Origin of the sequence: Rhodococcus gordoniae (genome assembly GCF_001646655.1) — a bacterium.
Classification (GTDB): domain Bacteria; phylum Actinomycetota; class Actinomycetes; order Mycobacteriales; family Mycobacteriaceae; genus Rhodococcus; species Rhodococcus gordoniae.
On the sequence record NZ_LPZN01000003.1, the window covers coordinates 1 to 115,343 of the forward strand.

General features: G+C 68.5%; 80 protein-coding genes (1 of these 80 running past the window's edge). 18 read left to right on the forward strand and 62 right to left on the reverse strand.

Annotation, left to right across the window (positions count from 1 at the left end):
* The 14 genes from A8G18_RS01820 to mftE form a co-directional block, all read right to left on the reverse strand.
* A partial coding sequence (locus A8G18_RS01820) for a non-ribosomal peptide synthetase (protein ID WP_064062527.1) occupies positions 1 to 9,961 on the reverse strand: 9,961 nt, incomplete at its 3' end.
* A gap of 141 nt (positions 9,962 to 10,102) precedes the next feature.
* On the reverse strand, positions 10,103 to 30,964 hold the full coding sequence (locus A8G18_RS01825) for a non-ribosomal peptide synthetase (RefSeq protein ID WP_064062528.1): 20,862 nt from the start codon (positions 30,962 to 30,964) through the stop codon (positions 10,103 to 10,105).
* Positions 30,965 to 31,246: 282 nt separating this feature from the next.
* Complete coding sequence (locus A8G18_RS01830) at positions 31,247 to 31,597, reverse strand: hypothetical protein (protein WP_064062529.1); 351 nt, start codon at positions 31,595 to 31,597, stop codon at positions 31,247 to 31,249.
* Between the two features lie 65 nt (positions 31,598 to 31,662).
* Positions 31,663 to 33,624 carry an acetoacetate--CoA ligase gene (locus A8G18_RS01835; protein ID WP_064062530.1) on the reverse strand — a complete coding sequence of 654 codons (1,962 nt, stop codon included), beginning with the start codon at positions 33,622 to 33,624 and terminating at the stop codon, positions 31,663 to 31,665.
* Positions 33,625 to 33,791: 167 nt separating this feature from the next.
* Complete coding sequence (locus A8G18_RS01840) at positions 33,792 to 34,061, reverse strand: GlsB/YeaQ/YmgE family stress response membrane protein (protein WP_016932945.1); 270 nt, start codon at positions 34,059 to 34,061, stop codon at positions 33,792 to 33,794.
* A gap of 145 nt (positions 34,062 to 34,206) precedes the next feature.
* On the reverse strand, positions 34,207 to 35,874 hold the full coding sequence (locus A8G18_RS01845; protein WP_064062531.1) for an AMP-binding protein: 1,668 nt from the start codon (positions 35,872 to 35,874) through the stop codon (positions 34,207 to 34,209).
* Between the two features lie 100 nt (positions 35,875 to 35,974).
* Positions 35,975 to 37,282, reverse strand: coding sequence for an MFS transporter (locus tag A8G18_RS01850; RefSeq protein ID WP_245207768.1), 1,308 nt, complete (start codon positions 37,280 to 37,282; stop codon positions 35,975 to 35,977).
* 261 nt (positions 37,283 to 37,543) lie between these two features.
* Positions 37,544 to 38,092 carry a hypothetical protein gene (locus tag A8G18_RS01855; protein ID WP_064062765.1) on the reverse strand — a complete coding sequence of 183 codons (549 nt, stop codon included), beginning with the start codon at positions 38,090 to 38,092 and terminating at the stop codon, positions 37,544 to 37,546.
* Between the two features lie 141 nt (positions 38,093 to 38,233).
* Positions 38,234 to 38,764, reverse strand: coding sequence for a DUF779 domain-containing protein (locus A8G18_RS01860; protein WP_064062532.1), 531 nt, complete (start codon positions 38,762 to 38,764; stop codon positions 38,234 to 38,236).
* An 88-nt stretch (positions 38,765 to 38,852) separates the two neighbouring features.
* The gene (gene adh / locus A8G18_RS01865) at positions 38,853 to 40,376 is read right to left on the reverse strand and encodes an aldehyde dehydrogenase (RefSeq protein WP_026003462.1); all 1,524 of its coding nucleotides are present in this window, start codon (positions 40,374 to 40,376) and stop codon (positions 38,853 to 38,855) included.
* A gap of 66 nt (positions 40,377 to 40,442) precedes the next feature.
* Positions 40,443 to 41,741, reverse strand: a complete 1,299-nt coding sequence (locus A8G18_RS01870) for a sigma-54-dependent transcriptional regulator family protein (RefSeq protein ID WP_064062533.1) — start codon at positions 41,739 to 41,741, stop codon at positions 40,443 to 40,445.
* A gap of 36 nt (positions 41,742 to 41,777) precedes the next feature.
* A complete protein-coding gene (mftG, locus tag A8G18_RS01875) occupies positions 41,778 to 43,238 on the reverse strand; it encodes a mycofactocin dehydrogenase MftG (protein ID WP_064062534.1) in 1,461 nt (486 codons plus the stop codon).
* Position 43,239: 1 nt separating this feature from the next.
* Complete coding sequence (gene mftF, locus A8G18_RS01880; RefSeq protein WP_064062535.1) at positions 43,240 to 44,673, reverse strand: mycofactocin biosynthesis glycosyltransferase MftF; 1,434 nt, start codon at positions 44,671 to 44,673, stop codon at positions 43,240 to 43,242.
* Positions 44,670 to 45,353 carry a mycofactocin biosynthesis peptidyl-dipeptidase MftE gene (gene mftE / locus A8G18_RS01885; RefSeq protein ID WP_037222272.1) on the reverse strand — a complete coding sequence of 228 codons (684 nt, stop codon included), beginning with the start codon at positions 45,351 to 45,353 and terminating at the stop codon, positions 44,670 to 44,672. The genes mftF and mftE overlap by 4 nt, the downstream gene beginning before the upstream one ends.
* 97 nt (positions 45,354 to 45,450) lie before the next feature.
* Between mftE and A8G18_RS22265 the strand changes: the two genes are divergently transcribed.
* Complete coding sequence (locus tag A8G18_RS22265; protein WP_084421369.1) at positions 45,451 to 46,434, forward strand: GNAT family N-acetyltransferase; 984 nt, start codon at positions 45,451 to 45,453, stop codon at positions 46,432 to 46,434.
* 3 nt (positions 46,435 to 46,437) lie between these two features.
* Here A8G18_RS22265 and A8G18_RS01895 read toward each other — a convergent pair whose 3' ends face one another.
* The 7 genes from A8G18_RS01895 to mftA are packed head-to-tail and all read right to left on the reverse strand — an operon-like array spanning position 46,438 to position 54,097.
* Positions 46,438 to 48,396, reverse strand: coding sequence for a mycofactocin system FadH/OYE family oxidoreductase 2 (locus tag A8G18_RS01895; protein ID WP_115311492.1), 1,959 nt, complete (start codon positions 48,394 to 48,396; stop codon positions 46,438 to 46,440).
* Between the two features lie 2 nt (positions 48,397 to 48,398).
* The gene (locus tag A8G18_RS01900; RefSeq protein ID WP_064062537.1) at positions 48,399 to 49,211 is read right to left on the reverse strand and encodes a mycofactocin-coupled SDR family oxidoreductase; all 813 of its coding nucleotides are present in this window, start codon (positions 49,209 to 49,211) and stop codon (positions 48,399 to 48,401) included.
* A 51-nt stretch (positions 49,212 to 49,262) separates the two neighbouring features.
* Positions 49,263 to 51,164, reverse strand: a complete 1,902-nt coding sequence (locus A8G18_RS01905; RefSeq protein ID WP_064062538.1) for a mycofactocin system FadH/OYE family oxidoreductase 1 — start codon at positions 51,162 to 51,164, stop codon at positions 49,263 to 49,265.
* Between the two features lie 13 nt (positions 51,165 to 51,177).
* Positions 51,178 to 52,386, reverse strand: coding sequence for a pre-mycofactocin synthase MftD (gene mftD / locus A8G18_RS01910; protein ID WP_016932566.1), 1,209 nt, complete (start codon positions 52,384 to 52,386; stop codon positions 51,178 to 51,180).
* A 19-nt stretch (positions 52,387 to 52,405) separates the two neighbouring features.
* Positions 52,406 to 53,647: a mycofactocin radical SAM maturase gene (mftC, locus tag A8G18_RS01915; protein ID WP_016932567.1), complete on the reverse strand. Its 1,242-nt coding sequence runs from the start codon at positions 53,645 to 53,647 to the stop codon at positions 52,406 to 52,408.
* Between the two features lie 38 nt (positions 53,648 to 53,685).
* A complete protein-coding gene (gene mftB, locus A8G18_RS01920) occupies positions 53,686 to 54,000 on the reverse strand; it encodes a mycofactocin biosynthesis chaperone MftB (RefSeq protein ID WP_064062539.1) in 315 nt (104 codons plus the stop codon).
* A gap of 1 nt (position 54,001) precedes the next feature.
* A complete protein-coding gene (gene mftA, locus A8G18_RS01925; RefSeq protein ID WP_006553546.1) occupies positions 54,002 to 54,097 on the reverse strand; it encodes a mycofactocin precursor MftA in 96 nt (31 codons plus the stop codon).
* 122 nt (positions 54,098 to 54,219) lie between these two features.
* On the opposite strand from mftA, the gene mftR reads away from it, so the two are divergent.
* The 3 genes from mftR to A8G18_RS01940 all read left to right on the forward strand — a co-directional run bounded on the left by mftR (position 54,220) and on the right by A8G18_RS01940 (position 56,212).
* Positions 54,220 to 54,870, forward strand: a complete 651-nt coding sequence (mftR, locus tag A8G18_RS01930) for a mycofactocin system transcriptional regulator (protein ID WP_064062540.1) — start codon at positions 54,220 to 54,222, stop codon at positions 54,868 to 54,870.
* Positions 54,867 to 55,700: a mycofactocin oligosaccharide methyltransferase MftM gene (mftM, locus tag A8G18_RS01935; RefSeq protein WP_064062541.1), complete on the forward strand. Its 834-nt coding sequence runs from the start codon at positions 54,867 to 54,869 to the stop codon at positions 55,698 to 55,700. The genes mftR and mftM overlap by 4 nt, the downstream gene beginning before the upstream one ends.
* A gap of 65 nt (positions 55,701 to 55,765) precedes the next feature.
* Positions 55,766 to 56,212 carry a hypothetical protein gene (locus A8G18_RS01940; protein ID WP_016932571.1) on the forward strand — a complete coding sequence of 149 codons (447 nt, stop codon included), beginning with the start codon at positions 55,766 to 55,768 and terminating at the stop codon, positions 56,210 to 56,212.
* Between the two features lie 9 nt (positions 56,213 to 56,221).
* Here the strand turns inward: A8G18_RS01940 and A8G18_RS01945 are convergent, their stop codons facing one another.
* From A8G18_RS01945 to ggt, 4 genes are all read right to left on the reverse strand, one after another.
* Positions 56,222 to 56,899, reverse strand: coding sequence for a MadR family response regulator transcription factor (locus tag A8G18_RS01945; RefSeq protein ID WP_064062542.1), 678 nt, complete (start codon positions 56,897 to 56,899; stop codon positions 56,222 to 56,224).
* On the reverse strand, positions 56,896 to 58,269 hold the full coding sequence (locus A8G18_RS01950; RefSeq protein ID WP_016933913.1) for a MadS family sensor histidine kinase: 1,374 nt from the start codon (positions 58,267 to 58,269) through the stop codon (positions 56,896 to 56,898). Before A8G18_RS01950 ends, A8G18_RS01945 begins: the two co-directional genes overlap by 4 nt.
* A complete protein-coding gene (locus A8G18_RS01955) occupies positions 58,266 to 59,498 on the reverse strand; it encodes an iron-containing alcohol dehydrogenase (RefSeq protein ID WP_064062543.1) in 1,233 nt (410 codons plus the stop codon). The genes A8G18_RS01950 and A8G18_RS01955 overlap by 4 nt, the downstream gene beginning before the upstream one ends.
* A 155-nt stretch (positions 59,499 to 59,653) precedes the next feature.
* Positions 59,654 to 61,651 (reverse strand): gamma-glutamyltransferase, encoded by a 1,998-nt coding sequence (gene ggt / locus A8G18_RS01960; protein WP_064062544.1) that lies wholly within the window; start codon positions 61,649 to 61,651, stop codon positions 59,654 to 59,656.
* 158 nt (positions 61,652 to 61,809) lie between these two features.
* Between ggt and A8G18_RS01965 the strand changes: the two genes are divergently transcribed.
* Together A8G18_RS01965 and A8G18_RS01970 are read left to right on the forward strand one after the other, a co-directional pair.
* The gene (locus A8G18_RS01965) at positions 61,810 to 62,223 is read left to right on the forward strand and encodes an ArsR/SmtB family transcription factor (RefSeq protein ID WP_064062545.1); all 414 of its coding nucleotides are present in this window, start codon (positions 61,810 to 61,812) and stop codon (positions 62,221 to 62,223) included.
* A 23-nt stretch (positions 62,224 to 62,246) separates the two neighbouring features.
* The gene (locus A8G18_RS01970; RefSeq protein WP_064062546.1) at positions 62,247 to 62,732 is read left to right on the forward strand and encodes an SRPBCC family protein; all 486 of its coding nucleotides are present in this window, start codon (positions 62,247 to 62,249) and stop codon (positions 62,730 to 62,732) included.
* Positions 62,733 to 62,751: 19 nt separating this feature from the next.
* On the opposite strand, the gene madC is transcribed toward A8G18_RS01970, so the two are convergent.
* From madC to mdo, 3 genes are all read right to left on the reverse strand, one after another.
* The gene (gene madC, locus A8G18_RS01975; RefSeq protein ID WP_064062768.1) at positions 62,752 to 64,293 is read right to left on the reverse strand and encodes a MadC family VWA domain-containing protein; all 1,542 of its coding nucleotides are present in this window, start codon (positions 64,291 to 64,293) and stop codon (positions 62,752 to 62,754) included.
* A 7-nt stretch (positions 64,294 to 64,300) separates the two neighbouring features.
* The gene (locus tag A8G18_RS01980) at positions 64,301 to 65,374 is read right to left on the reverse strand and encodes a MadB family AAA-type ATPase (protein ID WP_064062547.1); all 1,074 of its coding nucleotides are present in this window, start codon (positions 65,372 to 65,374) and stop codon (positions 64,301 to 64,303) included.
* Between the two features lie 79 nt (positions 65,375 to 65,453).
* Positions 65,454 to 66,725 (reverse strand): NDMA-dependent methanol dehydrogenase, encoded by a 1,272-nt coding sequence (gene mdo / locus A8G18_RS01985; protein WP_064062548.1) that lies wholly within the window; start codon positions 66,723 to 66,725, stop codon positions 65,454 to 65,456.
* Between the two features lie 298 nt (positions 66,726 to 67,023).
* Here mdo and A8G18_RS01990 point away from each other — a divergent pair, with 298 nt between their 5' ends.
* Positions 67,024 to 68,079: a ferredoxin--NADP reductase gene (locus tag A8G18_RS01990; protein ID WP_064062549.1), complete on the forward strand. Its 1,056-nt coding sequence runs from the start codon at positions 67,024 to 67,026 to the stop codon at positions 68,077 to 68,079.
* A 10-nt stretch (positions 68,080 to 68,089) separates the two neighbouring features.
* Here the strand turns inward: A8G18_RS01990 and A8G18_RS01995 are convergent, their stop codons facing one another.
* The 3 genes from A8G18_RS01995 to A8G18_RS02005 form a co-directional block, all read right to left on the reverse strand.
* Positions 68,090 to 69,367, reverse strand: a complete 1,278-nt coding sequence (locus A8G18_RS01995) for an MFS transporter (RefSeq protein ID WP_064062550.1) — start codon at positions 69,365 to 69,367, stop codon at positions 68,090 to 68,092.
* A 131-nt stretch (positions 69,368 to 69,498) separates the two neighbouring features.
* A complete protein-coding gene (locus A8G18_RS02000) occupies positions 69,499 to 70,302 on the reverse strand; it encodes a glutamate racemase (RefSeq protein WP_064062551.1) in 804 nt (267 codons plus the stop codon).
* Between the two features lie 69 nt (positions 70,303 to 70,371).
* Entirely contained in the window at positions 70,372 to 71,577 is a 1,206-nt protein-coding gene (locus A8G18_RS02005; protein WP_064062552.1) for an NAD(P)/FAD-dependent oxidoreductase, read from the reverse strand.
* A gap of 198 nt (positions 71,578 to 71,775) precedes the next feature.
* On the opposite strand from A8G18_RS02005, the gene A8G18_RS02010 reads away from it, so the two are divergent.
* From A8G18_RS02010 to A8G18_RS02030, 5 genes are read left to right on the forward strand one after another with little or no spacing between them, the layout of a single operon-like run.
* On the forward strand, positions 71,776 to 72,237 hold the full coding sequence (locus A8G18_RS02010; protein WP_026002842.1) for an Asp23/Gls24 family envelope stress response protein: 462 nt from the start codon (positions 71,776 to 71,778) through the stop codon (positions 72,235 to 72,237).
* Positions 72,234 to 72,545, forward strand: coding sequence for an Asp23/Gls24 family envelope stress response protein (locus A8G18_RS02015; protein WP_064062553.1), 312 nt, complete (start codon positions 72,234 to 72,236; stop codon positions 72,543 to 72,545). The genes A8G18_RS02010 and A8G18_RS02015 overlap by 4 nt, the downstream gene beginning before the upstream one ends.
* Complete coding sequence (locus tag A8G18_RS02020) at positions 72,542 to 72,736, forward strand: hypothetical protein (protein ID WP_006552248.1); 195 nt, start codon at positions 72,542 to 72,544, stop codon at positions 72,734 to 72,736. The genes A8G18_RS02015 and A8G18_RS02020 overlap by 4 nt, the downstream gene beginning before the upstream one ends.
* The gene (locus A8G18_RS02025; RefSeq protein WP_064062554.1) at positions 72,729 to 73,757 is read left to right on the forward strand and encodes an Asp23/Gls24 family envelope stress response protein; all 1,029 of its coding nucleotides are present in this window, start codon (positions 72,729 to 72,731) and stop codon (positions 73,755 to 73,757) included. Before A8G18_RS02020 ends, A8G18_RS02025 begins: the two co-directional genes overlap by 8 nt.
* A complete protein-coding gene (locus tag A8G18_RS02030; protein WP_064062555.1) occupies positions 73,754 to 74,317 on the forward strand; it encodes a hypothetical protein in 564 nt (187 codons plus the stop codon). The genes A8G18_RS02025 and A8G18_RS02030 overlap by 4 nt, the downstream gene beginning before the upstream one ends.
* Before the next feature lie 21 nt (positions 74,318 to 74,338).
* Here the strand turns inward: A8G18_RS02030 and A8G18_RS02035 are convergent, their stop codons facing one another.
* A complete protein-coding gene (locus A8G18_RS02035; protein ID WP_064062556.1) occupies positions 74,339 to 75,514 on the reverse strand; it encodes an oxygenase MpaB family protein in 1,176 nt (391 codons plus the stop codon).
* A gap of 129 nt (positions 75,515 to 75,643) precedes the next feature.
* On the opposite strand from A8G18_RS02035, the gene A8G18_RS02040 reads away from it, so the two are divergent.
* Positions 75,644 to 76,192, forward strand: coding sequence for a TetR/AcrR family transcriptional regulator (locus tag A8G18_RS02040; RefSeq protein WP_172506119.1), 549 nt, complete (start codon positions 75,644 to 75,646; stop codon positions 76,190 to 76,192).
* Between the two features lie 275 nt (positions 76,193 to 76,467).
* Here A8G18_RS02040 and tuf read toward each other — a convergent pair whose 3' ends face one another.
* The 7 genes from tuf to A8G18_RS02075 all read right to left on the reverse strand — a co-directional run bounded on the left by tuf (position 76,468) and on the right by A8G18_RS02075 (position 82,828).
* Positions 76,468 to 77,658, reverse strand: coding sequence for an elongation factor Tu (gene tuf / locus A8G18_RS02045; RefSeq protein ID WP_064062558.1), 1,191 nt, complete (start codon positions 77,656 to 77,658; stop codon positions 76,468 to 76,470).
* Positions 77,659 to 77,750: 92 nt separating this feature from the next.
* A complete protein-coding gene (gene fusA, locus A8G18_RS02050) occupies positions 77,751 to 79,853 on the reverse strand; it encodes an elongation factor G (protein ID WP_016932149.1) in 2,103 nt (700 codons plus the stop codon).
* Between the two features lie 145 nt (positions 79,854 to 79,998).
* On the reverse strand, positions 79,999 to 80,469 hold the full coding sequence (rpsG, locus tag A8G18_RS02055; protein ID WP_006552257.1) for a 30S ribosomal protein S7: 471 nt from the start codon (positions 80,467 to 80,469) through the stop codon (positions 79,999 to 80,001).
* A complete protein-coding gene (gene rpsL, locus A8G18_RS02060; protein WP_006552258.1) occupies positions 80,469 to 80,843 on the reverse strand; it encodes a 30S ribosomal protein S12 in 375 nt (124 codons plus the stop codon). The genes rpsG and rpsL overlap by 1 nt, the downstream gene beginning before the upstream one ends.
* A 323-nt stretch (positions 80,844 to 81,166) precedes the next feature.
* A complete protein-coding gene (locus A8G18_RS02065; protein WP_026002843.1) occupies positions 81,167 to 81,706 on the reverse strand; it encodes a DUF3558 domain-containing protein in 540 nt (179 codons plus the stop codon).
* Positions 81,706 to 82,257 (reverse strand): DUF3558 domain-containing protein, encoded by a 552-nt coding sequence (locus tag A8G18_RS02070; RefSeq protein ID WP_371053381.1) that lies wholly within the window; start codon positions 82,255 to 82,257, stop codon positions 81,706 to 81,708. Before A8G18_RS02070 ends, A8G18_RS02065 begins: the two co-directional genes overlap by 1 nt.
* 10 nt (positions 82,258 to 82,267) lie before the next feature.
* Positions 82,268 to 82,828: a TetR/AcrR family transcriptional regulator gene (locus A8G18_RS02075; protein WP_064062559.1), complete on the reverse strand. Its 561-nt coding sequence runs from the start codon at positions 82,826 to 82,828 to the stop codon at positions 82,268 to 82,270.
* 134 nt (positions 82,829 to 82,962) lie between these two features.
* Here A8G18_RS02075 and A8G18_RS02080 point away from each other — a divergent pair, with 134 nt between their 5' ends.
* Complete coding sequence (locus A8G18_RS02080) at positions 82,963 to 83,538, forward strand: TetR/AcrR family transcriptional regulator (protein ID WP_016932153.1); 576 nt, start codon at positions 82,963 to 82,965, stop codon at positions 83,536 to 83,538.
* Here A8G18_RS02080 and A8G18_RS02085 read toward each other — a convergent pair.
* The 3 genes from A8G18_RS02085 to A8G18_RS02095 form a co-directional block, all read right to left on the reverse strand.
* Positions 83,535 to 84,695 (reverse strand): acyl-CoA dehydrogenase family protein, encoded by a 1,161-nt coding sequence (locus A8G18_RS02085; RefSeq protein ID WP_064062560.1) that lies wholly within the window; start codon positions 84,693 to 84,695, stop codon positions 83,535 to 83,537. The genes A8G18_RS02080 and A8G18_RS02085 overlap by 4 nt on opposite strands.
* A gap of 63 nt (positions 84,696 to 84,758) precedes the next feature.
* Positions 84,759 to 85,907 carry an acyl-CoA dehydrogenase family protein gene (locus tag A8G18_RS02090; protein WP_064062561.1) on the reverse strand — a complete coding sequence of 383 codons (1,149 nt, stop codon included), beginning with the start codon at positions 85,905 to 85,907 and terminating at the stop codon, positions 84,759 to 84,761.
* A gap of 54 nt (positions 85,908 to 85,961) precedes the next feature.
* Positions 85,962 to 86,756, reverse strand: a complete 795-nt coding sequence (locus A8G18_RS02095; RefSeq protein ID WP_064062562.1) for a TIGR03084 family metal-binding protein — start codon at positions 86,754 to 86,756, stop codon at positions 85,962 to 85,964.
* 94 nt (positions 86,757 to 86,850) lie between these two features.
* Between A8G18_RS02095 and A8G18_RS02100 the strand changes: the two genes are divergently transcribed.
* The gene (locus A8G18_RS02100) at positions 86,851 to 87,714 is read left to right on the forward strand and encodes an EamA family transporter (protein WP_064062563.1); all 864 of its coding nucleotides are present in this window, start codon (positions 86,851 to 86,853) and stop codon (positions 87,712 to 87,714) included.
* Between the two features lie 24 nt (positions 87,715 to 87,738).
* On the opposite strand, the gene A8G18_RS02105 is transcribed toward A8G18_RS02100, so the two are convergent.
* Positions 87,739 to 88,632 (reverse strand): LysR family transcriptional regulator, encoded by an 894-nt coding sequence (locus A8G18_RS02105; protein WP_016932158.1) that lies wholly within the window; start codon positions 88,630 to 88,632, stop codon positions 87,739 to 87,741.
* Between the two features lie 101 nt (positions 88,633 to 88,733).
* On the opposite strand from A8G18_RS02105, the gene A8G18_RS02110 reads away from it, so the two are divergent.
* The gene (locus A8G18_RS02110) at positions 88,734 to 89,759 is read left to right on the forward strand and encodes a YeiH family protein (protein ID WP_064062564.1); all 1,026 of its coding nucleotides are present in this window, start codon (positions 88,734 to 88,736) and stop codon (positions 89,757 to 89,759) included.
* A 37-nt stretch (positions 89,760 to 89,796) separates the two neighbouring features.
* Here A8G18_RS02110 and A8G18_RS02115 read toward each other — a convergent pair whose 3' ends face one another.
* From A8G18_RS02115 to A8G18_RS02130, 4 genes are all read right to left on the reverse strand, one after another.
* On the reverse strand, positions 89,797 to 90,129 hold the full coding sequence (locus A8G18_RS02115) for a DUF202 domain-containing protein (protein WP_064062565.1): 333 nt from the start codon (positions 90,127 to 90,129) through the stop codon (positions 89,797 to 89,799).
* Between the two features lie 30 nt (positions 90,130 to 90,159).
* On the reverse strand, positions 90,160 to 90,525 hold the full coding sequence (locus A8G18_RS02120) for a YidH family protein (RefSeq protein WP_064062566.1): 366 nt from the start codon (positions 90,523 to 90,525) through the stop codon (positions 90,160 to 90,162).
* Positions 90,526 to 90,549: 24 nt separating this feature from the next.
* Positions 90,550 to 91,005 carry a Rieske (2Fe-2S) protein gene (locus A8G18_RS02125; RefSeq protein ID WP_064062567.1) on the reverse strand — a complete coding sequence of 152 codons (456 nt, stop codon included), beginning with the start codon at positions 91,003 to 91,005 and terminating at the stop codon, positions 90,550 to 90,552.
* Positions 91,006 to 91,094: 89 nt separating this feature from the next.
* Positions 91,095 to 92,771 (reverse strand): FAD-dependent oxidoreductase, encoded by a 1,677-nt coding sequence (locus A8G18_RS02130; protein ID WP_064062568.1) that lies wholly within the window; start codon positions 92,769 to 92,771, stop codon positions 91,095 to 91,097.
* Positions 92,772 to 92,935: 164 nt separating this feature from the next.
* Between A8G18_RS02130 and A8G18_RS02135 the strand changes: the two genes are divergently transcribed.
* Both A8G18_RS02135 and A8G18_RS02140 read left to right on the forward strand, forming a co-directional pair.
* The gene (locus A8G18_RS02135; protein WP_064062569.1) at positions 92,936 to 93,748 is read left to right on the forward strand and encodes an acyl-[acyl-carrier-protein] thioesterase; all 813 of its coding nucleotides are present in this window, start codon (positions 92,936 to 92,938) and stop codon (positions 93,746 to 93,748) included.
* Positions 93,745 to 94,236 (forward strand): SixA phosphatase family protein, encoded by a 492-nt coding sequence (locus A8G18_RS02140; RefSeq protein WP_016934673.1) that lies wholly within the window; start codon positions 93,745 to 93,747, stop codon positions 94,234 to 94,236. Before A8G18_RS02135 ends, A8G18_RS02140 begins: the two co-directional genes overlap by 4 nt.
* Positions 94,237 to 94,409: 173 nt before the next feature.
* Here the strand turns inward: A8G18_RS02140 and A8G18_RS02145 are convergent, their stop codons facing one another.
* From A8G18_RS02145 to rplJ, 15 genes are all read right to left on the reverse strand, one after another.
* Complete coding sequence (locus A8G18_RS02145) at positions 94,410 to 98,381, reverse strand: DNA-directed RNA polymerase subunit beta' (protein ID WP_064062570.1); 3,972 nt, start codon at positions 98,379 to 98,381, stop codon at positions 94,410 to 94,412.
* A 115-nt stretch (positions 98,382 to 98,496) separates the two neighbouring features.
* Positions 98,497 to 102,003 (reverse strand): DNA-directed RNA polymerase subunit beta, encoded by a 3,507-nt coding sequence (rpoB, locus tag A8G18_RS02150; protein ID WP_026003030.1) that lies wholly within the window; start codon positions 102,001 to 102,003, stop codon positions 98,497 to 98,499.
* Positions 102,004 to 102,393: 390 nt separating this feature from the next.
* On the reverse strand, positions 102,394 to 103,215 hold the full coding sequence (locus A8G18_RS02155; protein WP_064062571.1) for a Tim44 domain-containing protein: 822 nt from the start codon (positions 103,213 to 103,215) through the stop codon (positions 102,394 to 102,396).
* 31 nt (positions 103,216 to 103,246) lie between these two features.
* On the reverse strand, positions 103,247 to 103,807 hold the full coding sequence (locus A8G18_RS02160) for a hypothetical protein (protein WP_064062572.1): 561 nt from the start codon (positions 103,805 to 103,807) through the stop codon (positions 103,247 to 103,249).
* A gap of 140 nt (positions 103,808 to 103,947) precedes the next feature.
* A complete protein-coding gene (locus A8G18_RS02165; RefSeq protein ID WP_064062573.1) occupies positions 103,948 to 105,195 on the reverse strand; it encodes an MCE family protein in 1,248 nt (415 codons plus the stop codon).
* A complete protein-coding gene (locus tag A8G18_RS02170) occupies positions 105,192 to 106,520 on the reverse strand; it encodes an MCE family protein (RefSeq protein WP_064062574.1) in 1,329 nt (442 codons plus the stop codon). Before A8G18_RS02170 ends, A8G18_RS02165 begins: the two co-directional genes overlap by 4 nt.
* Complete coding sequence (locus A8G18_RS02175) at positions 106,517 to 107,767, reverse strand: MCE family protein (RefSeq protein ID WP_064062575.1); 1,251 nt, start codon at positions 107,765 to 107,767, stop codon at positions 106,517 to 106,519. Before A8G18_RS02175 ends, A8G18_RS02170 begins: the two co-directional genes overlap by 4 nt.
* Complete coding sequence (locus tag A8G18_RS02180) at positions 107,767 to 108,765, reverse strand: MCE family protein (protein ID WP_064062576.1); 999 nt, start codon at positions 108,763 to 108,765, stop codon at positions 107,767 to 107,769. The genes A8G18_RS02175 and A8G18_RS02180 overlap by 1 nt, the downstream gene beginning before the upstream one ends.
* The gene (locus A8G18_RS02185) at positions 108,762 to 109,841 is read right to left on the reverse strand and encodes an MCE family protein (protein ID WP_064062577.1); all 1,080 of its coding nucleotides are present in this window, start codon (positions 109,839 to 109,841) and stop codon (positions 108,762 to 108,764) included. The genes A8G18_RS02180 and A8G18_RS02185 overlap by 4 nt, the downstream gene beginning before the upstream one ends.
* Entirely contained in the window at positions 109,838 to 111,211 is a 1,374-nt protein-coding gene (locus A8G18_RS02190) for an MCE family protein (protein ID WP_064062578.1), read from the reverse strand. Before A8G18_RS02190 ends, A8G18_RS02185 begins: the two co-directional genes overlap by 4 nt.
* Entirely contained in the window at positions 111,208 to 112,068 is an 861-nt protein-coding gene (locus A8G18_RS02195; protein WP_064062579.1) for an MlaE family ABC transporter permease, read from the reverse strand. Before A8G18_RS02195 ends, A8G18_RS02190 begins: the two co-directional genes overlap by 4 nt.
* A gap of 4 nt (positions 112,069 to 112,072) precedes the next feature.
* Entirely contained in the window at positions 112,073 to 112,864 is a 792-nt protein-coding gene (locus A8G18_RS02200; protein ID WP_006552286.1) for an MlaE family ABC transporter permease, read from the reverse strand.
* A gap of 70 nt (positions 112,865 to 112,934) precedes the next feature.
* A complete protein-coding gene (locus A8G18_RS02205) occupies positions 112,935 to 114,011 on the reverse strand; it encodes an ABC transporter ATP-binding protein (RefSeq protein WP_064062580.1) in 1,077 nt (358 codons plus the stop codon).
* 315 nt (positions 114,012 to 114,326) lie between these two features.
* Positions 114,327 to 114,713 carry a 50S ribosomal protein L7/L12 gene (gene rplL / locus A8G18_RS02210; protein ID WP_016932673.1) on the reverse strand — a complete coding sequence of 129 codons (387 nt, stop codon included), beginning with the start codon at positions 114,711 to 114,713 and terminating at the stop codon, positions 114,327 to 114,329.
* A gap of 123 nt (positions 114,714 to 114,836) precedes the next feature.
* On the reverse strand, positions 114,837 to 115,343 hold the 3' portion of the coding sequence (rplJ, locus tag A8G18_RS02215) for a 50S ribosomal protein L10 (RefSeq protein WP_016932672.1). Its footprint extends 21 nt past the window's final position; the window shows 507 of its 528 coding nt (coding positions 22-528); its start codon lies beyond the right edge, outside the window; it ends in the stop codon at positions 114,837 to 114,839.

Genomic DNA, 115,343 nt, shown 5'->3' on the forward strand with positions numbered 1-115,343 from the left:
ACTCCGCATAGGTCAGCGACTCACCCTCGAACACCAACGCCGTCGCATCCGGCACCCGCGAAACCTGCTCGTCGAACAGATCGACCAGGGTCGACGTCTGCTCCACCGCACGGTCGGTGGCGTTCCACGACTCGAGGATCTCGACCCGCTCGGATCCGTCGAGCATGTCGATGTCGCCGACGGCCGTGGCCGGGTCGGTGACGATCGCTTCGAGGACACGCACGAAGCGCTGTGCGAAGCCCGCGACCGTCGACTCGTCGAACAGATCGGTCGCATACGTGAAGGTGGCATCGATGACGTCGGGCGCACCGTCGTCGTCGTAATGGTCGAACACCGTGAGCTGCAGGTCGGTCTTGGCGAGCTGCAGTTCGAAATCGGTGGAGCTCACCGTCAGCCCGGGCAGTTCGAGCTGGGTGCGCGCCAGATTCTGGAACGACAGACCCACCTGGAAGAGCGGGTTGCGGGCGGTCGAGCGCACCGGGTTCAGCACTTCCACCAGGCGTTCGAACGGCACATCGGCGTTCGCGAACGCGCCGAGGTCGGTCTCACGGGTGCCTTCGAGGAGTCGCTCGAAGGACTGGGCCGGATCGACGTCGCTGCGGAAGACCAGCGTGTTGACGAACATGCCGATCAGATCGTCGAGCTCGCGCTCGCCGCGACCGGCGATCGGGGTGCCGATCGCGATGTCGCGCGTGCCCGAGAGTCGGGCGAGCACGGTCGCGAAGGCCGCGTTGACGACCATGAACAACGTCGCGTTCTTCGACCGCGCAAGTTCCTGCAGACCGCGGTGCAATTCGGGCGAGATCGTGAATTGCAACGATTCGCCGCGGAAGCTCTGACTCGGCGGACGCTGACGATCGGACGGGAGGTCGAGCTGGTCGGGCAGGCCGGCGAGCGCCTGCTTCCAGTACGCGACCTGCTTCGCGGCCAACGATTCGGGGTCGTCCTCGCGGCCGAGCACCTCGCGCTGCCACAACGCGTAGTCGGCGTACTGCACGGGCAACGGCTCCCACGCCGGCGCGTCGCCCCGCGACCGTGCCACGTAGGCCGTCATCAGGTCTCGGGTCAGCGGGCCGACCGACGCGCCGTCGGCCGACACGTGGTGTACGACCAGCGCGAGAATGTGCTCGTCGTCGCTGACGCGGAAGATGCGCACCGCGACCGGCACCTCGGCGGTCACATCGAAGGTCGTCGACATGAAGGCCACGATCTCGGGTTCGAGTTCGGCCTCCGCGACGTCGCGCACGACGAGTTCGGGCAGCGCACCGTCGAGCGGGAGCACCACCTGGTGCGGTCCGTCGGGCGAGTCCGGGTAGATGGTGCGGAGCGATTCGTGCCGGGCGATGACGTCGCGTGCTGCCGCGCGGAGCGCGTCGACATCGAGGTCGCCGACGAGCCGCACAGCGATCGGGATGTTGTCGACCGCCGAGGACGCCGTGTCGAACTGGTTGAGGAACCAGTAGCGCTGCTGCGCGAGCGACAGCGGAACCCGGTCGGGTCGTTCGCCGGCGACGAGGGGACGGCGCGGGCCACCCGACACTCCGTGTTCGAGGCGCGCCGCAAGGTCTTCGACGGTCGCGGCCTCGAACAACAGTCGCAGGGGCACGGTGGCATTCAGCGCGGCACCGATGCGGGAGACCACTCGGGTGGCGATGAGCGAGTTTCCGCCGAGCGCGAAGAAGTCGTCGTCGAGACCGACGCGGTCGACGCCGAGAACCTCGGAGTAGGTCGACGCCACGACCTGTTCCGTGGAGGTGGTGGGAGCGCGGAACGCCCTGACCTCGAAGACGGGATCGGGCAGTGCCTTGCGGTCGAGCTTGCCGGACGCACCCAGCGGCATGGCGTCGAGGAGCACGTAGGTGGCGGGGACCATGTAGGCCGGCAACTGCGCGGACAGTGCCGCACCGGCCACCGCCTGATCGAAGGTCGCTCCGGGCTGCGGGACGACGTAGGCGACGAGCTGGTCCTGCCGGACGAGCACCACGGCCTGGTCGACCTCGTCGAGGTCGAGCAGCGCGGTTTCGATCTCCCCGAGTTCGATGCGCAGACCGTGGAGCTTGACCTGGAAGTCGGTGCGGCCGATGTAGTCCAGTTCACCCGTCTCGTCCGGCCGGCGCACGAGGTCGCCGGTGCGGTACAGACGCTCACCGTCGCCGAAGGGCGAGGCGACGAAGCGTTCGGCAGTGAGATCGGGGCGCTGCACGTAGCCGCGCGCGAGCTGGACGCCCGCGAGATAGAGCTCTCCCGCGACCCCTACGGGGACGGGCGCGAGACGCTCGTCGAGGACGTAGACGCGGGTGTTCCACACGGGCGCACCGATCGGCACGGACACCGTGTCGGCGTCGGTGACCTCGTGATAGGTCACGTCCACGGCCGCCTCGGTGGGACCGTAGAGGTTGTGCAGACCGGCGTCGGTCAGCAGTGCGCGTGTGCGGGCGGCCAGTGCGGGCGGCAGGGCCTCGCCGGAGGCGAAGACGTGGCGGAGCGAGGTGAGTTGGTCGACCGAGGCCTCGGCGACGAACACCGCCAGCATCGACGGCACGAAGTGCACGACCGTCACGGCACGCCGGTCGATCACCGACGCCAGGTACCGCGGATCCCGATGGCCGTCGGGTACGGCGACCACGAGACGGGCACCGATCTGCAAGGGCCAGAAGAATTCCCACACCGACACATCGAACGTGAACGGGGTCTTCTGCAGTACCCTGTCGGCCTCGGTCAGGGGGTATTCGTGCTGCATCCAGCGCAGGCGGTTGACGATCGCGCCGTGCGGCACCGCCACACCCTTGGGCCGGCCCGTCGAACCCGACGTGAAGATCACGTAGGCCGTGTTCGACGCCCGCAACGGGGACGTCCGCTCCGCGTCGGTGACCGGTTCGGCCGACGTCGCGGACAGATCGAGGGAGTCGACGAGCAGGCTCGGGACAGACCTCTCCCCCGGGACACGGAATCCGTCGCGTGCGGCGGTCAGCACCACCACCGGCGCCGCGGTGTCGAGGATGTAGCCGTTGCGCTCGTCCGGCTGATCCGGATCGATCGGCACGTAGGCACCACCGGCCGCGACGACGGCGTACATACCGACCAGCAGATCCAGCGAGCGACGCACGGCCAGACCCACCCGCGCATCGGGGCCGACGCCGAGCGAGATCAGGTGCCGTGCAAGGCGGTTCACACGCTCGGAGAAATCGCCGTAGGTCGACGACTCACCCTCGAACTCCACCGCGACCGCATCCGGCGACCGCCGGACCTGCTCGGCGAACAGATCCACGAGGGTGGAGGTGCCGTCGAGCACACGGTCGGTGTCGTTCCACCGCTCGAGCAGATGCACGCGTTCGGCGTCGTCGAGCAGATCGACATCGCCCACCGTGACCGAGAGGTCGCCGGTGACGGCATCCAGCAGACGGACGAAGCGGTCGGCGACACGTTCGACGGTGCGGGCATCGAACAGATCGATGGCGTAGGTCAGGCCCACCGAGTACTCGGCCGCACCGCTCGCAGTGGGCGTCTCGGTGACGACGAACTGCAGGTCGAACTTGGCGGTCGTGATGTCGAGGTCGACGGCCCCGACGGTCAGACGGGGTAGCTCGAGCGTGCCGGTCTCGAGGTTCTGGAACGACAGCATCACCTGGAACAGCGGATGACGTGCCGTGGACCGTTCGGGATTGAGCACCTCGACGAGTCGTTCGAACGGCAGGTCGGCGTGGCCGAACGCTTCGAGGTCGGCGCCGCGCACCCGGCCGAGCACCTGCTCGAACGACTCGCCGCCGTCCACCCGGGTGCGCAGCACCAGGGTGTTGACGAACATGCCCACCAGGTCGTCGAGCGCCGCGTCGCCACGGCCGGCCACCGGAGTGCCGATCGCGATGTCGTCGGTACCCGACAACCGCGCCAGCAGCACCGCCAGCGCCGCGTGCACCACCATGAAGGGAGTCGCGTTGCGTTCGCGGGCGAGCGTGACGATGCGATCGTGGAGCGTCTCGTCGAGCGTGAACTCGTACAGGGCGCCCCGGTTGGTGGCGACCGCGGGGCGGGGGTGGTCGGCCGGCAGGTCGAGTTGCTCGGGCAGACCCGCGAGCGTCTGCCGCCAGAAGCCGACCTGCGACGAGATCACCGACTCCGGATCGTCCTCCGAGCCGAGCACCTCCCGCTGCCAGATGGCGAAGTCGGCGTACTGAACCGGCAGCGGTTCCCAGCCCGGCTCCCCTCCGGCCGCCCGGGCCGCGTAGGCGGAGACGATGTCGCGGGTGAGCGGACCCATCGAGAAGCCGTCGGCTGCGATGTGGTGCACGACCAGCGCCAGCACGTGTTCGGTCGCCGACACCGCAAAGAGCTGCGCCCGGAAGGGTGCCTGCGTGGAGACGTCGAAACCGGACGAGACGAGATCCGTGATGCTCTGCACCAGCTGCGTCTCGGTGACATCGATCGGTGACAGGTCGGGTTCGACCTCGGACACCGGCAGCACCTGCTGGTAGCCCACACCGTCGACGTCCGGGTAGATCGTCCGCAAGGATTCGTGCCGGCCCAGCACGTCGGCCACCGCGGAGCGCAGCGCCTCGACGTCCAGCGCGCCGGTCAACCGGACCGCGACCGGAATGTTGTTGACCGCCGATTCCGGTTCGAACCGGTTGAGGAACCACATCCGCTGCTGCGCGAGCGACAGCGGCACACGCTCCGGACGCTCCTGCACCACGAGCGGCGTGCGGCCCTGCGCGTCGCTCTGCTCGACGCGGGCGGCGAGCGCGGCCACACCGGGCGCCTCGAACAGCACACGAACGGGCACAACGGTTCCCAGTTCCGAACCGAGACGCGCGACGACCTGCGTGGCGATGAGGGAGTTGCCGCCGAGCGCGAAGAAGTCGTCGTCGAGTCCGACGCGATCGACGCCGAGGACGCCGGCGAACACGCCGGCGACGACCTCTTCGACCGGGGTCGTGGGTGCACGGAAACCGCGGGTCTCGAAGACCGGATCGGGCAGCGCCTTCCGGTCGACCTTGCCCGAACTTCCGAGCGGCATCTCGTCGAGGACCATGAACTGCGACGGCACCATGTAGGCCGGGAGCACCGTGCTCAGCGCGGCCTGCGCGGCGTCGCGGTCGAAGGTCGTGTTCGGGGCCGGGACCACGTAGGCGACGAGTTGTTCGTGCCGCACCTGGGCGGCGGCCTGCGAGACCCCGGTGTGGTCGAGCAACGCGGTCTCGATCTCCCCGAGCTCGATGCGCAGACCGCGGAGCTTGACCTGGAAGTCGGTGCGGCCGAGGTACTCGAGGTCGCCGCTGTGGTCGTTGCGCCGGCGCACGAGGTCGCCTGTGCGGTACAGGCGCTCACCGTCGCCGAAGGGCGAGGCGACGAAACGCTCGGCGGTGAGATCGGGGCGGCCGACGTAGCCGCGCGCCACCTGCGCGCCCGCGAGGTACAGCTCGCCCACGACCCCGGCGGGAACCGGCGACAGTCGCGCGTCGAGCACGTAGGCGCGGGTGTTCCACACCGGAGCGCCCATCGCGACGGAACCACCGGTCGTGCCCGCGACGGGGCGGGCGGTGGCGTGCACCGTGGCCTCGGTGGGGCCGTAGAGGTTGTGGAGTTCGGCGGCGCTGATCCGGGAGAACTGCTCGGCCACCGACAGGGGGAAGGCCTCACCCGCGACGAGCACGGTGCGCAGCGACGCGCAGTCGTCCGGCGACGCCGACGCGGCGAAGACCGCGAGCATCGACGGGACGAAGGAGGTGATCGTCACCGCGCGCTCGCGGATGACCGTGCCGAGGTAGGCGGTGTCGCGGTGACCGTCCGGGGCTGCGATCACCATGCGTGCACCGACGGTGAGGGTGCCGAACAGTTCCCAGACCGACACGTCGAAGGTGAACGGGGTCTTCTGCAGCACCACGTCGTCGGGGCCGATCCCGTATGCGGTGGTGATCCACCGAATCTGGTTGACCACGGAGGCGTGGGCGACGGCCACACCCTTCGGGCGGCCGGTCGAACCCGAGGTGAAGATCGTGTACGCGGTGTTCGACGGACGCAACGGCGCGATGCGATCGGCGTCGGTGATCGGCTCGGCCGGTGTCGCGGCCAGGTCGAGGCTGTCGATCGCGAGCGACGGCGCCGATGCCGTGGCCGGCACGCGGTATCCGTCGCGCTCGGTGGTCAGCACCACCACGGGTGCAGCGGTGTCGAGGATGTAGCCGTTGCGATCGTCCGGCTGATCCGGATCGATCGGCACGTACGCACCACCGGCCGCGACGACCGCGTACATACCCACCAGCAGATCCGGCGAGCGACGCATCGCCAGACCCGCCGACGTCTCCGGCCCGACACCGAGCGAGATCAGGTGCCGCGCAAGACGATTCACACGCTCGGCGAACTCGCCGTAGGTCAGCGACTCGCCCTCGAACTCCACCGCGACCGCATCCGGCGACCGCCGGACCTGCTCGGCGAACAGATCCGCCAGGGTTCGGGCGTCGCCGAGTTCGTGCTCGGTGGCGTTCCACGTGGCGAGCACATCGGTGCGCTCGGCGTCGTCGAGCAGCGCGACATCACCGACCGGGAGTGCGGGCTCGGTCGCGACCGCGGTGAGGATCCGGGTCAGGCGCTCGGCGAAGGACTCCATCGTCCGGGCGTCGAACAGATCGGTGGCGTAGGTGAGGTCGACGAGATAGCCCTCTGCGGTGGCGTCGTCCGAGACGGTGACCTGCAGGTCGAACTTCGCGAGTGCCGCGTCGACGTCGAGCGCCGAGACGGTCAGGCCGGGCAGCTCGAGAGAGTCGGCGTCGAGGTTCTGGAACGCGAGCAGTACCTGGAACAGCGGGTGGCGGGCGGTCGACCGTTCGGGGTCGATGAGCTCGACGAGCCGTTCGAACGGCAGGTCGGCGTGGCCGAACGCTTCGAGGTCGGCGCCGCGCACCTGTCCGAGCACCTGCTCGAACGACTCGCCGCCGTCCACCCGGGTGCGCAGCACCAGGGTGTTGACGAACATGCCCACCAGGTCGTCGAGCGCCGCGTCGCCACGGCCGGCCACCGGAGTGCCGATCGCGATGTCGTCGGTACCCGACAACCGCGCCAGCAGCACCGCCAGCGCCGCGTGCACCACCATGAACTCGGTGGTGGAGGTGCGGCGAGCCAGATCGCGTACGGCGGAACGGAGTTCGGATCTCAGGACGAACCGGTGCGAGGCGCCGCGGTAGCTCGCGACCGCCGGTCGCGGACGGTCGGCCGGCAGGTCGAGCTGCTCGGGCAGACCCGCGAGCCTTTCCCGCCAGAACGCGACCTGCGACGAGATCACCGACTCCGGATCGTCCTCCGAGCCGAGCACCTCCCGCTGCCAGATCGCGAAGTCGGCGTACTGCACCGCGAGCGGTTCCCACTGCGGGGCGTCGCCCGAGACGCGTGCGGCGTAGGCGGTGACGACGTCGCGGGTGAGCGGACCCATCGAGAAGCCGTCGGACGCGATGTGGTGTACGACCAGCACCAGCACGTGCTCGGTGTCGGAGACCGCGAACAGGCGTGCCCGGAAGGGGACCTGCGAGGTCACGTCGAAGCCGGTACCGACGATCTCGGTGGCCCGGGCGATCAGATCGGACTCGGACACCGGGACCGGCGTCAGATCGGGCACCACCTCGTCCACCGGCAGCACCTGCTGATAGCCCACACCGTCGACATCCGGGTAGACCGTCCGCAGCGACTCGTGCCTGCCGAGCACGTCGGCGACCGCCGCCTGCAGAGCCGCCGCGTCGAGTGCACCCGACAGGCGGATCGCCACCGGGATGTTGTCGACCGCCGATTCGGGTTCGAATCGGTTGAGGAACCACATCCGCTGCTGCGCGAGCGACAACGGCACCAGTTCCGGGCGCACCTGCGGAACCAGCGGTGCTCGCCCGTCGCCACCGGAAGCCATGGCGGCGTCGACGAGCGAGGCCAGCTCGGCCGCGGTCGGGGCGTCGAAGAACTCGCGGACGTCGATGCGGACCTTGTGGTCGGAGCCGAGCCGCGCGACGACCCGCGTCGCACTCAGGGAGTTGCCACCGAGTTCGAAGAAGTCGTCGTCGACGCCGAGCCGCTCGATGCCGAGGATCTGCTCGAACGCCGAGACGACGGCGTGCTCGGTGGCCGTCGACGGTGCGCGGTATTCGCGCTGCAAAGAGCTGAAATCCGGTGCGGGCAGCGCCTTCCGGTCGAGCTTGCCACTGCCGCCGAGCGGGAACTCGTCGAGTTCGACGAACAGCGACGGCACCATGTAGTCGGGCAGACGCCGGCGTACGGCGTCGGCGAGCTCGGACCGCTCGATGTCGCGGCCGTCGGTGACGAGATAGGCGACGAGGTGATCGCCGAGCGCGGGGTCGGAGTGCACGACGACGACCGACTGCCGCACGCCCGGATGGTCGAGCAGCGCCGATTCGATCTCGCCGAGTTCGATGCGCAGACCGCGCAGCTTCACCTGGAAGTCGGTACGGCCGATGTACTCGATCTGCCCGTCCTCGTTCGTCTTCACGAGGTCGCCGGTGCGGTACATGCGGTCGCCGGGCTCCCCGAACGGGTCGGCGACGAAACGATCGGAGGTCAGATCGGGGCGACGGAGGTAACCGCGCGCGAGCTGGACGCCCGCGAGATACAGCTCGCCCTCGACACCGTCGGGGACGGGACGCAGGCCCTCGTCGAGGACGTAGAGACCGGTGTCGGCCACGGCGGCACCGATGGGCACGACGGTGTCGTCGGCCGAGGTCGCGAAATAGGTGACGTCGACCGCGGCCTCGGTGGGCCCGTACAGATTGTGCAGACGCGCCGAGGAGATCTCGTAGAAACGGGCGACCGTCTGCGGCGGCAGCGCCTCACCGGACGCGAAGACGTAGCGGAGGGTGCTCACCGACGCGGCGGTGGGCTCGGCGAGGTAGACGGCGAGCATCGACGGCACGAAGTGCGCGATCGTCACGCCACGCTCGATCATCGTCTGCGCGAGATAGGCCGGGTCGCGGTGCCCGTCGGGCACGGCGATCGTGAGGCGGGCACCCACCTGCAGGGGCCAGAAGAACTCCCAGACCGACACGTCGAAGGTGAACGGTGTCTTCTGCAGCACGACGTCGTCGGCGCGCATCCCGTACTCCGCCTGGCGCCAGTCGATGTTCGCGACGATCGCCCGGTGCTCGACGGCGACGCCCTTCGGCCGTCCCGTCGAACCCGACGTGAAGATGACGTACGCGAGGTGATCGGCCGTGAGCGCGCCGCGGCGCTCCTCCGGGGCGATGGGATCGCCGGAGATCTCGGACAGATCGAGGGTGTCGATCGTCAGCGCCGGGACGGAACCGGGAAGATCGACGGCGTCGCGTTCGGTGGTGACGACCGCGACCGGCTCGGCGATCTCGAGGACGTAGGCGAGGCGGTCGGCCGGATGGTCGGGATCGAGCGGCACGTAGGCGCCGCCGGCTTTGACGATCGCATACATGCCGACCAGCAGGTCGAACGATCGGCGGACCGCGAGACCGACGCGTGCGTCGGGGCCCACACCGAGACCGATGAGGTGACGGGCGAGACGGTTGACGCGGGCGTCGAACTCCCGGTAGGTCAGGCCCTGTCCGTCGAACTCGAGAGCGACGGCATCGGGTGTTCGGGCCACCTGGGCGTCGAAACGCGCCGCGAGCGTGCCGGGATCGACCGTGGCCGGTGCCGCCGCATCGTCGCCGAGCACCTCGACGGCGTCGGCCAACAGCGTGTCGACCACCCCCGCGAGACCCGGGGCACCGAGCAGAGCGGGCGCGATGTTCGACAGGACGACCGGGAACAGCGCGTCGAAACCGAGCGCACCGCCCATGGCGGTGTCGAGTGTGGCGATCTCGTCGCGCAGGCGCGCGTAGCCGATACGGGTGTCACCGTCGGAGAGGGCGACACGGTCGGGTTCGATGTCCGCGACGGCGGCGAGCAACCGGGGAAGGTCCTCGATCGCCAGCGCCGGCTTGCCCGCCATGTCACCCGTCATCTACGTCAGCCTCCTGAAATAACCTGCGCTCGGCACTGCGCTGTGCGCGCGCCACCGCCCCCCGCTGCCACCCGGCACCGTACTGGCCGGGCAGTCGAACGACAGCCGATCTTCCATTATCCCGAAGTGTCCGACACAGGACTAATCCGCGTCGCCCGCCGGGGCGGCGTCCACGCCGTCTGCCGGGCCGGCGTCGACGCCTTCCGCGACGGCGATCACGTCGCGCACCAGCTGTGCGAGACCGCCGGCGCCGAGTTCGGGCAGCATCCCCGGTACGAGGCCGTTCAGGACCACCGACACGAGCGCCTCGGCGGTGAGCGCGCCCCCCGTCGTGGTGGCCATGGTGTCCAGACGCTGGGCGAACTCGCCGAGTGTGACCTCGCGCTCGCCGTGCCGGAAGGCGACCGTGCCCGGGGCCGCGGCGGCCGCCGCGGCCACGAGTGCCGGCAGATCTGCGACGGTACGCGCCTTCTTCGGCCGGGCCGCCCGCGCCCGCTCCGCATCCGTGCGGATGTCGATCGAACGGAGAACGACCTGCGGGTCGGCGCTGACGGTCTCGAGGATCCGGACGAAGCGATCGCCGAAGGTCTCGACCGTCGCGGCGTCGAACAGTGCCGTGGCGTAGGTGAAGGTCACATCGAGCGCGGTCAGCGCTCCCGACTCGGAGAACCGTTCGACCACCGTGCACTGCAGGTCGAACTTCGCCTGATCGGCGCCCGTCTCGAGCGCGGTCACCTCGAGTCCCGGCAGGGTGAAGGTGCCCGTGTCGATGTTCTGGAAGGTGAGCATCGCCTGGAACAGCGGGGTGTACGCGCTGTTGCGGCGCACACCGAGCCGTTCGACGACCCGCTCGAACGGCACGTCGGCGTTGCCGAACGCCGCGAGGTCCTTCTCCTTGGCCTGCGCGAGCAGCTCCGCGAAGGTCGCCGAACCGGCCACCCGGGTACGGAGCACGAGGGTGTTGACGAACATGCCGACGAGGTCGTCGAGCGCCTCCTCACCACGACCGGCGGTCGGTGTTCCCACCGCGATGTCCTCGCTGCCGGACAGGCGGGCGAGCAGCACCGCGAAGGTGGCGTGCATCGCCATGAAGACCGTCGCGTTGTGTTCACGGGCGGTCTTCTCGATCCGCTGCGCGAGTTCCTCACCGATCGTGAAGGTGAACGACTCCCCCACCGTGGACTGGCGGGCGGGTCGCGGGCGATCCGTGGGCAGGGCGAGTACCTCCGGCACACCGGAGAGTTCGCCGGCCCAGTAGTCGAGCTGGCGCGACAGCTCGCTCTCCGGATCGTCCTCGGAACCGAGAACGCTCTGCTGCCACAGCGTGTAGTCGGCGTACTGGACCCCGAGCGGTTCCCATCCCGGGGTTTCCCCCGCGACGTGCGCGAGATAGGCGGTCATCACGTCGCGCACGAGCGGACGCATCGAATACCCGTCGGCGCTGATGTGGTGCGCGACGACCGCGAGGACGTGTTCGTCCGCGGCGAGCCGCAACAGCGCGACCCGCACCGGCGGGACCGATGCCGTCACGTCGAATCCGCTGCCGAGGATCTCGGTGAGACGGTCGACGAGCTCGTCGGCGGTCACGTCCACCGGGGCGAGTTCGGGCACGGCCTGCGCGACCGGCAGCACGATCTGCACCGGACCGTCACCCTTGTCCGGGTAGACGGTGCGCAGCACCTCATGTCGTGCGAACAGATCGGCGACCGCTGCACGCAGGGCGTCCACGTCGAGCGCACCGGTCAGGCGCACGGCGACGGGGATGTTGTAGACACCCGATTCGGGATCGACCCGGTTCAGGGTCCACATGCGCTGCTGCGCGAGCGACAGCGGCACCCGCTCGGGACGCGGGACGGTCGTGAGTGCCGGACGGGCACCCTCGCCCACCGACGGCCGGATACGGGCGGCGAGCGCGACCACCGTCGACGACTCGAAGACGGTCCGGACCGGCACGCGGGTGTCGAGTGCGGCACCGAGCCGGGCGGCAAGCTGCGTCGCGAGCAGCGAGTTGCCGCCGAGTTCGAAGAAGTCGTCGTCGAGACCGGCCCGTTCGACACCGAGCAGTTCGGCGACGGTCGCAGCCACGATCTCCTCGACGGGATCGGTCGGGGCGCGGAACTCCCCCGCGTCGAGTTCGGGATCGGGCAGGGCACGCCGGTCGAGCTTGCCGTTGGTGTTCAGCGGCAACACGTCGAGTTCGACGAAGGCCGACGGCACCATGTACGACGGCAGCCGCTCCGCCAGCGCCGTCCGTGTCGCATCGGCGTCGAACGCCTCTGCGGCCGGCACGACGTACGCGACGAGACGGTCGCCGAGGTGAGCGGTGCTGCGCACCAGGACGGCGACGTCCTTCACGTCCGGCAGCTCGCGCAGGACGGTCTCGACCTCGCCGAGTTCGATGCGGTAACCGCGCACCTTGACCTGGAAGTCGGCCCGATCGAGATATTCGAGGCGACCGGCACGGTTCCACCGGACGATGTCGCCGGTGCGATACATGCGTCCGCTCCCGGACGGGTCGGCGACGAACCGGTCGGCGGTGAGGTCGGGACGGTCGTGGTAGCCCCGCGCGAGCTGGGCACCCGCAAGGTACAGCTCGCCGGCGACGCCCGGAGGTACCGGCCGCAGCCGGTCGTCGAGGACGTAGACGGCGGTGTTCCACTCGGGCACACCGATCGGGACGACGATCCGGTCGGCGTCGTCGACCTCGTGGACGGTGACCGAGACCGCGGCCTCGGTCGGTCCGTAGAGGTTGTACAACCTCGCCGTGTTGTCGGCACGGAACTGCTGGGCCACCGCCGCGGGCAGGGCCTCACCGATCGCGAGGATCCGTCGCAGCGACGGCGCCACCGGGCCGGCCGCGACCGTCATCAGCATCGACAGCATGGACGGAACGGTGTGCAGCGTGGTCACCTGCTCGTCGCGCAGCAGTGCGAGCAGGTGGTCGGGATCGCGGTGTCCGTCGGCCGTGGCGATCACCAGGCGAGCACCGCTGGTGAGCGCCGACCAGAACTCCCACACCGACAGGTCGAACGTCGCGACGGTCTTGAGCAGCACCGCGTCGTCGGATCCGAGACCGAAATGCTCACGCTTCCACAGCAACTGGTTGACGATCGCGGCGTGCGAGACCGCGACACCCTTGGGGCGGCCGGTCGAACCCGACGTGAAGATCACGTACGCCGTGTTGCCCGGCCGCAGTGGAGCGGACCGGTCGGTGTCGACGATCGGTCCGTCCGCGACCCCGACGAGGTCGAGGCGGTCGAGTTCGACGACCGGCGCGGTGCCGTGCTCCACACGGTCGCCGCTCGTCGTGACGATCGCGACGGGTGCGGCCGTGTCGAGGATGTAGGTGTTGCGCTCGGCGGGCTGGTCCGGGTCGACCGGCACGTAGGCCGCACCGGTCTTCGCGATCGCGTACATGCCCACGAGCAGCTCGGGCGAACGGCGAATCGCCAACGCGACCCGATCCTCCGGTCCCACACCGAGACCCAGCAGATGCCGGGCGAGACGGTTGACCGCCGAATCGAACTCGCCGTAGGTCCACCGCCGGCCCTCGTACACGAGCGCGACGGCATCGCGGTGCGCGGCGACCTGCTCGTCGAACAGGTCGACGAGAGTCGCTCGCGTGTCGGTCCCGTGAGCAGTGTCGTTCCACTCCCCCAGCACGGTGCCGCGTTCCTCCGGCAGCAGCACGGCGTGGTCGCCCACGGGCAGCGACGGCATCTCGACGAGCGCTGCGAGCAACTGCTCGAAACGGGCCGCGACGGTCTCCGCCGTCTCGCGGTCGAACAGATCCGTCGCGTACGTGAGGATCGCGTCGATGCCCTGCGGCGCGCCGTCGTCGCCGTAACGGTCGGCGACGATCAGGTGCATGTCGAACTGGGCGGTGCCGCCCTCGAGGTCGACCGGTTCGATGTCGAGGCCGGGCAGGGCGAGTTCGGATCGGCTCTGGTTCTGGAACGAGAAGCCGACCTGGAACAGCGGATGCCGGGCCGTCGACCGGGCCGGATTCAGGATCTCGACGAGACGCTCGAACGGCACGTCCGCGTGTGCGAAGGCCTGCAGATCGGTTTCCCGTGCCGCCGAGAGCAGTTCGTCGAAGGACGCATCGCCGTCCACCTGCAGCCGGAGCACCAGCGTGTTGACGAACATGCCGATGATGTCCTCGGTGGCCTGCTCGGTGCGACCCGCGATGGGGGTGCCCACCGCGATGTCCGTCGAGCCGGACAGGCGCGCGAGCAGTGCCGCGAAGGCGGCGTGCACGGCCATGAACACGGTCGCGTTCCGGTTGCGTGCCAGATCGCGCAGCTCGCGGTGCAGATCCGCGCCGATGGTGAACTCCACGCGGTCGCCGCGGAAGCTCTGCTGCGCGGGGCGCGGACGGTCGAGCGGCAGGTCGAGCTGGTCGGGCAGGTCGGCGAGCGCGGTGCGCCAGTAACCGAGCTGCTCGGCGGCGGTCGAATCCGGATCGTTCTCGGAACCGAGAACCTCCCGCTGCCACAGGGCGAAGTCGGCGTACTGCACCTCGAGCGGCGCCCACGCCGGTTCGGTCTCGGCGGAGCGGGCGGCGTAGGCCGTCATGACGTCGCGGACCAGCGGCACCATCGACGAACCGTCGGCGCTGATGTGGTGGACCACGGTGACGAGGACGTGATCGTCGTCGGCCACACGGAGCAGATGCATCCGCACCGGCACATCGACGGTGACGTCGAAGCCTGCCGCAGCGATCTCCCGCATGCGTGCCTCGAGATCGGCGACGGCGACGTCGACCGGTTCGAGCCCGGGGCGGACCCGAGAGGCCGGCAGGATGCGCTGGATCGGGCCGGAGTCCGTCTCGGGATAGACGGTGCGCAGCGACTCGTGCCGTGCGACGAGGTCGGCGACCGCGGCACGCAACGCGTCGACGTCCAGTACGCCCTTCATCCGCAACGCGAACGGGATGTTGTAGGCCGTCGACTCGGGATCGAACCGGTTGAGGAACCACATCCGCTGCTGTGCGGGAGACAGCGGGATCGACTCCGGCCGGGTCCGGGCCGCCAGCGGCACTCGCCCACCGCGGCCGGATTCGTGTTCGAGCCGCGTGGCGAGTTCCGCGACGGTGGACGCCTCGAACAACGCCCGCACCGGCACCTGTGCGTCGAGCGCGGCACCGAGCCGGGAAACGACCTGCGTCGCGATCAGAGAGTTGCCACCGAGCGCGAAGAAGTCGTCGTCGGCGCCGATACGGTCGACACCGAGCACGTCGGCGAACACGCCCGCCACGATCTCCTCGAGCGGAGTGCCCGGCGCGCGGAAACCACGTGTCTCGAACACCGGCTCGGGCAGCGCCCGGCGGTCGAGCTTGCCGTTGACCGTCAGCGGTATCGCCTCGATCACCACGAACGCCGAGGGCACCATGTACTCCGGCAGGACCACGGCGACACTGCTGCGCAGCGCTTCGGTGTCGATCGACACGCCGTCGTGCGCAACCACATAGGCGACGATCCGGACCGCTCCCGGGGTGTCCTCACGCACGATCACCGCGGCGTGCGCGACGTCGTCCTGCGCGAGCACCGCAGCCTCGACCTCACCGAGTTCGATGCGGAAACCGCGGATCTTCACCTGGTCGTCGGCGCGGCCGAGATATTCGAGATCGCCCGAGACGACCCAGCGGGCGACATCGCCCGTCCGGTACAGCAGCGCACCGTCGGACGAGAACGGATCGGCGACGAAACGTGCCGCAGACAGCTCGGGGCGACGCAGGTAACCACGCGCCAACTGGCCACCGCCGACGTACATCTCGCCGGCCACACCCACCGGTACCGGCTTCAGGCGACGATCCAGCACGTACACCCGCAGACCTGCGATCGGGACACCGACCACGCTCGCGGACGCACCCTGCGCCAGATCGGCACCGATCTCCCGGTACGACACATGCACGGTCGTCTCCGTGATGCCGTACATGTTCACCAGGCGCGGGGCTGTGCCGATCCCCCGTTGCTGCGCTCGTCCCGCCTCTCCATGGCGCTCGAACCACCCGGCGAGACGGCGCGGCTCGAGCGCCTCACCACCGAAGATCACGTACCGCAGCGACAACTGCGCCTCGTCGACCGCGACCCGGTCGGCCTCGACCAGCTGGTAGAAGGCCGACGGCGTCTGGTTGAGCACGGTGACGCGTTCGCGGATCAGCAACTCGCGGAAGGCTTCCGGCGAACGCGACGTGAAGTAGTCGACGACCACGAGGGTTCCGCCGTAGAGCAACGGCCCCCACAGCTCCCATACCGAGAAGTCGAAGGCGTAGCTGTGGAACATCGTCCACACGTCCGACGAGTCGAAGCCGTACACCGATTCGGTGTTGACCATCAGCCGCACCACAGTGCGATGCGGGATCAGCACACCCTTCGGGCGCCCGGTCGATCCCGACGTGTAGATCACGTACGCCAGGTTCGTCGATGTCAGCGGGGCACGGCGCTCCGCGTCGAGGATCGGTGCGTCGTCGACGTCCGACAGATCCAGACGGTCGATCTCGACGATCGGCACCGAGTCCGGGAACGGCACCTCGGCATCCGAGGTGGTCACCACCGCCACCGGCGTCGCGTCCGAGACCAGGAACTCGATCCGGTCGGCCGGCGAGTTCGGATCGATCGGCAGGTATCCGGCACCGGCTTCGAGCACTGCGAGCAGCGCGACGATCAGATCGAGCGAGCGCGGCATCGCGACCGCGACGAGATCCTCGGGGCCTGCCCCGACGTCGATGAGATGACGTGCCAGGCGGTGCACCCGCGCACCGAGTTCGCGGTAGGACAACTGCTCGTTTCCGAACCGCACCGCGACCGCGTCGCCGCGCTCGGCGACGCGTGCCTCGAACATGTCCACGAGCGTCGCCCCGGCCGGCGCGACGTCGTCGCCCAGCGAGTTCCAGCGCGAGACGACCAGTTCCCGCTCGAAATCGTCGAGGATCTCGATATCCCCGACCACGGCCGAAGGGTCCTCCACGACCGCACGGAGAATCCGGAGCAACTGCTCCGCGAACGCCGCGACCCTCAGGTCGTCGAACAGGTCCGTCGCGTAGGTGACGGCGAACTCCATACCCGCGTCCGCATCGTCCTCACCCTTCCTCTCCGCAAACGTGAACTGCAGGTCGAACTTGGCGGTATCCGCGTCGTAGTGGAGGGCCCGGGCGGTGACGCCGTCGAGAGCGAACTCGACCTCACCGGTGTTCTGGAACGTGAGCGCCACCTGGAACAGCGGGTGACGGGCCTGTGACCGCTGAGGATCGAGGATCTCGACGAGCCGCTCGAAGGGGACGTCGGCGTGCGCGAAGGCGTCGAGATCGGTCTCCCGCACCTGCCCGAGCAGGTCGTGGAAGGGACGATCGTTCCGCACGTCGACTCGGAGCACGAGCGTGTTGACGAACATGCCCACGAGGTCGTCCAGTGCACGCTCGCCGCGACCGGCGATCGGGGTGCCGATGGCGATGTCCTCCGAGCCGGACACCCGGGCCAGCAGCACTGCGAGTGCCGCATGCACGACCATGAACAGCGTCGTGTTCCGTTGCCTGGCCAGCTCTTCCAACGAAGCGTGCAGCTGTGGCTCGATCCGGAACCGGCTCGTCCGGCCGGCGTTGGACGCCACCTCCGGGCGAGCACGATCGGACGGCAGATCGAGCTGGTCGGGCAGGTCCGCCAGCCGATCGGTCCAGTACTTCGTCTGCCGGGAGAAAACCGAGTCCGGATCACTGTCCGAACCGAGGACCTCGCGCTGCCAGAGGGCATAGTCGGCGTACTGCACTTCCAGCGGCGCCCACGCGGGAGCTTCCCCACGCGAGCGGTTGGCGTACGCGAGCATGATGTCGCGCGCGAGCGGTCGCAGGGAGAAACCGTCGGCTGCGATGTGGTGCACCACGAGGAACAGCACATGTTCGCGGGCACCGAGAGTGAACAGCACGACCCGCAACGGCACGTCGCGCGTGACGTCGAAGCCCTCCGAGGTGAGCTGTTCGGCCCGATCGAACAGGGCGCTCTCGTCGACACGCTCGACCGGCAACTCCACTGTGTAGGGCGGCAGGATCGACTGGTGTCCTGTGCCGTCGACGTCGGGATAGACGGTGCGCAGCGACTCGTGTCGTTCGACGACGTCGCGTAGCGCGGTGCGCAGTGCCTTCACGTCGAGGTCCCCGGTCAAACGCACCCCTACCGGGATGTTGTTCGCACCGGATTCGGGATCGAACCGGTTGAGAAACCACATGCGCTGCTGCGCCGGCGACAACGGAATACGTTCGGGGCGCGTCGTCCTGGCGAGCGGGACGCGTTCACCTCGGCCGGCCTCCCGTTCGACGCGCACCGCGAGTGCGGCAACGGTGCCGGCATCGAAGAGTGCGCGCACCGGCACTTGCGTGTCCAGGATCGCACCGAGACGGGAGACGACCTGGGTCGCGAGGAGCGAGTTCCCTCCGAGTTCGAAGAAGTCGTCGTCGAGCCCGACATCCTGTACGCCCAGCACGTCGGCGAACACTCGCGCGACGGATTCTTCGACCGGGGTGGTGGGTGCACGGAATTCGCGGTAACGGAGGCCGAACTCCGGTTCGGGTAGCGCGCTGCGGTCGAGTTTGCCCACGGGCGTCAACGGCACCTCGTCGAGCACGATGATCTGCGAGGGGACCATGTACGAGGGCAGCGAGCGTGCGACGTGCTCGGAGAGTTCGGCAGGGACGAGCCCCGCACCGCCCTGCACGTATGCGACGAGAGCCGTTTGCCCCGAGGGCATCTCGTGGCCGACGGTGCTGGCGAACACGACGAGCGGGTGTGTCAGGAGCACGGCGTCGATCTCACCGAGTTCGATCCGGTATCCGCGGATCTTGACCTGGAAGTCCGAGCGGCCCACGAACACCAGACGACGCTCGGCGTCCCAGCGCACGATGTCGCCGGTGCGGTACATCCGAGCGCCCGGCACACCGAACAGGGCCGCGACGAACCGCCCTGCGGTGAGACCGGGACGTCGATGGTATCCCCGGGCGAGTACGTCACCCGCCAGATAGAGCTCGCCGGGTACCCCTGTGGGAACCGGTCGCATCCGGCCGTCGAGAACGAGCGCGTGCACACCCGCGGTGGGTGCGCCGATCGTGATCGGCCCGTCGGCTTCGAGCTGTTCGCGAGTCGAAACGATCGTGGTCTCGGTCGGTCCGTAGGCGTTGAAGAATCGCCGGCCGGGAGCCCAGCGCGCTACGAGGTCCGGAGTGGACGCGTCGCCACCGACGTTGACGGTGTGCAGCGAGTCCAGGTCGCCGGGATCCACCGAACCGAGCACCGCCGGGGTGATCACGGCGTGCGTGACCTTCGTCTGCGCGATGAGTGCCCGCAGTTCGGCACCACCGTAGATCGACGGCGGCGTGATGACGAGTTCGGCGCCCGTCGAACCCGCCATCGTCCAATCCAGCACGGAGGGATCGAAACTCGGCGAACAGATGTGCAGGATCCGGGACCGGGCGGTCACCCCGTACAGTTCGACGGTTTCCCGGACCAGGCCGGCCAGGCCGCGGTGGGTGACCCCGACGCCCTTCGGGCGACCCGTCGAACCCGAGGTGTAGATGACGTACGCGAGATGGTCGACTCGCAGCGACGCCGTGCGGTCGGCATCCGTGATCGGGGCCGCCGACCGGGCGGAGCAGTCGGCGACGAACGCATCGTCGTCGAACCGAACCCATTCGGTCCGGGAGGGCAGCTTCGCCGCGTGCGCCGTCGCGGTCAGCCCGAGCAGGGCTCCCGAGTCGTCGAGCATGTGGGCGACGCGTTCGATCGGGTATTCCGGGTCGATCGGCACATAGGCCGCACCCGTCTTCGCGACCGACCACACCCCCAGCACCATTTCCCACGAACGAGGGAAGGCGAGGGCGACGAGTTCGTCGGGACCGGCACCGCGTCCGATCAGATACCGCGCGATCCGGTTGGACCGTTCGTCGAGGTCCCGGTAGGTCAGGACGGTGTCGCCCGCCCGGACGGCAATGCGATCGGGATGGTCGGCTACCGCGGAGGTGAGCAGTTCCACGAGCGTCGCCGTCCGCGCGACCGCCCGTCCACGGACGGAGAGCAAGTGCTGTGCCTCTCCGTCCGAGAGGATCTCGAGATCACCGACTGCAGTCGACGCATCGGCGACGACCCCTTCGAGCATCCGGACGAATCGCGCACCGAAATCGGAAACGGTGTCCGCGTCGAACAGGTCCGTGGCATAGGACAATTCGACGACGTAACCACCGTCCGTCCCGGCGCTGTCCTCGTCGAGGACGGTGACGGCGAGATCGAACTTCGACAGGTCGCTGTCGAACGCCAGATTCGAAACCGACAGTTCCGGCAGCTCGAACGAGACCGGGCCGATGTTCTGGAAGGCGAGCATCACCTGGAACAGCGGATTGTGCGCCTGGGTGCGCACGGGAGCCAGGACGTCGACGAGCCTCTCGAACGGAACATCCGCGTGTGCGAACGCCCCCAGGTCCACGTCGCGTACGTGGCCGAGAAGTTCCTCGAACGGAGCCGAGACGTCGACCTGTGTACGCAGCACGAGCGTGTTGACGAACATGCCGACGAGCTCGTCGAGGACACGTTCACCGCGGCCGGCGACCGGGGTGCCGATCGCGATGTCGTCCGACGCGCTCATGCGTGCGAGGAGCGCTGCGAGCACCGCGTGCACGACCATGAAGTCCGTCGTCCGATGTTCCTTCGCGAGGCGTCCGATCGCGGCCCGCAGCTCTGCGCCGATGGTGAATCGCGACGTCGCTCCACGGTAGGAGGCGACTGCGGGCCGAGGGCGGTCGACCGGGAGGTCCAGGCTGTCCGGCAGATCCTCCAGCGTTTCGATCCAGTAATCGATCTGCTGCGCTACCAGGGATTCCGGGTCTTCCTCGGAGCCGAGGACATCGCGCTGCCAGAGGGTGTAGTCGGCGTACTGGATGTCGAGCGGTTCCCAGCCGGGCGCCTCCCCGGTGGACCGAGCGGCGTAGGCGATCATGATGTCGCGCGTGAGGGGTCCCATCGAGAACCCGTCCGCCGCGATGTGGTGCAGCACGGCTACGAGCACGTGCTCGTCCGGAGCCGACTCGAAGAGCCGGACGATCAGAGGGACGTCGCGAGCAAGGTCGAACGGGGTCGCGGCGAGCTGTCGGAGTTCGGCAGGAAGATTCTCCGGGTCGATCGACCGCGCTTCGAGTCGGATCGTGACATCGGCCGGGGCGAGCACCTTCTGGTATCCGTAGCCGTCGATGTCGGGGTAGACGGTGCGTAGCGACTCGTGACGCGAGATCACGTCGTGGAGCGCGGCTTCGAGGGCCTCGACGTCCAGCTTGCCCGACAGATGCACGGCGACGGGGATGTTGTTCACCGCCGATTCGGGGTCGAAGCGGTTGAGGAACCACATGCGCTGCTGGGCGAGCGACAGCGGCACCCGTGCGGGTCGCGGACCGGCGACGAGCGGGATCCGGTCGATGCCGGACGACGCTGCCTCCACGGCCGCGGCGAGACCTTCGACGGTGGACGACTCGAAGATCGCACGCAGCGCCGTCCGGACGCCGAGGGCTTCGCCGATGCGGGAGACGGCCTGCGTCGCGATCAGCGAGTTGCCACCGAGCGCGAAGAAGTCGTCGTCGAGACCGACGCGGTCGAGTCCGAGGACATCGGCGAAGACCGACGCGACGATCTGTTCGACCGGGGTCGTCGGTGCGCGGAACTCCTTGACCTCGAAGACCGGAGCCGGCAGGGCCTTGCGATCGAGCTTGCCCGACGATCCGAGCGGGAACTCGTCGAGCACGACGTAGACCGCCGGCACCATGTAGGCCGGCAGCGAGCCGGTGAGACGGCGCGAGACGGAGGCGGTGTCGAGCGACCGCCCGTCGGCGGCGACGAGGTAGGCGACGAGATGCTCACCGGAGTGGGCGTCCGAGCGCACCAGCACGACTGCCCGGTCGACGTCGTCGAGCGCGAGCAGGGCCGTCTCGATCTCGCCGAGTTCGATGCGCAGACCGCGCAGCTTGATCTGGAAGTCGGTCCGGCCGATGTATTCGAGTTCGGCACGTGCTGCGCCTGCGTCGGAGACCTCCCGGGCGGCCCATCGCACGAGATCGCCCGTGCGATAGAGCCTCTCCCCCGCCTCGAACGGCGAGGCGACGAAGCGCTCCGCAGTCAGGTCCGGCCGCGCCACGTAGCCCCGTGCCAGCTGGACACCCGACAGGTAGAGCTCACCCGCGACACCGACCGGCACCGGGTGCAACCGGCCGTCGAGGACGTGGACACCGGTGTTCCAGACCGGGACACCGATGGGCACCGACACGGTGTCGGCCGCGGTGACCTCGTGGTAGGTCACATCGACGGCCGCTTCGGTCGGGCCGTACAGGTTGTGCAGGCGAGCGCCCGGCAGGATCGTCCGCAGACGTGCGGCGACCGATGCGGGCAGCGCCTCGCCCGACGCGAAGACCATCCGCAGCGACGACGCCGACGCGGCGGCGTTCTCGGCGACGAAGACCGCGAGCATGGACGGCACGAAGTGCGCGACCGTGACGCCGCGTTCCGCCATCACCCGCGCGAGATAGGCCGGATCCCGATGCCCCTCGGGCAGCGCGATCTCGAGCCGTGCACCGATCTGCAGGGGCCAGAAGAACTCCCACACCGACACGTCGAAGGTGAACGGCGTCTTCTGCAGCACCACGTCGTCGTGGGTGAGTCCGTACTCGTCCTGCATCCACAGCAGGCGGTTGACGATCGCACCGTGCGGAACCGCCACGCCCTTGGGCCGTCCCGTCGAGCCGGACGTGAAGATGACGTACGCGGTGTTCGCGGGGGTGAGCGCGGCGGTGCGCTCGGCGTCGGCGACCGGGCCGGACGGCAGGCCCGACAGGTCGAGCGTGTCGATCTCGATCGTGGGCACCGCAGCGTTCGCCTCGAACGCGTCGCGGGTGGTGGTCAGCACCGCCACGGGCGCCGCCGTCGCGAGGATGTACGCGTTGCGTTCGGCGGGCTGATCGGGATCGAGCGGAAGGTAGGCACCGCCGGCCTCGACGATCGCATACATGCCGACGAGGAGGTCGAGGGAGCGGCGCACCGCGAGTCCGACGGTCGACTCCGGGCCGACCCCCTGCGAGATCAGGTGGCGGGCAAGTCGGTTCGCGCGCGCAGCGAATTCCGCGTAGGTGAGTTGTTCGCCCTCGAAGGCCACGGCCACGGCGTCCGGATCCGTCGCCACCCGGGTGTCGAACAGATCGACGAGAGTGGCCGGTTCCAGTGCGTGCGCGGTGTCGTTCCACAACTCGAGGACCGCGTGACGCTCGTCGCCGCCGAGCAGGTCGATATCCCCGACGGCGACCTCCGGCTCGCGCACCACGGCCTCGAGGACGCGGACGAAGCGATCGGCGAAGCCACGCACCGTCGCACGATCGAAGAGATCGGTCGCGTAGGTGAACGCCGCTCCGAGACCGTCGGGCGTGCCGTCCTCCGCGAAGTCCTCGGTGAGGGTCAGCTGCAGGTCGAACTTGGCGACCGCCGTGTCGATGTCGAGCACGTCGAGGGTGAGTCCGCGCAGTTCGACGTGCGCGGCCCGCAGGTTCTCGAACGAGAGCATGACCTGGAAGAGGGGATGCCGGGCGGTGGACCGGGCCGGGTTGAGCACCTCGACGAGTCGTTCGAAGGGCACATCGGCGTGGCCGAAGGCACCGAGCGCCGCGTCGCGTGCCCGCGCCAGATGCGAGGTGAACGGCGTACCCGAATCGACCTCCGTGCGCAGCACGAGGGTGTTGACGAACATGCCGATGAGGTCGTCGAGCGCCTGCTCACCGCGACCGGCGACGGGTGTGCCGATCGCGATGTCGTCCTGGCCGGACATCCGCGCGAGCAGCACGCTCAGGGCGGCGTGCACCACCATGAACAGCGACGCGTTGCGGGTGCGCGCCAGCGCCACGAGCTCGCGGTGCAGCTCCGGGTCGATCGAGAAGTCCACGGTGGCACCGGAATAGGACTGCATGGCCGGCCGCGGGCGGTCGGCGGGCAGATCGAGCTGATCGGGGACGCCGGCGAGGGTGCGACGCCAGTAGTCGAGCTGACGGGAGATCAGCGACTGCGGATCGTCCTCGGATCCGAGTACCTGCCGCTGCCACAGCGTGTAGTCGGCGTACTGCACCGGGAGCGGCGCCCACGACGGCTCCTCCCAATCGGTGCGCGCCGTGTAGGCGACCATGATGTCGCGCGCCATCGGACCGGTGGACCAGCCGTCCGCCGAGATGTGGTGCACGACGAGCGCGAGCACGTGTTCCTCGTCGCCGAGTTCGAACAGCTCTGCGCGGATGGGCACGTCCGACGTCACGTCCAGTCCGGTGAAGACCAGGCGACGCACCGCCGCGGGCAGCTCCCCGGGGGTGATCCGGGTGGGGGTCAGGTCGGGCACGACCTCCGCTGCGGCACGGACGACCTGATGCGGTCCGTCCGGCGAGTCGGGGAAGACGGTGCGCAGCGACTCGTGCCGGTCGATGACGTCCATGATCGACACCTGTAGTGCCGCGACGTCCAGTTCGCCGGTCAGACGCAGCGCCATCGGGAGATTGTAGGTGGCCGAGCGCGGATCGAAACGGTTGAGGAACCACATCCGCTGCTGCGCCAGCGACAGCGGAACCCGTGCGGGCCGCGGCAGTTTCGTCAGCGCGACGCGCGCGCCACGACCCGCCTCCTGCTCGACGCGCACCGCCAGCGCCGCCACCGAGCTGGATTCGAACAGCGCCCGTACCGGCACCTGTGCGTCGAGCGCGACACCGAGCCGGGAGACCACCTGCGTGGCGAGCAGCGAGTTGCCGCCGAGTTCGAAGAAGTCGTCGTCGAGACCGACTCCCTGTACGCCGAGAACTTCGGCGAAGACGTTCGCGACCGTCTCCTCGATGGGAGTCGTCGGGGCGCGGAACTCGCGGTAGCTGATGCCGAGCTCGGGTTCGGGCAGGGCACGGCGATCGAGCTTGCCGACGGGGTTGAGCGGCACCTCGTCGAGCACGATGATCTGCGAGGGCACCATGTACGAGGGCAGCGACCGGCCGACGTGATCGGCCAGCACGGCAGGATCGATCTGCTGATCTCCGTGCACGTACGCGACGAGCGCCGTCTGGCCCGACGGCATCTCGTGCCCGACGGTGGTCGCGAAGTCGACGAGGGGGTGGGTCAGCAGCGCCGCGTCGATCTCACCGAGTTCGATGCGGTAACCGCGGACCTTGACCTGGAAGTCGGAGCGACCCGCGAACTCGATGCGTCCCTGCTCGTCCCAGCGAACGACGTCGCCGGTCCGGTACATACGCGTTCCGGCCGAACCGAACGGGTTCGCCACGAACCGGTCGGCGGTGAGCGACGGACGGCGGTGATAACCCCGGGCGAGCACGTCGCCTGCGAGATACAGCTCTCCCGCGACACCGGCGGGGACGGGACGGAGCCGGCTGTCGAGGACCAGGGCGTGCACCCCGGCGACGGGACGGCCGATGGTGATCGGTCCGGACGGCTCGAGGAGGCCTCGCGTCGAGACGATCGTGGTCTCCGTCGGACCGTAGGCATTGTAGAACCGGCGGCCGGGCGCCCAGCGGGACACGAGGTCGGCGGTGGACACGTCACCACCGACGTTCACGAGACGCAGGGTGTCGAGCCCGCTCGGGTCGACGGAACCGAGTACCGCCGGGGTGATGACCGCGTGGGTGACCCCGGTGCGTTCGATGAGCGCGCGCAGTTCGGCGCCGCCGTAGATCGTCGGCGGTGTCACGACGAGTTCGGCGCCGGTGGACCCGGCCAGCGTCCAGTCGAGGACCGACGGATCGAAGCTCGGAGAGCAGACGTGCAGGAGTTTCGATTCCTCTGTCACGCCGTACAGTTCGACGCTCTCGCAGACGAGGCCGGCGAGACCGCGATGGGTGACCGCGACGCCCTTGGGCTTGCCCGTGGAGCCGGAGGTGTAGATGACGTACGCGGTGTGGTCGAGCCGCAGCGGCGCCGCGCGATCGGCGTCGGTGAGCGGACCGTCCGGGTAGGACGCGCAGGACGCGACGAACTCGGGGTCGTCGAGCCGGATCCACTCGGTGCCCGAAGGCAGACCGGTGGCATATTCCCCGGTCGTCAGACCGAAGACGGCCGACGAGTCGTCGAGCATGTGGGTGACACGTTCGGCCGGGTATTCCGGGTCGACGGGTGTGTAGCCGGCGCCGGTCTTGGCGACCGACCACACGGCGAGGACCATCTCCCACGACCGCGGGAAGGCGAGGGCGACGATGCCGTCGGGACGAGCACCGCGCGCGACGAGGTTCCGGGCGATGCGGTTCGACCAGGTGTCGAGTTCGCGGTAGGTCAGGACGGTGTCGCGGTCGCGGACGGCGACACGATCGGGATGGTCGACGGCGCCGGTGGTCAGCAACTCCACGAGGGTGCGGGCTTCGGCCGGCTCGGGCCCCTTCGCGGTGAGGAGGCGATCGGCCTCTCCGGGCGAGAGGATCGCGAGGTCGCCCACGCAGGTCGACGGGTCGGCGACGATCCCGGCGAGGATCCGGGCGAAGCGTTCGGCGAAGACGGCGACCGTCTCGGCATCGAACAGATCGGTGGCATATTCGAACAGCGCGTCGAGACCGGCGGGTTCGCCGTCGTCGCCGGCCTTCTCGGTGACCCAGAGCTGGATGTCGAACTTCGAGATCGGCACGTCGAGTTCGGCACCGACGGCGTGCACCCCCGCGAACGAGATGTCGCGTGCGGTTCCGGGTTCGAGGGACAGCGCGGCCTGGAACAGCGGATGGCGCGCGGTGGACCGGGGCGGATTGAGTACCTCGACGAGTCGCTCGAAGGGGACGTCGGCGTTCGAGAAGGCTGTCAGGTCGGTTTCCCGGACACTGCCGAGATACTCCTCGAACGACACGCCGGGATCGATCCGGGTGCGCAGGACGAGGGTGTTGACGAACATGCCGATCAGGTCGTCGAGGTCCTTCTCCCCGCGACCCGCGACCGCGGTACCGATGGCGATGTCGTCGGACCCGCTGAGCCGGGACAGCAGCGCCGCGTAGGCCGCGTGGACGACCATGAACAGCGATGCCTGTTGTTTACGGGCGAGGTCGACGAGACCGCGGTGGGTCTCGGCATCGATCTCGAAGCGGTGCTTGTCGCCACTGTAGGACGAGACGGCGGGCCGGCTCCGATCGGCGGGCAGATCGAGCTGGTCGGGCAGACCGTCGAGTTCGTTCACCCAGTAGTCGAGTTGCTGCGCGGCAACGGAATTCGGGTCGGCTTCGTCACCGAGGGCCTCGCGTTGCCAGACCGCATAGTCGGCGTACTGGACGGGAAGCGGCGTCCAGTTCGGCTTGTCCCCCTCGACGCGGGCGCTGTATGCCGTGACGACGTCGCGGGCGAACGGGCCGAACGAGGAGCCGTCGGCGGCGATGTGGTGCAGCACCATCGCCAGGACGTAGCGGTCGGGGGCGAGCCGGTAGAGCGCGACCCGGAAGGGGACGTCGCGGACGACGTCGAAACCGCGACTCGCGAGATCGACGACGGCGTCGCGCAGATCCTGCTCGTCGACGTCGATCGGCTCGAGCGGGACGACGACCTGCTCGACCGGAAGGATCACCTGCTGCGGTTCGCCGTCCCTCTCGGGGTAGACGGTCCGCAACGTCTCGTGTCGCGCCACCACGTCGGCGAAGGCGTCGGACACCGCACCGGGATCGACGGCGCCGGTGAGCTGCACCGTGAACGGAAGGTTGTAGGCGGCGGTGCTGACGTCGAAGCGGTTGAGGAACCAGATCCGTTGCTGCGCAGTCGACAACGGGAGTACGTCGGGTCGGGGGCGGGCGACGAGCGGCGATCGCGCGCCGGTACCGATCTGCTTGGCGAGCCGCGTCGCGAGACCCACGACGGTGGACGCCTCGAACAGCACACGCACGGGCACCTGGGTGTCGAGCGCGGCCCCGATCCGGGAGACCACCTGGGTGGCCACGAGGGAGTTGCCGCCGAGTTCGAAGAAGTCGTCGTCGAGACCCACACGGTCGATGCCGAGGACCTCCCCGAACGCTCCGGCGACGGCACGTTCGGCAGGCGTGCGCGGCTCACGGAAGATGCGGGTACTGCTGAAGACCGGCTCCGGCAGCGCCTTCCGGTCGAGCTTGCCGCTCGTGTTGAGCGGCAGTGCGTCGAGCACCATGAGCGACGCCGGGACCATGTACGACGGCAGGGAACGGCCGGCGTGGTCGGCGAGATCGGAGGTGTCGATCGTGCGGCCGGGGGCGGCCACGACGTACCCGACGAGCTGATCGCCGGTGGGAGTCGCCACCACGAGCACGACGGCCTGCGAGACGGCGGGATGCGTGAGGAGCACCGTTTCGATCTCGCCGAGCTCGATGCGCTGGCCGCGGAACTTGACCTGGAAGTCGGTGCGCCCGATGTACTCGAGCAGACCCGCACCGTCGTCCGTGGTCTCCCACCGCACCAGGTCGCCGGTGCGGTACATGCGCTCGCCCGGCCCGCCGAACGGGTCGGCGAGAAAACGATCCGAGGTCAGGTCGGGACGATCGAGATAACCACGCGCGAGCTGGATACCGGCGAGGTACAGCTCGCCGGGACGCCCCACCGGCACCGGGCGCAACCGCCGGTCGAGGACGTACGCGCGGCTGTTCCACTGCGGAATGCCGATCGGGACGCTGTGCACGTCGCCGGGGGCGGCCCGATGGTAGGTGATGGACACCGCGGCTTCGGTGGGGCCGTACAGGTTGTGGAGCCCGGCCGGGCACATCCGCGCGAAGTCCGCGGCGGTCCCGGACGGCAGCGCCTCACCGATGACGAAGACGTGCCGCAACGAATCACATGTTCCGGCAGGCGCATTGGCGACGAAGACGGTGAGCATCGACGGCACGAAGTCGGTGATCGTGACCCCGTGCTCGGCGATCTTGTCCGCCACGTAGACCGGGTCGCGGTGCCCGTCGGGCGTCGCGACCACGAGGGTCGCGCCGACGCGCAGGGGCATGAAGAAACCCCACAGCGACACGTCGAAGGTCGTCGCGGTCTTCTGCAGGTACACATCGGAGGACGTCAGGCCGTACTGGTCGTTCATCCACTGGATCTGGTTGTCGATCGCGACGTGGCTCACCGCCACGCCCTTCGGCCGTCCCGTCGAGCCCGAGGTGAAGATGACGTAGGCGGTCGTGTCCGGCAGGATCGGGCCGCGCCGTTCGGCGTCGGTGAGCGGCGTCGCGTCGAACCGCGAGTGGTCGAAGGTGTCGACCTCGATCGTGGGGATGCCCTCGGGCAGCGTCACGTCGTCGCGTGCCGTGGTGAGCACCGCCGCGGGGTGGGCGGTCTCGAGGATGTAGGCGGTGCGATCGGCCGGGTGGTCGGGGTCGATCGGCACCCAGGCGCCACCCGCCTCGACGATCGCGTACATGCCGACGACGAGGTCGAACGAGCGGCGGACACACAGTCCGACGAGCGATTCGGGTCCGACACCGAGGTCGACCAGGGCGCGGGCGAGGCTGTTCACCCGTGCCGCGAACTCGGCGTAGGTGAGCGACTCGCCCTCGAAGACCAGTGCGGTCGCGTCGGGAGCGACGGCGACCCGCTCGTGGAACTCCGCGAGCAGGTCGCGGCGCTGCACAGGGTGATCGGTGCGGTTCCAGTCGCGGACGACGTGTTCGAGTTCGGTGCGGCCGGCGAGCGGGATGTCCCAGACGGGCCGATCCGAAGCCGAGCCGACGAACCGGTCGAAGAACTCGACGAACCGTCCGTGATCGGCGGCGGACCGGTCGGGTCCGTAGAGGTTCGGGTTCGACTCGAAGTCGATATGGGTGCTGTCGCCGCTGGTGTAGATGTTGACGCCGAGGTCCTCGATCAGACCGGTCGACAGGATGTTGATCCGCCCGACCATGTCGCCGAGGCGGACCTCGTTGTCGAACAGCATGATGTTGACCCACGGACCGAAGAAGGTGGATTGTGCTCCACCCGCGGAGGTCGCGTCGCGGTCGCGGACGATGTCCTCGTGCCGGTAGCGCTGGTGCCGCAGGGCACCCGAGACGGCGGCTCCCGACGCCACGATCAGATCGTGCACGGTGGTCTCGTCGGTCACGCTCAGGCGGAGCGGCACGACGTTCGAGACCATGCTGCCGGAGCGGCGCAGCAGCGCGGTGGTGCGCGCCGCGACAGGCAGGCTCAGGACGACGTCGGTCTGTCCGGTCATCTGGGCGACGTAGGCCGCGAACGCCGCGATGACCGCGGTGGCCAGGCTCGTGTTCTCCCGCTCGGCCAGTTCGGCGACGCGCCGTTCGGTGTCGTCGGACAGCGCGGCGCTGTCGATGCGGCTGACCGGGGCGGGCGCCGCGGTGCGGCCGGCGAGGCTCGTGGCCTCCTCGATGCCCTCGATCTGTCGTGCCCAGTACTCGCGGTCGTCGGCGAACCGCTTCGACCCGCGGTACTCCATCTCGATCTCGTAGACCTTGCGCAGATCGGACGCGAGACTCGGGGGCGGTTCGACACCGTCGACCGCGGCCGTGTAGAGCTCGGCGATGCGGGTCATGAACGTCGCGGCGGCGAAACCGTCGAGCGCGAGATGATGAACGCGGTTGTACCAGAAGTAACGACGGTCACCGATGCGCAGCACCGTCGCGGAGATCAGCCGGTCGCGGAGGACGTCGACGGGACGGCTGCGATCGTTGCGCATCCAGTCGAGCGCGGCCTGGCGGGGATCGGGCTCGCCCCGAAGATCCTCGTACCCGACGGACTCTTCGAGAGTGGGGTCGACGAGCTGGTAGGGCTGGGCGTCGACCTCGATGAACCGGAGGAAACCCGATCCCATCTCGTGGGCGGCGCGGACACTCGCGGCACGCAGCAGGTCGCGGTCGACGTCCCCGTCGAGTTCGACGTACTGAGCGATGTTGGCGGGCACCGTCGGATCGACGTGCTGAGCGAACCACATGCCCAGCTGTGCCGGCGAGAGCGGAAAGGCCCCGGGCGGCACGATGCCCTGCGCGTTCGCCGCTTCCGATCCGCCGCTACCCAGCGAGTCCAATCCCCAACCTCTCTCTCACCGTCGCGCAACCCCCATCGGCGGCAGCTTGCGCAGCGCACAACCTTCTCGGTTTATCTGCTGACCAGGTGGGAATCGTTACGGCGCGGCCGGGCGGTAGGACTCTCCGCAGGACCGGACGCAGCAACGAATCCCCGGCCTTTCGGCCGAGGCGCCCGAAGCAGGTTACCCGCCGGTCATCACCGGAGCCCATGACATACGCACCGGGACCAATCTACAGGGTGCCCACCCGGCGCCGACCGGCTGTCACCCGAGTGCGGACGATCACGTCCACGCCACGGCGATGATCACATTGAGAATGCCCAGACCACCGGCGACGTGGGCGAGGGTCGCGGTCGAGCCGGGGTTCTGCTTCTCCTTCTTCATGCCGACGATCGCGACGACGAGGATGGCGAGGGCGACCAGCAGCTTGATGCCGATCTTCATGTGGTCGAGGTCCGCGTCGTTCGCTTCGTTCAGTCCGACCAGCGCCAGACCCGAGACGACCTGCAGGATGGCGCCGTGCAGCATGCCCGCGACGACACGCGGATCCTTGATGACCGCGAGCCACGAGCCGATGATGCCGGCGAGACCGATGAAGTGCAGGATCAGGAAGATCTTGATAGCGATGTCCATGGGCGCAATCCGACCATTCGGGACGGGGACTGTCCAGTTAGGCGACACTCATGGTGTGCCCTGGATCACGCCTGGTCGCGGTACCAGTCGAGCAGGTCGGGTTCGTCGATCGCGGTGCGGTCGACGACGCGGCCGGGATCGGCTCCCTGCAGGATTCGTTTGAGCGGCACCTCGAGTTTCTTTCCGGTGCGGGTGTGCGGTACGCCGGGTGCGGCGACGATCTCGTCCGGTACGTGCCGCGGGGAGGCGTGTTCGCGCACGGCCGTGCGGATACGTTCCTTCAGATCTTCGGTGAGTGCGGCGCCGTCGGCAAGGACGACGAACAGCGGCATGCGGTACGTGCCGTCGGGTTGTTCGATGCCGAGGACGAGCGACTCGACGACCTCGGGCAGGTTCTCCACGGCCTGGTAGATATCGGCACTGCCCATCCGCACACCGTGGCGGTTGAGGGTGGAGTCGGACCTGCCGTGCATCTCGAAGGTTCCGCGCTCGGTGATCGTGATCCAGTCGCCGTGGCGCCACACGCCCGGATAGACGGAGAAGTAGGCGTCGCGGTAGCGACTGCCGTCCGGGTCGTTCCAGAACCGCACGGGCATGGACGGCATGGGGACGGTCACCACGAGTTCTCCGACCTCTCCGCGCACCGGCCGGCCCCCTTCGTCGAACGCGTCGACGGCCACACCGAGGCAGGGCACCGAGATCTCCCCCGGCCACACGGGCACCGTGGGGACGGCGCCGACGAAGGCCGTCACGACGTCGGTCCCGCCGGAGATCGACATCACCTGCACGTGCTCGCCGGCGTTGTCCGACAGCCACGCCGACGACGAGGCGGGCAGCGTCGCCCCGGTGACCCCGACCGCGCGGAGGGCCGACAGATCGTGGTCCGCCTGCGGGACGACACCGGCCTTGATACACGCCAGCACGTAGCCGGGGCTCGTCCCCAGCACCGTGACGTGTTCGTCGGCGGCGATCCGCCACAGGCGGTCGACCTCGGGGCGGGACGGGGCGCCGTCGTAGGTGACGACGGTGCACCCCACGAGCAGCCCCGACAGCAGGAAGTTCCACATCATCCAACTCGGGCCGGTGTACCAGAAGAAGCGGTCGCCGGGTCGGAGATCGAGGTGCAGCGACAACGCCTTCAGGTGCTCGAGCAGCACACCACCGTGGCCGTGCACCAAGCCTTTCGGTGGGCCGGTGGTGCCGGAGGAGAAGACCACCCACAACGGATGGTCGAAGGGAACGGGCAGGGGTTCGAGAGCGGCGTCGCCGGAGACGGCGTCCCGCCAGTCCAGAACGGTCCCGGTCTGCCCGGACGTGTCGAACCCGGACGTGTCGAACGATGTCCCACCCTCCGACACGACGACCGTCAGGGCGAGGCCGGGCATCGCGGCGCGGAGTACGTCCACCTCGTCGACGCGGTCGTACCGGCGACCTGCATACCGGTAACCGGTCGCCGTGACGAGTGCTCGTGGTTCGAGCCGGCCCAGACGGTCGATCGCCGCGGGTGCGGCGTAGTCCTGTCCGCATCCGGCCCAGACCGCACCGATACTCGCCGTGGCGAGCAGGGCGACGATCGCTTCGGGGATGTTGGGCAGGTAACCGACGACACGATCACCCTCCCCCACCCCGTGCGCGCGGAGCGTCGCGGCGAGCGCGGCCGTCCGGCGTTCGAGTTCGGACCAGCAGACCTCGCGGCGGTGTCCTTCCTCGTCGAGGTGGACGACGGCGGCCTCGTCGGGCGGACGCTCACGGAAGACGTACTCGGCGAAGTTCAGTCGCGCTCCCGGGAACCACACGGCGCCGGGCATGGAGGCGTCCGCGAGAGCAGGGCCGGGGTCGGTGTGGGAGACGACGTCGAAGGCGTCCCACACGGCCTGCCAGAATGCGCCGGGCTCGTCGACGGACCACTGCCACAACGCCCGGTAGCCGGGCAGGTCGAGCCCGTGTCTGCCCTCCACGAACCGGGTGAACCCGGTGACGTTCGCCTCCTCGACGTCGACGTCGCTCGGGATCCATTGCGGTTCCACCACTGTTCACCTCCCCGTCCGGGACCACCTCTGCGCACGTGGTCCGGGAGCGCATCCAGGCACGGCCGGAGGCTCCGCCCGGACCGGCCGAGGACCGTCGTGCACGGGCGACTGCCGGTACACGACGTTCGCGGCGTCCGAGCGGAGCCCCGCGCGACGACTCGCGGCTATCGCCGCTCGCGCGTCGCAGACGTGTAGATGAGGGTGAGCACCACAGCGACGGCGATGGAGATGATCCAGCGGATCCAGTCGATGCCGGAGGTGTTCTCGTTACCTTCGGACGAGATCAGACCCCAGATCCAGTAACCGATCAGCGCACCGATGATGCCGATGACGATGGTGATGAGCATCCCCATCGCCTGCTTACCGGGGATCACCAACCGGGCGAGGATACCGATGACTGCGCCGAAGATGATCGTGCCGATGATCTGTCCCATGGTGAGCCTCTCTGTTCGGCGCCGCACCCGGGGCGGCGCAACCTCGACGACCATGTACCCCATCAGTGTCGATCATGAACGTCTCACACGAGGCGGATTCGACGTGCCTTTCGAGTGAACATCCTTCTCCGGCAGGGCCGTGGTCTCACCGGCCCCCGTCCGCTCGTGTCGCCTCGAGCAAGGCGATCGCCTGCTCGCGCATCTCCACCTTGCGGACCTTCCCGGTCACCGTCATCGGGAACTCCTCGACCACGTGCACATAGCGCGGGATCTTGTAGTGGGCGAGCTTTCCGGTGCAGAACGTCCGGAGCGAATCGGCATCGAGCGGTTCGGCGCCCTCGCGCATCCGGATCCACGCCATGAGTTCCTCGCCGTACTTCGTGTCGGGCACGCCGACTACCTGGGCGTCGAGGATGTCCGGATGGGTGTAGAGGAATTCCTCGATCTCGCGGGGATAGATGTTCTCGCCTCCCCTGATGACCATGTCCTTGATCCGGCCGGTCACCGAGACGTATCCGTCCTCGTCCATGACGCCGATGTCACCGGTGTGCATCCATCGGCCCGCGTCGATCGCCTCGGCGGTCTTGTCGGGCTGATCCCAGTAGCCGAGCATCACCGAATAGCCGCGAGTGCACAGTTCACCGGGCTCCCCCCGCGGCACGGTCAGCCCGGTGACCGGGTCGACGATCTTGACCTCGAGATGCGGGCCGACACGCCCGACAGTACTCACCCGCCGTTCGATGCTGTCGTCGCTGCGGGTCTGCGTGGACACCGGCGAGGTTTCGGTCATGCCGTAGCAGATGGAGACCTCGCTCATGCCCATCCGGTCGATCACCTGCTTCATCACCTCCACCGGACACGGCGATCCCGCCATGATTCCGGTCCGCAGACTCGACAGGTCGTAGTTCTCGAATCCGGGGTCGGCCAGTTCGGCGATGAACATCGTCGGCACCCCGTACAGCGACGTGCACTTCTCCGCGGCGACCGCACCGAGCGTCGCGGCGGGGTCGAATCCCGGCGCCGGCAACACGATGGTCGCGCCGTGACTCGTGCACGCGAGGTTGCCCATCGTCATCCCGAAGCAGTGGTACAGCGGCACGGGAATACACACGCGGTCGTGTTCGGTGTAGTGGCACAGCTCGCCGACGAAGAAACCGTTGTTGAGCACGTTGTGGTGACTGAGAGTGGCGCCCTTGGGGAAACCGGTGGTGCCCGAGGTGTACTGGATGTTGATGGGATCGTCGGGCGACAGGGCCGCCTGGGCCGCGTCGAGCGATGCCCGGTCCTCGGCGAGCGCAGCGCGACCGGTGTCGACGAGGTCGTCCCACCGCGGCGAGTCGAGGAGGACGACGTCCTCGAGATCGGGACAGTTGGGCCGGACGGTCTCGATCATCTGCGCGTAGTCGGAGGTCTTGAACGTCGGGGCGGACACCAGCATCCGAATGCCCGCCTGCTCGAGCACGTACTGCAGCTCGTGCGACCGGTAGGCGGGATTGATGTTGACGAGGATCGCTCCGATCTTCGCCGTCGCGTACTGCACGAGCACCCACTGCCAGCAGTTGGGCGCCCAGATGCCGACGCGGTCGCCCTTGACGATGCCCGACCGCAGCATGCCGAGCGCGAGCACGTCGACATCCTCGACGAATTCGGTGTAACTCCAGCGCTTTCCGGCGGCGGAATCGACAAGCGCCTCACGGCCGCCGAAGCGGGCGGCGGTGCGGTCGAGGTTGTCGCCGATGGTGTCGCCGAGCAACGGGACATCCCAGGCACCCTGGGTGTAGCTCGGCAGACGGTCGACGTCGAGGCCGGACATCGCATTCTCCTTCTCGAGACGGGGATACGGCTGTGGTGGCGGTCGTCGGGCTGCTGCCGGACGACCGCCACCGGGGGGGGTGGATCGGTGGGGCGGTGGATCAGAGGGCCCGGTCGCGGGTCTCCACGAGCGCCGCGGTGCAGACCAGGCTCACGAGGCCGATTCCGGCCAGCATGATCCCGATCGCGATGCCGCCGTAGGAGGCGGCGAGCGGGGCGGCGATCATCGGCGGGATGGCGCCGCCGAGGACACCGGCGAAGTTGTAGCCGAGACCGGCACCGGTGTAGCGGTAGCGGGTCGCGAACATCTCGGGCAGCAGTGCTCCGCACGGCCCGTAGGCGACACCGAAGATCGCGAGGGTGATCATCATTCCGAGCACGAACGCGATCGGTGAACCGGTGTCGAGGAGCGGGAACAACACCAGTGCCCAGACCACGGAGAACGCGCACGAGACCATGATGACCTTCCGGCGCCCGACGCGGTCGGAATACAGCGCGGACAGCACGATCGCGAGACCGAACACCAGCGACGAGGCGATACCCACCATGAGGACGAACGGCCGGTCGAACCCGAGCTTCGAGGTTGCGTAGCTGGTCAGGTAGGCCGTGCCCATGTAGAAGAAGGCGAACATGATGGCCAGCGCACCGCCGGCGAGGAAGATCTCCTTGGCCTGGTAGCGCAGCGCGTCGAGGAAGGGCAGCCGGCGCGGGGCCTGGGCCTCCGCGCCCGGGGTGTTACGACGGGCTTCCTGTTCTGTACGGAGGCGAGCCTCCTGATCTGCGCGGAAGACGGGGGTTTCTTCGATGGCGAGGCGCATGTAGAGGCCGATGCCCACCAGAACGATGCTGAGCAGGAACGGGATCCGCCAGCCGTAGTTCAGGAAGGCGTCGTTGGTGTCGCCGAGGGCGAGACCGGTGAACAGGAAGGTGCCGCTCGACAGTGCGAAGGCGATGGCGGGACCGAGCTGCGGGAACATCGCATACAGACCGCGTTGACCCGGTGGCGCGTATTCGGCGGTGAGCAGCGTCGCGCCGGCCCACTCGCCGCCCACGGCGAATCCTTGGGCGAAGCGCAACAGCACGAGGATGATCGGGGCGGCGACGCCGATGGTCTCGGCGCCGGGCAGAAGACCGATGAGCAGCGTGGAGATGCCCATCAGCAGCAGCGTGGAGATGAGTGTCTTCTTGCGGCCGATGCGATCACCGAAGTGCCCGAACAGCATTGCACCCACGGGGCGGGCGATGAACGCGACCGCGAAGGTCGCGAAGGAGGCGACGGTACCCGCGGTCGATCCGAGCGCCGGGAAGAAGACCGTCGGGAAGACGAGCGCGGCAGCGGTGCCGTAGATGAAGAAGTCGTAGAACTCGATCGTCGTGCCCATGCAACTGGCCACGGCGACGCGCCGGATACCGGGCCCGTCCTTCTTCTGCCCCGCGCGGCGGGGCGCGGATGAGTCGGGACGGGAACGTCCCACCGGTCCGGCGACGGGGGGTTCGGCAGCCCCCGGGGTCGACACACTGGTCACGTGAGTCCTCCGTTGTCCGTTCGAACCGCGGGCGTGGTCGCCTCCGCGGATGAACGAAACGTAGTGATTCCGGTCACCCCTTCACCACCCCCGGAAGGGGGTGGGGTGACCGGCATCACATAGTATGCCGAACGAACGACATTGTCAGCGTCCGGCGGCGCCCGCGATCTCCCGGCGCATCTCGCTCCACACGGAGGCGTAGGAGTCGATGTTGGCCGCGGTGGCCCACGCGAGCGAGCCGCCCTTGATCTTCTCCAGGGCCTCGGCGAACAGATCCTGGTAGCGCGACAGTCGCGGCACGAACGCCGATACGTCGTCGAACAGGCTCTGCGCCTGCCGGTCGAGGGCGATGAGGCCGTCGACGAATCCGTCGGAGTCCGCGTTCTCGAGGAGCGTGGCCAGTTCCTCGTCGAGGGGGAGGAACCGGTCGTAGAGATCCGAGATCGAATCCTCGTCGATGGAGACCCGCTCCGCGTCGAGCTGGTCGTTCAGCTCGGAGGAGCCCCTGTCGGTGAGACTGATGCCGCCGTCGTTCTCCGCGGCCTTGCCCTGCTCGAGGAGCGCGGTCACCGCGGCCTGGCCGGCCGCCACCGAGACACCGAGGTGCGCGGCGAGCACCTCTGCCGTGACCTGCTTCTTCAGACGCACCGTCTGCAGCAGTGCCAGTTCGTCCACGTTGCCTGCGAAGGCCATCGCCCACTCCTCGCCGCACCCACCGGGCGCCCACATCGTCATCCGGAATCCGGACGGATTCCGTCCCGATTCTGACGCACCCGGGCAGCCGGCCGGGGAGTCACCCTCCTCGGCGGGATCTCGAGGTCGGACGAGCGTGGATCACGGGGACAGGCCGGGCACCGGACACGCGTCGGCGGCCTCGGCGACCACGGTCGGCGTATCGGACGCGGCGGGCTGGTCACCGGCCTCCCGGTCGCGGCCGGTCCGCGGCCGGTCGGTTTCGAGAAGCGCCAGTTCGTCGGGGGTGAACGCGCGCCCCCTGCTGAGGAAACGCACTCCCTCCGGGCTCTCGAGACTGAACCCGGAGCCGCGTCCGGGCACCACGTCGAGGACGAGACAGGTGTGCTTCCACGCCTCGAACTGCGAACCGGAGATCCACACCGGCACAGCGTCGGCACCGACCGGCCGATCGGCGCGGGTCTCCCCCGCCCCGAGACGCAGATCGAGGACTCCGAGGAGGACGTCACGGTCGCCGACGAGGAACTCACCGTCGGGATAACACATCGGCGCGGAGCCGTCGCAGCATCCGCCGGACTGGTGCATCATGAGCGGTCCGGTGCGCTGCGCGAGGCGGCGCAGCAGTGCGACGGCGTCGACGGTCGCCACGAGGCGTGGGACGGTCACAGACATGCCCTTTCCGTTGGGGTGCACGGTGCTCGGTGCGTATGGCGACGGCGCCTGCCACGTCGTGCGGACGTGACAGGCGCCGAAGTGTGCATCAGAAGAAGCCCTGTGCCTTGGGAGCGTAGGACACCAGGAGGTTCTTCGTCTGCTGGTAGTGGTCGAGCATCATGTGGTGGTTCTCGCGGCCGATGCCGGACTGCTTGTACCCACCGAAGGCCGCGTGCGCGGGGTACTGGTGGTAGGTGTTCGTCCACACCCGGCCGGCCTGGATGGCGCGACCGGCACGGTAGGCGACACCACCGTCGCGGGACCAGACGCCGGCACCGAGACCGTAGAGGGTGTCGTTGGCGATCGAGATCGCGTCGTCGAAATCACCGAAGGACGTCACGGACACGACCGGGCCGAAGATCTCCTCCTGGAAGATGCGCATCGTGTTGTCGCCCTGGAAGATCGTCGGCTGCACGTAGTAGCCGCCCGAGAGGTCGCCGCCGAGATCGGCGCGCTCACCACCGGTGATGACCTTGGCACCCTCGCTCTTGCCGATCTCGATGTACGACAGGATCTTCTCGAGCTGATCGTTCGACGCCTGGGCGCCGATCATCGTGTCGGTGTCGAGCGGGTCGCCCTGGCGGACGGCCTTGGTACGGACCGCGGCAAGCGAGAGGAAGTCGTCGAAGATGTCCTGCTGGATCAGTGCACGAGACGGGCACGTGCACACCTCGCCCTGGTTGAGGGCGAACATCGTGAAGCCTTCGAGGGCCTTGTCCTGGTAGTCGTCGTTCGCCGACAGCACATCGGAGAAGAAGATGTTGGGGCTCTTGCCGCCGAGCTCGAGGGTCACCGGGATCAGGTTCTGCGAGGCGTACTGCATGATCAGCCGGCCCGTGGTGGTCTCACCGGTGAACGCGATCTTGCGGATGCGCGGGCTCGATGCGAGAGGCTTGCCCGCTTCGACACCGAAACCGTTGACGATGTTGATCACCCCGGGCGGCAGCAGGTCGCCGATGATCGAGATCAGGTGCAGGATCGACGCCGGGGTCTGCTCGGCCGGCTTGAGGACGACGGCGTTGCCGGCGGCCAGGGCGGGTGCCAGCTTCCACACGGCCATGAGGATCGGGAAGTTCCACGGGATGATCTGGCCGACGACACCGAGCGGCTCGTGGAAGTGGTAAGCGACCGTCTCGGAGTCGATCTCGGAGATCGACCCTTCTTGCGCGCGAATGGCTCCCGCGAAGTAACGGAAGTGGTCGATCGCGAGCGGGATGTCGGCGTTGAGAGTCTCGCGGATGGGCTTGCCGTTGTCCCACGACTCGGCGAGGGCGATCGATTCGAGGTTCTCCTCGATGCGGTCGGCGATCTTGTTGAGGATCAGCGCGCGTTCGGCGGGCGACGTCCTGCCCCAGGCCGGTGCGGCGGCATGGGCAGCGTCGAGCGCGAGTTCGATGTCTTCCTCGGTGCCGCGAGCGACCTCGGTGAACACCTGGCCGGTGACGGGGGTGACGTTCTCGAAGTACTCCCCCTTCACAGGCGGCACCCACTGGCCGCCGATCCAGTTGTCGTACCGGGACTGGAACGACATGAGGGCGTCGGGCGAACCGGGACGGGCGTACACGGTCATGTGCATCTCCTGCAGCGTCGAGCGGTCGGTATGTGATCCGGAACACTACGGACGCGAGGGTTGCAACTACGTTGCGAGCAGCCTGTCCAATCGGGTCACTGTGGCGTCGACCTGCGCGAAGCGGGGTGATCGAGGATCGATCGAGGCCCGGTAGGCCGCCCACGCGGTGATGTCCTCGCGGCCGTGGACGGACGAGGTCCACTGCGCGAGCAGGTGCTCGTCTCCGCAGCGCAGCAGTGCGGCCCGCACCCCCGTGCGGAGTTCGTCGCGGATCTCCTCGACGCCCGGCGCCACCGAGCCGGGCAGGATCTCACCGGCGCACAGACGCACCGCCGAGGCCACGTCGCCGCGGTCGAGCGCGCGGCGCACATCCGCGACGTCGGTGTCGAGCGCGGTCAGCAACCGGTAGGGCCGTGAGCCGAGATGTTCCGCCCCGAGCACCTTGCGCAGACGCGACATCTCGGCGCGGATGGTCACCGAGTCCAGCTCGTTCTCGTCGAGCAGCACCGCGAGCCGGTCGGAACTCAGGCCCTCGGGATGATCGGCGAGGATCAGCAGGATCTCGGCGTGCCTGCGGGACAGGCCGACCCGTTCGCCCCCGCGGTGCAGGGCGGGACGCCCGGTGCCGATGGTCTCGATGCGCGGCGTCGCCGAGGGGAGCAGCGGGCGGCCGCTGAGGGCGTGGAGCCGCAGCTCGGCTTCTGCCGCAGCGACCGTGGCGCGGACGAGCTGCAGGACCTCGGGGGCGGCGACGCGGTGCCCGCCGGTGATGTCGATGGCACCGAGGATCCGTCCGCTGGTGGGGTCGTGCACCGGAGCGGCCGAACAACTCCATTCGTGCACCGTGCGGTTGAAATGTTCGGCGCCGAAGATCTGTACCGAATGATCCACGGCGAGAGCGGTTCCCGGCGCGTTGGTGCCGACGCGGTCCTCGCTCCAGTCGGCTCCTTCGACGAAGCTCATCGACAGGGCGCGGTCGCGGGCGGCGTGATCGCCCTCGACCCACAGCAGCCGGCCCTGCCCGTCGGTGATCGCGACCAGCAGTCCGCTGTCGGCGGCGTCCTCGACGAGGAGTTTGCGCACCACCGGGCGGATCAACGACATCGGGTGACCGGCGCGGTACTCCTCGAGTTCGCGCCCGTCGAGCAGCGCGGGTTGTTCGACGACGTCGGGATCGATGCCGCGCTGCAGGCTCCGGCTCCACGAGTCGCGGACCACCGAGCGCACCCCGTCGAGCCGATCCGTGCCGCGTGCGGAGACGAACGTGCCGTGCGCGCGCAGCACCGCACGTGCGTGCGCGGCCACGTCCGCTCCCGGACCCAGTGCCACCCAGGGGTTGGTCGTCGCGATTCCACGATCCGTCATGTACGGGCGCCTCCTCCCCCGCCACTGTAGTCGGGATCACACCGGATACGGCAGTCCGACCTTCGCAGCGGTCGCGACGCGATGGGCGAGCATCACCGCGGTCGCGTGCGGTCCCCGGCTCGGTGCCTGCGGAAACACCGAGGTGTCGACGACGCTCAGCCGGTCGGTCCCGCGCACGCGGCACCACTCGTCGACCACGGCGTGCTCGTCGTCGCCCATCCGGCAGGTGCCGGACAGATGCAGCGACGTTCCGAGCCTGCCGTTGCCGGCGTCCACGCTGCCGGTCTCGACGACACCGGCGACGCCTGCGAGCAGATCGGTCGCGAGCCGGACACCCTCCTCCAGGGTCGTCCGGTCGGCCGGGTCCGTCAGGTACCGGTAGTCGAGCAGCGGTGGGCGCCTGGGGTCGCGTTCGTCGAGCACGATGCGTCCGCGGCTGCGCGGGCGGGTCAGGACGACGCCGAGGACCGGATGCGGAACGCCGCTGCCGGGGATCGCCGCGCCGAAAGACGCGGTGTACGGACGCACTTCGAGGTTCTCGGTGTGCAGGACCGTCTCGAGCAGCACCGTGTGCGGCGGGAGACCCGGGCGGAACCGGTACGGGACGGTGAACTCCGGATGGTCGGAGAATTCGCGGCCCACCCCGGGAAGGTCGTGCAGCGGGTCGATGCCGAGCCGTCGCAGTTCGTCGGCCGGGCCGATGCCGGAGAGCATCAGCAACTGGGGAGATCTCACCGCGCCCGCGGCGACGATCACGTGCCCGGCCGAGACCGTGCGCGGTCCGTCGGGTCCGGCGATCTCGACACCCCTCGCGCGATCACCGGAGATCACGACGCGGGTCGCGGTCACCCCGCCGACGACCGTCAGATTCGGCCGGTCCAGGACAGGTTCCAGATACGCGAGGAACGGGCTCACCCTCGTCCCGTCGCGGACGTTCGACGGGACCGCGCCGACCCCGTCGGGTCCCGGAGCGTTGAGGTCGGCGACGGAAGCGAAACCGGCGCGTTCGGCGGCGTCGGCGAAGGCCCGCGAGAGCGGATGCATCCGGTCGCGCGGTACCCGGGCGACCGGAATCGGACCGGATGTCCCGTGGAGGTCGCCGGTGAAGTCCGCGTCGGTCTCCGTGGCCCGGAAGTACGGAAGCACCTGCTCGTAGGACCACGATGCGGGCCAGGACGCGAAGTCGGCCGGTCGCGCGCGCACGAAATAGGCGCCGTTGACCGCCCCGGATCCGCCGAGCACCCTGCCGCGCGTCACGGTCGCGTCGACGTCGGGGGTCAACCGTGCGGGAAAGCTCGTCGTCCACGGGCTTTCCGGACCCACCGGAAGGACGGCGGCGTCGCGGATCTCCTTCGGAACGGCGGACACCGATCCGAAGACCGCGCCCTCCTCGAGCACCAGCACGGTGCGGTCGGGATCGTCGCTGAGCCGGGCGGCGAGAACGCACCCGCAGCTACCACCCCCGACGATCACCACATCGGCGCGCGCCGGGATCATGTCACTTCCGGATGTCGGGTACGAGCGCCGACGCCGTACGGGCGTCGAACGCACCCTTCCACAACCCTGCTCCGTATGCGAGGTCGTCGAGGCGCTTGTAGAGCAGATAGCGGACAGGATCGAGCCCGCCGCTCTCGCGGTGTGCCTTCCAGTCCCAGATACCTTCGGCCACAGCGAAGGCCAGAACCACACGGCGAACCTTGCGGGAGAACACCGCTGCGACGACCGTCACCGGCCAGTAGTGCCGGCACACCGCCGACGCCACCTGCCACAGACCACCGGCGAACCCCTGGGCGGTGAGCAGCGCGGCGATGCGGTCGGGCCGGTCGAGTCCGGAGAACATCCGCCGCAACCGCACGAAGGTGACCACCTGCGTCAGCACGGCTGCGATCACCCCGACGCGGGTGAAGGTCGCGATCGCGACACACGCGAGGAGCGTCCAGATCGACATCACCATCGGCGGGACGGAACCCGGATGCCGATCCGCGAGCGGGGCCGCACCGGTGCCGTAGAACGCCTTGCGTGTCAACCACGTCCGGAGACGGGTGCGATGGTCGTGCGCGACCCGCGAGATGGGTTCGTACCGCAACCGCCACCCCGCACCCTGCAGTCGCCGGCACAGATCGACGTCCTCGGCCACGTGCATCGTCTCGTCGAAACCACCGCAGGCGACGAGGGCGTCGCGACGTACGAGCAATGCCGCGCTCGGCACGTACGAGACGGGACCACCCGCGACGACCGCGGACTCCCGGCTGCCGAGATCGAGCGACGACCGTGCGTGCTCGTACTTCGCCAGTGCGCTGCTGTCGGGTTCGAGGGCCACGATGCGTGGCGCGACGAGAGCGACCGCAGGATCGGTGAAATGCCCCAGCGATCGTTCGAGCCAGCCCAGCTGCGGCACCACATCGGAATCGAGGAAGGCGACGAATTCCGTTGTCACCTCCTGCAGTCCGGTGTTGCGGGCCGCCGCCGGCCCGCGTGCGGTCTCGTGCCTGATCACCCGGACTCGACCGCGGGGCGGTGGCTCGACGGGCTTGTCGGATCCGTCGTCGACGACCACGACCTCGTGCCCTTCGACAGCGGCGAGCAGACGGGCGAGGCCCGGCGCATTGTCCTTGACCGGTACGACGACGGTGACGGCGGAACTGGGCGGCAGTTTCGTCGGGCGAGGATTCCCGATACCCGAGTCGAGCAGGCGTCGCGCGACCGCGGCACTCCGCGCGTCGACCACCTCGACGAAGTCCTCGTCGATCATGGCCGCGGCGGCGGGTGCGAGTGTCAGCATCCGCGTGGGTGACCCTCCGACGAGGACACGTCCTCCGGCGAAGCTGCGCACGCGAGCGTCGATCCGCACACCGAAACCGTCGGGGAGCCGGGTCGCCCGGGGCTGCGCCGCCTCCGGGGACGTCGCCTGTGGAGTAATCGCCCGACTCACCGAAGCCTTCCTTCCGTTCCCGGCTCCCACCGGGCGACCTGTGCACGCGCCCGCTCGACCAGACTCGCGAACAGGCGCGCGCCGAGTTCTGCGGTGGCCTCGGTAGGGTCTCCCAGCACTCCGTTCGCGGACACCGAGACGATACCGGCTTCGCGCAATCGAGGCATCAGTGCGCCGATCGATTCCGTCGCTCCCACCGCCGCGCGGGCCATGTCGACCGTCCCGGGTGCCAGGTGCAGCATCAGACTCGTCTCGGTGACACCGGCGTGGGCGTCGGACGCGGGCACCGCGCACGGAAGCCAGGCAGCGTCGCGGCCCTCGTAGCGCAGGAGGCTCACCGCCTCGATCAGCGGATAGGCGTTGCCACCGTGCCCGTTGACGAAGACCACCCGTTTCGCCCACCGGCACACCGACCTGCCGTATTCGACGATCAGCGCCTTCGTCACCTCGGCACCGATCGACACGGTACCGGCGAAGCCTTCGTGCTCGCCGCTCGCCCCGTAGGGCAGAGGCGGCGCAAGGACCGTCTCGGGCAGCGCGGCGGCGACAGCGGCTGCGATCCGGGTGTCGGTGTCGAGGGGAAGATGCGGGCCGTGCTGTTCGAGCGCACCGACCGGGACGGCCACCGTCACCCGGCCGGGTTCGATGTCCGTCCAGTAGGCGTCGGCGAGCTCCCGCATCACCGCTCCGATGCTAAGGGTTTCGCGGGCGTGCACGAAACCCGGAGGTCCAGGCAGGCCCGCCCGGACGCCGGGACCGGATCGGTACGCTTTCCCGGTGCTGATCGAACCTCGTCCACTGGACGATCCGGACGTGCTGGCCCTCATCGGCGAAGTTCAGCTCGAATACGTGCGGAGATACGGCGGGCCCGACGACACCGGGCTGTTGCCGCACGAATTCCGGCCCCCGCGCGGCGTGTTCCTCCTGGCGCTGACCGACGGGATCCCGGCCGGGATCGGCGGTTGGCGTGCTCCGGAGCCCTCGCATCGAGGACTGCGCGACGGGGACGCCGAGATCAAGCGGATGTACGTGCGGGCGAACGCGCGGCGCCGCGGTGTGGCCGAACGGGTGCTGGGTGCGCTCGAACGGACCGCGACCGATGCCGGTCGCCGTCGCATGGTCCTCGAGACGGGGAGCGAGCAACCCGAGGCGATCGCGCTGTACGCGAAGGCCGGGTACGTACCGATGACCGAACGGTTCGGCCTCTACGCGCACTCGCCGACGGCGATGTACTACTACAAGGATCTGCCCCCGATCCGTCTGGCCACCGATGACGACCTGCCGGTGCTGCAGGAGATCGAACGCGCAGCGGGGAAGCCCTTCGCCGAGATCGGTATGACCTTCGTGGCCGACGACGATCCCCCGTCCGTCGAGGATCTGCGCGTCCATCGGGACGCGGGTCGCTGCTGGGTGTGGTTCGACGGAGACGGGCTCCCGGTCGCGTATCTCGCGGCCGACATCGTCGACGACGGCGTCCACATCGAGCAGGTGTCGGTGCATCCCGACCACGCGCGTCGCGGTATCGGTCGCATGCTGATCGAGCACGCCGCGGGGTGGGCGCGGGACGCCGGCTTCGGATCCCTGTCGCTGACGACCTACCGCGACGTGCCGTGGAACGGCCCGTACTACGCGCGTCTCGGCTTCCGCACCGTCGCGGACGATGCCCTCTCCCCCGCCCTCGCCCGGATCCGCGCGGAGGAACGGAAACACGGTCTCGACCGCTGGCCGCGGATCGTCATGCGCCGCGAAGTGGAGGCGTAGAAGCTAGAGCCCCCTGGCGACCCGGTCCCCCTCGACGATCGCGGCGTGCAGGCGGCGTGGCGTCACCGCGTCGCCCACGCGGATCACCCTCGCGCCGCATTCCGAGAGCTCGTGCCACAGCTCGTCGACGGGATCCTGATGGGTGGCGACGACGACCGCGTCCACCGTGAGCCTCGTCTGCTCGCCGGTCGCGTGGTGGACCAGGGTGACCTCGGCGCCGTCCGGCAGGTCCACGACACCGCCGAGGGCGACGCCGGTGAGTCGTTCGATCCGCTTCTCCCGGGCGCGGCGCAACCAGCCGTCGAGCTCGAGCGTCGGACCGAGATCCTGGCCCACGACCATCCCCGGCGTGCATACCGTCACCGCACATCCCCTGTCGGCCAGCAACTCGGCGACCGAGGTGGCCTGGTGGAAGCCGAGATCGTCGACGACGAGGACGCGTCCGGAGGGTGCGGCACGACCGGTGAGCACGTCGCGCACGTCGCTCACCCGTGCCGACGCGCCCGCCCGGTCGGGCCTGCGGGGGCGCGCTCCCGTCGCGACGATCACGACGTCGGGTGCCAGCGCGTGCAGTGTCGTGGCATCGGCGGTCGCGCCGGTGCGGATGTCCACTCCCCTGCGGCGGCATTCGGCGTCGAGGTGGGTCACCGCACCCAGCAGTTCGGCGCGGTGCGGCGCGGCGGCGGCCTCGCGGACCTGGCCGCCGGTGCGCCGGCCCCGCTCGAACAGGACCACCGAATGCCCTTGTGCAGCAGCAGTCGCCGCTGCTTGCAATCCCGCGGGTCCGCCGCCGACCACGACGACCCGTTGCGGTACGGCGGGCGCGGCGGAACCGTCGGATTCGTACCCGGCGTGAGCATTGACCGCGCACGCGATGGGACGGTTGAGCCCGACCCGTCCGATGCAGTCCTGATTGCAGCCGATGCACGGCCGTATCTCGTCGTCGCGTCCGGAGAGCGTCTTGTTCGCGAAGTCCGGGTCGGCGATCTGTGCGCGCACCGCGCCGACGAGATCGCACACTCCGTCGGCGAGCGCGGCGCCGACCTGGTCGGGGCGGGTGAAGCGCCCGACCCCGACGACCGGCAGCGACACCGCTGCCCGGATGGCGTCGGGGACGAACAGCGAGTAGCCGTGAGGGGTGGACATCGGGGCTTCGATCAGATGCAACGTCTCGGTCGCGACGCCCACGGACGTGTTGAGGTAGTCGACGTCGCCACTCGCCTCGAGCATCCGCGCGACCTGCACGGCGTCGTCGATACCGACACCGCCGTCGGTGCCGTCGTGACCCGTCAGTCGCACGCCCACGACACGGTCGCGCCCGACTGCCCGTCTCACGGCGGAGACGACCTCGAGCAGCAGACGTGCCCGCCCGGCGAGATCCCCGCCGTAGCGGTCGGCGCGACGGTTCGTCGCGGGTGCGAGGAAGGCACGCAGGACGGCTGCCTGGGAACACTGGATCTCGACGCCGTCGAAGCCGGTCTCGGCACAGCGGCGGGCGACGTCGGCGTAGCCCGCGACAAGGTCGGCGATGTCGGATCTCGTCATCGGGCGCGGGACCTCGCGGAAGAGTGGGTCGGGTTCGGGGCTCGGAGCCCACACCGGTTGCCCGGTGTACATCGAGGTGCCCTGCGCGCCGTTGTGGTTGAGCTGCGCGAGGATCCGCGTGCCGTGCCGGTGCACGGCGTCGGTGAGACGGCGGTAACCGGTGACGACATCCGGATCCCAGCCGCGGATCAGCTTCTCGTAGGGACGATCCGAGGGGTGCACGGTGTGCTCCTCGGTGACGATCATCGACGCGCCGCCGCGTGCTCTGGCCTCGTAGTACGCGATGTGCCGGTCGGTGACGGTACCGTCGACCGAGAAGTTGGTCAGGTGCGCAGGGAAGACGATGCGATTGCGCAGGGTGACCGGACCGATCCGCAACGACGCGTGCGGAACGGTTCCGGCCCCCGTGCGCGACACCGTCAGACCTTCGAGTTGCCCTGGTCCACGGCCATCTGGCTGCCGGTGATCGTGGAGGCGCGATCACTCGCGAGGAACAGGACGGCTTCGGAGATGTCGTCGGGATCGGCCGTCGGCTTGCCCTCGAGGATCGGAACGAAGTTCGGGCCCCACGAGGGATTCTTCTCGAACAGTTTCAGGACGCTGACGTCGGTGCCCATCGGGGTGTTCACGCCGTAGGGATGGATGGAGTTGACCCGGATGCGGTACGGGCCGAGTTCCTTGGCCGCCGCCTGGGTGACGCCGACGAGGCCGAACTTGGCTGCCGCGTAGTTGATCTGGCCGGGCATCGCCTTGAGACCGGAGACCGAACTGATGACGATGATCGATCCGCCGTTGCCGGCCTCGATCATGGCGGGGGTGGCGGCCTTGAGGGTTTTGAACACACCCGTCAGGTTGATGTCGATCAGTTCTTCGAACTGGTCGTCGGGCATCTCCCAGAAGCGGTTCCAGGTGCAGATGCCGGCGTTGGCGACGACCACGTCGAGCCGTCCGAACTGGGCGACACCCTCGTCGACGACGGCTTTCAACGCCGCGCTGTCGCGCACGTCCGCCACGCGGGCGAGGATCTTCCCACCGGCCTCCTCGACGAGCCGTACCGTCTCGCGGAGGTCGTCCGGGGTGGTCTGCTCGTAGGTGATGTATTCCGAGACCGGGCCCGCGATGTCGACGCCGATGACGGCTGCTCCCTCGCGGGCGAACCGGATGGCGTGGTTGCGGCCCTGCCCGCGTGCGATCCCGGTGATGAAGACGACCTTGCCGTCGAAATCTCCCATGTCGGCCCTTCCCGTCGACCCAGATTAGAACATGTTTCAGTGTGCCTCACGTTACAGCGTCACAGCCACCCGGTGTCCCTCCCGGATCGCGTCACGCATCGTCCTCGGGGCCACCCGATCCCCGATCGACCACACCCCCGGCCGCTCGGTCACTTCGCCCGGTAACAACGGTGCGCAATCGATCAGAACGGCATCCGAGACCGGCGTGGTCTCCCCGGACACACGGTCGACGAGCACGACCCCTTCGGCGTCGACCGAACCGACCCGGCACCCGAGATGTCTCGTCACGCCCGCCCGCTGCAGCCGGACGTCGAAGGCGACGAGATCGCCGGTCGGCGCGAGACGTGATCCCGCGACGAGGTCGCCGGTCGCGTAGTGGACCTCCACACCGTCCTCCACGAGCCGATCGACCACGGCGCTCGCCACCGGCCCACCCGGCGGATCCCACACCACCGCTCGCTGTGCCGTCGGCGGGCGGGTCCCCGACAGCACCTCCGCGGCGGTCGCGTAGTTCTCGGGCACGGTCACAGGGAAGGACGGTGGACGCGGAACCCCGCCCGTGGCCTGCACGACCACACGTCCGCGAGCGAGCGCGTCCTCGATATCGGCGTCGCCGGCCTCGGTGCCGGTACGGATGTCGACACCGGACTCGCGGCACTGCTGTTCGAGCCAGTCGACGAGCGCCGGGAAGTCGGGGCGGCCGGGCGAGACCACGGCGGCCGTGCCGCCGATCCGATTCGTCGCCTCGACCAGGACGACACGGTGACCGCGTGTCGCCGCCACCCGCGCCGCTTCCAGACCGGCGGGCCCGGCACCCACCACGAGCACGTCGCGAGCGGTGGCCACCGGCCCGAAGAGTGCCCGGGTCTCGTCACCCACCTCCGGGTTCGCGATGCATCCCACGACCGGATTGTGGAAGTCGTCGACGAGGCACGCCTGGTTGCAGCGCACGCAGGGGCGTGGCCGGCGAGCACGACGGGCGGCTTCGACGAGGTCGGGGTCGGCGATCTGGGCGCGGGTCATCTCGACCAGATCACACGTACCGTCGTCGAGCGCGCGTTGCGCGTGCCCGACGTCGACGATGCTGCCCTGCAACACGATCGGGACCGCGCTACCGGCTACCTCCCGAATACGCCGACACACTTCGACGTTGAAGCCCGCAGGGGTGTGCGTGTCGGGCCGGTACGACTCGGGGGAGAACAATCCGCCGCGCACGACGGTGAGCAGGTCGATCGCCGGGGCGATCGCGGGAACGTATCCGGCGGCGAGGTCGGGAGTGATGCCCGCCCACGGCGCGTTCTCGTCGCACGAGAGTCGCAGCGCAAGAACACGATCCGCGCCCATCTGCGAGCGGACCGCGACGATCACCTCGCGGAGCAGGCGCAGCCGGTCGTCACCGTATCCGTCGGCGCGGTGGTTGGTGAGCCCCGAGAGGAACTGCCGCAGCAGCGAAGTCGGGCCGACGTCGAGTTCCACCCCGTCGAGGTCCGCGGCCACGGCGACGGCGACGGCCCGGGCGAAGGACTCGACGAGTTCGGTGATCTCGTGCTCGGTCATCTCGACGGGGAGTTCGCGTGTCGCCGGATCCGGTACGCGCGAGGGCGCCCACAGTGGTGCCCGGGTCCACGCGCTCGAACCCTGGAGCCCGCGATGACCGAGGCCCGCGAGCACGAGCGCGCCGTGCGGACGGCAGGCGTCGACGATCCGCCGGTATCCGGCTCCGCAGTGTCCGGCGAGCGGCGCGCGTTCGTACGGGTGGTCGAGCGAGTGCACCGACGCCGTCTCCGTCACGACGATCCCGCACCCACCCCGGGCACGTCGCGCGTAGTACGCGACGTGCCGGTCCGAGAACGACCGGCCGTCACCGAGATTCGTGACGTGCGGACCGAAGATCACCCTCGACGGAGCGGTGCGTCCGGCGAGGGTGATCGGTTCGGTGAGCGCGGGGCCCATGTCGCCGGCTGTGTCAGATGCCGAGGTCGCGGCGGAAACCGTCCGGCACGAACACATCGTCCGGGGTCAACTCGTGGATCGAGTTCTTGCCCAACCCCATCAAGGCGGAACCGATACCCCCGGACAGGATGTCGAGGACGTTCTCCACCCCGGCCTGACCGTTCGCGGCCAGACCCCACAGATACGCGCGGCCGATGAGCACCGCCTTCGCACCGAGCGCGATCGCCTTGACGACATCGCTGCCGCGGCGGATACCTCCGTCGAGCAGCACCTCGACGTCCGTGCCCACCGCCTCGGCGATCGCCGGCAGCGCCCGGATCGGCGCCGGGGTGCCGTCGAGATTGTTGCCACCGTGGTTGGACACCGAGATCGCGGTGACCCCCGCATCGACGGCGCGCTTGGCGTCGTCGACCCGCATCACGCCCTTGAGCATGAAGGGCGCATCACCCCACTGCTCGCGCAGCCACGCCACATCCTCCCAGGTCGGCAACGGGGTGGTCATCCACTCGCCGTAGGCACCGAAGAAGGTCGGGGCCCGGCCGCCGGGCGGGGTCAGATTCGGGGTGGTCAGATCCGGCACGGCGCCGGTCTTCGCCCATTCGAGCAGCCATTTGGGGCGGATGATGCCCTCGGGCGCGAACTTGACCATCGCCTCGAGGTTCATGCGTTCGGGGATGGCGGGGCTGCCCCAGTCGCGGCCGTTGGAGAACGACCAGTCCAGGGTCATGATCAGGCCCTTGGCACCGGCGGCGCGGGCGCGTTCCATGCGCTGGACGAGCACTTCGCGGCTGCCGACCCAGTACATCTGGAAGAAGGTCTTGTCGTTGACCGCCGCGACCTCCTCGACGGATTTGGACGCGAACGAACTCAATCCCATCGCGGTGCCGCGCGCCGCGGCGGCACGGGCGACGGCGACTTCACCGTCGGGGTGCACGGCCTGCACGCCCGTCGGGGAGATCATCACCGGCAGCGACACATCCTGGCCCAGGATGGTCGTGGCCATCTCCCGCTTGTCGGACAGTCCGGCCACGTGGGGGGCGAAACCGAGTTCGCGGAAGGCGGCGGTGTTGTCGTCGACGGTCAGGCCGGCCTCGGAGCCGGCGACGAGTGCGCCGTAGACGGACTTGGGCAGACGCTTACGCGCGCGTTGCTGCGCGACCGCGACGGTCTCGAACCACGGGTCGGTCGCCCAGGGGTTCTTCAGCCAGGAGGGCTTGGCCATGACGAATCTCCTCGGAAATCTACAGGCCTGCGAGCGGGTTCTCGTCGCAGAACTTGGCGGGGGGCTTGGTGAGCAGGGTCAACGGCACCGGCGCGGCCGGAGTGCGCCGCTCGGCGCGCTTGCCGGTACGCGAGTGGTCGACACTCGACTGCGGCACGGTGCGCTCGGCTTCGAGCGCCGATTGCCCGTAGCCCTGCACACATTCGGGATCGGGTCCGTCCATCGGCAGACCGGTGAAGAACTTCGCGGCCATGCACCCCCCGCGGCACGAGTCGTAGAAGTTGCACGAGCTGCACGCCCCGGCCGACTGCGGTTCGCGCAGTTCGCGGAACAGCTCGGAGTTCGTCCACACCGAGGAGAACCCCCCGTCGGTGAGGATGTTGCCGGCGAGGAAGTTCTCGTGGATCGCGAACGGGCACGCGTAGACGTCGCCGACCGGATCGATCAGGCACACCACCCGGCCCGCGCCGCACAGGTTCAGCCCGGGCAGCGAGCCGCCGCCCTCGCCGCCGAAAGCCGACAGGTGGAAGAACGAGTCGCCGGTCAGCACGCCTTCGCCGTGGGCGACGAGCCAATCGTAGAGCTGCCGCTGCTGCTCGTGGGTGGGATGCAGATCGTCCCACACGTCCACCGCACGGCCCGACGGGCGCAACCGGGTGATGCGCAGGGTGGCACCGTACTTGTCGGCGAGGGCCTTGAACTCGTCGAGCTGGTCGACGTTCTGGCGCGTGACGACCACGGAGATCTTCGCGTCGCGGAAACCGGCCTCGGACAGGTTCTCGAGCGCGCGTACGGCCATGGCGAACGAACCCGGCCCGCGCACGGCGTCGTTGACCTCGGCGGTGGCGCCGTCGAGGGAGATCTGCACATCGACATAGTCGGAGGCGGCGAGTCGTTCGGCGACCTTGCGGTCGATGCGCACCCCGTTGGTGGAGAACTTCACGCCCACCTGGTGATCGGTGGCGTAATCCACCAGTTCCCAGAAGTCCGAGCGCACCGTCGGTTCGCCACCGCCGATGTTGACGTAGAAGACCTGCATGCGCTGCAACTCGTCGATGATCGCCTTGCACTGCTCGGTCGACAGTTCCCGCGGGTCGCGTCTACCGGACGAGGACAGGCAGTGCACACACGAGAGGTTGCACGCGTAGGTCAGCTCCCAGGTCAGGCAGATCGGGGCGTCGAGACCCTTTTCGAACTGGTCGACGAGACGACCGACCTTCGGAGGGGTGGGGGTGGTGGGCGGTTCGAGCAGCGAAGTCATGGGCTGGTCCTTCGGGCGTCGGGCAGAAACGAGCGGCGTCAGGCAGGAACGATCATGTGCGAGTCGGCCAGGGTGCCGAGAGCACGCACGTAGGGCCGCTCGGCACTCTCGTCGATCCCGTGCGCGCGCAACGCTTCCCGGACCGAGGTGTGGTCTCCGAGGGATCGGACGATCTCGACGATGACGGTGTTCTTCAGGAACGACAATTTGCGGGTGCCGAAGTGGTAGAGCAACGCCCCGAACGGTTCGGGGCGAAGCGCTACCTGCGGGTGGAGCCGCCAGCCGGCACCCGGATCGAACGTTGCTGTGCCCACAGCGTCGGGGGACACGTCGGTGGCTCCGGGCGCGGTCATGTCAGTACACGCCGCACATGCCGTCGATGGAGACCTCCTCGACGAGAGACTCCTCGATCAGATCGGATTCGATCACTGCGTTGTCACGATCGGACATGTTTCCTCCTCGGATCTTCTCTCTCCGGAATCGGAGCCCGGCTTCACAGCGGGCTTGCTTTGTGAGCCGCTTCACCACTGTAATGGCATCGAGTGCAGAATGTCACTACGGGGAGAGGAACAATGACGCGCAGCCGACGGAAACCGTCCGCTCGGGTAGGTCGCCGCCCGTCCACGTCGAAGGAGGAGCTCGCTGCTCTCGGCATCGAACTGTTCATGGAGGTCGGATTCGACGAGACGAGCATCGACGACATCGCCGAGGCCGCCGGCATCGCCCGCCGCACCTTCTTCCGGTACTTCCCGTCGAAGAACGAGCTGGCCTGGGGAAACTTCGACGAACACCTCGCCGGCATGCGCGCGAGCCTCGAGACGATTCCCGAGGACGTCCCGCTCTCCGACGCGCTGACCACCGCCCTGCACGACTTCAACACCTTCCCCGACAGCGAGGCCGAACGGCACCGGGCACGGATGGGTCTCATCCTGCACACGCCCGCACTGCAGGGCTATTCGTCGGTGATGTACCAGGGGTGGAGGCGGGTCGTCGCCGAGTTCGTCGCCCGCCGCATCGGAGCCGGACCCGACGACCACATTCCTCGCACCGTCGGCTACCTGGTGCTCGGCGTCGCGATCTCCGCCTACGAGGCGTGGCTCGACGAACCCGCATCGGATCTGCACGAATTCCTGGCCGTCGGGATGGGGACACTGACCGCAGGCCTCGACTACAGTGACCCCCACTCCCCTTTCACGCCTCCGAAAAAGGTTGCGAAACAATGACCCTGCTCGATTCGCTCGCTCCCTGCAGCCCGGGTCTGTGGACACACGACCATGTGACGGTCGAACGCGTCACCGCCGGACCGCTGACCTACGGCACGTCGGGTGTGAAAGTGCTGAACGTCCGGCGCGACGCCGACCGTCTCCACGTCACGCATTCGCTCACCGCCGAGCAGATCAGTGAGCGGCTCGTCGCCGAGGTGACCGCCTCGATCCAGGACGCCGCCTTCGGCCAGGACGAGTTCGAACTGACGATGGTCGGACTCGTGCGTTCCACGGTGTCGGGCGCCCTCGACTCGTGGGTCACCTACTACCGCAACTCGCTCGACGAACTGCTCGACGGTACAGCCGATTTCGCGCCCATCCACGATCGTGCGGCCGAACTCGTGCGCGGGAGCGTGCTCGATCTGGGGTCGTGTTTCGGCTTCCTGCCGTTGCGGCTCGCTGCCGCCGGTACCGCGGTCACCGCCACCGACATCCTGCCCGGCACCATGCGCCTGCTCGATGCCGTCGCGCCGCGACTGGGTCTGCGCCTCGACACGCTCGTGTGCGACGCGGCGAACGTCCCGGTAGCCGACGACAGCGCCGACACCGTGACGGCCATCCATCTGCTCGAGCACGTCGACGACGCCGTGGGGGCCACGATCCTCGCCGAGGCGCTGCGGATCGCCAGGCAGCGGGTGGTCGTCGCGGTGCCGTTCGAGGACGAGGCGACGGCGTGCCACGGACACGTGCGCACCTTCGACCTGTCGGCGCTGGAGGAACTCGGACGCACCACGGGCCGGTCCTTCGAGGTGTTCGAATACCACGGTGGGTGGCTCGTCGTCGACTGATTCCGTCACCCATCCGCCTGCATCCCCGCGACGAATACCGGGTGTAGCCGGAAGGAGGTGGCACGATGAGCGAGAACGTCGAGAGCCACTTCAGCTGGACCTCACGTCGTGTCGTCCTCCCCCACTGCCCCGAGGACAGGAAGAAGGCCGGTTCGTCCGGCCTGGTGATGGACTGCCGGCCGATTCCCGAGCGACCGGACGTACGACTGCTCGTCTATCACGACGACACGGACGACTCCGATTACGACGCCGTAGCGATCGGGAAGACGGACGGCGCGAACGACATTCCGGTACTCACCACATCGGAGGAATGTCTTCTCGTCGCCGCGGCCCGGTCGAGGACCGACCCCGCGATCGTGCTTGCCGCACCGCCGGGCGACGATCGGGGTCGACGGATTCGGGAGGTCACCGGTCAGATTCTCCGAGGCGGGCCGCTCCTGTGCCTGCTGGTGTGCACCGGAGCGCTGTCGGTGCTGGTGCCGGTGCATTCCTCCGTCCCGGACGACCGCTGACGAGAGGCCTCAGATGAGGCCTTGCTTGCTCGCCGCGTAGACCGCCTCCGCCCGGCGACTCACACCGAGCTTGCGCATGATGTTGCTGACGTGGAACTTCACGGTGGTGGCCGAGATGAACAGCTCCGCACCGATCTTCACGTTCGACAGGCCGGCGGCGAGGAGCTTCAGCACTTCGAGTTCGCGGCCGGTCAACTGTTCCGCGGGAGCGGCCTGCCCGTTGAGCGACCGCACCACCGCAGCCGCGCTGCGCGAGTCGAAGGCGCTCTCACCACGGGAGACGGCACGGATGGCGCGCACCAGTTCGGTGGTGTCGACGTCCTTGACGACGTAACCGCGAGCACCGGCGTGCACCGCCCGCACGACGAGTTGCTCGTCGAGGAAGGTGGTGAGCACGAGCAGCCCGATCCCCGGATGCGCGGAGGACAGCCGGCCGCACAATCCCAGTCCCTCGAAATCCGATCCCGCCGAGAGCTTGAGGTCGAGCAGCACGATGTCGGGACGCATGCGGTCGACGAGCGTGAGAGCCTCCGCGTCCGTCGACGCCTCCCCCACCACTTCGAGATCCGGTTCGCGGTCGAGGATCGAGCGGAGTCCCTGGCGGAGGATCGCGTGGTCGTCGACGAGTGCGATACGCACCGTGCCGGGCCGAGCCCGGGGGGTTGCCTGCGGCGGCGTGACGGTCATGACGATTCTCCCACCTGTTGAACTACAGCGTTGTCCTGCAACGGGATCCGGGCTGCGATCCGCACTCCGCCGAGCCTGGAACGCCGCACCTCGAGAGCGCCACCGAGTTCCCGGGCGCGCGCTTGCATGTTCGCGAGGCCACGATGATTCCCGTCGAGGCCGTTGGCGGCCAGTCGCAACATCACTCGCAGACGCGCCGGGTCGCCGTCGCCGTCGTCGGCCACGGAGAGCAGGACCGCGTCGCCTCCGTAGGCGAGCCGCAGCACCACACGACTCGCGTTGGCGTGGACCGCCGCGTTGAACAGTGCTTCGCCGGCGATCCGGAGCAGGGCGTGCTCGGCCTCACCGGTCAGCTCGACCGGCGTGCCGGCCATCCTCGTCCTCACCTCGAGTTCGCCCGGCATGTGGGCGACACTGAGCTGTTCGAGCATCTCCGGCAACGACATGCGTTCGGCGTCCGACGGCCGGTTCAGCGCGTAGATCGCCGACCGCAACTGCTCGACGGCACCGCGCGTGAGCTCCTTGGCGAGGTCGAGCCGCTCGCTGCGTTCGGCGTCGGGGATGTCGCTGCGGCACACCTCGATCTGCATACCTGCGGAGAGCACGGCCTGGGTGACGCTGTCGTGGAGTTCCCGGGCGATGCGATGCCGTTCCTCGTCGAGCGCCTGGTTGCGGTGGGCGACGCCGAGCTGCCGCTGTGTGAGCGCGAGTTTCTCGAGGGTGTCCTCCAGTTCCTCGTTGCGTGCCTGCAGGTCGGCGGCGGAGCGGTTGGCTTCGCGGTAGGCCTGTTCGGCGCGCTCGAGGAGGAGTTGCCCGCGCTGGTAGAGCGCGGAGTTCTGCAATGCGACCGCCGTCTGGCTGGCGAGGATGGACAGGACGGCGCGGTCGGTGGTGTCGAGGGCACGGTGATCCGGCGTCCACGCGGCGATGGCGCCGACGACTCCCCCGCCCAGGACGATGGGTACGAACGCGTGGTGGTTCTCGACCAGCTCACGACGCTCGGCAGCACCCGTGCGCACGGCGTCGAGCAGCGCGACGACCTCGTCGGGCAGGGGCGGCCCCTCCACGTTGTCGACGAGGAAGGGAGTGGCGTCGGGGCCGAGCACGAGCCTGCGCGGACCGGCATCGGGCAGGACACCGTCGGCGAGGGCGAAGGCGACCCATGTCGCACTCAGATGCGCGCGGGCGGCTTCGGCGACGGCGCAGATGAGCGTCTCCGGTCCCTCGACGGTGCGCACCAGAGCCCGGGAGATCAACTCGAGTGCGTGGACGACGCGTTCGAGGCGCTCGGCGGCGCCGCGGTACTGCGGATAGAAGGTCGACTTCCCGGAGCGGAGTCCGGTCAGTGCCGACAGGTCGGGAGCACTCACATCGCCGTCCGGAACAACTCGATCATCTGGTCGTGGGTCGCGGTGCGCGGATTCGTCGACATGCACGCGTCGCGCAGAGCGCCCTCGGCGAGTCGCGGGAGGTCTTCCTCACGCACGCCGAGTTGCCGCAGTCCACGCGGCACGCCCACCTGCCGGGCGAGTTCGTCGATGCGCGAGGCGACGGCCTCGACGGCGTCGGGTGCGGCGCCACGCGCCTCCTCCAGACCGAGGGTCGCCGCGACCTCGACGAACGGCCGGGGATCGTCGGCGCCGTTGAACCGGATGACGTGCGGCAGCAGCACCCCGTTGACGACCCCGTGCGGCAGGTCGAGCAGACCGCCGACCTGGTGACTCATCGCGTGGGCGGCGCCGAGGATCGCATTGGTGAACGCGAGCCCGGCCTCGAGACTCGCCTGGGCCATGGTGGCACGGGCAGGCATGAAGGTCGGATCGTCGATCGTGCGCACGAGCGTGCCGGTGACCATGCCGACCGCGCGCAGTGCGTGATGGTCGGTGAGCGGGTTGTGGGCACGGGAGACGAACGCCTCGATGCCATGGGTGAGAGCGTCGAGTCCGGTGGCGGCGTTGAGGTCGGCGGGCATGGTGGTGAGCAGACGCGGATCGATGACCGTGAGGTCGGGGACGAGCGACCGCCCGATGATGGTGATCTTGCTGCCCCGCGCGGTGTCGGTGACCACGCAGAACTGGGAGACGTCGGCTCCCGTGCCGGACGTCGACGGCACCATGACCATCGGTGGGATGGGCAGCGGCGCGCGGTCGACTCCCTCGTAGTCGAGGATGTTGCCGCCGTTGGCGGCGAGGATCGCGACACCCTTCGCCGCGTCGATCACCGAGCCGCCACCCAGCGCGACGAGGACGTCGCAGCCGCGCGCCCGGTACAGCTCATGGCCTGCCGCGACCTCGTGGTCCTTCGGGTTGGGGGTGAGACCGGCCCACACGGTGGGTTCGATCCCCTGCTCACGCAGGTGCTGCAGGAGCTCGTCGGCCCAGCCCGCCTCGATCAGCCCCGGATCGGTGACGAGCATGGGACGGACACCGCCCAGCCGGACGGCGGCGTGGGCCGCTTCGACGAGCGAACCCTCCCCGAAGACGATCTCGGGTGCGTGGAACTTGACCAGGGCGGGACCCGCACCGGAACGGCCCCCGTGAGGGGCCGCGTGAGCACAGGGAGAGGTCGTGTTCTGGTGTCCCGGCATGACGACGGCCACTGTTCGCTCCTGACGATCCGCGCACCTGCGTGATCCAGCTTACGGTGCGCGGGCTCTCGGGCGGAGCGGGCACGGGGCGCACCGGACCGATGGCGGGGTCGGCACCTGTCCGACAGGGTAGGTCACCGGCGTCCGCCTTGTCCGCGCCGAGTACGTCACTGCCCTCCGGTGTCGCCCATCACGGCGCCTTCGCGGCGGGGGTCGGCGCCCCCGATCCATCCCTCGTCCCGGCGCAGCAGCGCGCTCAGACCACTGGACTGCGGGGCGACGGACACTTCGTGACCCATGTCGCGGAGTTGCCGCACGAGCGGGTCGTTCGCTCCGTCGCCGGCCCCGTCGATCGCCGGATGTTCGCCACCCACCCCGGTGACGGGGGTGTTGGCGGCGCCGAACGACACGGCCGAAACGGCCTGCTGCGGGTCGAGTCCCCAGTCGAGGGTGTTCACGAGCGTCTTGACGACGAACTGGATGATCACCGAACCACCCGGCGACCCGACCACCATGTGGATGTCGCCGCGACCGCCGTCGGGTGTGCGTTCGAAGACGAGCGTCGGGGCCATCGAACTCCGTGGCCGCTTGCCCGGTTCGACGCGGTTGGCGACCGGAAGACCTTCCTCGTCGACCGGTTCGGCCGAGAAGTCCGTGAGCTGATTGTCGAGCAGGAAGCCGTCGACCATGTGGAACGAGCCGAACGCCGATTCGATCGTGGTCGTCATCGATGCGACATTGCCGTAGCTGTCGGCGACCGAGATATGGCTGGTGCCGTATTCGGGACTCTGCGGCGGCATGCCGAGCGGGACCGGACCGAAGTCGCCGGGCCGCGCCTTCCCCATGCTCTTGCCGGGGTCGATCAGGGCTGCGCGTTCGGACAGGTAGTCCGGGTTCACCAGGGTGTCGAGCGAGCCGCCCGGCAGGGGGACGAAGTCGGCGTCGGCGACGTACTTGTCGCGATCGGCGTAGGCGAGTCGTTCGGCCTCGGAGATCAGGTGCACCGCCTCGGCGTCGGGCACGCCACCGTCGGTATCGACATCGTGCGGCGATATCGAGGCGAGATCGAAGTTCTCGAGGATGCCGAGCGTCGCGGCGACCGCCATACCTCCCGACGACGGATTGGGCATACCGCAGATCTCGTAGTTGCGATAGGGGGTGCACAGCGGTTGCCGTTCCTTCGCCTCGTAGGCGGCAAGGTCCTCGAGGGTCATCGTTCCGGGTGTACGCCCACCGGAGTCGGTGCCGGTGGCCTCGACGATGCCGGCCGCGATGTCGCCGGTGTAGAAGGCGTCGGCGCCACCGGTGGCGATCGCCGAGAGCGTCTTGGACATGGCGGGATTCGTGAGGGTTTCACCGGCCGGCTTGGGCGAGCCGTCGGACTGCAGGAAGTAGGCGCGGGCCTCGTCGTCGACCGCGAGTTGCGGGGCGGAATCGGCGATCGACTGCGCCAGGCGGTCGCTGATCACGATGCCCTGATCCGCGAGATCGATGGCGGGACGGAACAATTCGCCCCAGTCGGTGCGTCCGTGCTCCTCGTGGACCTTCTCGAGCATCCGTACGGCGCCGGGCACGCCGATCGACCGGCCGCTGGCACGGGCGTCGGGGCGGGGTTCGGTGCGGTCGGTGTCGCTGATCCAGCGCAGATAGTTCTCGGTCGCGGACATCGGGGCCGTCTCGCGACCGTCGTATGCCGTCACCTCGCCGGATTCGGCGTCGTAGTACACCAGGAAGGCTCCTCCGCCGATGCCCGACGACTGGGGTTCGACGAGACCGAGGACCATCTGGGCGGCGACGAGCGCGTCGGCGGCGGTCCCGCCGTCGCGCAGGACCTCGCACGCCGCCTCGGTGGAGACCGGGTTGGCCGTCGACACGGCATAGGAGGAGGTGGTCACCGGGGTCATACCGGCGCGATAACCGGTCGCGATCTCGGGATTCGTCGAGATGTCGCGATCCCCGGTCTCCGCCGGTTGCTGCGTGTCGGCGACCGGGGTGCCGTTCGGTTCCGCGGTGCAGGTCGCCGCCGCTGCGGTCTCCTGCACGTCGGCGGTGCCGTCGGGTTCCGTATCGCCGGACGCGGATGTACACGCACCCAGGAGGGCGATCGAGACGGCTGTGGCGAGGGCCGCGCGGACACCGGACCGGACTCTCGAGGGCTGAACCATCCACCGACGGTAACCGGGCGTGTGAGTGCCCGTAGGGAATTCGACCGCGATCCGCTCACGTCCGCACACCGGACCCCTTGACACGGCCGTCGCCGGGGAGCATCCTTTATTCAACCAGATGGTTGATAAACCGGAAGGTTCATGGAGCGGAGGCGATCGTGCACGACGACGAGACGGACGACACCGCGCTCGACCTGGCGTTCACCGCCCTGGCCGATCCGGCCCGCCGCCGCATCGTCGCCCGGCTCAGCCGGGGCCCGGCCACGGTCACCGAACTCGCGGAACCCTTCGAGATCACCACACAGGCGATCTCGAAACACATTCGGGTGCTCGAACACGCCGGTCTCGTCACGCGCACACGCGATGCCCAGCGCCGGCCCGTCCACCTGAATCCCGCGCGGCTGGAGATGCTGACCTCCTGGATCGACCGCTACCGGTTGGTGAAGGAGCAGCAGTTCCGCGATCTCGACGCCGCGCTGGCCCGGGAAGCGGCCGAACACCACCACAGGGCCGAACACCACCACAGGGCCGAACACCACCACAGGGCCGAACAACATCACCGGGGCGCGTGACGCCCCGACACCGGAGGACTGTCATGAGCAACGCACTCACCCTCTCGGTCCCGGAAGGCGTCCCCTTCATCGACTACGAGCGGGAATTCGATTTCCCGGTCGCGGACGTCTTCCGCGCCCACAAGGATCCCGATCTCGTCGCCCGCTGGCTCGGCCCGCGAGGCATGAAGATCGAGATCGAGCAGTTCGACTTCCGTACCGGAGGCTCGTACCGCTACCGACACTCGGACGAGCGCGGAAGCTACCGCTTCGCCGGAGTCTTCCACACCGTGCGCGACAACGAGTTCGTCGTCCAGACCTTCGAATACCTCGGGTTCCCCGACGTGGTGAGCCTCGAGACACTCACCTTCGTCGACCTCGGCGACGGACGCTGCAAGCTCGTGGGGCATTCGGTGTACCCGAGCACGGAGGCCCGCGACGGGATGGCGCAATCGGGCATGGAGACGGGTCTGTCCGAGGGGTTCGAGCAACTCGACGAAGCCCTGGCGCAGGAGACCGCCTCGCGCTGAGCTCCCCGGACCCGGCCGCTCACCGCAGTGCGTGGCCGAGTTCGGCGGCCTTCGCGAGCAGTTCCGCACCGTCACGGGCGACGACCACCTCGTCGCACAGTTCGGCGTAGTCGGGCATCGCGCAGGTCGCCTGCGTCCAGTACCGCTCCGGTTCCGGCGTGATCCACGCGAGACGGTGCACCCGGCGACGGAGTTCCTCGAGCCGATCGACGCGCGGAGGCAGGCCGTTGCAGCGCCCGTCCCCCACCACCAGCACCGACGTCCGGCCGTCGATCGATCCGGAGTGCTCGGTGAGCAGTTCGTCGAACATCCTTCCGTAGTCGCTGCTCGCTTCGAGATCGACTGCGGGATGGGCGAGTACGGCGGCCAAGGCACCGTCGCCGTCGGCGGCGAGCAACTGTTTCGTCACGTCCACCGGACGATCGACGAAGGCGACCACCCGGCACCGATGCGCCCGCCCGTTCATCGCCTGGGCCAGCCGGAGCGTGAACGCGGTGACGGGGCGCACCGACAACGAGACGTCCGCGAGGACGAGCAGCCGCACCCGGTCGGGACGGGGCGCACGGACGACGAGCCTGAACGGCACCCCGTCGGTCCGCATCCCCGCCCGGGCGGTCCTGCGCATGTCGAGCCGTCCGCGGGTGCGCTCACGCGGATGGGGACGGACGGGACCGCGCATCCGGCGCAACACTTCATGGCACGCCAGCTCGATTTCGGCACGGTCGATGCCGGCGGTGTCGTGCGATTCGGGTGCCTCGACGCCTTCGATCCCCGGCACCGCGGCAGCGAGCGAGGCGACGAACGCTTCGACCGCGTCGACGAGGCGCGCGAGTTGCGATTCGGAGAGGGGTTCGTCGAGAACCTCTCCCCCGTACGTGCGGTGCGGGTCGTAGGCGTCGAGCCACGCGAGGATCGTCGCCGGATCGTCCCAGGACAGCGATCCGACGACCGCGGCCCCCGGTTCACCGGACAGATCGCCCACGGTCGTGGTCGCCGCGTTCTCGACGTCGACGGTGTAGGTGACGCCGCGACGACCCGAGTCCGCGCCCGTGTCCACCGACAGGTCGGCGTCGGAGGACGTCATCGACACATCGTCGTCGTCCTTGTGCGGGTTGAACCCTTTGCGGGCCTCCGGGGTGTCGAAGTGGTCGCCGACCTCGGCGGCGCGTTCGTTGTACTCGGCGTAGCGCGCGATGCTCGGATCGTCGCCGATCTCGAGCGCGGCCGGCAGCGACTCCGCGAACCGGGCCCGGGCAGGCCCGCCGCCGGTCGCGGCGATCGCGGCGTCGACAGCACCGAACAACTCGTCGAAGGCGCGCTCGAAACCGGCCCTCTCGTGCGGATACTTGGCGCACACCGCCCGCAGGCACGCGCGCAGTACGTCCCTTTCGCGGGCGGGAACCAGGTCGAGCACCCGGCGTACTTCGATGCTCTCGGCCGGCGACGCCGCGACACCGTGGCGGCGCAGGAGCATGCCGAACACCGCCGCCACCACGTCGAGCACGTAGCGGGGGCGACGCTCGTCGAGCGCGGTCACCCGTCCCACCCGGGATGTGTGCATCGCGGGGTCACCCCCGAAGTCCGCTACCCGCGGCGTCGCGACCGCCACCACCGCGTCCCCGGAAGACGGCGGTCGTGGTGTTCGCCGGGCGCGATGCGACCGTCACCCGTTCGTTCGACGGAACCGGTTCCGACGTCATCGGCTCTGCTGCAGCGGTTCCGGTTCCCCCATCGCCGAGTCGGGCCTTCACGAGGTCGACGTCGCCGGTGTACTTGAGCAGCGTCGCCAACAGCACGTCGCGCATGCCGCCCAGGGAATCCGGGTCGTCGGCGTCATGTCCCATCACCGTCGCCGCACGCGCGGCGTCGATGACCTCCGAGATCGACGGGCTCTTGCGCAGCGGCAGATCGCGCAGGGTCCGGGACAGGTCGACGATCCGGTGGGCCGTTCCCGGTCGTACGTCCGGCACCCGCGCGGTGACGATCTCGCGTTCCCGTTCGGGTGTCGGGTAGCCGACGTGGTAGTGCAGGCAGCGACGCTTGAGTGCCGGCGACAACTCGCGAGTGTCGTTGGAGGTCAGGATCACCCACGGTGTGGACCGGGCGGTGAACGTGCCGACCTCGGGGATCGTCACCTGCCGTTCGGCAAGCACCTCGAGCAGCAGCGCTTCCATGGATTCCTCGGTGCGGTCCACCTCGTCGACGAGCAGGACCACGGGCTCCTCGGAGAGCACGGCCTCGAGCAGCGGGCGGACCGACAGGAACGCCTCGGAGTACAGACCGAAATCCTGCTGCGCGAGGAAGTTCGACGCATCCGCGAGGTCGGTGTGGCCGGCGAGCAGTTCACCGATACGGTCGCGCAGCATCTGCACGTGCAGCAGTTGTCCGGCGTAGTCCCACTCGTACAGAGCGCGGCTGTCGTCGAGCCCTTCGTAGCACTGCAACCGCACCAGTTTCCGGCCACCGACCGCGGCGAGCGCCTTGGCCAGTTCGGTCTTGCCGACCCCGGCGGGCCCTTCGAGCAACAAGGGCCGCTCGAGTGCGGTGGCGAGGTGCACGACGGTCGCGAATTCGTCGTCGGCGATGTAGTCGTGCCGGCGTAGCGCATCCTTCAGTTCGGCGCCCGAGGCGAACGGGGTCATCCGGAGTCTCCTTCTCTGGCGTGGTCGCGGCGGAGCAGGTGCTCCCGGGGCGCAGGGGTCGCCCCGGGAGCACGGGTTCTCAGTAGGACCGGTTGATGCAGTGGTCGACCACCGGGATCATCGAGTCGACCGTGACCTCGCGGGGGTTGCCCGGGGTGCACCAGTCGCCCTGGATATGTTCGGAGATGGCCCGGACGGTCTTCTCGTCCCCGGTGATGACCTCGCCGCGACCGGCGTACTTGCCGGTGTTCATACGGTTCTTCTCGTACGAGTCGACTCGCACCTGGCCGAAGTTGTCGGGGATACCGACGTCCTTCGCGAGGCGGATCGCCGCGTCGACCGCGGCGTCGGCGGCCTGCACGGTGGTCATGTTGCGGGTGTCCACGCCCATCGCGCTTGCGATGCGGGCGTAGTGCTCGTACCGGGAGGGCAGGTTGTACTCCCATACCCGCGGCAGAGCGATCGCATTGTTGAGTCCGTGGTGGCTGTCGAAGAAGGCCGAGGTGGCGTGCGAGATCGAGTGCACGATGCCGAGGCCGCCGGAGTTGAAGGCCTGCGCGGCGATGTACTGGGCGTTCATCATGCCTTCGCGGGCCTTGAGGTTGCGCGGCTCGAAGACCGCTTCGCGCAGGTGCTTCGCGACGAGTTCGATCGAGTACAGGGCGTTGCCGAGCGACGGGGCGAAGTCCAGTCGTGAGACGTACGGTTCGGAGCCGTGGGCGAGGACGTCGAAGCCGCAGTACGCGGTGAAGTGCTGGGGGCAGCTGTAGTAGAGCAGCGGGTCGTCGATCGCGAGGGTGACGATCGTGGCCTCGTCGAAGCCGACCCACTTGTGCGGGTGGTCCATGTCGGAGGTGTCGGTGATGACGTAGGCCCAGGACGTCTCGGAGCCGGTGCCGGCGGTGGTCGACACGGCGATGTGCGGCGGGTTCTCCTTGTTTGTGGATTTCGCGAAGCCCTCGAACTCGTTGATGTTGCGACCGTCGTGGGCGATCACGACACGCGCACCCTTCGCGGCGTCGTGACTCGAGCCACCACCGACGGAGATGATCGAGTCGCATTTCTCCTTCTGGTAGAGCGCCGCGGCTTCCATGACGTTGTAGTCCTTGGGATTGGACTCGACCTTGTCGTAGAGGACGACCTCGACACCCTGGTACTCGATCTTGCCGATCAGTTCCTCGATGATCCCGGAGCCACGCAGGCCGGTGGTCATCAGCAGCGTGCGCTCGAAACCGAGGTTCTTCGCCTCGACGCCGAGGATGTCGTGGGCGCCGACACCCATCAGCGCGCGGGGAAAGGGGTGGAACTCCTTGATCGGGAAGTCCCAGATCTGATTGAGCTCGATTGCCATGGTGTATCTCCTCGCAGAGGGGTTGTACCGGACCGGGAGTGTGATGTGGACCTCATCCGTGATTCACCATCGACCAGAGGCGAGAGAGGTGAAAGACACAGCGGCCGAAACCGTCCGGTCGCCGTGGGGTCACCACCCGTTCGGGTAGGGCGCCTCCCGCTGACCGGGTGGGCGCCACACCCACCCGAGCGGTGCCGGTACCGTTTTCCTCATCCCATACGCGCTGGTAACCTGAATTAGAACACGTTCTAGATTCGGTCGTGCGCGGCCATCTTGCAGGAGAGGACGAGAACCACCCATGACGACTGTCGAGGTGCCCCACGGCTCACGCTCGGTGATCCTCACCGTGTCCGCCGTCGTCCAGGAGACCGCCGATACGCGGTCGATCGTGTTCGCCGTCCCGGACGAGCTGCGCGACAAATTCGCCTACAAGCCCGGCCAGTTCCTCACCCTGCGCATCCCGAGCGAACAGACGGGCTCGGTGGCCCGCTGCTACTCGCTCGCGAGCTCGCCGTACACCGACGACGCCCCCAAGGTCACCGTCAAGCGCACTTCCGACGGTTACGGCTCCAATTGGCTGTGCGACAACATCGCGGCCGGACAGACCCTCGAGGTGCTCCCTCCCGCGGGTGTCTTCACTCCGAAGTCCCTCGATCACGACTTCCTGCTCTTCGGCGCCGGCAGCGGCATCACACCGGTGATCTCGATCCTCAAGTCCGCGCTCACGCAGGGCAGTGGCAAGGTCGTGCTCGTCTACGCCAACCGCGACGAGAAGTCCGTCATCTTCGCGGAGGAGCTGCGCGCGCTCGCGGAGAAGTACCCGACGCGCCTGACCGTCGTCCACTGGCTCGAATCCGTGCAGGGCCTGCCCACGGCCGACCAGCTCGCGGCGCTCGCGGTGCCCTACGAGTCGTACGAGGCGTTCATGTGTGGTCCCGGGCCGTTCATGGACACGGTCCACCAGGCACTGAACACCGTGGGCATGCCCCGCGCCCGTGTCCATGCCGAGGTCTTCAATTCGCTCTCGGGCGATCCCTTCGCCGACCAGGCACCGGTCGAGATCAGCGACGAGGAGGCGGCCGACGCCGCGACCGTCGAGGTCGAACTCGACGGCGTGGTCCACGAGCTGTCGTGGCCGCGCAAGCAGACCCTCGTCGACATCATGCTCGCGAAAGGTCTCGACGTGCCGTACTCCTGCCAGGAGGGCGAGTGCGGCTCGTGTGCGTGCACCGTGCTCGAGGGCAAGGTCGAGATGGAGAACTGCGACGTGCTCGATCCCGAGGACATCGAGGCGGGCTACATCCTGGGTTGCCAGGCCCGGCCGGTGACCGACCACCTCAAGATCGAGTTCTGAACCGGCAGGCTCACACCCCCGCGGAAGTGCCCGGCGCCGCCGAACGGACAGGCACGGGCACTTCCCGCATCCCGCTGGAGTCGGGCTTCGGCTTGCGCACGAGCACGCCGATCCCGGCCACGAGCGCCAGCACGGCGACGATCACGCCGTAGCCGACGGCAGTGGACGTCAGCCCGAACGATCCGGCCGCCACCCCGGCGGCCATCGCGGGCACCGAGAACGCGAAGTAGCAGACGACGAACGTCGTTGCGAAGATCCGGCCGCGTTCGTGAGGTCGGCCGAGCGAGCCGACCACGCCCATGGCCGCGACGAAGGTCGAACCCCAGCCCACACCGGCGACGGCAGTACCCGCGTAGTACACCGCGACCCGTCCCGTGAGGAGCGCGGTGATCACCGCGGTCAGTCCCGTCGCGAGCAGCACGGCCCCGAGGACCACGATGCGATGCGGGTCGCGGCGAGCCGTGGTGACTGCCGCAACGGTGCCCGCCGTGAACAGCGTGCCGATCGCCAGACCTGCGGCAAGGCGGTTGTCGATACCGAACACCGAATCGACGATCGACGGCCCCAGCGACATGTACAGCCCGCCGAGTGCCCACGCCGACATCAGGCTGGGCAGGATGAGCAGATAACGGCCCCGGACCTCGCGGGGCACCGACGCGCTCGGTACCAGGCTCCGCACAGCGTCGAGTCGCGACGGGAAACCCACCGACGGCGACGTCTCCGGCACGAAGACGAGCGCCATCGCCAGTACAACGGCGAGAACGCCGACGACCGCATAGCTCAGGACCGTGGGGAACGGTGCGAACTGCACGAGCACGCCCGCTCCCGCCGCGCCGAGCGCGAGTCCGAGCGACGGCGCGGCGGTGTTGATCAGCGGACCGATGTGCCTGTTCGGCTGCATCTCGATCACGGCGGCGGCCAGCGCGCTCGTCGCCGCGCCCACCGCGAGACCCTGCAGGATCCGCGCGAGCAGCAGCCACCCCACACCCGGGGAAGCGATGAACACGACCATGCTCACCGCGAGCAGCAGCAGGGCCGTCATGATGACGGGTCTGCGTCCGACGTGGTCGGACAGCGATCCCACCGTCACGAGGGCCGCGAGCAACGCGAGCACGTAGACCGCGAACACCACCGTCAGCATCGCGGCGGAGAATCCCCACATCTGCTGGTAGACGGGATACAGCGGTGACGGTGCCGACGACGACGCGGTGAGGGTGAACGCTCCCAGGCCGACCACGGCGAAACCGAACGAACGGATACGGCCATGGGGCTGCACGGGAGCAGTCATCGAACCTCCAGACGACGATCGGCGCGTTCCGCGCGGAAGTCGAACGATGCGCCCCCGCGCGACTCGGGTGAACACCCCTTCACCAACATACTTCGCTCGACGAAGTATTCCTCGGGCACCTGACCGGAGACTCAGAGGGAGGTGGCGTCCTCGACGTCCTCGTCCCGCACGTCCTCGGGAGCGGCGAGCAGGGCGCGCCCCGCGGCGAAGACCGCCGCCGCCGGCGGCAGCTCGCCGGGTACACCGCTGCGGAACACGTCGACACGGCCCGAACCGGTGGCGGGTCGTCCGAGCGCATCGATCCGGCGCAGCGTCTGCCGCGCGACGGCCTCGGCGCTGTCGAACAGGCGCACCCCGGCCGGGAGATGCGCGGTGATGGTGTCGGCGACCAACGGATAGTGGGTGCAGCCGAGAACCACGCCCTGGACGTCCTGCGGGGTGCGTTCGGCCGCCGACGCGACCGCTGCGGCGACCGCCACCCGATCGCCTGCGTCGATGGCGTCGGCGAGTCCATGGCACGCCACGCCGACGACCTCGGCTCCGTTCGCGAACTGCTCGATCAGATTCGCCTGGTACCTGCTCGCCGTGGTCGCGGCGGTCGCCCAGATCGCCACCGAATCGCACGCCGCGGCCGCCGGCTTGACCGCGGGGACCGTGCCCACCACGGGCACCGACGGACCCAGATCGGCCCGCACGTGTTCGAGAGCGGTCACCGAGGCGGTGTTGCACGGGAGCACGACGACCTCGGCGCCGCGATCGACGGCGCGGCGGGCGGTGGTGACGACCCGGTCGATCACCCAGTCGGACGACTTCGGCCCCCACGGAGCGCCTTCGGGATCCGTCGACAACATGAGGTCGAGGTCGGGACGCAACCGTCGCAGCCACGCGGACGTCGGCAACAGCCCCAGACCCGAGTCGATGAGCGCAACGATCACCCTACGAATCTAGCGGGTCGCGCCCGCCCGGCCCGACGGCGGCCAGGAGCGACCCGCAGGCCCACTCCCCTATGCGGCGGCTGCGAGCAGCTCGTCGATCGGGGTGCCCGCGGCGATCTTCGCGCGCGACTTCATGACCAGCGCGGGCAGTCCACCGCCCACGGCACCGACGAGTCTGCCGTCGCGCTCGTAATACGCGAGGAACTTGCGCCCGTCGTCGCGCACGACATGCACCGTGTCGCCGGCCGTGACCGCCCCGAGGCCCTGGATCTTGATGTCGTACTGGTCGCTCCAGAAGTAGGGCACCTGTGCCGCGGCCCCGGATTCCAGGCCCATGAGCGTCTTCGCGAGGACGGACGCCTGCTCACCGGCATTCGTCCAGTGCTCGATGCGCCTGCGCCCACCGGCCGGCACCTGCCACGACGCGACGTCGCCGACAGCCCACACGTGCGGGGTGGAAGTGCGGCCCGTGCCGTCGCACACGACCCCGTTGTCGACCTCGACACCCGATCCTTCGAGCCACTCGGTGGCCGGGATCGACCCGATGCCGAGCACCACGAGATCGACGTCGATCTCGCTGCCGTCGCCGAGGACCGCGGAGGTGACGCGCTCGTCGCCGCGGATCTCCGACAGGCCGACCCCGGCCCGCACGTCGACTCCCTCGGCGGTGTGCAGCCGGGTGACGAGAGCGCCGACCTCGGTGCCGAGCACCGACGCGAGCGGGGTGGGCTGCGGCTCGACCAGTACGACCTCCACTCCGCGCGCCCGCAGGCTCGCCGCGACCTCGCACCCGATGAATCCGGCTCCGACCACCAGCGCGCGGGCACCCGGAACGATCGCCTCGCGCAGTGCTCGGCTGTCCTCGAGCGAACGCAGGACGTGGACTCCGGAGAGATCCGGGAGACCGGGGATACGGCGGGGCCGCAGGCCCGTGGCGACGACCAGTTCGTCGTATCCGAGTTGGGTTCCGTCGGTGAGCGTGAGGATGCGCGCCGCGGTGTCGACCGACCGGGCGGCGGCACCGAGCTGCAGCTCGATGCGGTTCTCGTCGAAGAACTCGCTCGGACGGAGGGTCGTGTCGTCGCGATCGCCGCGCAGGACCTCCTTCGACAGCGGCGGGCGGTCGTAGGGCAGGTGCGTCTCGTCGCCGACGAGCACGACGTCGCCCTCGTACCCGGCACGCCGCAGTTCCTCGGCGGTACGGACCGCCGCCAGACCCGCGCCTACGACGACGACGCGCTCCGGCGTACCCTCGGTCTCCCGCTCGTTCGACACCTTCGGCCATCCTTCGAATCGTCTGTGACACGAGTACCCGTGTCGTCCGGTAGTGATGTGTACCACCTGTGCGTCCCACGTTCTTACCAAACCCCGACGACGCGCGACAGACCTACGTCGGCCACTAGAGTTCGAGGCACCGTGAGGACAATGGGATCGAGCACGGAACACGACCGGTACACCTACTTGGGAGCCCTCATGACCAGCGACAGCGGCGCAGGTATCAGCCGCCTACAGTTCGGTGCCGGAACCTTCTCCGGCCCCGTCGACCCGCAGGGCCGCACCATCATCGCGGACGCCGTGGTCGCCAAGATCGCGGGACTCGCGACCCGCGAGATCAGCGGCGTGATCGAAGTGGGCGCCGGTACCGCCCGCGTGGTGGGCGCGTTGCGCGATCGCATCCCCGGTGCGCGCATCAACCACGGGCAGGGTGTGGCCGTCGAGGTCGGCGAACGCCAGGCCGCCATCGACATCGGCATCGTCGCCGAATACGGCGTGGCGCTGCACGAACTCGCCGTCGCCATCCGGCACAACGTCATCGCGGCCGTCGAGCGCATGACCGGCCTCGAGGTCACCGAGGTCAACATCACGGTCTTCGACGTCATGCTCCACGACGAGGCCGCAGCCCTCACCGACGATGTCAAACCCCGCGTGCAGTGAATCCGGGGTCCGCAGCGCAGGCGCACACGGCCGACCTGGTCGCGGACGCCGCGCTGTCCGTTCCCGGCGTCGTGGGCCTGCACCGCGGCGCATTCGGGGAGGTCGCGACTTATCTCCCCGGGCGACGTGTCGAGGGTGTGCGGCTCACGGATCAGGTCTGCGCGGTGCACATCGTCGTGCGGATCCCCGCCGATCTCCCGGCCGTCGCCGACACCGTCCGCGTCCGGGTGTCCCCGCTGGTGACGGTGCCCGTCCAGGTGACGATCGAAGACGTCCACGCCGGTGAACGAGAAGGAGCACAATCGTGAACCACACCCCCGTCAGCAACACCGTCGTAGGACTCCTCGCCGGGCTGCTTCTCGCCCTCGCCGGGATCATCGGCGGGTTCAGCGGTCTGCTGTTCGCCGTGCTGCTCGGCGCGCTCGGTGCCGCGATCGGCGCCCACCGCGACGGCCACCTCGACCTCGGCGCCCTGCTGAGGAGCCGGGGCCGTGGCTGACCCCAGCACGCCCGATCTCGGTACATCACCGGACACCGTGCCCGTGGATACCGCTTCCGGGACCGGGACGGTCCCTTCGGGCGAGCGCGGCAGCCTCGTCGTCAAGGACCGCGCGATCGAACGGATCGCCGCGGCCGCCGCGCTCGGCGTCCCCGGAGTGGTGCGGCACAGCGGGGGTGGCATCCTCCGTCTCACCGGCCGCGATCTGCCCCGGGCGGACGTCACCACCGGCGCGAGGGCGGTCGCGGTGAATCTCTACATCGCAGCCGAATGGCCGTACGACGCGGCGATGCTCACCCGCCGGGTCCACGACGCGGTCGAACGTCAGCTGCGCGAACTGACGGGTCTGCGCGTCAGCGAACTCAACGTGCTCATCGTCGCCACGGCGCTCGTCGAGGACGGGGAGACCGACGAGTCGCAACCACCCGTCGAATACCTGGAATCGGACATCGTCGCCGCGCGGACCACTCCGCACCCCGACCTCCCCATGGTCGCTCCCCTGCCGCCGCTGGCGTCGCCCGCGGCAGCACCGGCCGCCGCGATCGTCGCGATCGCGGCGCTCGCGCTGGCGTTCGTCGCCGCCCGGGAACTGCTCATCGTCAACGGGACGTATGCCGGTGCTCCGTGGCTGCGCAACTCCTTCGAATGGTTCGGCCGCCTGCACTGGCACACCTGGCTCGCCCCTGTCGCCGGTATCTGCCTCGTCCTCGGGATCGTCCTGATCGTCGTCGCCCTCAAACCCCGACGGCGCACCCATGTTCCGCTGCAGGTCGCCGGTGCGGTACCCACGGTGTGGATGCGGCGCACCGACGTCGCCCGCATGTGCAGCGCGCACGCCTCCGCCCTCACCGGGGTACGCACCGCCCGCACCGTCGTCGATCGTCGCCGTGCCGTGGTTCGTATCGCGATCGAGGACGAGACCCCGGTCGCCGAGATCACCGCATCCGTGCGCGGCGCGGTCGCCCCGAACCTCGCGGCGCTCGCCGATCCCGTCGAACTCGTCGTGGAGGTGGCGCGGTGAAACTCCGTACCGTGCTGGCCAATCGGCTCGTCACCTTCGCGGCGGGACTCGCCCTCGCGGGCGCCGGCGCGTTCGCCCTGGCGTGGGTGTGGCAGGTTCCCCTCGCCCGCGAACAGCTCTCGCGGCTCGACCGTCCCCGGGTGACCGACGTTCCGGACCAGTCGTGGTGGACGCCGGCGCTGTGGTCGGTCTTCGCGGGTGGTCTCGTGCTCGGAATCGCGCTGCTCGCCGTCAACCTGTCGCGACGGCGCACGTCGACCGTGCAGCTCTACGACCAGGTCACCGACGCCACTCTCGGCGTGGAACTCGGCCCGGTCGCCGACGGGGTGGCGGCCGAACTCGCGGCCCTGCCCGGAGTGCGGGCAGCGCGCGGGCGAGCGGTCGTCGAACGCCACCTGCCGACGCTCTCGGTGGTGGTCCACGCCGACCCGACCATCGACGTCACCGAACTGACGGAAGCCGCCGAGGATGCCGCCCAGCGGGTCGCGCGGGCTCTCGGTGGGGCGCACGTGGCGACGCAGGTCCTGGTGCATCTCGACCCGGCTGTAGACGTCCACTGACTCCCTGCAGCCCGGGGCCGCTCAGCTTCGGGCCGCGTCCACGAGGTCGTGCTCGACGCGGTAGTCCACGCGCATCCGGTCCATCGCCATGTCGCGCACCGTGTAGGCCCGCTGCGTGGTGCGTTCGAGATCCGGGTAGCGGAGTTCCTCGACGCGGTTGGCGAGCGCGAGCAGCGGCCCGACGCGTCCGAGGACGTACTTGAGCGGGCTGTCGGGGATGTGCAGGGCGTCGGCGTCGGCGTCGCCGATGAACACCCGCTGCAGCGAGTGCATCACCGTGCGGGCGACCGGCGTCCGGATCGATGCGGCGCCGGGAAGCAGGTTCGCCAGCTCGGGGACGAGATACTGCTCGGTCAGTGCGGTGACGAACTCCCGGTCCTCGTCGCTGGGTCCGGGCGAGGTGAGCCGGTACAGGTCCTCGACCGCGATGTGGTCGCGTTCGGTGCGCAGGCCCAGTTCCTCGCCCATCCCGATCACGTGCCCGACATATCGCCACAGGTGGTAGATGTCGTCGAGTTCGCGGTCGGTGAAGCGCACCCCGAGGATCTGCATCGCTTCGACCGCGATGTGCCCGAACTCGGCCATCGTCAACGCCATGTAGGACTGCGGGATCGGCACTCCCCAGGCGTCCTCGTCCCACACTCCGCTCGCGAGGATGCCCTTGCGCACGTGGGCGTGGATCAGGCGCACCCGCACCGTGAACGCGAATCCTCCTCCGTCGCGGCGCATTCCACCGCGAATGAGGACGTGCCGTAACCACTCCCCGACTTCGACCGACCGCACGGCCGGCCGACTCGCATAGCGACCCGTCAGTGCGAGCGGCTTTCCGGCGATGAAGTTTCCGGCACCGCGCAGCAGCGACGCGGCACCGAGCACCATGCCGAGGATCGGCGTGTGCCGCACGAGCGCGTCGGCGGCGTTGTCGATGCGGTCGTGGTCGACCCATGCGGGTTCGTCGTCGAGGAAGGCGAACAACTCGCGCAGGGATTCGGGTGCGCCGGGGACCGCGTCGACGCCGTCGGCGAGCGCGACACGCACGGCGGCCGTCGCGGACGTCGAGCCGAAGTCGTCGTTCACCACCGCGTCGGCCAGGGGGTCCGCCTGCCACATGCCGTCGAGCCAGCGCTCGCCGAGATCGGCGTATCGGCGCACCGCAAGGTCGGCGTTGACGAGATCACGAGGGATGCGTCGCTCCATGAATCCATGGAAACACGAGGAATCCTCACTTACTATTCACTTTTCATGAGCTCCCCGCGCGGCACCAGAACCGCAGGCACAGCACCTCGACGGCGTCCTGTACAGCAGCGGAGTCACGACACCCGCAAGTTGCTCCTCACGTCTGCGTACGAGTTGCTCGAGCGCAGCCCCACCGGGCGGATCAGCACTACGGCACTCGCCGAGCACGCCCACGTGAGTATCGGGACGGTCTACCGGTACTTCCCCGACGTCGACGCCGTGCTCGACGAACTCCGCATGACCGCCGTCCACGCGATCACCACCTCGCTGTCCACCGCCATCGGGCGGGCGATGGACCAGGAACCGGAGGAGGCCATGGTGACCGTCGTGGAGAGCCTCACCGCCGCGTTCGAGAAACACGCCGCGGTGCTCCGGGTGTCGTACACCTCGGAGGAGATCGAGTTCGGGCTCGCGTGGGCCCAGGTCGAAGGTCCGCTGCGACCGCTGGGACGCATCATTCCGGCGCGACTGCGACCCGATCTCGACGACGCAGCACTCGACGATCTCGTGTTCATCGTGATGGGAGCGACGGCGAGCCTGTGCTCACGGATCGCGCTCCTACGCCCTCGGAGATCCGATCGGACCCGGATGGTCGCGGTGACGGCGCGGATGCTCCTCGCCGCGATCGAGAGCGCCTGACGCACGTCGTCTCGACCGGGAGAGCGCCGTGCGCCGCCTACCGATCGTGTCGTCCGCCGTGATCCTCGTCCTCGTCTCCGCCTGTGGCAGCGACACCGCCGACGAAGCACCGTCCGCCACAGCGTCCGAAGCGACAGCGTGCGTGGGGTGAAGAAGGTCGTCGGCGGATCGCCTCCGGTCCGGAAACGCCGAACGGCGCCACGCGCCGGAGCAGAAACGCCGAACGGCGCCCACCCCGGAGGGTGGACGCCGTTCGAGCGTCAGCGAGAACTAGCTCACTTGATGATCTTCGTGACGCGACCGGCGCCGACGGTGCGGCCACCCTCGCGGATCGCGAAGCGGAGGCCCTCGTCCATGGCGACCGGCTGGATCAGCTTGACGGACATCTCGGTGTTGTCACCGGGCATGACCATCTCGGTGCCCTCGGGGAGGGTCACAACGCCCGTCACGTCCGTGGTACGGAAGTAGAACTGCGGGCGGTAGTTGTTGAAGAACGGCGTGTGGCGGCCGCCCTCCTCCTTGTTGAGGATGTAGGCCTGGCCCTCGAACTCCGTGTGGGGAGTCGTGGTGCCCGGCTTGACGACGACCTGGCCGCGCTCGACGTCCTCGCGCTTGATGCCGCGGACGAGGAGACCGACGTTGTCGCCGGCCTGGCCCTGGTCGAGCAGCTTGCGGAACATCTCGATGCCGGTGACCGTGGTCTTGGTCGAATCGGGGCGGATGCCGACGATCTCGACCTCTTCGTTGACGTTGATCACGCCACGCTCGATACGGCCGGTGACGACGGTGCCACGACCCGTGATGGTGAAGACGTCCTCGACGGGCATGAGGAACGGCTTGTCGGTCTCACGGACCGGGTCCGGGATGGAGTCGTCGACGGCCTGCATGAGGTCGACGATCGACTGAACCCACTTCTCGTCACCCTCGAGAGCCTTGAGAGCGGAGATCGGGACGACCGGAGCGTTCTCGTCGAACTCCTGCGAAGCGAGGAGCTCGCGCACCTCCATCTCGACGAGCTCGAGGATTTCCTCGTCGTCGACCATGTCGGCCTTGTTCAGGGCGACGAGGATGTAGGGAACGCCGACCTGGCGGGCGAGCAGCACGTGCTCGCGCGTCTGCGGCATCGGGCCGTCGGTGGCGGCCACGACCAGGATCGCACCGTCCATCTGGGCGGCACCGGTGATCATGTTCTTGATGTAGTCCGCGTGACCCGGGGCGTCGACGTGCGCGTAGTGGCGCTTCTCGGTCTGGTACTCGACGTGGGAGATGTTGATCGTGATACCACGAGCCTTCTCCTCAGGTGCCTTGTCGATCTGATCGAAAGCGAAGCTCTCGTTCAGGTCGGGGTACTTGTCGGCAAGCACCTTGGTGATCGCAGCCGTGGTGGTGGTCTTGCCGTGGTCGACGTGACCGATGGTGCCGATGTTCACGTGCGGCTTGGTCCGCTCGAACTTCGCCTTCGCCACTGGATGTCCTCCTGGACTGTTGTTGCTTGCAGTATGCAGCAGTGCGGTTTGTATTACTTGGTCGTGCAGGTGACCGAGGGATAACCCGAAGGCTACTCTCCGGTCGCCTTGGCGATGATTTCCTTCGAGACGTTCGAGGGAACCTCTGCGTAGGAATCGAACACCATGGAGAAGTTCGCGCGGCCCTGGGTCTTCGACCGAAGGTCGCCGATGTAACCGAACATCTCCGAGAGCGGAACCAGCGCCTTCACGACACGGGCACCACTGCGTTCCTCCATGGCCTGGATCTGGCCACGGCGGGAGTTCAGGTCGCCGATCACTTCACCCATGTAGTCCTCGGGCGTGGTGACCTCGACGGCCATGAGGGGCTCGAGGATCACCGGGGCGGCCTTGCGGGCCGCTTCCTTCAGTGCCTGCGAGCCGGCGATCTTGAACGCCATCTCGGACGAGTCGACGTCGTGGTACGCACCGTCGAGGAGGGTGACCTTCAGGTTCACCAGCGGGTAGCCGGCGAGCACGCCGTACTGCATGGCGTCCTGGGCACCCGCGTCGACCGACGGGATGTACTCGCGCGGGATGCGACCGCCGGTGACCTTGTTCTCGAACTCGTAGGTCGCGCCGTCCTCGCCGACGAACGGCGAGAGGCCGATGATGACCTTTGCGAACTGGCCCGAGCCACCGGTCTGCTTCTTGTGCGTGAACTCGAGCTTCTCGACCGGCTTGGTGATCGTCTCGCGGTACGCGACCTGCGGCTTGCCGACGTTGGCCTCGACCTTGAACTCGCGACGCATGCGGTCGACGAGGATGTCGAGGTGGAGCTCACCCATGCCGCCGATGACGGTCTGGCCGGTCTCGTCGTCGAGTTCGACGGAGAAGGTCGGGTCCTCTTCGGCGAGCTTCTGGATGGCCGTCGACAGCTTCTCCTGGTCGGCCTTCGACTTCGGCTCGATGGAGACCTGGATGACCGGGTCCGGGAAGGTCATGGACTCGAGCACGATCGGGGCGTCCTGCGCGCACAGGGTGTCGCCGGTCGTGGTGTCCTTCAGGCCGATCATCGCGTAGATGTGGCCGGCCACGGCCTCGTCGACCGGGTTCTCCTTGTTGGCGTGCATCTGGAACAGCTTGCCGATGCGCTCCTTCTTGCCCTTGGTCGAGTTGAGCACCTGGGTGCCCGAGTCGATCCGGCCGGAGTACACGCGGACGAAGGTCAGCTTGCCGAAGAAGGGGTGCGCGGCGATCTTGAAAGCGAGCGCGGAGAACGGCTCGTCCTTCGAGGGCTTACGACGCAACTCTTCTTCTTCGTTACCGACCTGGTGGCCGATGACCTCACCGATGTCGAGCGGGTTCGGCAGGTAGTCGATGACCGCGTCGAGCATGGGCTGGATGCCCTTGTTCTTGAACGCGGTGCCGCACAGCACCGGGTAGAGCTCGGAAGCGATGGTGAGCTTGCGGATCGCGCCCTTGATCTCGGCGACGGTCAGCTCTTCGCCACCGAAGTACTTCTCCATGAGCTCTTCGTCGGACTCGGCGACCGTCTCGAGCAGCTTCTCGCGGTACTCGGCAGCCTTGTCGGCGAGCTCCGCCGGGATCTCCTCGACCGTGGCCGCGGTGCCGATCTCGGTGGTGCCGCGCCAGGTGAGCGCCTTCATCTCGACGAGGTCGACGACACCGTCGAAGTTCTCCTCGGCGCCGATCGGGATCTGCAGGACGAGCGGCTTCGCACCGAGACGATCGATGATCGTCTGCACGGTGAAGAAGAAGTCCGCGCCCATCTTGTCCATCTTGTTGACGAAGCAGATGCGCGGCACGTCGTACTTGGCCGCCTGCCGCCAGACCTGCTCGGACTGGGGCTCGACACCCTCCTTGCCGTCGAACACGGCAACCGCGCCGTCGAGCACGCGCAGCGACCGCTCGACCTCGACCGTGAAGTCGACGTGGCCGGGGGTGTCGATGATGTTGATCTGGTTCTTGTTCCAGAAGCAGGTCACGGCTGCGGAGGTGATGGTGATACCCCGCTCCTTCTCCTGCTCCATCCAGTCGGTGGTCGAGGCACCGTCGTGGGTCTCACCGATCTTGTAGTTGACACCGGTGTAGAAGAGGATGCGCTCGGTGGTGGTGGTCTTGCCGGCATCGATGTGCGCCATGATGCCGATGTTGCGGACCTTGTTCAGGTCGGTCAGCACTTCCTGTGCCACAGGTAACCCCGCTCGTAGCTCGTGTCGGTCCTTGGGTGCGGACCACATGTTCTTGTGTTGTCAGCCGGCCTTTACGGGACCGACACAGTTGTGCGAGCAGCCGGCCGGGAGGTCCGTGATGACGGGCCTCCCGGCCGGCGTCGACTCACCAGCGGTAGTGCGCGAACGCCTTGTTGGCTTCAGCCATCTTGTGCGTGTCCTCGCGGCGCTTCACGGATGCGCCGAGGCCGTTGCTCGCGTCGAGGAGCTCGTTGGCGAGCCGCTCGACCATGGTCTTCTCGCGACGCTGACGCGAGAAGGTCACCAGCCAGCGCAGCGCGAGGGTGGTGGAACGACCGGGACGAACCTCGACCGGCACCTGGTAGGTGGCGCCACCGACGCGACGGCTGCGAACCTCGAGGGCGGGCTTGACGTTGTCGAGCGCGCGCTTGAGGGTGACGACCGGATCGGTGCCGGTCTTCTCGCGTGCCTGCTCGAGCGCCTGGTAGACGATGCGCTCGGCGGTGGACTTCTTGCCGTCCAGCAGGATCTTGTTGACCAGCTGGGTGACCAGCGGCGATCCGTAGACCGGATCGGCGATCAGCGGACGCTTGGGAGCGGGACCCTTACGTGGCATCAGCCCTTCTCCTTCTTCGCTCCGTAGCGGCTGCGGGCCTGCTTGCGGTTCTTGACACCCTGGGTGTCGAGCGAGCCGCGGATGATCTTGTAACGCACACCCGGGAGGTCCTTCACACGACCGCCACGCACGAGCACCATCGAGTGCTCCTGGAGGTTGTGGCCCTCACCGGGGATGTAGGCGGTGACCTCGACCTGGGAGGTCAGACGCACACGGGCGACCTTCCGGAGAGCCGAGTTCGGCTTCTTCGGGGTGGTGGTGTACACGCGAGTGCACACGCCGCGACGCTGGGGGCTGCCCTTGAGCGCCGCGCTCTTGACCTTGGCGGCCTTGTCGCGGCGGCCCTTACGGACCAGCTGATTGATGGTTGGCATTAACCGGCTTTCTTCGTTGTCTGAAGCTGCTCCCACGAGCAACCTCGGCTGTTCTGAAATTAGGGATCCATCGGTTGGGGCAAGAAAGCTGCTGCCCCTCACTCGCCCCTCGTGTGCACACGAGGTCGGGTGTGTCGCGTACCCCCACACAGGCAGCCGGGGGCTCGTTCCTGCAGATATCTACAGACCACGCGCACGGCACTACCTCGCATAGGCACACAGACCGGCCCGGGCATGCCGGACACGACCCACAACGATACCCGGCGGGCGCGCATGAGGTCAAAGCGAGGAGCGCACACCCTCCCGAGGATCCGCACACACCGTCAACTGCTGAGGTTCAGTGTGAGCCGAGCCAACGTAGCAGCAGCTTCGCAGGGGTCCACTCCTCCGGAGGTGTACTGCACCCACCAGCCGAAGATGCCGGTCGTCGACGCCCCCGAACTGACCCCGCACGACAGCGGATCGCCGGGCCGGCGCATCTGCAGGGCCCGACGACCTTCGACGGTCGTGTTCTCGACCTCGTACCCGAGCCCTTCACCGGCGGCGCGTTCGTGATCGAGGGAACCGGTCTCGAACCAGTTGAAGGTGATCTTCACGACTCCGGTGGGTCCTTCACCGTCCCATCGGCAGATCGCGCCGAAGAATCCTCGCAGGACGTAATCCGCTCCCACGGCTTCGGCGATCTTCTCGTCGGCGACCGCGTCGCACTCGGTGAGCAGCCGCGTGAACTCGGCACCCGCGCCGCCGCCGATCCCCTCCGGGACGGCTCGCCCGTCGACGGTGCGCGTGCACCCGGTGAGCAGGGCACCGGTGGCGAGGGCCGCCGTGAGCGCGGCGCCCCACCGGCGTGTGCGTCCCGCGATCACTTCTGCACCCTTTCCACGCTCGTGGTCGCGAGATCGCGGGCGACGACACACGCGTCGGCGACGGGCGTGAGGTTCGAGTACGACACCGACCAGTGGACGAAATCGCCACCGAACTCCACGCCGATCTCGCACAGCGTGGTCTGTCCCAGCTCGTTCTGGTACGACCCCATGAATCCGGCCCGTCCCCCGATCTCGACGTCGGCCGCGGGCCGGCCGATGAGATCGGAACCGGCACGTTCGCGTCCGATGGGACTTCCCCGGTACCAGGAGAAGCTCACACTGGGACCGCCGACGTAGACCTCCCATTCGCAGCCCACCGAGTTGCGCGTCACCGTCGCGAACGTTCCGAGACCGAAGGCCGCGGCCACCTCGTCGTCGGACATCGCGCCGCACTCGTCGAACAACGGGCCGGGGTCGGTCACGGACGCGGTCGGCGAGGTCTCGGCCTGCCCGGCGTCGCCGGAGTCCCCGCACGCGACGACACCGAGACCGATGAGACCGGCCGTCGCCACGGCAGCCGCCGTCCTTCCGATACGCGGGAGAGGCATGGCGGGAAGACTACCGAGCCGGACCCTCCCGCGTGCGGCGACTCGAGGACTCCCGCAGCACCTCGTCGAGCTGCGCGGCCCAGTGCCGGACGATCTCACGCCGGCGGGCCGAGTCGTCCGTCAACACATCGGCCAGGCCGAGGCCGCGCGCGAGATCCAGTGTCGCCTGGACCATCCGGTGCACCACCGGGTCGGTGTCGTCGGCGGCGAGTTGCTCGACGGCCACCGCGTGCGAGACGCGTCCGAACTTCTCCTCGAGCGGCAGGAGCCTCTCGCGCAACGCCGGGTCGGCCGCCGCGGCCGCCCTGCCCCCGACGCCCGCGGGTACGTCGAACGGCTCCGTGCGGACCCGTTCGATGCGGCTGTCGAACATGAACTCGAGCGACGCGGTGATGAGATCCTCCCGGGTCGGGAAGTGGTGCTGGGTGGCCCCGCGCGACACCCCCGCCCGCTCCGCGACCACCCCCACTGTGGTTGCGGCCCAACCTGATTCGGCGAGGCAGTCGATCGTCGCTTCGAGCAACCGCCGCCGCGTGGCGCGGCTGCGGTCCTGCTTCGGTTCTCGCCTCATCGGGCCTCCTCACCTGCCTGTCCCGTCAGGAATGATCTTTCGCCGAGCGGGTATTCGTGCGACCCCGGAACAGTACGCAAAGCTCATCATCCGTACACTCGTATAACAGGTCGGGGCGAAAGGGGGAGCACCACGTGGCGACCATCGTCAGGCGCGAGGACTACTTCGACGCCGCCCTGGCCATCCTGGCCACCAACGACCATGCCGGACTCAAGCAGGCACGCTTGTGCAGTCATCTCGAAGTGACGACCGGCTCGTTCTACAACTACTTCGAGAGCTGGGCGCAGTTCAAGACGGAGTTCCTGCAGCACTGGCTCGACAGCCAGACACTCCAGCACACCGCGGCGGCGCGCCTCGAGGGTTCCCTGCCCCGGCGGCTCCGGTTGCTCATCGACCTCGCGTGCGGCCTGCCCCACTCCGCCGAGTCCGCCCTCCGCGGCTGGTCGCACAGCGATTCGGGAGTCCACGAGGTGCAGAGCAAGGTCGACGAGCTGCGCTACGCGGTGGTGGCCGAAGCGGTGGCCCAGTACATCGGTTCGAGGGAAGAGGCGGATCGGTTCGCGCGGTTGGCCCTGTACACCCTCGTCGGCTACCAGCAGACCGTGCCCCTGCAGGACGTGAGCTCGTTGCGGTGGTCGCTCGGCTACCTGCTGCGGACGCTGCTCCCACCGGACGAAGCAGACCGCCTCTTCTCCTCGAATTCCGTCTAGTACGACTTCGGCAGACCCAGTGAGTGCTGGGCCACGAAGTTGAGGATCATCTCCCGGCTGACCGGCGCCACGCGAGCGATGCGCGCGGCGCCGAGCATCGCCGCGAGTCCGTACTCCCGGGTCAGCCCGGCACCACCGTGCGTCTGGATCGCCTGATCCAGCGCGGCGATCGCGGCCTCCCCCGCGGCGTACTTGGCCATGTTCGCGGCCTCCGCGGCCCCGAGATCGTCGCCGTTGTCGTAGAGGACGGCGGCCTTCTGCATCATGAGCTTCGCGAGTTCGAGCTCGATCTTGCGCTGCGCCAAGGGGTGGGCGATGCCCTGGTGCGCGCCGATGGGTTGCTTCCAGACGGTGCGGTCGTTGGCATAGCGCACCGCGGCGTCGAGGGCGTACCGCCCCATGCCCACCGCCATCGCCGCACCCATGATCCGCTCGGGATTCAGGCCGGAGAACAGCTGCATGAGCGCGGCCTCGGGTTCACCGACGAGCGCGTCGGCGGGAAGCCGCACATCGTCGAGGAAGAGGGAGAACTGGTAGTCCGGCTCGAGGATGTCCATCTCCATCGGTGTCCTCGTGAGGCCCGCGGCGTCGGTAGGCACGATGAACAGGGCCGGGCGGAGCTTTCCGGTCTTCGCGTCCTCTGTACGGGACACCACGAGCACGGCGTCGGCCTGGTCGACCCCGGAGATGTACACCTTGCTGCCGGAGAGGATCCAGTCGTCACCGTCGCGACGCGCGACCGTGGTGATGTTGTGCGAGTTGGATCCGGCGTCGGCCTCGGTGATACCGAACGCCATGATGCGTGAGCCGTCGGCGAGTCCGGGCAGCCACTGCTGCTTCTGGGCGGCGGTGCCGTACTTGGAGATGATGGTGCCGCAGATGGCCGGCGAGACCACGACGAGCAGCAGTCCCGCCCCCTTGGCCGACAACTCCTCCTGCACCAGCGCGAGCTCGTAGATGCCGGCACCGCCTCCTCCGTACTCCTCCGGAAGATTCACACCGAGGAAGCCGAGCTTGGATGCCTCGGCCCACAATTCGGTGAGCGGCTCGTGGGCGCGCGACTTGGGGAGCACGTAGTCCACGTAGTTGTAGCGTGCGGCCAGAGCCGCTACCGCAGCGCGCAGTTCCTTCTGCTCGTCGGTCTCGATGATGCTCAAGGGAATGCCTTCCGGTCGTGTCGGGACACGCGCCGTGGTCGGTCGCGTGAGGGAACAGGTGGGTCAGGCGCCGTAACCCAGCCGCTTGGCGGCGAGTTCGGTGAGGATCTCGGTGGTGCCGCCACCGATGCCGAGGATGCGCATGTCCCGGTACTGCCGTTCGACCTCGGATTCGGCCATGTACCCGAGGCCGCCGAAGAGCTGCACGGCCTGGTGGGCGACCCATTCGCCGGCCTCGACCGAGGTGTTCTTGGCGAAGCACACCTCGGCGATCAGGTCGGTCTCACCGGCCACGGCCCGTTCGGTGACGTGCCGGGTGTAGACACGCGCGACGTCGATGCGACGCGCCATGTCGGACAGCGTGCGCTGCACGGCCTGTCGGGTGATCAGCGGCCGGCCGAAGGTTTCGCGGTCGCGGCACCACTCGATCGTCAGGTCCAGGCACCGCTGCGCACCCGAATAGGCCTGTGCGGCCAGAGCTATCCGCTCGGAGACGAAACCCTGTGCGATCTGCCAGAATCCGGTGTTCTCCGTGCCGACGAGGTTGGCGGCCGGGACGCGGACGTCGGCGAACGACAACTCGGCGGTGTCCGAGGCACGCCAGCCCATCTTGTCGAGCTTGCGCGAGACGGTGAAACCCGGTGTGCCCTTCTCGATCACGAGGAGCGAGACTCCCCCGGCCCCGGGCCCGCCGGTACGGACCGCGGTGACCACGAAATCGGCGCGGCACCCGGAGGTGATGTAGGTCTTGGCCCCGTTGACGACGTAGTGGTCACCGTCGCGCACCGCGGTGGTCGTCAGATGGCCGACATCCGAACCGCCGCCCGGTTCGGTGATCGCGAGGGACCCGACGAGTTCGCCTGCGAGGGTGGGTCGTACCCACCTGTCGATCTGCTCGTGGTCGCCCGCCGCGATGAGGTGCGGTAGCGCGATACCGCACGTGAACAGCGACGCGAACGCACCACCCGACGCGCCCGCTTCGTGGAATGCCTCGCAGACGGTCAGCGTGTCGGCGCCGTCGCCGCCGGAACCGCCGACCTCCTCGGGGAAGCCGGCACCGAGCAGGCCGATCTTCGCGGCCTCGGCGTGCAGTTCGCGGGGCAGTTCGCCGGCGCGCTCCCAGTCGTCGAGGTGGGGCAGGATCTCGCGCTTCACGAAACCGGTGACGGTTTCGCGCAGGGCGAGACGCTCGGGGGTGGTCCACATGTTCACGGTGTCTCCGAACTCACGTTGTCTCCGAGGGTGTTCCGGCAGTCGGGATCGACCTCAGGAGGTCGACGAGGTGGGTGCGCGCCCGGGGCCGGGGGCGCCGGCGAAGGCCTGTGCGAGACCGAGCCACTCCTCGGCGTCCGGGCCGTCGGCGACGAGAGCGGTGTCGTCGCGGTGGACGCGTTGGGTGACGAGCAGGCAGAAGTCGAGGGCCGGGCCGGTGACCGACTGCGTCGCATCATCCGGTCCCCATTCCCAGCTCCCACCGTCCGGGCTGGTGAGTACCACGCGGAACGGCTCGGTCGGAGGCGTCCGGTCGCGGATGACGTACGCGAAATCGCGCGTCCGCACACCCAGGTGCGCGATGTTCTTCAGACGCGCGGTGGGAGCGCGTGTGACGCCGAGGGTGTCCGCGACGTCTCCCCCGTGCGCCCAGGTCTCCATCAGTCGCGCCGTCGCCATCGAGGCAGGCGACATCGGCGGGCCGAACCACAGGATCTTCGTTCCGCGCGGCACCCCGGCGAGGGCGTCCCCGAGTTCGCGGCGAGTGTCGCGCCAGTCGGCGAGCAACTCCGCGGACGGCCTGCCCGCCTGCTCCTCGGCACCCACGTCGACGAACCCCAGCGGGTCGCCGAACGCCGCTTCGACCGTCTTCACGAAGGCGTCCGGGTCGCGGACGGCGGTGAGCGCCGCCCGGTCGGTCCACAGCAGATGGCCGATCTGGTGGGCGATGGTCCACCCGGCCGCGGGCGTGGGCAGTGTCCAGCTCTCCTCGGGCAGAGTCGCGACGAGCGCGTCGAGATCGTCGCCCTCCGCGCGCAGATCGTCGAGGACCGTGTGCAGATCGGACATGAGGCAAGCGTCACACGTCGCCCCTCTGAAATCAAGCACTTGTGATTGTTTTGGGACCGGCGCGCTCCTCGAACCCGTCGGACAGACTGACGGAATGGCCGACGACCACCGCACACACACCGTCGCGCCTGTCGTCGCGGTCCTCACCGCGGTGCTGTCGATGCAGTTCGGGGCAGCGCTCGCCGCAACGCTGTTCGATCGGGTGGGCGCCCTCGGCACCGTGACCCTGCGCCTCCTCTTCGCAGCCGTCGTCCTCTGCGTGATCACCCGTCCTCGGCTACGGACGTGGAGGCCGGAACAATGGCGGGCGGTGGTGACACTGGGCGCGAGTCTCGCGCTCATGAACACGGCGTTCTACGGCGCGTTGACCCGGCTTCCCCTCGCCGCGACCGTCACCATCGAGTTCCTCGGCCCACTCGGACTGGCCGCATTCCTGTCCCGGCGCGTCCGGGACGCGCTGTGGGTGGTGCTCGCGCTGACCGGGGTGGTCCTGCTCGGCGTCGGTGACGGTGCCGGGCTGTCCACCGGACTCGATCCGGTCGGGGTCGCCTTCGCACTGGTCGCCGCTTCCGGTTGGGCCTGGTACATCGTGGCGGGATCCCGTGTGGCGACGACCCTGCCCGGGTCGGCCGGCACGGCCGGCGCCACGGCGATCGCCGCCGTCGTCGTCCTGCCGTTCGGCGCGGCGACGGCCGGCACGGAACTCCTCCGGCCCGACCTCGTACTCGCGGGTCTCGCCGTGGCGCTGCTGTCGTCGGCGATCCCGTACACCCTCGAGATCCGCGCACTACGCGACCTGTCGAAGGAAGTGTTCGCGATCCTCATCGCGCTCGAACCCGCCGCCGCGGCGCTCGCAGGGGTCGTGGTGCTCGGACAGCTCGTCGAACCCCTCGCCCTCGTGGGCATCGCGCTCGTCGTGATCGCCGGCATCGGCGCGCTGCGCACCTCGCGAACGTGACGTGGGCCTGCCCGGTACGCGTGGTCAGCGGATGCGCGTGATCATGCGGACCAGCTCCCCCGCGGGGCCGGGCAGGGCGCGCGGCGGCCGCCACACCGCGCGGAGCACCCGTTGCAGGTCGAGTCCGTCCACCGCGACCGCGACCAGACGGCCGGAGTCCAGATACTCCTCCACCGCAAGGGTGCTGAGCACGGCCGGTCCGGTACCGCCGAGCACACTGGTGCGGACCGCGGCGCCGCTCCCGAGCTCGAGCAGTGGTGCGGCCCGGTCGTACTCCTGCAGTGCGAGGTCGAGGGTGCGGCGCGTTCCGGATCCCTCCTCACGGACGACCAGTGGTGTCGCGGCGAGTTCGGTCACCGCGAGCGGGCGCCGTCGCCGTGCCCAGGGATGCCCCGGTGGGACGACCACGACGAGGCGGTCGCGTGCCACCGCGACGCTGTGCAGTCCGTCGGGGACGGTGGGTCCTTCGACGAAACCGACGTCGCATCCGCCCTCGGCGACGACATCGCAGACCCGCAGGGAGTTGTGGACCTGCAACTGGATCTGGACGTCGTGGCGGATCGCGCGAAAGGCGCCGAGCCATCGTGGGATGAGGTGCTCGGCGACCGTCATGGACGCCGCGACGACCAGTTCGGGCTGCTGCGCGACGCGCAATGCCGCAGCGGCGTCGAGCAGGCGTTCCGCATCGGCCAGGACTGCCCGCGCCCAGTGCGCGACCACCGTGCCCTCGGGGGTGAGCACCGAGCCCGTCCGTCCCCGCCGCACGAGGACCGCCCCGAGTTGCCGCTCGAGCCGCCGCAGCATGCGGGTCGCGTTGGGCTGGGCGAGACCGGCGGCGCGGGCGGCAGCGCCGAGCCCGCCCCGATCGTCGACCCCGACGAGCAGTTCCAGAGCAACGAGATCCGGCCAGGTGGTCATGCCCGAACGATATGCCTTTCCTTCTTCTCATATCCGATCGATATGACTTCATGCTCGATCGACGGCTGGCGCGGACACCGCGGCGACGGAAGAGTCGAGGCATGCTCACCGTCCACGCGCCCTCGTCCCGGCCGACCGTCGTCCCGGGTCTCCTGGTGGCCGCCGCAGGTGCCGTCGTCGCCTTCGCTGCAGCACACCTGATCCCGGGTGCGAGTCCACTGCTCGTCGCGATCGTCCTGGGTGTGGTGACGGCGAACGCGGGCCTTCCGGCACGGGTCGCCGGTGCGCTGGAGCCGGGTCTGGGCGCGGCGTCGAAACACCTGCTCCGAGTGGGGGTCGCACTCCTCGGTTTGCAGCTCGCGGTCTCCGATCTCGTCGGCCTCGGATGGGGCACGGCACTCGTCGCGGCGATCGTCGTCGTCGCGGGGATCGGAGGCTCGCTCGCCTTCGGGGCCTGGCTCGGTGTGGGCTGGACGCAGCGCCTGCTCATCGCGTGCGGTTTCTCGATCTGCGGTGCCGCGGCTGCGGCTGCGGTCGACGGCGTGATCGATTCGCGCAAGCGCGAACTCGTGACCACCGTCGCGCTGGTGGTCGTGTTCGGCACCGCGATGATCCCGCTCGTTCCGCTCGTCGCCGGGATGCTCGGGCTCGCCCCCGAGACGGCCGGCCTGTGGGCGGGCGCGGCGATCCACGAGGTTGCCCAGGTGGTCGCGACCGGCACCGCACTCGAAGCCACTGCCGGTGGGGTGCTCGCCGCGGCGGTGACGGTCAAGCTCGCCCGGGTGGCACTGCTGGCTCCGGTCGTGGCGGTCGTCGGGGTCGTCGCCCGCCGTCGCGGTGAGGGACGCCGCGACGGACGGACTCCCCCGATCGTGCCGATCTTCCTGCTGGGATTTCTCGCCTGCGTCGCACTGCGCTCGGCCGGAGTACTGGACCCGGTCGTCGTGGACGCGGCGCGGACGGTACAGAGCGCTCTGCTGACGGTCGCGATGTTCGCCCTGGGGGCGGGGGTGCGCCGGGAGGTGCTTCGCGGCGTGGGGTGGCGCCCGATCGCCCTCGCGGCGGCAGCAACCCTCTGGGTCGCGGTGATCGCGCTGGTCGGCGTGTGGTCGCTGGGTGGGCGTTGAGGCTCGGCGGGCGATGAAGATCAGCGGGCGAGGAAGATCAGCGGGCGAGGAGGATCAGCACGGCCGACGAGATCGCGAGTACCACGACCGTGACGGTGACCGCGACGTTGCGCCACCAGAAGTAGGGGGCGCGACCTGCGATCAGTCCCCGTACGCGCGCACGGTGACCGGTCCGGGACGCCAGTAGCACCGCGAGTACGGGCACGAGGCAGACGAGCCCGATCGTCGCGACGACCGGACCCGGGCCGGGAACGAATCGCATGAATCCGAGCACCACCGCGCCGAGCACCGAACCGGTACGCAGCCATGCCAGGCTCGTCCGTTCGGGCTGCAGCCCGGTGTCGCCGTGCCGCAGGTCGTCCGGCCTCACCGTGCTGCCCTTCTCACCGCACCACCCTTCTCACCAGGCGATCGCGACGGCCAGCACGACGCCGGCCACCCCGAGGGCCACCGCCAGCAGGTAGGCGGCCCACGGCACCGGGAGAGCACGACCCGTGCGCATCGCATGCTCGACACGGTGCCAGCGGATCAGCGCGAACACCATGAGCAGGGCGGCGAACCCGAGCAGGGTGCACGCCAGCACCGTGCGGAGCCCTCCCGAGACGATGCCGCCCCCGAAGGTCTCCAGTGCGACGGCCGCGGCGATGACACCCAGCGCGGTGCGCACCCACGCCAGGAAGGTGCGCTCGTTGGCCAGCGTGAAGCGAGGGTCGGGGTCGGTGCCGTCGCGCAGCGCCTTCGGGCGCCAGCCTTCGCGGGTCTCCACAGAGCGGACTCTATCCCGGACCGATCAGCCCACGACGAGATCCGACCCGCGTGCCGCCACGGGACGCGATTTCAGGGGCCGCTTCGCCGGTCCCTCGATCGGCACACCCTCGAGGTCGAACCGGCTGCCGTGGCACGGGCAGATGATGCGCTCGCCGTCGACGCCGCTGAGATTGCACCCCTGGTGGCTGCAGATCGCGATGAACGCGCGGAAGTGGCCCTCCGCGGGCTGGGTGACGACGAGCCTCTGCGATTCGAGCAGTACGCCCCCGCCGACCGGTACGTCCGCGACGGCAGCGACCACCTCCGCGTCGGGCCCGGGAGGTGCGGTCGTGGTGGGCGCCGCCGCTGCCGGTCGGTCCTCACCGACGTCGCCGGACGATCCGCAGGCGGTCAGTGCCACGCCGGCCGTCACCACGCCCGCTCCGCCGATGAGTGTGCGGCGGGTCAGCGCCGTGCGGTCGAGACTGTCGCTGCTCATGCACATGTCCGTTCGGGTAGAGAACTGTTCTCCCGAGCCTAACGACGAACGTCCGGACGGGCCGCGACCTGCGTCACCCGCCACGTTCGCTACCGGCGCAGCGACGCGAGCAGCGGAAGGCGCCGGCGACGCCGGCCGAGTTCGACGAGGGCCTCACGGTCGGTGATCTTGACGCGTGGACGGCCCTGTGCGTGCCCGGCCCGTCGCTCGGCGGTGTCGATGGCCTTCCATCCGTCGAGGTCGACGCGATCGGGCCGGCGCTGCGCGAGCAACCGGTTCAGGGCATCGCGGTCGCCGCGCGGGGCGGCGAGTGCCCCGGAGTCGAAGTCGGCCAGCAGCGCCGCGACGGTCTCCTTCGCGCAACCCTTGTTGGTGCCGATGACGCCGCTCGGTCCGCGCTTGGCCCACCCGGTGACATAGACACCGGTGTCGACGCGACCGCCGGTGTTGGGGACGACGCCGCGGGCGTCGTCGAAGGGCACACCCGGCACGGGGACACCGCGATAGCCGATCGATCGGAGCACGAGCGTGGCGGGCAGGTCCTCGAACCGGCCGGTGGGGTGGGCCGCGAGGCGCCCACCGTCGTCGACGAGTTCGGTGCGTTCGACCCGCACGCCGGTCACATGGTCGTCGCCGAGCAGTTCGCTCGGTGCAGCGAGATACCGGAAGACGATGCGGCGGTGGCCCGGGCGGACGGGGCGTCCGGCGTACTCGCGGGCGAGTCGCACACGCAGCGCGGTCGCCGGATCCTCCTCCACGGCCCCGGCACTCACCGGATCGAGTTCGAGGTCCTCCTCGTCGACGACGACGTCGACGCCCGTGAGATCGCCGAGGGCGAGGAACTCCGGATTGCTGTACGCGGCCTGTGCCGGTCCGCGCCGCCCCAGCAGGACCACCTCACGGATGTTGCTCTTCCGCAGGGCCTTCAGCGCGTGATCGGCGATGTCGGTGCACGCCAGTTCGCCGACGTCCATCGTGAGGATCCGCGCGACATCGAGGGCCACGTTGCCGTTCCCGATGATCACGGCCCGTTCGCCGGAAAGGTCGAAGGCCTGGCCGGCGTGGTCGGGGTGCCCGTTGTACCAGGCGACGAACTCGGTGGCGGCGTGGCTGCCGGGCAGATCCTCGCCCGCGATCCCGAGTCGGCGGTCGGACGACGCACCGGTCGCATAGATCACCGCGTGATGGTGGTCGAGCAGCTCCGCGTGGGTGATGTCGCGACCGATCTCGGTGGCGAGGTGGAGGGCGAACTCCTCGCGCCGGAACGACCGTTCGAACGATTCGGTGACCGCCTTGGTCCCCGGGTGATCGGGAGCGACGCCGGCGCGCACGAGCCCGAAGGGGGTGGGGAGCCGGTCGAACATCTCGACCTCGACGTCGGACCGCTCGAGGAGTTCCTGGGCGGCATAGCAGGCCGCGGGACCGGCGCCGACGATCGCGACCCGCAACGTGCCGCGATCGCGCGGAGGCGCCGGGGTGGGCACGAGCGGTTGCCAGCCCTCCGGCATCGGATGGTTCTCGTACCAGGCCGCGTTGATCTCGGCGAACCGCGCCTGCGACGGACGGAGCTTGTCGTCGGGCAGGATCGCCTCGACCGGGCACGCGTCGGCGCACGCACCGCAGTCGATGCAGGTCTGCGGGTCGATGTGCAGCATCTCGGCGGTGGCGAACTCGGGCTCGTCCGGTGAGGGATGGATGCAGTTCACGGGGCAGACCGCGACGCAGCTCGCGTCGTTGCAGCAGGTCTGGGTGATCACGTAGGCCATGGGGGTCCTCGCCAGCCGGGCGGAGCGTCCGCGAAGTTCATGTAACGGTGCGTAACAGTTAATACGACTGTAGCGGGGGTCACCGCACGTTCGCAAGAGAACCTGCGACCACCCGGCGAAACTGCGAGAATCGCACGATCGGACATCCGACCCGGGGGGACCACATGGCCACGTCGACACCGACCACCGATCTGCCTCGGACCCTGCCGCTGACGCCACTACCGGACGGCGCGGATCCCTACTCCACCGAGCGCACCGTCCGTACCGGCGACGTCGACACCGGCAGACGACTCCGGCTCGACGGCATCGCCCGCTATCTCCAGGACATCGGCACCGACAATCTCGCCGCCGTGGGGGCAGCCGATACCGACCCGCTGTGGATCGTCCGGCGCACGGTCGTCGACGTGCACCGCCCCGCCGAATACGGCCGGACACTCCGGTTGCGCCGCTGGTGCGACGCACTGTCGACGCGGTGGGCGAACGTGCGGGTCCGACTCGACGATCCCGGCTACGTGCCCGGCGGTCCGCTGATCGAGACCGCGGCGTTCTGGATCGACATCGGCCCCACCACCGGCGCACCCACCCGGATCAGCGACAGCCTGTTCGAGCACATGTCCCGATACGCGCAGGACACGCGCCTGAAGTGGAAGGCATGGCTGCCCGACCGCGCACCCGACGAGGTGGACGACGAACGCGTCTTTCCGCTGCGCGCCACCGATCTCGACCCGTTCGGGCACGTCAACAACGCCGTCTACTGGCACGGCGTCGAGGAGGTCCTGACCCTGCGGCCCGAGATCCCGGAGGCACCGTACCGTGCGGTCATCGAACATCTGCGTCCCGTGGCCGCCGGCGAGACCCTCACCCTGCGGACGACCCTGCAGGAGGACGGGCTGACGGTGTGGTTCACGGTCGCGGATCACACTCGCGCGGTCGCGTGGATCGGCCGGAATCCGGACGCTCTACGGTGGACTCCATGACCCGTACCCTGATCTTGCTGCGCCACGGCAAGTCCGCGTACCCGGACGATGTGGACGATCACGAGCGTCCCCTCTCCCCCCGCGGACGCCGCGAGGCCGGACTCGCCGGTCGCTGGATCCGGGCGAACCTGCCCGAGGTCGACGCCGTGCTGTGCTCCACCGCGACCCGTACGCGCAAGACACTCACCGAGGCCGCGGTCGAGGCTCCCGTGGAGTTCCGCGACAGCCTGTATCACGCCGATCCGAAGACCCTGGTCACCGAGATCCGGCGAACGGCCGACGACGTACACACCCTGCTGGTCGTCGGGCACGAGCCGACGCTGTCCGCCACCGTCCTCGGGCTGATCACCGATCACGGCACCGACGCCGCCCATCAGGTCACCGAGAAGTTCCCCACCTCCGCGATCGCGGTACTCACCGTGAGCGGGTCGTGGGCCGAATTGTCGCGTGGCACGGCCGAGCTCGTGGACTTCCACATTCCGCGCTGACGCGGCCCGGCCGACGCCGTCGGCACGACGCACAGGCACGTCCTCACCGTTTCCCGTATCCGGGCCGACGGCCCCCGGGAACACCGCGCGATGCCCGCGCCGAGAAGAAACGACGAAGGTCCCGCCCCCGAAGAGAAGAGGGCGGGACCTTCGTCGTCTACTACGGCAGCGAACTACCGGTAGTCGTTGGAGTAACCGTAATCGTCCAGCGGCACTGCAGCACCGGTGTTCTGGCCGAAGCCGTCCGGCGAGTAGTACTGGTCGTCGTACGCCGGGATGGCGTACGCGGCCGCGCGGGCCTCCTCGGTCGGCTGGACCTCGATGTTCCGGTACTTGTTGATACCGGTACCGGCGGGGATCAGCTTGCCGATGATCACGTTCTCCTTGAGACCGATCAGCTTGTCCGAGCGGCAGTTGATCGCCGCATCGGTCAGCACTCGAGTGGTCTCCTGGAAGGACGCCGCCGACAGCCACGAGTCGGTGGCCAGCGAGGCCTTCGTGATGCCCATGAGGACCGGACGGCCGGCAGCCGGCTCGCCACCCTCCTGGACCACACGACGGTTCGCAGCCTCGAACTCGCTGCGCTCGACGAGCGAACCGGGCAGGAACTCCGTCGAGCCCGAATCGATGATCGTCACGCGACGCAGCATCTGGCGCACGATGACCTCGATGTGCTTGTCGTGGATCGACACGCCCTGGCTCCGGTAGACCTCCTGGACCTCGTGGACCAGGTGGACCTGAACCTGACGCGGGCCCATCACGCGCAGCACCTCGTGCGGATCGGCAGAGCCTTCGAGCAGCTGCTGACCGACCTCCACGTGGTCGCCGTCCGAGAGAACGCCCTCGGTGCCGTCGGCCTTGCGGATGACGTGCAGACGCTGACGCTTGGACAGCTTGTCGTACACGACCTCCTCGCCACCGTCGTCGGGGATGATCGTGATCTTGTAGAAGCGATCGTCGTCCTCGAGACGGATGCGGCCGGAGACGTCGGCGATCGGGGCCTTGCCCTTCGGGACGCGGGCCTCGAACAGCTCCTGGACACGCGGCAGACCACCGGTGATGTCCTCACCGACGCCACCCTGGTGGAAGGTACGCATCGTCAGCTGCGTACCGGGCTCACCGATCGACTGGGCGGCGACGATACCGACGGCCTCGCCGATGTCGACGAGCTTGCCCGTCGCCATCGAACGGCCGTAGCAGGTCGCGCACACGCCGGTGCCGGTGTCGCAGGTCAGGACCGAACGGACCTTGACCTTCTGGATGCCGGCCTCGAGCAGCGCCTCGATCGCCGGGTCACCGAGGTCGGAACCACGCTCGACGACGACGTTGCCGTTCGCGTCGACCGCGTCCGTCGCCAGCGTACGGGCGTAGGTGCTGGTCTCGATGTGAGCGTCGCGCACGAGCTCGCCGGTCGGCTGACCGGTCGCGTCGCGGGCGAGCTCGGCGATGGTCATCTCGATGCCGCGCGGCGTGCCGCAGTCGACCTCGCGGACGATGACGTCCTGCGAGACGTCCACCAGACGACGGGTCAGGTAACCCGAGTCGGCGGTACGCAGAGCGGTATCGGCCAGACCCTTACGCGCGCCGTGCGTGTTGATGAAGTACTCGGCGACGGTCAGGCCCTCACGGAAGGAGGACTTGATCGGGCGCGGGATGAACTCGCCCTTCGGGTTCGTCACCAGACCCTTCATGCCTGCCAGCGAGCGGATCTGGGTCATGTTGCCCGCAGCGCCGGACTTGACGATCGTGGGGATCGGGTTGTCGTCCGGGTAGTGCGCCTCCATGACCTGACCGACCTCTTCGGTCGCTTCCTGCCACAGCTTGACGAGCGAATCGCGACGCTCGTCCTCCGAGAGCTTGCCTCGGTCGTACTGCCGCTGGATGGCATCGGCCTGGGTCTCGTACCGCTCGAGGATGTCCTTCTTCTCCGGCGGAACGAGCACGTCCGCCATCGAGATGGTGACACCCGAACGCGTGGCCCAGTAGAAGCCGGCGTCCTTGAGCTTGTCGACGGTCTGCGCGACGACGATCATCGGGTACCGCTCGGCCAGGTCGTTGATGATCGCGGCCTGGCGCTTCTTCGGCATGATGTCGTTGACGAACGCGTAGTTCGTCGGCAGCAGCTCGTTGAACAGCACGCGACCGAGGGTGGTCTGCGCGGTCCACGGCTCACCGTACTTCCAGCCCTCCGGGAACAGCTCGTTCTCGACGTCGCGCGGCGGACGCAGCTGGGTCAGACGCACCTTGATCGGAGCCTGGACCGACAGCACACCGCGGTCGACGGCCATCTGGGCCTCGGCCGGCGACGAGTAGACGCCCTGCTCGGGCTCGTCGGCGGTCGCGGCCGTGTAGGCACCGGGGGCGTCCTCGACCAGACGGGTCAGGTGGAACAGACCCGTCACCATGTCCAGACGCGGCATGGCGAGCGGGCGGCCCGATGCCGGCGACAGGATGTTGTTCGACGACAGCATCAGGATGCGGGCCTCGGCCTGCGCCTCCGCCGACAGCGGGAGGTGCACGGCCATCTGGTCGCCGTCGAAGTCGGCGTTGAAGGCCTCACACACGAGGGGGTGCAGCTGGATGGCCTTGCCCTCGACGAGCTGCGGCTCGAACGCCTGGATACCGAGGCGGTGCAGGGTGGGAGCACGGTTCAGCAGAACCGGGTGCTCGTTGATGACCTCTTCGAGGACGTCCCACACCTGCGGGCGCTGACGCTCGACCATGCGCTTCGCGGACTTGATGTTCTGCGCATGGTTGAGGTCGACGAGACGCTTCATCACGAACGGCTTGAACAGCTCGAGCGCCATGAGCTTCGGCAGACCGCACTGGTGCAGCTTGAGCTGCGGACCGACGACGATGACCGAACGGCCCGAGTAGTCGACGCGCTTGCCGAGCAGGTTCTGACGGAAGCGACCCTGCTTGCCCTTGAGCAGATCGGACAGCGACTTCAGCGGACGGTTACCGGGACCGGTGACCGGCCGGCCACGACGGCCGTTGTCGAACAGGGCGTCGACCGACTCCTGCAGCATCCGCTTCTCGTTGTTGACGATGATCTCGGGAGCGCCGAGGTCGATCAGTCGCTTGAGGCGGTTGTTGCGGTTGATGACGCGGCGGTACAGGTCGTTGAGGTCGGAGGTCGCGAAGCGGCCACCGTCGAGCTGCACCATCGGACGCAGTTCCGGCGGGATCACCGGCACGGCGTCGAGCACCATGCCCATGGGCGAGTTGCCGGACTGCTGGAACGCCGCCACGACCTTCAGGCGCTTGAGAGCACGCAGCTTCTTCTGGCCCTTGCCGCTGCGGATGGTCTCGCGCAGCGACTCGGCCTCGGCGTCGATGTCGAAGTTCTCGATGAGCTTCTGGATCGCCTCGGCACCCATGGCACCGGTGAAGTACTCGCCGTAACGGTCCTGGAGCTCGCGGTAGATCATCTCGTCGACGATCAGATCCTTCGGCTTCAGCTTCGTGAAGGTCGTCCAGATCTCGTCGAGACGGTCGAGCTCGCGCTGCGCGCGGTCGCGGAGCTGACGCATCTCGCGCTCGCCGCCGTCCTTGACCTTGCGGCGGACGTCGGACTTGGCGCCCTCGGCCTCGAGTTCGGCGAGGTCGGCTTCGAGCTTCTGCGCCCGGGCCTCGAGGTCGGCGTCGCGCTGATCGGCGACCGACTTCTTCTCGACCTCCATCTCGGCTTCGAGAGTGGAGAGCTCGTTGTGGCGCAGCTCGTCGTCGACGGACGTGATGACGTACGCGGCGAAGTAGATGATCTTCTCGAGATCCTTCGGCGCGAGGTCGAGCAGGTAGCCGAGACGGCTCGGCACACCCTTGAAGTACCAGATGTGGGTCACCGGAGCGGCGAGCTCGATGTGACCCATGCGCTCGCGGCGGACCTTGGCGCGGGTCACCTCGACGCCGCAGCGCTCGCAGATGATGCCCTTGAAGCGGACACGCTTGTACTTGCCGCAGTAGCACTCCCAGTCCCGGGTGGGACCGAAGATCTTCTCGCAGAACAAGCCGTCCTTCTCGGGCTTGAGCGTGCGGTAGTTGATGGTCTCGGGCTTCTTGACCTCGCCGTACGACCAGTTACGGATGTCCTCGGCGGTGGCCAGGCCGATCCGGAGTTCATCGAAGAAGTTGACGTCGAGCACGTAACTTCCTTTCCCCTGTGCGGGTTGTATTGCTGCTAGTTGTCGCTATCGCTGCCGGGACCCGACGCGGTACGCCTCCGAAAGACCGGTTCGGCGTACCGCATCGGGTCGGCTCCTAGTTCGCGAGGTCGTCGACCGTGGCCGACTCGTTGCGGGAAAGGTTGATGCCCAGGTTGGCGGCCGCCCGCTCGAGGTCCTCGTCGTCGCCGTCGGCCATCGCGATGGCCGCACCGTCGCTGGAGAGCACCTCCACGTTCAGGCACAGCGACTGGAGTTCCTTGAGGAGCACCTTGAACGACTCGGGGATACCCGGCTCGGGGATGTTCTCGCCCTTGACGATGGCCTCGTAGACCTTCACGCGGCCGACCACGTCGTCGGACTTGATCGTGAGCAGCTCCTGGAGCGTGTAGGCGGCACCGTAGGCCTGCATCGCCCAGCACTCCATCTCACCGAAGCGCTGACCACCGAACTGCGCCTTACCACCGAGCGGCTGCTGCGTGATCATCGAGTACGGGCCGGTCGAACGCGCGTGGATCTTGTCGTCGACCAGGTGGTGCAGCTTGATGATGTACATGTAGCCGACCGACACCGGGTACGGGAACGGCTCGCCGGAGCGACCGTCGAACAGCGTCGCCTTGCCGTCGGGACCGACCATGACCTCGCCGTCGCGGTTCGGCAGCGTAGAGGACAGCAGACCCGTCAGCTCCTCCTCGCGGGCACCGTCGAACACCGGGGTGGCGATGTTGGTGTCGGGCTCGGCGGCGAGCATCTCCTCGGAGAGGTTCTGCGCCCACTCGGGACGGCTGCCGTCGCCGGCCACCTGGATCTGCCAGCCGGCCTTGCCGATCCAGCCGAGGTGCGTCTCGAGCACCTGACCGATGTTCATACGACGCGGAACACCGTGGGTGTTCAGGATGATGTCGACCGGGGTGCCGTCGGGCAGGAACGGCATGTCCTCCTGCGGCAGGATCTTGCCGATGACGCCCTTGTTGCCGTGGCGGCCGGCGAGCTTGTCGCCGTCCTGGATCTTGCGCTTCTGCGCCACGTACACGCGGACGAGCTCGTTGACGCCCGGAGGCAGATCGTCGTCGTCCTCGCGAGAGAACACGCGCACGCCGATGACCTTGCCGTTCTCGCCGTGGGGCACCTTCAGCGAGGTGTCGCGGACCTCGCGCGCCTTCTCACCGAAGATCGCACGGAGCAGGCGCTCCTCGGGGGTCAGCTCGGTCTCGCCCTTCGGCGTGACCTTGCCGACGAGGATGTCGCCGTCGCGGACCTCGGCACCGATGCGGACGATGCCGCGCTCGTCGAGATCGGCGAGGACCTCGTCGGAGACGTTCGGGATGTCGCGGGTGATCTCCTCGGCACCGAGCTTGGTGTCGCGGGCATCGATCTCGTGCTCCTCGATGTGGATCGAGGTGAGCACGTCCTCCTCCACGAGGCGCTGCGACAGGATGATCGCGTCCTCGTAGTTGTGGCCCTCCCACGGCATGATCGCCACGAGCAGGTTCTTGCCGAGCGCCATCTCACCGTTCTCGGTGCAGGGGCCGTCGGCGAGGACCTGGCCGGACTCGACGCGCTGTCCCTCGTCCACGATCGGACGCTGGTTCGAGCAGGTGCCCTGGTTCGAACGGTCGAACTTGCGCAGACGGTAGGTCTTGCGGGTTCCGTCGTCGGCCATCACGGTGATGAAGTCGGCGGAGACCTCTTCGATCACGCCGCTCTTCTCGGTGACGATGACGTCGCCGGCGTCGACGGCGGCACGCAGCTCCATGCCCGTACCGACGATCGGCGACTCGCTGCGCACCAGCGGCACGGCCTGACGCTGCATGTTCGCGCCCATGAGGGCACGGTTGGCGTCGTCGTGCTCGAGGAACGGGATCATGGCGGTCGCGACCGACACCATCTGGCGCGGGGAGACGTCCATGTACTCGACCTGGTCGGCGGAGACGTACTCGATCTCGGCGCCCTTCTTACGGACGAGCACACGCTCGTCCGCGAAGCGGCTGTCGGAACCGATCGGCGAGTTGGCCTGCGCGATGAGGTAGCGGTCCTCCTCGTCGGCGGTGAGGTACTCGACCTCGTCGGTGACGACACCGTCGACGACCCTGCGGTAGGGCGTCTCGATGAAACCGAACGGGTTGACCCGCGCGTACACCGACAGCGAGCCGATCAGGCCGATGTTCGGGCCTTCCGGGGTCTCGATCGGGCACATGCGGCCGTAGTGGGACGGGTGGACGTCGCGGACCTCGAGGCCGGCGCGCTCACGCGACAGACCGCCGGGGCCCAGCGCCGACAGGCGACGCTTGTGGGTCAGGCCCGAGAGCGGGTTGTTCTGGTCCATGAACTGCGACAGCTGGGAGGTTCCGAAGAACTCCTTGATCGCGGCCACGACCGGACGGATGTTGATCAGGGTCTGCGGCGTGATCGCCTCGACGTCCTGGGTGGTCATGCGCTCACGGACCACGCGCTCCATGCGGGACAGGCCCACGCGGATCTGGTTCTGGATGAGCTCGCCGACCGTGCGCAGACGACGGTTGCCGAAGTGGTCGATGTCGTCGACCTCGACGGGAACCTCGACGCCGCCGGGGACGGTCATCTTGTTCTCGCCCGCGTGCAGGCGCACGAGGTACTCGATCGTGGCGACGATGTCTTCCTCGGTGAGGGTGGACGCCTCGATCGGCTGGCCCGTGTTCAGGCCGAGCTTCTTGTTGATCTTGTAACGGCCCACGCGCGCCAGGTCGTAGCGCTTGTCCTTGAAGAAGAGGTTCTCCAGCAGGGTCTGCGCGCTCTCCTTGGTCGGCGGCTCGCCCGGACGGAGCTTGCGGTAGATGTCGAGGAGCGCCTCGTCGGTGCCCGCCGTGTTGTCCTTCTCGAGCGTCGACATCATGATCTCGGAGAACCCGAAACGCTCGACGATCTGCTCGGTGGACCAGCCCAGCGCCTTGAGCAGCACGGTGACCGGCTGACGACGCTTGCGGTCGATACGCACACCGACGGTGTCGCGCTTGTCGACGTCGAACTCGAGCCAGGCACCGCGGCCCGGGATGACCTTGACGCTGTGCAGGTCCTTCTCGGTGCTCTTGTCGACGTTCTTGTCGAAATACACACCGGGCGAACGCACGAGCTGCGACACCACGACACGCTCGGTGCCGTTGATGATGAAGGTGCCCTTGTCGGTCATCATCGGGAAATCACCCATGAAGACCGTCTGGCTCTTGATCTCACCGGTGTTGTTGTTGATGAACTCGGCGGTGACGAACAGCGGAGCCGCGTACGTCATGTCCTTGTCCTTGCACTCCTCGACGGAGGCCTTGACCTCGTCGAAGCGCGGATCGGAGAAGGACAGGGACATCGAACCCGAGAAGTCCTCGATGGGCGAGAGCTCGTCGAGGATTTCTTCCAGGCCACCGACGACGTGACCGTCGCCGCGCTCGGCAGCCTTCGCGCGCCAGCGCTCCGAGCCGATCAACCATTCGAACGAATCGGTCTGTAGATCGAGGAGCCCGGGAACTTCGAGGGGTTCGCGAATCTTCGCGAACGACACCCTCGTCGGGGCTCCGGGGATTCCGGCTACTGCCTTGGTCTGGCTAGAGACTGCCAAGATGCGTCCTTCCAGCACCTCATGCGGGCCGCTCCAACCGGTGCGACCGCCGCTGTACCTGCTTCTTCATGTGGGGCGTTGTCGCTGGTCGCAACCCGATCGGAAACCCCACCGACACACCGGGACGGACTCGCCCGAACAGGCGAATTCCGACTCGGCGATCAGAAGGTGAACAGGAGGCAGCCAGCGCAAACAACCAACCTACACCTGAGTAGGTGTAATGTCCACAGGGGTGCCTGAAAGAAGCCTGGCAAACGACCGCGAGCGGCTCACGAGGAAGCCTTCAGTCGAACAGGCGTACCGATAGAGTGACCGCTCGCGTCGCCCGCGTCAAGACCGAGTATCCGGAACGATCCGCGCGTCGCGACCGGAGAGACCGCCCCCGACGACGGCGGTCCGCCGTCGTCATCACCGGTCGCGGATCTCCGAGACCAGCCATCGTCCGTCCGACTTCTCCATCCTCACCAGCAGCGGCGCGGCCGCGCTCCCCTGGGCGATGCCGTCGCCGGTGGCACTCACGTTGATGTACGCAGCCACCTCCGCGTGGGTGTCGTCGAGCATCGTCGCGCCGATGTGCTCGACCATCACCTCGGTGACGGTGCGGGTGTCGACCGCGGCCTTCGCGGTGACGTCGGCAGTCGAGTCGAACTCCTCGAGCCGCTCCGGGGTCAGCAGTTCCCGGATCTGCGCGAAGTCCTCGTCGATCGTCCGGTAGTCGTAACCGTGCATCGTCTCGATCGCGGCCTTCGCGGCCTCGGTGACCTCCTGCGTGGCCGCGGTGTCGACCCACGCCGCGTTGGAGACCTCGGCACCGGGACGGAAGGCGGCGACCGCGGCGACCGCGGCGAGCACGACCGCCACCGCACCGACGACGACCACCGGCCGCCACCCACCGGACCCGCCCTGCGGCGCGTCGATGTACCCGGTGTCGCCTGCGGGACGATCGGGTGAGTTCGCCGGCTCGCGCGGGATCGCGGAAGTCCCGGTCTCCGCCCTGACCTCGCTCTCGGTCCGGGGAACCGTCTTCGCCGGCTTCTTCAGGTTCACCTCGGCGGGCCGGACCGGTTCGGGCGACGAGGACGCCGCGTCCGAAGACACGATCGACCGGTCCGGGGCGTCCGAGCGCTCGTCGTCGGCGGGTGTCATCCGGGGTGGCCGGGACGATCCGGCGACCTTCGGCCGGCGGCGCGGGGGTCCGCTCGGGCCGGACTTCCGTCGCTGCGGGGGCACTACACGTTCTCCTTCGTCGACTTGCCGAACATCACGGGCCGGCCTCTCCCTCGGGTGCGGTCTCCGCGCCGGGGACCGGAGCGGGAGCCGAGGGCGTCGCACCGGGCGCCGGTCCCGACTCCATCTCGGCCGATGCGAGCGGTTCGATCGTCTCGGCCTTCCACACATCGCCGTCCTTGCGCAACGACACGAGCACCGGGACCTTGTTCGTCACGAAGTACTCGGGGGTCTCGGTGCGCACCGCGAGCACCACCAGCGCTTTTCCGAGATCGTCGTCGGTGTTGAGCTCGGTGAGCGTGCCGAACAGCACCTCCGCCGACATGCTCGTGCCGGTCTCCGCGACCCGCGCCCGGATGTCCTCCTCGGTCGCTGCCAGATCGTTGCGCAGGGCGTCGCCGGTGATCGACGACCGCATGTTCTCGAGGGACACATCGACAGCGTCGGCGTCGACACTGTTCAGATTGACGGCGGCCTGCATCGCTCCCGACAACGCGGCATCGCGCGTCTCGGCCGCCGCCCGATCCACCAGGAGCGCGTGCCCCCAGCCGTACCCGAACCACACCGCTGCCCCGAGGGCGACGGCGGCGAGCACGGAGACAGCCGCGAGAGCTGCTCTGCGTGCTCCGCCCGCACCTCGCGCATCCGCCGGCGACAGGTCGTCGGCAGACGGGGGCGGGGCGGGCGGAGCGTCGGAGGATCTTGGTGCACTCACTCCACAAACCTACTTACTGCTCACTTCGGGGTGACTCCGAGCAACGGCGCGAGCTGCGTCGCGATCGGATTCAGGTTGAGCTTGTCCGGGTCCTTCTTCGGTGTGAAATCCCAGGGCTGGATCGTGTTCGGATCGGCGAAGACGATGCGGTTCGCGCTCCGCACGCCGGTGACACTGCCCTGGGGTACCTCGCACGACGCGTTCGTGTCGAGCGGGAAATCCTGCTGGGTGTCGTCGAAGTTCGGATCCTGCGCGCGCATCTGCGCGAGGATCTCCTGCGTCCCCTCGTACCCGATGGTGCACGAAGGTGGATTGTTGGTCTCGAGCACGATGCCTTGCCGCACCGCGCCGTCGCCCGGAGCGACCGTACTGGCACTGGCTGCGACCGCAGGCAGGAACGCCAACAGCGGCTGCAGGGCGGTCGCTTGCGGTGCGGCCGTCTCCGCCACTGCGGCGAGGTTGGCGAGATCGGCCGTCAGACCCGGACCGGAACCCTCGATCAACTGCGAGAGCTGATCGCTCGCGTCGGTGCCGGTCTCGATGAGCCGCCGCAGATCGGGATCGCTGTCGCGGAGCTGAGCGGTCACCAGATCCAGGTCCGAGCTGAACTGCCGGATCGCCGACGACTGGTCGGACTGCGTGTTCAGCACCGTGAGGCTGTCGCGGATCAAGGTGACCGTCTGCGGCAGATATTCCGACCCCTTCTCGCTGAGACCGGCAAGCGCGTCGATGAGCACCTGCAGGTCGTCGCCTCGGCCGTCGAAGGCCGCTCCGAGTTCGGTGACGACCGTGCGCAGCGGTTCGAGCGGAACCGAGCGCACGAGGTCGTTCGTGCTCACGAGCAGATCCTCGACCGGCGTGGGCAGATCCTCCTCGGTGCCCACGATCACCGACCCGTCCGTGAGATACGGGCCCTCGTCGTTCGGCGGTTGCAGATCGACGTACTGTTCGCCGATCGCCGACCGGTTGGCCACCACCGGCCGTGCCGACGCGGGGATCTGCGGGCCGCCGTTGTCCAGCCGCAGCTCGACGTTGATGCCGTCGTCCGTGAGCGTGAGCGGCCCGACCCGGCCCACCGGCACGCCGCGGTAGGTGACCTCGGCGTTCGGGAAGACACCGCCGGCGCTCGGGAACCGCGCGTCGACGGAGTACTGGCCGAATCCCATCAGGTTGTCGAGACGCACGTACCGGGCGCCGACGAACACGACGCCGAGCAGCGCGATGATCACGAACAGCGCGAGCTGCACTTTCACCACGCGCGATCTCACTGCCCACCCCCGAGTCCGAGCTGATTCAGCACACCGTCCAGCGGCCCCGGCGGCGGGGCCTCGTCACCTTCGGTATTCGTGTCGGCGCCCGCTTCGGTGACCCCGGGGATCTCGATTCCGTCGGGCAGCGACACGCCCTCGGGCAGCCTCAGACCGCCCGGCAGCCTCGGGGTGGGAAGCACCGGCAACAACGACACCGTCGGCCAGCCGGGTGCCGGGCCGTTGCCGCCGTAATACGGGTTGGACGGATCGACCAGCGGCTTCGGGTTGCCGAAGGCGGGCTCACGGTAGACCGGTTCGCCCTGGCCCACGCCGAGCGCGGCCAGTGCATCGCCGATCTGCAGGTCGACCAGCAGGAAGAGGTTCACCGAGCTGCCCAGCGCGACCTTCTCGACGCCGTCCGGGAACGGCACCGTGGGCACGAAGGCGAGTGCCTCGACGAGGTCGTCGCCCGAGGCCGCGAGTTGCTGGAGAGTCGGCCGCAGCGCGAGCAGATCGGCGATCAGATCCTCCTTGGACCGATCGAGAACGTCGACACCCGCGGTGCCGAGCCGGTCGAGCTGACCGAGCAACTGGGTGAGCTGGGGCCGCTGCTGTTCGAGCACCTCGGTCGCGACCGGCAGCTCGTCGAGTACCGCGGCGATCTTCTCGTTCTGATCCGCGACCCGCACCGTCAGCTCGTCGAGACCGTCCAGTGCCCGCGTGATGTCGTCGCGCTGCTGCTCGAGGCCGGTGATGAGCGTTTCGGCCTGCTCGATGAGGCTGCGGGTGGTGCCTTCGCGCCCGTCGAAGGCCGTCGACAGCTCGCTGACGATCGGCGCGAGCTGACCCACACCGCCACCGTTGAGCAGCAGTGACAGCGCGCCGAGCACCGGTTCGAGTTCGGTCGCGTGCCGAGTCCGATCGAGCGGGATCACGTCGCCGTCGGCGAGCCGGCCGGTGGGGGGCTCGTCCTCCGGCGGGGTGAGCTGAACGAACTTCTCGCCGAGCAGGCTCGATTGTTCGACGGTCGCGAAGGCGTTCGCCGGCAGGTCGACGCTCGAGTCGAGCACGATGCCGACATCGGCGGTCCATCCGAAATCGGATGCGACCGAGATGGATTCGACGCGCCCCACCGGAACGCCGTCGACCTTCACACTCGACTGCGGAACCAGGTCGAGCACATCGTCGAACTGGATCGACAGACGGATCGGGTCGCTGCCCACATCGGCGCCGCCGGGCAGCGGGATGTCGGACAACCCCCCGCACCCCGTGACCGTCACCGCGACCACGCACGCGGCCGCGCCGAATGCCGTTGCGCGACCCGCGCTCTTCGCGCCGCTCACCGATCTTCTCCCTGGAGGTCGAAACGGGGCGAGACCACGCCGGGCACCGTGCCCGGAGTGACCTGCCGCTGAATGTTCTCACCGCTGAGGATCCCGAACGGCAGGATCAGATCCGGGGACCGCTGGTCCTCGGTGATCTGCGTCGCGACATCGCGGCAACGGTCGATCAACGGCTGCATCTGCCGGCCGAGCTGCTCGAAACGTGGGTCTCCGGGCACGAGCTTCCCCAGGTCGATGAGCTTGCAGACCGCTCCCGCGGGATCCTGCAGGTCGGGCAGCACCAGCCGTGAGGCGAGCGCGCCCGCTTCGGCGTCGTACGAGTTGACGAGGTTGCTCACCGCCAGCGGGAGCAGCGTCAGCGAATCCACGAGTTCCTGGCGGCGGTTCGCCAAGGTCTCCGTGATCGGCACGAGCGCGTCGACATTGTCCTTCACAGCAGCCTGGTTGTCGCGCACGAACGTCGCAACGTCGCCGAGCGTGACCGACAGGGTGTTCAGGGCCTCGCCGAGATTCTGCCGCTCCCCCGCCAGGAAACCCGACAGATCGGCGAGCTGGGCGTTGAACTGGCGAACCTGCTCGTCGTTGGCCGCGAGGGCACTGACGAAGATCTGCAGGTTCTCGATCGTCCCGTAGAGATCGTCGCGCGACTGGTCGAGCGTGCGCGCAGCAGCCGACAGGTTCTCGATGCTCTGGCCGAGCGCCTCGCCGTTGCCGGCAAGATTCTGCGCCCCGACCTCCACGAAGTCGGTGAGTGCGCCTTCGCGGTTCGCCCCGTTCGGGCCGAGCGCGCGCGACAGTTCGTCGATGCTCGCATAGAGCGCATCGACCTCCACCGGGGTGGCGGTGCGGTCGCGATCGATCACCGCGCCGCTGCTCATCGTGTCGCCACCGGTGTAAGCAGGGGTGAGCTGCACGTAGCGGTCGGCGACGACGGACGGCGTGATCTGCACGGCACGCGCGTCGGCGGGAATGTCGACCCCGCGATCGACCCGCAGCCCGACCTTCACGAGGTCGCCCTGCGGTTCCACGGACGTCACCTTCCCCACCTCGACGCCCAGCACCCGGACGTCGGAGCCCTCGTAGATGCCCACGGCCTTGTCGAAATAGGCAGTGATCTCGGTGGTGCCCAGCCGGGTGAACATCCACCACCCCGCTCCGGCCAGGGCCACCACGCCCGCGACGACGGCTGCGATCAGCGCGATGCGCCCGCGATTGCCGCGGGACTCGCCGTTCTCGGCGTGTGCCATCAGTTGCCCCCTTCCAGACGGCGACCGGGCTCGCGGTAACCGGGGATCTCGGGCAGGCCGGGCGGCGTGAGGTTCACGATGACCTGGTCGAACCACCGGCCGTTGCCGACGACGTTGGTGTAGACGCGGACGAACGGTTCGTACAGTTGCATCGCCCGATCGAGGTTGTCGTTGTTCTCCTGGAGGACGTCGACGACACCGCGGAGTTGCTGCAGGGCGGGACCGATGGTCTCGCGGTTCTCCTCGACGAGTCCCGACAGTTCGGCCGACAGTCTCCTGGTGCCGTCGAGCAACTGCGAGATCGCCTGCTGACGGTTGTTGAGTTCCTCGACGAGCAGGGCACCGTCGGAGAGCAGCCGGTTGAACTCGGCATTGCGGTCGGCGAGCACCTTCGACACGTTGCCGGTCGCGTCGAGCAGCCTCTTCAACTCCTGATCGCGGCTCGAGACCGTCTCGGACAGGCGGCTGATGCCGTCGATCGAAGCCCGGATGTCGTCGGGTGTCTCCGAGAACGCCTCCGACAGGGTCTCGAAGCCGGTCGCCAGCTGTTCCGAGTCGATCTCACCGAGGGTCGTGGCCGCCGACGAGAACGCCTCGATCACGTCGTACGGCGCGACCGTCCGGTCGAGCGGGATCCGGTGATCGGGGTCGAGCACCTCCGTGCCCCGCGGGTCGAGTGCGAGATATTTCTGCCCGAGGATGGTCTTGATCTGGATCGAGGCGGACGTGTCGTTCCCGACCCACGCGTCCTGGACCTTGAACGAGACGATCACCCGGTCGCCTTCGAGGTCGACGCCGGTGACCTTGCCGACCTTCACGCCGGCGATGCGCACCTCGTTGGTGGGTTTGAGGCCCGCGGCCTCGCTGAACTCGGCCTTGTAGGTCGCGCCTGCCCCGATGATGGGTAGTTCGTCGAGGAAGAAAGCGGACAGTGTCCCCAGCAGCACCACGACGATGCCCAGGGCACCGGCGGCGGCCGGACTACGACGTGTGCTCATCGTCCCTGCAACTCCTGCATCCCGTCCTGCGAGCAACGCTTGGCCGCATTCGTGTAGATGGGTTGATTCACGGTCGGCAACCCCGTCGGCAGATTGAGGTACGGAACCGAGCCGGGACCTGCGATGACGTCGATACCGCACAGATAGAACTGGAACCACGAGCCGTAACTGGCGACGCGTGCGAGCTTGTCGAGCTTCACCGGCAGCGTCTCGAGGACACGGTCGAGCTCACCGCGATTCGCGTTGAGGTTCGAGGCCACCTGATCGAGGGCCGTGATCGACTGCGCGATCGACGGGCGGGTGGGTTCGAGCACGTCGGATACCGCGTCCGTCAGCCCGGCCATCGACTGCACCGCCGAGCCCACAGTGGCCCGGTCGGCCGACAGGCCGCTGACCAGTGCCTGCGTGTTGACCAGCAGCGAATCGAGCTGCTCGTCGCGCTGGTCGATCGTGGCGAGAACGGTGTTGAGATTGTCGATCACCGCACCGATCACCCGATCCTTGTCGGCGATGGTGTTCGTCAGCGACGCGGTGCTGCGGACCAGGTCATCGACGGTGCCCGCCTCGCCCTGGAACACCTGGACGATCTGGAACGAGAGCTTGTTGACGTCGTCGGCGCTCAGGGTCTGGAACAACGGCCGGAAGCCGTCGAAGAGCGTCGTGAGATTCACCGCCGGTTTGGTGCGTTCGATCGGGATCGTCGCGCCGCCGGTGATCTTCTCGCCCTGCGGACCCTCCCCCTGAGCGAGGGCGACGTACCGCTGGCCGACGAGATTGCGGAACCGGATGGTCGCGGTGGCGCCGGCCGGGAGCCAGTCGCGCTCCTCGAGCGAGAAGGTGACCCGCGCCTGCCGTTCGTCGAAGACCGAGATCTCCTCGACCTGCCCCACACGGACACCCGCGATCCGGATGTCGTCGCCCGGGTTGAGCGAGGTGACGTCGGAGAAGATCGCGTGGAACTTCGTTCCGCCACCACCTCCGACACTCGCGATGGTCGCGGCGAGGACACCGGTCGCGAGGACGGTGACGACAGCGAACACGACGAGTTTGATCAGGGGTGCTGCCAGGCCTCTCACTGGAAGCTCACCTCCGTACCGCGGATCGCCGGAGCCCCGAGCCGGGTGGTCCAGGACGGTACGTCCTCGGGTTCGACGCCGGTGGCCTGTCCGTAGATCACGTCGAGCGTGTCCTGTTCCATACGCGAACCGGCGTACGAGACCGGAGTCGCGTCATTGTTCGAGGTGCCGATGATGTCGCCGACCGCGTCGGGCACGCCGGATCCTTCCGGAGCAGGGAAGAAGTCGACGGTCGCCGGGCCGGGATTACGCGACGGGACCTGGTAGGAACCGTCGTTGATCGAGCCGCCCGGATACTGCGGGAACTTGCGGCCGGGCGCGGTGACGTCGCCGTAACAGGCCGGTCCGCGATCGTCGAGGAGTCGTGGCTCGTCCTGGTTCGGCAGGTAGCGACCCTTGGGATTGGTGAACTGGATGTTCGCGCGCACTCCCGGGTAGGGGTCGTCCACGCCGAGCAGGTCGACAGCAGCCGGCTTCGCAGCGGCGAATTCTTCGAAGGTGCACGGGAAGGACGGCGAGTACCGTGCGAGGATCTGCAACGCTTCCTTCGAATCGGCGGACAGGGTGATGATCGAGCGGGAGTTCTGCTCGATGAAATCGACCGTCTGCGACGACGCTCCCGTCGCGCTCGCGAGCAGGGTGCGGATCTGGTTCTGCTGTTCGACGACCGTGCCGCCCGTCGTGCGCAGGTTGTTCAGCGCCTCGACGAGATCGGGTGCGGCCTCGGAGTAGGTCTGTGAGAAGTCGGCGAGTCCGCGCAGATCCTCCTGCAGGGTGGGCAGTTCGACGTTCACCTCGCGGAAGATCCGTTCGAGGTCGTCGACCGTCCGTCCCAGCTTCTCACCGCGACCGCTCAATCCCTGTGCCAGCGCACCGAGCGTGTTGGCGAGGTCCTGCGGCGGGACGGCCTCGAGGAGCGGGAGCAGCCCGTCGAGCACGTCGCCGAGTTCGACGGTGCGTTCGCTGGTGTCCTGCACCAGCACGTCGCCGTTCGTGACGGGGCGGTCCGGGTCGTCGGGCAGGATCAGCGAGACGTACCGCTCGCCGAAGAGGGTCTTCGGCAGCAGCTGGGCGGTCGCGTTCACCGGGATCAGGGCGGCCTTGTCGGGGTCGAGGGCGAGATGCGCGGTGACGTCGCCGCCTTCCGCGCTCGTTCCGCGGACCTCACCGACGAGCACACCGCGCGCCTTCACGTCCGCGTTGAGCGGCAGCGCGTTTCCGATGCTGTCGGTGCGGAGATCGACCTCCACGACCTTCGTGAAGGTCTTGTTGTACATCGCAATCGTGACGTAGAGGAACAGCGCCAGCACCACGAAGAAGACGAGGCCCAGGGTGCGGCGACGCAACGGCGAAGTGGTCGTGTCGCTCATCCGGCAACCCTCACCGTGGTCGACGTGCCCCAGATCGCGAGGCTGAGGAAGAAGTCGAGAACGGCGATCGTGACGATCGCGGTGCGCACCGCGCGGCCCACGGCCACACCGACACCGGCGGGGCCGCCGCTGGCGTGGAAGCCGTAGTAGCAGTGGATGAGAATCACCACGAACGCGAAGACCAGCACTTTCGCGAACGAATAGAGGACGTCCTCGGGTGGGAGGAACAGATAGAAATAATGGTCGTACGAGCCGCTCGACTGGCCGTTGAACAGCGTGCTGATCGTGCGGGTCGCGAGGTAGGCGGCGAGGAGACCGATGATGTACAGCGGGATCACGGCGACGAAGCCGGCGATCATCCGGGAGGTCACCAGGAACGGCAGCGACGGCACGGCCATCACTTCGAGGGCGTCGATCTCCTCGCTGATCCTCATGGCGCCGAGCTGTGCCGTGAAGCCGCAGCCCACCGTCGCCGACAACGCGAGCGCCGCGACGATGGGGGCGAGCTCACGGGTGTTGACGTAGGCCGAGAGGAAGCCGGTGAGCACCGACGAACCGAGCTGTTCCAGCGCGGCGTAACCCTGCAGACCCACCACGACGCCGGTGAAGCCGGACATCATTGCGATGACGCCGATGGTGCCACCGATCACGGCGAGTGCACCGCTGCCGAAAGTGACCTCGGCGAGCAACCGCAGGACTTCCTTGCGGTAGTGGGTCAGGGTTCGCGGGGTCCATGCCACGGCACGCGCATAGAAGGACATCTGGTCGCCCGCGCGGTCGAGCATGTTCAGCGGTGCGCGCACCGCTCGGCGACCCCGGAGAAGAACGAGATCTCCGCGGCCTCTGGAGACTGTCATCTGGTCAGGATCCCTTCGCAGGAACGATCTGCAGGTACACCATCGTCAGGATCAGGTTCGCGAAGAAGAGCAGCAGGAACGTGATGACGACGGTCTGGTTCACGGCCTCCCCCACGCCTTTCGGCCCCGCACCGGGGTGCAGGCCCTTGTAGGACGCGACGACGCCGGCGATCAACCCGAAGATCGCGGCCTTGAGTTCGGCGACATAGAGGTCGGGTAGCTGTGCGAGGGCCGAGAAGGACGCGAGGTACGCGCCGGGCGTGCCTCCCTGCAGCACCACGTTGAAGAAGTAACCACCGGCGATGCCGATCACGGAGACGAGGCCGTTGAGCAGAAGCGCGACGAGAACCATCGCCAGTACTCGCGGGACGACGAGACGCTGGATGGGATTGATGCCCAGCACCTCCATGGCGTCGATCTCCTCGCGGATCGTCCGCGATCCGAGGTCGGCGGTGACCGCGGATCCGGCGGCGCCGGCGATCAGCAGGGCCGTCACGATCGGACTGCCCTGCTGGATGACCGCCAGCACACTCGCTGCGCCCGTGAACGATTCGGCGCCGAGCTGCTTGATCAGCGAACCGGTCTGCAACGACACGACAGCGCCGAACGGGATCGCGACGAGCGCGGTCGGAAGAATCGTCACGCTGGCGATGAACCACGCCTGCTCGATGAATTCCCGAAACTGGAACGGTCGGCGGAAAGTGTTCCGCACGACGTCGACGAACAGTTCGACGATGTTGCCGGCCTGGGTGAGTGCGCCGTGAACCGGCCGCACGAGCGAACTGCCCGCCCCCATCTGCTCTCCTACTTCTCCAGCCTGCGGCTGCACTACTTCTGTCGCTGTACCCCTGCTGATGAGGCTGTTGCTACCTCTGGACCTGCTGCTCGTACCCCTCTCCGGTGTAGGCGGGGATGACCTGGGTGTCGTCGTCGGCGTAGCCACGAGAGGTGTGTGGTGCGCCGTTGTGGTCGAGCGATTCGGCAATGGCCTGTTGGGCGGCGGGAGGCAGGGTGTGCAGGATCGAGCGCACCCGTTGCTGCCGACGCGCCACCGCCTGCCGCTCCGGCATACCCGGAGTCGCCTGCATCTGCGGCACGATCCCTTCGATGTCGTCGACCCCACCGGCATGATGCCCGGCCTCCACGAGCGCCTGCTCGTGCGCCATCGTCGCCTCGTCCTTCTCCTCCGACATCCCGATCGGACCGATCATCGTGCCGTTGAGGAACTGCTTGACCACCGGCTCGTCCGAGGTCAGCAACACCTCACGCGGACCGAACATCACCAACTGCCGGCGGAACAACATCCCGATGTTGTCCGGCACCGTGCGCGCCAGATTGATGTTGTGCGACACGATCAGGATCGTCGCGTCGATCTCGGCGTTGATATCGATCAACGTCTGCGAGATGTAGGTGGTGCGCACCGGATCGAGCCCCGAGTCCGGTTCGTCGACCAGGATGATCTCCGGATCGAGCACCAGCGCCCGCGCCAGCCCGGCGCGCTTGCGCATGCCACCGGAGATCTCCCCGGGCAGCTTGTCCTCGGCGCCGAGCAGACCGACGAGCTCGAGCTTGCTCATCACGATCTGCCGGATCTCCGATTCGGTCTTCTTGGTGTGCTCGCGCAGCGGGAAGGCGACATTGTCGTAGAGATTCATCGACCCGAACAACGCACCGTCCTGGAACAGCACCCCGAACAGCTTGCGGATCTCGTAGAGCTCCTTGCTCGAGCACTGCAGGATGTCGGTGCCGTCGATGACGATCGATCCCTGCTCCGGACGCAGCAGACCGATCAGCGACTTGAGGAACACCGACTTACCGGTACCCGACGGGCCGAGCAGCGCGCTGACCTCACCGGCCGGCAGGGTCAACGTCACGTCCTGCCAGATGCGTTGCGAGCCGAAGGACTTGGTCAGTCCCTCGACGGAAACCTCGACTCCCACGATTACCTCCGCTATCCGATACCGTCGCCCCCCTGTGTGGGCTGGGCCACTCTATCGCATGGATAGTGGTACCTGTGACAAGCGATCCTACTCATGAGTAAGGATCTCGTACAAGGGGTACACAAATCTCGCCTTATGCCGTGACCTGCAGGAACGCCGGGGTGAAATACAGTTCGGATATACCGGACATATAGCTCGGAGTTCTTTTCCACGATATGCAGAAGGGCCGTTTCCGCGAAGCGAATTCGCGGAAACGGCCCTTGTGCGGAACCGTCCCGAGGAGCGCCGAACGCTCGACGGGGAAGTTCGGAAACCGTCCTACTTGACGGTGACCTTGGCGCCGGCCTCTTCGAGCTTGGCCTTGGCAGCGTCGGCAGCGTCCTTGGCGACCTTCTCGAGGATCGGCTTCGGAGCACCCTCGACGAGGTCCTTGGCTTCCTTCAGGCCCAGGCCGGAGACGATCTCGCGAACGACCTTGATGACCTGGATCTTCTTCTCGCCGGCACCCTCGAGGATGACGTCGAACTCGTCCTGCTCCTCAGCAGCCTCGGCAGCGGCAGCCGGAGCGCCGGCAGCGGCGACGGCGACCGGAGCAGCAGCGGTGACCTCGAAGGTCTCCTCGAATGCCTTCACGAACTCCGAGAGCTCGAGCAGGGTCAGTTCCTTGAACGCGTCGAGCAGCTCTTCGGTGGTGAGCTTCGCCATGGTGGCGGTCCTTCCTGATAAGTCCCATGTCGCTGATCCGCGACCCGATGGGATGGTGCGTACCGGAGCACGCGTGGATGTATCTTTCGCGGTGATGCAGATTCGCAGTGATGCGGATCAGCGTCAGGCGGCTTCTTCGCCCGCCTTCTTCTCCTGCAGAGCGGCCGCGAGGCGGGCCACCTGAGAAGCGGGGGCGTTGAACAGGCCTGCGGCCTTTGCCAAGTTGCCCTTCATCGCGCCGGCGAGCTTGGCCAACAGCACCTCGCGGGACTCGAGGTCCGCGATCTGGTTGACCTGCTCCACGGACAGCGCAGCGCCGTCCATGTAGCCGCCCTTGATGACGAGTGCCTTGTTGTCCTTCGCGAAGGTCTTGAGAGCCTTCGCAGCGTCCACCGGCTCGCCCTTGACGAACGCGATGGCGGTCGGACCGACGAACAGGTCGTCGAGACCCTCGACGCCCGCCTCAGCGGCGGCACGCTTGACCAGGGTGTTCTTGGCGACGGAGTAGGTGGCACCCTCTCCGAGAGCGCGACGCAGCTCGGTCAGACGTCCCACCGACAGACCACGGTATTCCGTGATCACGGCGGCCGTGGAGGTCTTGAACTGCTCGGTGATCTCCGCAACTGCGGA

Coding starts and splice junctions, on each gene's coding strand:
- ggt (WP_064062544.1), bottom strand. CDS start 61,651: ATGGTTCAGCCCTCGAGAGTCCGGTCCGGTGTCCGCGCGGCCCTCGCC.
- A8G18_RS01980 (WP_064062547.1), bottom strand. CDS start 65,374: ATGACCCCGTTCGCCTCGGGCGCCGAACTGAAGGATGCGCTACGCCGG.
- A8G18_RS01945 (WP_064062542.1), bottom strand. CDS start 56,899: ATGACCGTCACGCCGCCGCAGGCAACCCCCCGGGCTCGGCCCGGCACG.
- adh (WP_026003462.1), bottom strand. CDS start 40,376: ATGACCGTGTACGCCCGTCCCGGTTCGCCCGACGCCCTCATGTCGTTC.
- A8G18_RS02010 (WP_026002842.1), top strand. CDS start 71,776: ATGACCAGCGACAGCGGCGCAGGTATCAGCCGCCTACAGTTCGGTGCC.
- A8G18_RS02200 (WP_006552286.1), bottom strand. CDS start 112,864: ATGGGGGCGGGCAGTTCGCTCGTGCGGCCGGTTCACGGCGCACTCACC.
- A8G18_RS02110 (WP_064062564.1), top strand. CDS start 88,734: ATGCTCACCGTCCACGCGCCCTCGTCCCGGCCGACCGTCGTCCCGGGT.
- A8G18_RS02175 (WP_064062575.1), bottom strand. CDS start 107,767: ATGGCACACGCCGAGAACGGCGAGTCCCGCGGCAATCGCGGGCGCATC.
- rpsL (WP_006552258.1), bottom strand. CDS start 80,843: ATGCCAACCATCAATCAGCTGGTCCGTAAGGGCCGCCGCGACAAGGCC.
- A8G18_RS01970 (WP_064062546.1), top strand. CDS start 62,247: ATGAGCAACGCACTCACCCTCTCGGTCCCGGAAGGCGTCCCCTTCATC.
- A8G18_RS02070 (WP_371053381.1), bottom strand. CDS start 82,257: ATGCCTCTCCCGCGTATCGGAAGGACGGCGGCTGCCGTGGCGACGGCC.
- mdo (WP_064062548.1), bottom strand. CDS start 66,725: ATGGCAATCGAGCTCAATCAGATCTGGGACTTCCCGATCAAGGAGTTC.
- A8G18_RS01990 (WP_064062549.1), top strand. CDS start 67,024: ATGACGACTGTCGAGGTGCCCCACGGCTCACGCTCGGTGATCCTCACC.
- A8G18_RS01870 (WP_064062533.1), bottom strand. CDS start 41,741: ATGACGGATCGTGGAATCGCGACGACCAACCCCTGGGTGGCACTGGGT.
- mftC (WP_016932567.1), bottom strand. CDS start 53,647: ATGACTTCGCTGCTCGAACCGCCCACCACCCCCACCCCTCCGAAGGTC.
- A8G18_RS01860 (WP_064062532.1), bottom strand. CDS start 38,764: ATGTCTGTGACCGTCCCACGCCTCGTGGCGACCGTCGACGCCGTCGCA.
- A8G18_RS01995 (WP_064062550.1), bottom strand. CDS start 69,367: ATGACTGCTCCCGTGCAGCCCCATGGCCGTATCCGTTCGTTCGGTTTC.
- A8G18_RS01900 (WP_064062537.1), bottom strand. CDS start 49,211: ATGGGAGATTTCGACGGCAAGGTCGTCTTCATCACCGGGATCGCACGC.
- mftE (WP_037222272.1), bottom strand. CDS start 45,353: ATGCGGGAGCTCGCCGACGCCTACTGGACGGACATCGAACCCGGCCGG.
- A8G18_RS02195 (WP_064062579.1), bottom strand. CDS start 112,068: ATGACAGTCTCCAGAGGCCGCGGAGATCTCGTTCTTCTCCGGGGTCGC.
- A8G18_RS02075 (WP_064062559.1), bottom strand. CDS start 82,828: ATGAGGCGAGAACCGAAGCAGGACCGCAGCCGCGCCACGCGGCGGCGG.
- A8G18_RS02095 (WP_064062562.1), bottom strand. CDS start 86,756: ATGTCCGATCTGCACACGGTCCTCGACGATCTGCGCGCGGAGGGCGAC.
- A8G18_RS02105 (WP_016932158.1), bottom strand. CDS start 88,632: ATGACCACCTGGCCGGATCTCGTTGCTCTGGAACTGCTCGTCGGGGTC.
- rplL (WP_016932673.1), bottom strand. CDS start 114,713: ATGGCGAAGCTCACCACCGAAGAGCTGCTCGACGCGTTCAAGGAACTG.
- mftA (WP_006553546.1), bottom strand. CDS start 54,097: ATGTCCGATCGTGACAACGCAGTGATCGAATCCGATCTGATCGAGGAG.
- A8G18_RS01940 (WP_016932571.1), top strand. CDS start 55,766: ATGAGCGAGAACGTCGAGAGCCACTTCAGCTGGACCTCACGTCGTGTC.
- madC (WP_064062768.1), bottom strand. CDS start 64,293: ATGCACACATCCCGGGTGGGACGGGTGACCGCGCTCGACGAGCGTCGC.
- A8G18_RS01845 (WP_064062531.1), bottom strand. CDS start 35,874: ATGTCCGGCCTCGACGTCGACCGTCTGCCGAGCTACACCCAGGGTGCC.
- A8G18_RS01855 (WP_064062765.1), bottom strand. CDS start 38,092: ATGGCCTTCGCAGGCAACGTGGACGAACTGGCACTGCTGCAGACGGTG.
- A8G18_RS02135 (WP_064062569.1), top strand. CDS start 92,936: ATGGCCACGTCGACACCGACCACCGATCTGCCTCGGACCCTGCCGCTG.
- rpsG (WP_006552257.1), bottom strand. CDS start 80,469: ATGCCACGTAAGGGTCCCGCTCCCAAGCGTCCGCTGATCGCCGATCCG.
- A8G18_RS02035 (WP_064062556.1), bottom strand. CDS start 75,514: ATGGAGCGACGCATCCCTCGTGATCTCGTCAACGCCGACCTTGCGGTG.
- A8G18_RS01840 (WP_016932945.1), bottom strand. CDS start 34,061: ATGGGACAGATCATCGGCACGATCATCTTCGGCGCAGTCATCGGTATC.
- mftG (WP_064062534.1), bottom strand. CDS start 43,238: ATGATCCCGGCGCGCGCCGATGTGGTGATCGTCGGGGGTGGTAGCTGC.
- A8G18_RS02190 (WP_064062578.1), bottom strand. CDS start 111,211: ATGAGCGACACGACCACTTCGCCGTTGCGTCGCCGCACCCTGGGCCTC.
- A8G18_RS02130 (WP_064062568.1), bottom strand. CDS start 92,771: ATGGCCTACGTGATCACCCAGACCTGCTGCAACGACGCGAGCTGCGTC.
- mftM (WP_064062541.1), top strand. CDS start 54,867: ATGACCCTGCTCGATTCGCTCGCTCCCTGCAGCCCGGGTCTGTGGACA.
- mftB (WP_064062539.1), bottom strand. CDS start 54,000: ATGACCGCGCCCGGAGCCACCGACGTGTCCCCCGACGCTGTGGGCACA.
- A8G18_RS01830 (WP_064062529.1), bottom strand. CDS start 31,597: ATGGACATCGCTATCAAGATCTTCCTGATCCTGCACTTCATCGGTCTC.
- mftD (WP_016932566.1), bottom strand. CDS start 52,386: ATGGCCAAGCCCTCCTGGCTGAAGAACCCCTGGGCGACCGACCCGTGG.
- A8G18_RS02140 (WP_016934673.1), top strand. CDS start 93,745: ATGACCCGTACCCTGATCTTGCTGCGCCACGGCAAGTCCGCGTACCCG.
- A8G18_RS02100 (WP_064062563.1), top strand. CDS start 86,851: ATGGCCGACGACCACCGCACACACACCGTCGCGCCTGTCGTCGCGGTC.
- A8G18_RS01905 (WP_064062538.1), bottom strand. CDS start 51,164: ATGGGCCCCGCGCTCACCGAACCGATCACCCTCGCCGGACGCACCGCT.
- mftR (WP_064062540.1), top strand. CDS start 54,220: ATGACGCGCAGCCGACGGAAACCGTCCGCTCGGGTAGGTCGCCGCCCG.
- A8G18_RS02180 (WP_064062576.1), bottom strand. CDS start 108,765: ATGAGCACACGTCGTAGTCCGGCCGCCGCCGGTGCCCTGGGCATCGTC.
- A8G18_RS02125 (WP_064062567.1), bottom strand. CDS start 91,005: ATGAGCAGCGACAGTCTCGACCGCACGGCGCTGACCCGCCGCACACTC.